Source organism: Rhizobium sp. LjRoot258 (assembly GCF_964254185.1).
Classification (GTDB): domain Bacteria; phylum Pseudomonadota; class Alphaproteobacteria; order Rhizobiales; family Rhizobiaceae; genus Rhizobium.
In genome coordinates, this window is record NZ_CAXUST020000001.1 from 4131153 (window position 1) to 4241540 (window position 110388).

Annotated in this window: 117 protein-coding genes and 2 pseudogenes (2 of these 119 running past the window's edge); 47 read left to right on the forward strand and 72 right to left on the reverse strand. The window is 61.1% G+C overall.

Annotated features, from left to right (window positions below):
• The 3 genes from dnaJ to ACSQ9D_RS20250 form a co-directional block, all read left to right on the forward strand.
• Nucleotides 1–103, forward strand: the 3' portion of a protein-coding gene (gene dnaJ, locus ACSQ9D_RS20240; RefSeq protein ID WP_436283642.1) for a molecular chaperone DnaJ. Its footprint begins 1025 nt before the window's first position; 103 of the gene's 1128 nt are visible here — the last part of the coding sequence; the start codon falls outside the window, past its left edge; its stop codon occupies nt 101–103.
• A gap of 273 nt (nt 104–376) precedes the next feature.
• Nucleotides 377–2212 (forward strand): TPR end-of-group domain-containing protein, encoded by a 1836-nt coding sequence (locus ACSQ9D_RS20245; protein WP_436283883.1) that lies wholly within the window; start codon nt 377–379, stop codon nt 2210–2212.
• Nucleotides 2213–2361: 149 nt separating this feature from the next.
• Nucleotides 2362–2571 (forward strand): hypothetical protein, encoded by a 210-nt coding sequence (locus ACSQ9D_RS20250; protein ID WP_024313483.1) that lies wholly within the window; start codon nt 2362–2364, stop codon nt 2569–2571.
• 13 nt (nt 2572–2584) lie between these two features.
• Here ACSQ9D_RS20250 and ACSQ9D_RS20255 read toward each other — a convergent pair whose 3' ends face one another.
• A complete protein-coding gene (locus ACSQ9D_RS20255) occupies nt 2585–2956 on the reverse strand; it encodes a helix-turn-helix domain-containing protein (RefSeq protein ID WP_436283643.1) in 372 nt (123 codons plus the stop codon).
• Between the two features lie 317 nt (nt 2957–3273).
• Between ACSQ9D_RS20255 and mbfA the strand changes: the two genes are divergently transcribed.
• Nucleotides 3274–4257: an iron exporter MbfA gene (gene mbfA, locus ACSQ9D_RS20260; protein ID WP_436283644.1), complete on the forward strand. Its 984-nt coding sequence runs from the start codon at nt 3274–3276 to the stop codon at nt 4255–4257.
• 154 nt (nt 4258–4411) lie between these two features.
• Here mbfA and ACSQ9D_RS20265 read toward each other — a convergent pair whose 3' ends face one another.
• A complete protein-coding gene (locus ACSQ9D_RS20265; RefSeq protein ID WP_037114976.1) occupies nt 4412–5011 on the reverse strand; it encodes a transglutaminase-like cysteine peptidase in 600 nt (199 codons plus the stop codon).
• Between the two features lie 151 nt (nt 5012–5162).
• Nucleotides 5163–5963, reverse strand: a complete 801-nt coding sequence (locus tag ACSQ9D_RS20270) for an alpha/beta hydrolase (protein ID WP_436283645.1) — start codon at nt 5961–5963, stop codon at nt 5163–5165.
• A gap of 178 nt (nt 5964–6141) precedes the next feature.
• Between ACSQ9D_RS20270 and infC the strand changes: the two genes are divergently transcribed.
• From infC to pheT, 5 genes are all read left to right on the forward strand, one after another.
• Nucleotides 6142–6678, forward strand: coding sequence for a translation initiation factor IF-3 (gene infC / locus ACSQ9D_RS20275; protein ID WP_024313488.1), 537 nt, complete (start codon nt 6142–6144; stop codon nt 6676–6678).
• A gap of 428 nt (nt 6679–7106) precedes the next feature.
• Nucleotides 7107–7310 (forward strand): 50S ribosomal protein L35, encoded by a 204-nt coding sequence (gene rpmI, locus ACSQ9D_RS20280; RefSeq protein WP_004108077.1) that lies wholly within the window; start codon nt 7107–7109, stop codon nt 7308–7310.
• 39 nt (nt 7311–7349) lie between these two features.
• Complete coding sequence (gene rplT, locus ACSQ9D_RS20285; protein WP_007798644.1) at nt 7350–7754, forward strand: 50S ribosomal protein L20; 405 nt, start codon at nt 7350–7352, stop codon at nt 7752–7754.
• A 319-nt stretch (nt 7755–8073) separates the two neighbouring features.
• Nucleotides 8074–9156 (forward strand): phenylalanine--tRNA ligase subunit alpha, encoded by a 1083-nt coding sequence (gene pheS, locus ACSQ9D_RS20290; protein WP_436283646.1) that lies wholly within the window; start codon nt 8074–8076, stop codon nt 9154–9156.
• 15 nt (nt 9157–9171) lie between these two features.
• Nucleotides 9172–11595, forward strand: coding sequence for a phenylalanine--tRNA ligase subunit beta (gene pheT / locus ACSQ9D_RS20295; RefSeq protein WP_436283647.1), 2424 nt, complete (start codon nt 9172–9174; stop codon nt 11593–11595).
• Between the two features lie 51 nt (nt 11596–11646).
• Here the strand turns inward: pheT and ACSQ9D_RS20300 are convergent, their stop codons facing one another.
• Nucleotides 11647–12006, reverse strand: a complete 360-nt coding sequence (locus ACSQ9D_RS20300; RefSeq protein WP_037114966.1) for a nuclear transport factor 2 family protein — start codon at nt 12004–12006, stop codon at nt 11647–11649.
• A gap of 99 nt (nt 12007–12105) precedes the next feature.
• Nucleotides 12106–13101: an aldo/keto reductase gene (locus ACSQ9D_RS20305; protein ID WP_436283648.1), complete on the reverse strand. Its 996-nt coding sequence runs from the start codon at nt 13099–13101 to the stop codon at nt 12106–12108.
• A gap of 128 nt (nt 13102–13229) precedes the next feature.
• On the opposite strand from ACSQ9D_RS20305, the gene ACSQ9D_RS20310 reads away from it, so the two are divergent.
• The gene (locus tag ACSQ9D_RS20310) at nt 13230–14120 is read left to right on the forward strand and encodes a LysR family transcriptional regulator (RefSeq protein ID WP_436283649.1); all 891 of its coding nucleotides are present in this window, start codon (nt 13230–13232) and stop codon (nt 14118–14120) included.
• Nucleotides 14121–14164: 44 nt separating this feature from the next.
• Here the strand turns inward: ACSQ9D_RS20310 and ACSQ9D_RS20315 are convergent, their stop codons facing one another.
• Nucleotides 14165–14659 carry a ferritin-like domain-containing protein gene (locus ACSQ9D_RS20315; RefSeq protein WP_436283650.1) on the reverse strand — a complete coding sequence of 165 codons (495 nt, stop codon included), beginning with the start codon at nt 14657–14659 and terminating at the stop codon, nt 14165–14167.
• A gap of 144 nt (nt 14660–14803) precedes the next feature.
• On the opposite strand from ACSQ9D_RS20315, the gene ACSQ9D_RS20320 reads away from it, so the two are divergent.
• Complete coding sequence (locus ACSQ9D_RS20320; protein ID WP_436283651.1) at nt 14804–15421, forward strand: hypothetical protein; 618 nt, start codon at nt 14804–14806, stop codon at nt 15419–15421.
• On the opposite strand, the gene ACSQ9D_RS20325 is transcribed toward ACSQ9D_RS20320, so the two are convergent.
• On the reverse strand, nt 15411–15854 hold the full coding sequence (locus ACSQ9D_RS20325) for an N-acetyltransferase family protein (RefSeq protein WP_436283652.1): 444 nt from the start codon (nt 15852–15854) through the stop codon (nt 15411–15413). The genes ACSQ9D_RS20320 and ACSQ9D_RS20325 overlap by 11 nt on opposite strands.
• Nucleotides 15855–15866: 12 nt before the next feature.
• Nucleotides 15867–16814 carry an aldo/keto reductase gene (locus tag ACSQ9D_RS20330; protein WP_436283653.1) on the reverse strand — a complete coding sequence of 316 codons (948 nt, stop codon included), beginning with the start codon at nt 16812–16814 and terminating at the stop codon, nt 15867–15869.
• A 181-nt stretch (nt 16815–16995) separates the two neighbouring features.
• Here ACSQ9D_RS20330 and ACSQ9D_RS20335 point away from each other — a divergent pair, with 181 nt between their 5' ends.
• The gene (locus tag ACSQ9D_RS20335; RefSeq protein ID WP_436283654.1) at nt 16996–17982 is read left to right on the forward strand and encodes a Gfo/Idh/MocA family protein; all 987 of its coding nucleotides are present in this window, start codon (nt 16996–16998) and stop codon (nt 17980–17982) included.
• Between the two features lie 3 nt (nt 17983–17985).
• Here the strand turns inward: ACSQ9D_RS20335 and ACSQ9D_RS20340 are convergent, their stop codons facing one another.
• The 4 genes from ACSQ9D_RS20340 to ACSQ9D_RS20355 are packed head-to-tail and all read right to left on the reverse strand — an operon-like array spanning nt 17986 to nt 20470.
• Nucleotides 17986–18372, reverse strand: coding sequence for a GtrA family protein (locus tag ACSQ9D_RS20340; RefSeq protein ID WP_436283655.1), 387 nt, complete (start codon nt 18370–18372; stop codon nt 17986–17988).
• A complete protein-coding gene (locus tag ACSQ9D_RS20345; RefSeq protein WP_436283656.1) occupies nt 18365–18727 on the reverse strand; it encodes a transporter in 363 nt (120 codons plus the stop codon). The genes ACSQ9D_RS20340 and ACSQ9D_RS20345 overlap by 8 nt, the downstream gene beginning before the upstream one ends.
• 11 nt (nt 18728–18738) lie before the next feature.
• Nucleotides 18739–19443 (reverse strand): class I SAM-dependent methyltransferase, encoded by a 705-nt coding sequence (locus ACSQ9D_RS20350; RefSeq protein WP_436283657.1) that lies wholly within the window; start codon nt 19441–19443, stop codon nt 18739–18741.
• A 28-nt stretch (nt 19444–19471) separates the two neighbouring features.
• Entirely contained in the window at nt 19472–20470 is a 999-nt protein-coding gene (locus tag ACSQ9D_RS20355; protein WP_436283884.1) for a glycosyltransferase, read from the reverse strand.
• Nucleotides 20471–20626: 156 nt separating this feature from the next.
• Between ACSQ9D_RS20355 and ACSQ9D_RS20360 the strand changes: the two genes are divergently transcribed.
• Entirely contained in the window at nt 20627–22468 is a 1842-nt protein-coding gene (locus tag ACSQ9D_RS20360) for a hypothetical protein (RefSeq protein ID WP_436283658.1), read from the forward strand.
• A 3-nt stretch (nt 22469–22471) separates the two neighbouring features.
• On the opposite strand, the gene ACSQ9D_RS20365 is transcribed toward ACSQ9D_RS20360, so the two are convergent.
• Together ACSQ9D_RS20365 and ACSQ9D_RS20370 are read right to left on the reverse strand one after the other, a co-directional pair.
• Complete coding sequence (locus ACSQ9D_RS20365; RefSeq protein WP_436283659.1) at nt 22472–22708, reverse strand: hypothetical protein; 237 nt, start codon at nt 22706–22708, stop codon at nt 22472–22474.
• A 116-nt stretch (nt 22709–22824) separates the two neighbouring features.
• Nucleotides 22825–23087: pseudogene (locus tag ACSQ9D_RS20370) on the reverse strand (spike base protein, RCAP_Rcc01079 family).
• A 215-nt stretch (nt 23088–23302) separates the two neighbouring features.
• Between ACSQ9D_RS20370 and xseA the strand changes: the two are divergent.
• Nucleotides 23303–24892 carry an exodeoxyribonuclease VII large subunit gene (gene xseA, locus ACSQ9D_RS20375; protein WP_436283660.1) on the forward strand — a complete coding sequence of 530 codons (1590 nt, stop codon included), beginning with the start codon at nt 23303–23305 and terminating at the stop codon, nt 24890–24892.
• A 394-nt stretch (nt 24893–25286) separates the two neighbouring features.
• On the opposite strand, the gene ACSQ9D_RS20380 is transcribed toward xseA, so the two are convergent.
• A complete protein-coding gene (locus ACSQ9D_RS20380; protein ID WP_436283661.1) occupies nt 25287–25769 on the reverse strand; it encodes a MarR family winged helix-turn-helix transcriptional regulator in 483 nt (160 codons plus the stop codon).
• 99 nt (nt 25770–25868) lie between these two features.
• Between ACSQ9D_RS20380 and ACSQ9D_RS20385 the strand changes: the two genes are divergently transcribed.
• The gene (locus ACSQ9D_RS20385) at nt 25869–26777 is read left to right on the forward strand and encodes an EamA family transporter (protein WP_436283662.1); all 909 of its coding nucleotides are present in this window, start codon (nt 25869–25871) and stop codon (nt 26775–26777) included.
• On the opposite strand, the gene ACSQ9D_RS20390 is transcribed toward ACSQ9D_RS20385, so the two are convergent.
• Entirely contained in the window at nt 26725–27978 is a 1254-nt protein-coding gene (locus ACSQ9D_RS20390) for an aminopeptidase (RefSeq protein ID WP_436283663.1), read from the reverse strand. The genes ACSQ9D_RS20385 and ACSQ9D_RS20390 overlap by 53 nt on opposite strands.
• Before the next feature lie 118 nt (nt 27979–28096).
• Complete coding sequence (locus tag ACSQ9D_RS20395; protein WP_436283664.1) at nt 28097–28813, reverse strand: glutathione S-transferase family protein; 717 nt, start codon at nt 28811–28813, stop codon at nt 28097–28099.
• 76 nt (nt 28814–28889) lie between these two features.
• Here ACSQ9D_RS20395 and ACSQ9D_RS20400 point away from each other — a divergent pair, with 76 nt between their 5' ends.
• Nucleotides 28890–29339, forward strand: a complete 450-nt coding sequence (locus ACSQ9D_RS20400; RefSeq protein WP_436283665.1) for a MarR family winged helix-turn-helix transcriptional regulator — start codon at nt 28890–28892, stop codon at nt 29337–29339.
• A 2-nt stretch (nt 29340–29341) separates the two neighbouring features.
• Here ACSQ9D_RS20400 and ybaK read toward each other — a convergent pair whose 3' ends face one another.
• The 4 genes from ybaK to ACSQ9D_RS20420 form a co-directional block, all read right to left on the reverse strand.
• A complete protein-coding gene (ybaK, locus tag ACSQ9D_RS20405) occupies nt 29342–29815 on the reverse strand; it encodes a Cys-tRNA(Pro) deacylase (protein ID WP_436283666.1) in 474 nt (157 codons plus the stop codon).
• A gap of 3 nt (nt 29816–29818) precedes the next feature.
• Nucleotides 29819–30169: an ArsC family reductase gene (locus ACSQ9D_RS20410; protein ID WP_436283667.1), complete on the reverse strand. Its 351-nt coding sequence runs from the start codon at nt 30167–30169 to the stop codon at nt 29819–29821.
• Complete coding sequence (locus ACSQ9D_RS20415) at nt 30170–31225, reverse strand: M14 family zinc carboxypeptidase (protein ID WP_436283668.1); 1056 nt, start codon at nt 31223–31225, stop codon at nt 30170–30172. It lies immediately after the preceding gene.
• Nucleotides 31226–31292: 67 nt separating this feature from the next.
• A complete protein-coding gene (locus ACSQ9D_RS20420; RefSeq protein ID WP_436283669.1) occupies nt 31293–31637 on the reverse strand; it encodes a 2'-5' RNA ligase family protein in 345 nt (114 codons plus the stop codon).
• 344 nt (nt 31638–31981) lie between these two features.
• Here ACSQ9D_RS20420 and ACSQ9D_RS20425 point away from each other — a divergent pair, with 344 nt between their 5' ends.
• Nucleotides 31982–32545: a methylated-DNA--[protein]-cysteine S-methyltransferase gene (locus ACSQ9D_RS20425; protein WP_436283670.1), complete on the forward strand. Its 564-nt coding sequence runs from the start codon at nt 31982–31984 to the stop codon at nt 32543–32545.
• Nucleotides 32546–32592: 47 nt separating this feature from the next.
• Here ACSQ9D_RS20425 and ACSQ9D_RS20430 read toward each other — a convergent pair whose 3' ends face one another.
• From ACSQ9D_RS20430 to ACSQ9D_RS20440, 3 genes are all read right to left on the reverse strand, one after another.
• Nucleotides 32593–32973 (reverse strand): hypothetical protein, encoded by a 381-nt coding sequence (locus ACSQ9D_RS20430; RefSeq protein ID WP_436283671.1) that lies wholly within the window; start codon nt 32971–32973, stop codon nt 32593–32595.
• 167 nt (nt 32974–33140) lie between these two features.
• Nucleotides 33141–34373 carry a type II toxin-antitoxin system HipA family toxin gene (locus ACSQ9D_RS20435; RefSeq protein WP_436283672.1) on the reverse strand — a complete coding sequence of 411 codons (1233 nt, stop codon included), beginning with the start codon at nt 34371–34373 and terminating at the stop codon, nt 33141–33143.
• Nucleotides 34373–34750, reverse strand: coding sequence for a helix-turn-helix domain-containing protein (locus ACSQ9D_RS20440; protein ID WP_436283673.1), 378 nt, complete (start codon nt 34748–34750; stop codon nt 34373–34375). Before ACSQ9D_RS20440 ends, ACSQ9D_RS20435 begins: the two co-directional genes overlap by 1 nt.
• A 267-nt stretch (nt 34751–35017) precedes the next feature.
• Between ACSQ9D_RS20440 and ACSQ9D_RS20445 the strand changes: the two genes are divergently transcribed.
• Entirely contained in the window at nt 35018–35269 is a 252-nt protein-coding gene (locus tag ACSQ9D_RS20445; RefSeq protein ID WP_436283674.1) for a hypothetical protein, read from the forward strand.
• Nucleotides 35270–35793: 524 nt separating this feature from the next.
• Here the strand turns inward: ACSQ9D_RS20445 and ACSQ9D_RS20450 are convergent.
• Nucleotides 35794–36690 (reverse strand): LysR family transcriptional regulator, encoded by an 897-nt coding sequence (locus tag ACSQ9D_RS20450; RefSeq protein WP_436283675.1) that lies wholly within the window; start codon nt 36688–36690, stop codon nt 35794–35796.
• 275 nt (nt 36691–36965) lie between these two features.
• Here ACSQ9D_RS20450 and ACSQ9D_RS20455 point away from each other — a divergent pair, with 275 nt between their 5' ends.
• Both ACSQ9D_RS20455 and ACSQ9D_RS20460 read left to right on the forward strand, forming a co-directional pair.
• A complete protein-coding gene (locus ACSQ9D_RS20455; RefSeq protein ID WP_062941403.1) occupies nt 36966–37700 on the forward strand; it encodes an SDR family NAD(P)-dependent oxidoreductase in 735 nt (244 codons plus the stop codon).
• 216 nt (nt 37701–37916) lie between these two features.
• On the forward strand, nt 37917–38516 hold the full coding sequence (locus ACSQ9D_RS20460; protein WP_436283676.1) for an NADPH-dependent F420 reductase: 600 nt from the start codon (nt 37917–37919) through the stop codon (nt 38514–38516).
• A gap of 247 nt (nt 38517–38763) precedes the next feature.
• On the opposite strand, the gene guaA is transcribed toward ACSQ9D_RS20460, so the two are convergent.
• The 3 genes from guaA to ACSQ9D_RS20475 all read right to left on the reverse strand — a co-directional run bounded on the left by guaA (nt 38764) and on the right by ACSQ9D_RS20475 (nt 41504).
• A complete protein-coding gene (guaA, locus tag ACSQ9D_RS20465; protein WP_436283677.1) occupies nt 38764–40326 on the reverse strand; it encodes a glutamine-hydrolyzing GMP synthase in 1563 nt (520 codons plus the stop codon).
• Nucleotides 40327–40419: 93 nt separating this feature from the next.
• Nucleotides 40420–41058: a 5'-methylthioadenosine/S-adenosylhomocysteine nucleosidase gene (locus tag ACSQ9D_RS20470; RefSeq protein ID WP_037114914.1), complete on the reverse strand. Its 639-nt coding sequence runs from the start codon at nt 41056–41058 to the stop codon at nt 40420–40422.
• The gene (locus ACSQ9D_RS20475; RefSeq protein WP_037114910.1) at nt 41055–41504 is read right to left on the reverse strand and encodes a PaaI family thioesterase; all 450 of its coding nucleotides are present in this window, start codon (nt 41502–41504) and stop codon (nt 41055–41057) included. Before ACSQ9D_RS20475 ends, ACSQ9D_RS20470 begins: the two co-directional genes overlap by 4 nt.
• Nucleotides 41505–41752: 248 nt before the next feature.
• Between ACSQ9D_RS20475 and ACSQ9D_RS20480 the strand changes: the two genes are divergently transcribed.
• Together ACSQ9D_RS20480 and ACSQ9D_RS20485 are read left to right on the forward strand one after the other, a co-directional pair.
• Nucleotides 41753–42796, forward strand: a complete 1044-nt coding sequence (locus tag ACSQ9D_RS20480; protein WP_436283678.1) for a GH25 family lysozyme — start codon at nt 41753–41755, stop codon at nt 42794–42796.
• Nucleotides 42797–42840: 44 nt separating this feature from the next.
• Entirely contained in the window at nt 42841–43416 is a 576-nt protein-coding gene (locus ACSQ9D_RS20485) for a dienelactone hydrolase family protein (RefSeq protein ID WP_436283679.1), read from the forward strand.
• Nucleotides 43417–43449: 33 nt separating this feature from the next.
• Here ACSQ9D_RS20485 and ACSQ9D_RS20490 read toward each other — a convergent pair whose 3' ends face one another.
• The 7 genes from ACSQ9D_RS20490 to ACSQ9D_RS20520 form a co-directional block, all read right to left on the reverse strand.
• Nucleotides 43450–43902: a TspO/MBR family protein gene (locus ACSQ9D_RS20490; protein ID WP_436283680.1), complete on the reverse strand. Its 453-nt coding sequence runs from the start codon at nt 43900–43902 to the stop codon at nt 43450–43452.
• 61 nt (nt 43903–43963) lie between these two features.
• Complete coding sequence (locus ACSQ9D_RS20495; RefSeq protein ID WP_436283681.1) at nt 43964–45052, reverse strand: DUF1513 domain-containing protein; 1089 nt, start codon at nt 45050–45052, stop codon at nt 43964–43966.
• A gap of 4 nt (nt 45053–45056) precedes the next feature.
• The gene (locus tag ACSQ9D_RS20500) at nt 45057–46151 is read right to left on the reverse strand and encodes an imelysin family protein (protein ID WP_436283682.1); all 1095 of its coding nucleotides are present in this window, start codon (nt 46149–46151) and stop codon (nt 45057–45059) included.
• Entirely contained in the window at nt 46151–47686 is a 1536-nt protein-coding gene (locus ACSQ9D_RS20505; RefSeq protein ID WP_436283683.1) for a di-heme oxidoredictase family protein, read from the reverse strand. Before ACSQ9D_RS20505 ends, ACSQ9D_RS20500 begins: the two co-directional genes overlap by 1 nt.
• A gap of 48 nt (nt 47687–47734) precedes the next feature.
• A complete protein-coding gene (locus tag ACSQ9D_RS20510; protein ID WP_436283684.1) occupies nt 47735–49015 on the reverse strand; it encodes an imelysin family protein in 1281 nt (426 codons plus the stop codon).
• Between the two features lie 136 nt (nt 49016–49151).
• Nucleotides 49152–50441 carry an RsmB/NOP family class I SAM-dependent RNA methyltransferase gene (locus tag ACSQ9D_RS20515; protein WP_436283685.1) on the reverse strand — a complete coding sequence of 430 codons (1290 nt, stop codon included), beginning with the start codon at nt 50439–50441 and terminating at the stop codon, nt 49152–49154.
• Nucleotides 50442–50596: 155 nt separating this feature from the next.
• Nucleotides 50597–50959 (reverse strand): septal ring lytic transglycosylase RlpA family protein, encoded by a 363-nt coding sequence (locus ACSQ9D_RS20520; RefSeq protein ID WP_436283686.1) that lies wholly within the window; start codon nt 50957–50959, stop codon nt 50597–50599.
• A 604-nt stretch (nt 50960–51563) separates the two neighbouring features.
• Here ACSQ9D_RS20520 and ACSQ9D_RS20525 point away from each other — a divergent pair.
• Nucleotides 51564–52778: an MFS transporter gene (locus ACSQ9D_RS20525; protein WP_436283687.1), complete on the forward strand. Its 1215-nt coding sequence runs from the start codon at nt 51564–51566 to the stop codon at nt 52776–52778.
• 8 nt (nt 52779–52786) lie between these two features.
• On the opposite strand, the gene ACSQ9D_RS20530 is transcribed toward ACSQ9D_RS20525, so the two are convergent.
• Genes ACSQ9D_RS20530 through ACSQ9D_RS20540 form a run of 3 tightly spaced genes read right to left on the reverse strand, consistent with a single transcriptional unit; the run spans nt 52787 to nt 55512 of the window.
• Nucleotides 52787–53659, reverse strand: a complete 873-nt coding sequence (locus tag ACSQ9D_RS20530; RefSeq protein ID WP_436283688.1) for an SDR family oxidoreductase — start codon at nt 53657–53659, stop codon at nt 52787–52789.
• Nucleotides 53659–54807, reverse strand: a complete 1149-nt coding sequence (queG, locus tag ACSQ9D_RS20535) for a tRNA epoxyqueuosine(34) reductase QueG (protein WP_436283689.1) — start codon at nt 54805–54807, stop codon at nt 53659–53661. Before queG ends, ACSQ9D_RS20530 begins: the two co-directional genes overlap by 1 nt.
• Nucleotides 54808–54819: 12 nt before the next feature.
• A complete protein-coding gene (locus ACSQ9D_RS20540) occupies nt 54820–55512 on the reverse strand; it encodes a glutathione S-transferase family protein (RefSeq protein WP_024317747.1) in 693 nt (230 codons plus the stop codon).
• Nucleotides 55513–55758: 246 nt separating this feature from the next.
• Between ACSQ9D_RS20540 and ACSQ9D_RS20545 the strand changes: the two genes are divergently transcribed.
• Nucleotides 55759–56556 (forward strand): undecaprenyl-diphosphate phosphatase, encoded by a 798-nt coding sequence (locus tag ACSQ9D_RS20545; protein WP_436283690.1) that lies wholly within the window; start codon nt 55759–55761, stop codon nt 56554–56556.
• A 174-nt stretch (nt 56557–56730) separates the two neighbouring features.
• On the opposite strand, the gene ACSQ9D_RS20550 is transcribed toward ACSQ9D_RS20545, so the two are convergent.
• From ACSQ9D_RS20550 to dnaN, 7 genes are all read right to left on the reverse strand, one after another.
• Nucleotides 56731–56883 carry a hypothetical protein gene (locus ACSQ9D_RS20550; RefSeq protein ID WP_007799501.1) on the reverse strand — a complete coding sequence of 51 codons (153 nt, stop codon included), beginning with the start codon at nt 56881–56883 and terminating at the stop codon, nt 56731–56733.
• Between the two features lie 283 nt (nt 56884–57166).
• The gene (locus tag ACSQ9D_RS20555) at nt 57167–58147 is read right to left on the reverse strand and encodes a complex I NDUFA9 subunit family protein (protein WP_436283691.1); all 981 of its coding nucleotides are present in this window, start codon (nt 58145–58147) and stop codon (nt 57167–57169) included.
• 112 nt (nt 58148–58259) lie between these two features.
• Entirely contained in the window at nt 58260–58547 is a 288-nt protein-coding gene (locus tag ACSQ9D_RS20560; RefSeq protein ID WP_024317750.1) for a DUF1330 domain-containing protein, read from the reverse strand.
• A gap of 24 nt (nt 58548–58571) precedes the next feature.
• Nucleotides 58572–59267 (reverse strand): orotidine-5'-phosphate decarboxylase, encoded by a 696-nt coding sequence (pyrF, locus tag ACSQ9D_RS20565; protein ID WP_436283692.1) that lies wholly within the window; start codon nt 59265–59267, stop codon nt 58572–58574.
• A gap of 1 nt (nt 59268) precedes the next feature.
• Entirely contained in the window at nt 59269–59856 is a 588-nt protein-coding gene (locus ACSQ9D_RS20570) for a histidine phosphatase family protein (RefSeq protein ID WP_436283693.1), read from the reverse strand.
• Between the two features lie 5 nt (nt 59857–59861).
• Nucleotides 59862–60455 carry a phospholipid N-methyltransferase PmtA gene (gene pmtA / locus ACSQ9D_RS20575; RefSeq protein ID WP_037114873.1) on the reverse strand — a complete coding sequence of 198 codons (594 nt, stop codon included), beginning with the start codon at nt 60453–60455 and terminating at the stop codon, nt 59862–59864.
• A gap of 115 nt (nt 60456–60570) precedes the next feature.
• Complete coding sequence (gene dnaN / locus ACSQ9D_RS20580; protein ID WP_436283694.1) at nt 60571–61689, reverse strand: DNA polymerase III subunit beta; 1119 nt, start codon at nt 61687–61689, stop codon at nt 60571–60573.
• 98 nt (nt 61690–61787) lie between these two features.
• Here dnaN and ACSQ9D_RS20585 point away from each other — a divergent pair, with 98 nt between their 5' ends.
• The 10 genes and pseudogenes from ACSQ9D_RS20585 to ACSQ9D_RS20630 all read left to right on the forward strand — a co-directional run.
• Nucleotides 61788–61946: a hypothetical protein gene (locus ACSQ9D_RS20585; protein ID WP_436283695.1), complete on the forward strand. Its 159-nt coding sequence runs from the start codon at nt 61788–61790 to the stop codon at nt 61944–61946.
• Nucleotides 61947–61960: 14 nt separating this feature from the next.
• Nucleotides 61961–62863, forward strand: coding sequence for a 16S rRNA (cytidine(1402)-2'-O)-methyltransferase (gene rsmI, locus ACSQ9D_RS20590; protein ID WP_436283885.1), 903 nt, complete (start codon nt 61961–61963; stop codon nt 62861–62863).
• Complete coding sequence (locus tag ACSQ9D_RS20595; protein ID WP_436283696.1) at nt 62853–63260, forward strand: YraN family protein; 408 nt, start codon at nt 62853–62855, stop codon at nt 63258–63260. The genes rsmI and ACSQ9D_RS20595 overlap by 11 nt, the downstream gene beginning before the upstream one ends.
• Before the next feature lie 87 nt (nt 63261–63347).
• A complete protein-coding gene (locus ACSQ9D_RS20600; RefSeq protein WP_436283697.1) occupies nt 63348–64646 on the forward strand; it encodes an extracellular solute-binding protein in 1299 nt (432 codons plus the stop codon).
• Between the two features lie 73 nt (nt 64647–64719).
• Nucleotides 64720–65601, forward strand: a complete 882-nt coding sequence (locus ACSQ9D_RS20605; protein ID WP_436283698.1) for an ABC transporter permease subunit — start codon at nt 64720–64722, stop codon at nt 65599–65601.
• Nucleotides 65602–65612: 11 nt separating this feature from the next.
• Nucleotides 65613–66455, forward strand: a complete 843-nt coding sequence (gene ugpE, locus ACSQ9D_RS20610; protein WP_368516197.1) for a sn-glycerol-3-phosphate ABC transporter permease UgpE — start codon at nt 65613–65615, stop codon at nt 66453–66455.
• An 11-nt stretch (nt 66456–66466) separates the two neighbouring features.
• Nucleotides 66467–67564, forward strand: a complete 1098-nt coding sequence (locus ACSQ9D_RS20615; protein ID WP_436283699.1) for an ABC transporter ATP-binding protein — start codon at nt 66467–66469, stop codon at nt 67562–67564.
• 102 nt (nt 67565–67666) lie between these two features.
• Nucleotides 67667–68176: a cupin domain-containing protein gene (locus ACSQ9D_RS20620; RefSeq protein ID WP_436283700.1), complete on the forward strand. Its 510-nt coding sequence runs from the start codon at nt 67667–67669 to the stop codon at nt 68174–68176.
• Nucleotides 68177–68260: 84 nt separating this feature from the next.
• A complete protein-coding gene (gene gshB / locus ACSQ9D_RS20625) occupies nt 68261–69205 on the forward strand; it encodes a glutathione synthase (protein ID WP_436283701.1) in 945 nt (314 codons plus the stop codon).
• 45 nt (nt 69206–69250) lie between these two features.
• A pseudogene (locus ACSQ9D_RS20630) lies at nt 69251–69472 on the forward strand (YifB family Mg chelatase-like AAA ATPase); the annotation flags it as partial.
• A gap of 76 nt (nt 69473–69548) precedes the next feature.
• On the opposite strand, the gene cysK reads toward ACSQ9D_RS20630, so the two are convergent.
• Nucleotides 69549–70511 (reverse strand): cysteine synthase A, encoded by a 963-nt coding sequence (cysK, locus tag ACSQ9D_RS20635; protein ID WP_436283702.1) that lies wholly within the window; start codon nt 70509–70511, stop codon nt 69549–69551.
• A gap of 132 nt (nt 70512–70643) precedes the next feature.
• Complete coding sequence (locus ACSQ9D_RS20640) at nt 70644–71261, reverse strand: LysE family translocator (RefSeq protein ID WP_436283703.1); 618 nt, start codon at nt 71259–71261, stop codon at nt 70644–70646.
• Between the two features lie 243 nt (nt 71262–71504).
• Between ACSQ9D_RS20640 and ACSQ9D_RS20645 the strand changes: the two genes are divergently transcribed.
• Nucleotides 71505–72023 (forward strand): Dps family protein, encoded by a 519-nt coding sequence (locus ACSQ9D_RS20645; protein WP_307144487.1) that lies wholly within the window; start codon nt 71505–71507, stop codon nt 72021–72023.
• 21 nt (nt 72024–72044) lie between these two features.
• Here the strand turns inward: ACSQ9D_RS20645 and ACSQ9D_RS20650 are convergent, their stop codons facing one another.
• Nucleotides 72045–72941: a DMT family transporter gene (locus ACSQ9D_RS20650; RefSeq protein WP_436283704.1), complete on the reverse strand. Its 897-nt coding sequence runs from the start codon at nt 72939–72941 to the stop codon at nt 72045–72047.
• Between the two features lie 103 nt (nt 72942–73044).
• On the opposite strand from ACSQ9D_RS20650, the gene ACSQ9D_RS20655 reads away from it, so the two are divergent.
• On the forward strand, nt 73045–73515 hold the full coding sequence (locus ACSQ9D_RS20655; protein ID WP_436283705.1) for an Lrp/AsnC family transcriptional regulator: 471 nt from the start codon (nt 73045–73047) through the stop codon (nt 73513–73515).
• Nucleotide 73516: 1 nt separating this feature from the next.
• On the opposite strand, the gene ACSQ9D_RS20660 is transcribed toward ACSQ9D_RS20655, so the two are convergent.
• Both ACSQ9D_RS20660 and dut read right to left on the reverse strand, forming a co-directional pair.
• Entirely contained in the window at nt 73517–74416 is a 900-nt protein-coding gene (locus ACSQ9D_RS20660; RefSeq protein WP_436283886.1) for a GNAT family N-acetyltransferase, read from the reverse strand.
• Entirely contained in the window at nt 74416–74886 is a 471-nt protein-coding gene (gene dut / locus ACSQ9D_RS20665; protein ID WP_436283706.1) for a dUTP diphosphatase, read from the reverse strand. The genes ACSQ9D_RS20660 and dut overlap by 1 nt, the downstream gene beginning before the upstream one ends.
• A 90-nt stretch (nt 74887–74976) precedes the next feature.
• Between dut and ACSQ9D_RS20670 the strand changes: the two genes are divergently transcribed.
• Both ACSQ9D_RS20670 and tsaA read left to right on the forward strand, forming a co-directional pair.
• Entirely contained in the window at nt 74977–76560 is a 1584-nt protein-coding gene (locus ACSQ9D_RS20670; RefSeq protein ID WP_436283707.1) for a peptide chain release factor 3, read from the forward strand.
• 54 nt (nt 76561–76614) lie between these two features.
• Nucleotides 76615–77136: a tRNA (N6-threonylcarbamoyladenosine(37)-N6)-methyltransferase TrmO gene (gene tsaA, locus ACSQ9D_RS20675; protein ID WP_436283708.1), complete on the forward strand. Its 522-nt coding sequence runs from the start codon at nt 76615–76617 to the stop codon at nt 77134–77136.
• 45 nt (nt 77137–77181) lie between these two features.
• Here tsaA and ACSQ9D_RS20680 read toward each other — a convergent pair whose 3' ends face one another.
• Both ACSQ9D_RS20680 and betC read right to left on the reverse strand, forming a co-directional pair.
• Entirely contained in the window at nt 77182–77385 is a 204-nt protein-coding gene (locus ACSQ9D_RS20680) for a TOBE domain-containing protein (protein WP_436283887.1), read from the reverse strand.
• 15 nt (nt 77386–77400) lie between these two features.
• Complete coding sequence (betC, locus tag ACSQ9D_RS20685; protein WP_436283709.1) at nt 77401–78915, reverse strand: choline-sulfatase; 1515 nt, start codon at nt 78913–78915, stop codon at nt 77401–77403.
• A 196-nt stretch (nt 78916–79111) separates the two neighbouring features.
• On the opposite strand from betC, the gene ACSQ9D_RS20690 reads away from it, so the two are divergent.
• Entirely contained in the window at nt 79112–80029 is a 918-nt protein-coding gene (locus ACSQ9D_RS20690) for a choline sulfate utilization transcriptional regulator (protein WP_436283710.1), read from the forward strand.
• Here ACSQ9D_RS20690 and otsA read toward each other — a convergent pair.
• From otsA to ACSQ9D_RS20720, 6 genes are all read right to left on the reverse strand, one after another.
• Nucleotides 80010–81386: an alpha,alpha-trehalose-phosphate synthase (UDP-forming) gene (gene otsA / locus ACSQ9D_RS20695; RefSeq protein WP_436283711.1), complete on the reverse strand. Its 1377-nt coding sequence runs from the start codon at nt 81384–81386 to the stop codon at nt 80010–80012. The genes ACSQ9D_RS20690 and otsA overlap by 20 nt on opposite strands.
• A gap of 41 nt (nt 81387–81427) precedes the next feature.
• Nucleotides 81428–82222, reverse strand: a complete 795-nt coding sequence (otsB, locus tag ACSQ9D_RS20700; RefSeq protein ID WP_436283712.1) for a trehalose-phosphatase — start codon at nt 82220–82222, stop codon at nt 81428–81430.
• A gap of 103 nt (nt 82223–82325) precedes the next feature.
• Entirely contained in the window at nt 82326–83849 is a 1524-nt protein-coding gene (locus tag ACSQ9D_RS20705) for a S10 family peptidase (RefSeq protein ID WP_436283713.1), read from the reverse strand.
• Between the two features lie 87 nt (nt 83850–83936).
• Complete coding sequence (locus ACSQ9D_RS20710) at nt 83937–85229, reverse strand: CynX/NimT family MFS transporter (protein WP_436283714.1); 1293 nt, start codon at nt 85227–85229, stop codon at nt 83937–83939.
• Nucleotides 85226–85903 (reverse strand): FadR/GntR family transcriptional regulator, encoded by a 678-nt coding sequence (locus tag ACSQ9D_RS20715; protein WP_037114828.1) that lies wholly within the window; start codon nt 85901–85903, stop codon nt 85226–85228. Before ACSQ9D_RS20715 ends, ACSQ9D_RS20710 begins: the two co-directional genes overlap by 4 nt.
• A 449-nt stretch (nt 85904–86352) precedes the next feature.
• The gene (locus ACSQ9D_RS20720; RefSeq protein WP_436283715.1) at nt 86353–87264 is read right to left on the reverse strand and encodes a pirin family protein; all 912 of its coding nucleotides are present in this window, start codon (nt 87262–87264) and stop codon (nt 86353–86355) included.
• A gap of 263 nt (nt 87265–87527) precedes the next feature.
• Between ACSQ9D_RS20720 and ACSQ9D_RS20725 the strand changes: the two genes are divergently transcribed.
• Nucleotides 87528–88337, forward strand: a complete 810-nt coding sequence (locus tag ACSQ9D_RS20725; protein ID WP_436283716.1) for a class II glutamine amidotransferase — start codon at nt 87528–87530, stop codon at nt 88335–88337.
• Here ACSQ9D_RS20725 and coaBC read toward each other — a convergent pair.
• Nucleotides 88327–89535: a bifunctional phosphopantothenoylcysteine decarboxylase/phosphopantothenate--cysteine ligase CoaBC gene (gene coaBC, locus ACSQ9D_RS20730; RefSeq protein WP_436283717.1), complete on the reverse strand. Its 1209-nt coding sequence runs from the start codon at nt 89533–89535 to the stop codon at nt 88327–88329. The genes ACSQ9D_RS20725 and coaBC overlap by 11 nt on opposite strands.
• A 124-nt stretch (nt 89536–89659) precedes the next feature.
• On the opposite strand from coaBC, the gene ACSQ9D_RS20735 reads away from it, so the two are divergent.
• The gene (locus ACSQ9D_RS20735) at nt 89660–90067 is read left to right on the forward strand and encodes a hypothetical protein (protein ID WP_436283718.1); all 408 of its coding nucleotides are present in this window, start codon (nt 89660–89662) and stop codon (nt 90065–90067) included.
• 63 nt (nt 90068–90130) lie between these two features.
• Entirely contained in the window at nt 90131–91504 is a 1374-nt protein-coding gene (locus tag ACSQ9D_RS20740) for a PepSY-associated TM helix domain-containing protein (protein WP_436283719.1), read from the forward strand.
• Between the two features lie 33 nt (nt 91505–91537).
• Here ACSQ9D_RS20740 and ACSQ9D_RS20745 read toward each other — a convergent pair whose 3' ends face one another.
• The gene (locus ACSQ9D_RS20745; protein WP_436283720.1) at nt 91538–92434 is read right to left on the reverse strand and encodes a LysR substrate-binding domain-containing protein; all 897 of its coding nucleotides are present in this window, start codon (nt 92432–92434) and stop codon (nt 91538–91540) included.
• Nucleotides 92435–92563: 129 nt separating this feature from the next.
• On the opposite strand from ACSQ9D_RS20745, the gene ACSQ9D_RS20750 reads away from it, so the two are divergent.
• Complete coding sequence (locus ACSQ9D_RS20750; protein WP_436283721.1) at nt 92564–93421, forward strand: NmrA family NAD(P)-binding protein; 858 nt, start codon at nt 92564–92566, stop codon at nt 93419–93421.
• Nucleotides 93422–93488: 67 nt separating this feature from the next.
• Here the strand turns inward: ACSQ9D_RS20750 and ACSQ9D_RS20755 are convergent, their stop codons facing one another.
• Both ACSQ9D_RS20755 and ACSQ9D_RS20760 read right to left on the reverse strand, forming a co-directional pair.
• Nucleotides 93489–94238, reverse strand: a complete 750-nt coding sequence (locus ACSQ9D_RS20755) for an SDR family oxidoreductase (RefSeq protein WP_436283722.1) — start codon at nt 94236–94238, stop codon at nt 93489–93491.
• 129 nt (nt 94239–94367) lie between these two features.
• Complete coding sequence (locus ACSQ9D_RS20760) at nt 94368–95132, reverse strand: SDR family oxidoreductase (RefSeq protein ID WP_436283723.1); 765 nt, start codon at nt 95130–95132, stop codon at nt 94368–94370.
• Nucleotides 95133–95257: 125 nt separating this feature from the next.
• On the opposite strand from ACSQ9D_RS20760, the gene ACSQ9D_RS20765 reads away from it, so the two are divergent.
• Nucleotides 95258–96163, forward strand: a complete 906-nt coding sequence (locus tag ACSQ9D_RS20765) for a LysR family transcriptional regulator (protein ID WP_436283724.1) — start codon at nt 95258–95260, stop codon at nt 96161–96163.
• On the opposite strand, the gene ACSQ9D_RS20770 is transcribed toward ACSQ9D_RS20765, so the two are convergent.
• A complete protein-coding gene (locus ACSQ9D_RS20770; protein WP_037114810.1) occupies nt 96164–97036 on the reverse strand; it encodes a LysR family transcriptional regulator in 873 nt (290 codons plus the stop codon).
• Between the two features lie 95 nt (nt 97037–97131).
• Here ACSQ9D_RS20770 and ACSQ9D_RS20775 point away from each other — a divergent pair, with 95 nt between their 5' ends.
• Entirely contained in the window at nt 97132–98409 is a 1278-nt protein-coding gene (locus ACSQ9D_RS20775) for an MFS transporter (RefSeq protein ID WP_436283725.1), read from the forward strand.
• Nucleotides 98410–98417: 8 nt separating this feature from the next.
• Entirely contained in the window at nt 98418–98810 is a 393-nt protein-coding gene (locus tag ACSQ9D_RS20780; protein WP_436283726.1) for a VOC family protein, read from the forward strand.
• A 14-nt stretch (nt 98811–98824) separates the two neighbouring features.
• Here ACSQ9D_RS20780 and ACSQ9D_RS20785 read toward each other — a convergent pair whose 3' ends face one another.
• From ACSQ9D_RS20785 to ubiE, 9 genes are all read right to left on the reverse strand, one after another.
• Complete coding sequence (locus tag ACSQ9D_RS20785; RefSeq protein WP_436283727.1) at nt 98825–99700, reverse strand: DMT family transporter; 876 nt, start codon at nt 99698–99700, stop codon at nt 98825–98827.
• A gap of 135 nt (nt 99701–99835) precedes the next feature.
• Nucleotides 99836–101497, reverse strand: coding sequence for a urocanate hydratase (locus ACSQ9D_RS20790; RefSeq protein ID WP_436283728.1), 1662 nt, complete (start codon nt 101495–101497; stop codon nt 99836–99838).
• A gap of 56 nt (nt 101498–101553) precedes the next feature.
• Complete coding sequence (locus tag ACSQ9D_RS20795; RefSeq protein ID WP_436283729.1) at nt 101554–101883, reverse strand: TfoX/Sxy family protein; 330 nt, start codon at nt 101881–101883, stop codon at nt 101554–101556.
• 4 nt (nt 101884–101887) lie between these two features.
• Nucleotides 101888–102985 (reverse strand): DUF917 domain-containing protein, encoded by a 1098-nt coding sequence (locus ACSQ9D_RS20800; RefSeq protein WP_436283730.1) that lies wholly within the window; start codon nt 102983–102985, stop codon nt 101888–101890.
• A complete protein-coding gene (locus ACSQ9D_RS20805) occupies nt 102985–104247 on the reverse strand; it encodes a Zn-dependent hydrolase (RefSeq protein ID WP_436283731.1) in 1263 nt (420 codons plus the stop codon). Before ACSQ9D_RS20805 ends, ACSQ9D_RS20800 begins: the two co-directional genes overlap by 1 nt.
• On the reverse strand, nt 104244–105626 hold the full coding sequence (locus ACSQ9D_RS20810; protein WP_436283732.1) for a dihydroorotase: 1383 nt from the start codon (nt 105624–105626) through the stop codon (nt 104244–104246). Before ACSQ9D_RS20810 ends, ACSQ9D_RS20805 begins: the two co-directional genes overlap by 4 nt.
• A gap of 29 nt (nt 105627–105655) precedes the next feature.
• Nucleotides 105656–107239: an aromatic amino acid lyase gene (locus ACSQ9D_RS20815; protein ID WP_436283733.1), complete on the reverse strand. Its 1584-nt coding sequence runs from the start codon at nt 107237–107239 to the stop codon at nt 105656–105658.
• Between the two features lie 93 nt (nt 107240–107332).
• Complete coding sequence (gene ubiB, locus ACSQ9D_RS20820; protein WP_436283734.1) at nt 107333–108907, reverse strand: 2-polyprenylphenol 6-hydroxylase; 1575 nt, start codon at nt 108905–108907, stop codon at nt 107333–107335.
• 56 nt (nt 108908–108963) lie between these two features.
• Complete coding sequence (gene ubiE, locus ACSQ9D_RS20825; protein WP_436283735.1) at nt 108964–109740, reverse strand: bifunctional demethylmenaquinone methyltransferase/2-methoxy-6-polyprenyl-1,4-benzoquinol methylase UbiE; 777 nt, start codon at nt 109738–109740, stop codon at nt 108964–108966.
• 152 nt (nt 109741–109892) lie between these two features.
• Between ubiE and mutM the strand changes: the two genes are divergently transcribed.
• Nucleotides 109893–110388: the 5' portion of a bifunctional DNA-formamidopyrimidine glycosylase/DNA-(apurinic or apyrimidinic site) lyase gene (gene mutM / locus ACSQ9D_RS20830; protein ID WP_436283736.1), read on the forward strand. 395 nt of this gene lie beyond the right edge of the window; the window shows 496 of its 891 coding nt (coding positions 1–496); its start codon is at nt 109893–109895; its stop codon lies off the right edge, out of view.

The following is a 110388-nucleotide window of genomic DNA, read 5'->3' on the forward strand; positions in this document are numbered from 1 at the left end:
CCAACGTGAACTTCTTCAGGAGTTCGAGCAGCTCTCCTCGAAGGAGAACAATCCGGAATCGACCGGGTTCTTCGCGCGAATGAAGGAATTCTTCGAGAACTGATCAATCATCGATAAAATGTCGCAAAGGCCCGGTTGTTGTTGCAACCGGGCCTTATACATTGCTGTTCCGGCTCGCCTATACACGGTTGTTGCGCCGGCTCGACCTTCACATTCAAAATCGCTTTATTATCCTGGATCAACCAAATGATTGGTGGGACATTGAGATAATAAAAGGTTAAATTGGCGAGCCTAGCAACATCGCAGCGCCGGGGGACACTTGGAACGCCGTCTCGCAGCCATCCTCGCAGCAGACATCGTCGGCTACAGCCGATTGATGGGCTCAGACGAATCCGGGACCCTGAGCGCGGTGAAAAACTGCCGCACGGAGCTTCTCAATCCGAAGATTGCGCAGCATCGCGGCCGCGTCGTCAAGTTGACCGGCGATGGCATGCTGGTCGAATTCTCCAGTATCGTGAATGCCGTCGCCTGCGCCGATGAGGTGCAGCGGGAAGCTGCTCAGCGAAACCTGTCGGTGCTGGAGGAAAAGCGCATCGAATTTCGGATCGGCATCCATCTGGGCGATGTGATCGTTGAGGACGGCGATATCTTCGGGGATGGCGTCAATGTTGCCGCCCGACTGGAAACACTGGCTGAACCCGGTGGCATTGCCGTTTCCGCCTCGGTCAGAGACCACGTCGGCTCACGGCTCGACCTGTCCTTCGAGGATCGCGGTGAACACAGGCTCAAGAACATCAAGGAGCCGGTCCGGGTCTATGCGATTTCCCCGAGACGGGCATTGCCATTGAAGGTGAACAAGGCCGCTTTGACCGCTGCCCGGGAAAAGCAAAAGCAGCTCGTTGCCGTGCTGCCTTTCACCAACATGAGCGGCGACGCCGAGCAGGAGTATTTTTCGGACGGCATCACCGAAGACATCATCACCGATCTCTCCAAGGTTTCGAACCTTTATGTCGTCGCGCGCAATACCGCCTTCACCTACAAGGGCAAATCCGTGCAGGTAAAGCAGGTCGCAGCCGAACTTGGCGTCGATTTCGTTCTCGAGGGGAGCGTGCGCAAGGTCGGGCAGCGTGTCCGCATCACCGGGCAGCTGATCGATGCGAGGAATGGCGGTCACCTGTGGGCCGATCGGTTTGACCGCGATCTGACCGATATCTTTGCCATCCAGGACGAGATCACCCACGCGATCGTCGATCAACTCAAGATCAAGCTGCTGCCCGAGGAGCGGCGAGCGATCGAAGCCGAACCGACATCCAATGTCGAAGCTTATACCTATTATCTGCGCGGCCGGCAGCTCTCCCACACCTGGACAAGGCCTTACCTGGTTCTGGCGCGGCGCATGTTTGCAACGGCGGTCGCGCTGGATCCGGAATATGCGCGTGCCTATGCCGGCATGGCCGATTGCGAGTCGGCACTGCGCGACTGGCACGCCGGTGAGTATACGCTGCAGGGGATTCTCAGCCTGAGCGCCAAGGCGCTCGCACTCGATCCGAACCTTGCGGAGGCGCATGCCTCGCGAGGCTTGGCCTTGCACCAGGACGGGCGAGACGGGGAGGCGCTTGTCGAGTTCGAGAAGGCTCTCGCTTTGGAACCCGATCTCTACGAGGCCAACTTCCATTACGGACGCTTCCTCTTCATGCAGGGCAAGTTCGAGGGTGCGATCACCTTTTTCACCAGGGCAGCCGAGATACGCCCCGACGACTATCTATCGCCGATCCATCTGATGAGCGCCTGTCGGTCGCTTGGGCTGATGGAGGAACGGGAGCATTGGGCGCGCGTATGCATCGAGCGCGCAGAGCAGGCGTTGGAGCGCCATCCGGAAAATTCGGGACCGGCTCATCGTGGAGCGCTTGCGTTGGCTCACCTGGGCGACGCGGAAGGAGCAAAGGAATGGGTTAAGCGTGCCCAGATGATCGATCCGGACGACATTGTTGCGCAATACAACATCGCATGCGTCTATGCGCTGCTGAACGAATGCGACGCCGCGCTCGACCTCTTGGAATCGCTACTGCCGCAGTCGTCTTGCTATCACATCCTGTGGTTCAAGCATGATTCGGACCTCGATTCGGTGCGCGATCATCCGCGATTCGAGAAGATGCTGGATGCGATAGCGGCATGTTCGGCCTCGATGGACTTCAAGGAGGCTTCGGAATAGCGTCTTGGCCCGCCGATTGCTCCATAATGGAACAAGCGCGCCCGCGCTTCTGCCTTGCGTTAACGCAGGCGATGAATGGCGCTTTGCAAAGACACACAAAGCCACCAGTATCCTCTCGGGGATCAACCAAAAAACCGAGGGCAACTTCCATGACGGCAGCAGCCACTTCTTTGTCTTTCCAGTCTGACGATGTCGATGTGCTTGCCGGCGCGCTCTATGCTTGGTGTGCCGAGCGCAACATCAAGCTGCGCAGCCAGCAGGGACTTTCCATCGCCAGCATTGCGATCGATCTCTATCATGCCGGCCATCAGACACAGGACGATCTGCTTGTCGCGCTTCACGAGTGCGAACTGCACTGACCGATTGCAGACCTCAGCCCAAAGCCTCGGCGTAGCTTTCACCGGTCATGATCGACAGGATGGTTTTTACGGCCTCCTTGCCGGCCGTGGAGCGAAGCTTGTCGTAGTGGAGGGCGAGCTCATAGGCTTCGGGACTCAGCCCCGGTCGCGCTACTAATCCGTCAGTCGGGTTGGCCCCCTCGAACAACTCCGAAATATCCACGCCCAGAAAGACTGCGATCTGGTGAAGTTTGCTTGCAGATACGCGATTGGTGCCTTTCTCGTATTTCTGAATCTGTTGAAAAGTCAGCCCCAGCGCCTCTCCCAGTTCCAGCTGCGATATGCGTTGTTTGGCCCTGAGTGTCCGTACATTTTTGCCGACAATAATATCTACCGGATCTGGCACTGCTGTGTTCCCTTATAATACAATCAAATGCGCTAGTACTATGCCCGCCTTTTGTAATATCTCAACCTGATAGTTGCAAATTTCAACCCGCTTTTGCTATGGTTTTTGAGCCTGCAGCCATACACTTTCGGCGTAGGCATAGACTGTAACGTGCACGCTATTTCCGATGCCAGTTAAGGGCGGCAAACGCCTGCGAATGGCAGGTCATTTTACTTGTCGTGACCGTCCACTGATTCTCTCTCGCTTCCATGCCCTGGCAAACTTGACCGAAGCGTCGGCGACTCCTATTTTAGAACGGTTCTAAAATCGAGGTTGTCATGCTGCGCAGGCTTTTGAGGTTATCCAAGCGTTCGTTCGATTCGTTGTCCGAACAGGAAATACTCGCACTCGCGATTGGGTCCGAGGAGGAGGATGCGCGCATCTATCTCGCCTACGCCGACATGTTGCGCAGCAACTATCCCGCGTCTGCGAAAGTCTTCGACGAGATGGCCGAGGTCGAAGACACGCATCGCAAGTCCCTGATCGCAATCTATCGCCAGCGGTTCGGCGAGCGCATCACGCTCATTCGTCGAGAGCATGTGCAAGGGTTTTATGAACGCAAGCCCGACTGGCTGCGGCGCAACCTGCCGCTGGAAAAAATCCGGAGCGAAGCCGAAGCGATGGAGCGGCAAGCCTATCGCTTCTATGTCGAAGCGGCCCGGCGCGTCACGGATGCGCAGACCCGACAGTTGCTCGGTGACCTCGCATTGGCGGAACAGGGCCACGAGGACATTACCCGCATGCTGGGCGATAAGCACACGCCTGCGGAGGTCAAGGCGGAGGAAGATCACGCCGCTCGCCGCCAACTGGTGCTCACCTATGTGCAGCCCGGCCTTGCCGGCCTGATGGACGGCTCGGTGTCGACGTTGGCCCCCATCTTCGCAGCCGCCTTTGCCACTCAGGACACCTGGCAGACCTTTCTTGTCGGCATGTCGGCATCCGTCGGCGCCGGCATCTCGATGGGCTTCACGGAAGCGGCGCACGACGACGGCAAGATTTCAGGCCGCGGTTCCCCGATCAAACGCGGTATCGCCTGCGGTGTCATGACCGCGCTTGGCGGTCTCGGTCATACACTGCCCTACCTGATACCGAATTTCTGGACCGCAACGACGATGGCTGTGGTCATTGCGATCTTCGAGCTCTGGGCGATTGCCTTCGTCCAGAACAGGTACATGGAAACGCCATTCCTGCGCGCTGCACTTCAGGTGGTCGTTGGCGGCAGCCTTGTGCTCGGTGCCGGCATTCTGATCGGTAATGGGTGAGGCGAGGGCCGACGCAGCCGGAGCAATTCGATCCAGTGGTTCGATTGCTACGCCGAACGCCTGGGCCTAAGCGAAGCCCGGGATACGGTGCTGCGAAGTCCCCAACAAATGAAGGCCGGCCTTTTGCCGGCCTTTTTGCTCAATCCGATATCGTCTACTTCAAAGCACCGACGAGGACGTCGCGGCCATTTTCGATAGTAACCCAGCGGCCGGCATTGTTGCTCGACTGGCGCTTGATGAAGGAGTAGGGGGTGTCGAACCACGGCTTGACGTTGGATGCCAGGTTGTCGAGCACGAAGTCGCCGTTGCTCGTGCGCAGCGTCAGCACGGCATGGCCCTCGCCGTCAGGCTTGCGGACCACGGTTAGAAGAAGATTAGCCGGCGAAACTCCGCGCTGGATCAGGATGCGACGCTTCAACAAGGCGAAATCCTCGCAATCACCGGCGGTCGTCGGATAGGCCCAGACCTCATCCCTGCCGTAGATTTCCTTGTCGGTCATCGGCGTGATGCTGCGGTTGACCATGGAGTTGACCGACCGCACCATTCCCCATTTCGCATCCGACATCTCGGCCGGCGAGACATTGCGGTTCGGGCCGCATTCATTGCGATGGGTCTGGCAGAAGTCGTAATGGCCGATCGGTTGGGAAGTGGCTGCGCCAGTGACCATCGAGAGGTTGTTGGTGGAAGCCGGCGTCGCGGCTGTAGACATAGCAAACACGGCCATCATGGCCACGACGAAACCCTTGATCCGCACGCCCGCTCTTCCCTTGCATCGCCCATGTATTGTTAACAAAAAGTTAACGGACGGAGGCTTGGAGAGTCAATCGTTACTTCTGGGGAGGGGGCCGCTACCCACCAACATGGTTAAAATCCGTTAGGATTTGGCACAGGTGGTATCGTTTGGCTTAGCGGATCAGCCCTTTGACGGCAGCAAACATGCGCGCGATGTCCTGGGGTCGCGACAGCCGGTGATCACCGTCACGCACGAAGGTCAGCACCACGTCGTCGGCGGGAAGATGTTCCACGAGCTTCATGGCGTGCTGATAGGGAACGTCGGGATCCTTCATGCCTTGCAGGATATGCACCGGGCAGCGGGTCTCGATAATGCCCTTGAGCACGCTGTTGTCGCGCCCGTCCTCCATGAGCGCCCGCGTATAGATGTTCGGCTCCGGGCTGTAGGCCGACCGCTCTTCAAAGTACCCGCGCTCGACCAGCGAGGCTTTCTCTTTCTTGGTGAGGTTCGGTTCGATCAGATCGGAGGTGAAGTCGGGAGCCGGCGCAATCAGTACCATACCCTCCACCTTTGGCCCGTCCTGGCGCTTGGCGAGCTCCTGGGCGAGCCGCAAGGCAATCCATCCGCCCATCGACGAGCCGACGATGAGAATGCGTTCGGGTGCTTTATGGAGGATCACGGCAAGCGCTTCCTCCAGCCAGCGCGAGATCGTCCCGTCGGTAAATTTGCCGCCGGATAGACCATGACCGGAATAGTCGAGGCGCAGGCATGCGAGGCCGTTTTCCGCCGCGAACTTGTCCAATTCCACCGCCTTGCTGCCGCTCATGTCGGAGCGGTATCCGGATAGCCAGACGAGGGTTGGGCCACCGGCTTGGCCAGATTGGCTTCGCGCGATATATGCGATCTCGCGCGCGGCTTCACCCTGTCCGACGGTCAGATATTGTTGGTCATGAGTGAGATTTGCGTCAGACATCGCGGAACTCCAGTTGTTTTGGCCTATAAAACAGATTCTTGACAGGCTGACAGCAGATGTTTTTTCCGCTAAAGGATGTTACTGACTCCGTTGCAGCGATGGCGAAACTACGTTTGTACTTCCGTTATTGGAGGTGCCAGGCTGCAGCGATCCGAAACAACGCGAGGAGAATACGACCATTCGCAGACCTTTTAAAAACGACGCGCCCGTTAAGGAAGGGCCGCGCTCGAACAGGGAAATTCGCATTCCCAAAGTTCAGCTGATCGATGCTGAAGGACAGAATTTAGGCGTCGTGGCCACAGACCAGGCCCTGAGAATGGCTGAAGAAGCCGGACTCGACCTGGTGGAAATTTCCCCCAATGCTGAACCGCCTGTGTGCAAGATCCTCGATCTGGGCAAGCTGAAATACGCAAACCAGAAGAAGGCGGCTGAGGCGCGCAAGAAGCAGAAGATCGTCGAAGTCAAAGAAATCAAGATGCGCCCCAACATCGACACCCATGATTATGAGGTGAAGATGAAGGCGATGGGCCGTTTCTTTGAGGAAGGCGACAAAGTCAAAGTGACGCTGAAGTTCCGCGGCCGTGAAATGGCCCACCAGGAACTCGGCATGAAGCTGCTGCAGCAAGTGAAGGCCGATACGACCGAGTTCGCAAAGGTCGAAGCCGAGCCCAAGCTCGAAGGTCGCCAGATGATGATGGTGCTTGCGCCGAAGTGAAGCGCACGCCACTCTCGTATCAAAGCCGTCCGTGAGGGCGGCTTTTGTATTTTGGGTTGGTGCTTTCCCAATCTGACAGGATGCGCTCAACGGTAGGCTTATGGCGGCTGGCTCGATTTCGCTACCTCGCGGCTGGGTGGCTTGAGGTGAAACTGACGCTCACGGCCATGCCCGCCCGCCCGCCGGCAATGGCCTAGAAGATTCATCGGCTGCCCCGTTGCACTTTTGTGACGCTGCGGTTATAAGCGCGCGTCCGAACTGACCGGCAGGGCATGCCGTGGCAGTTTCGAATGCTTGCGGAACGGTTCGTCACCGGAACCGCAGATCAACAACAACGCTCCCGCACCTTGTTGCGACGGCCGGAAACCGGGCATCGCGAGAAGGCTTCTTTGGTGAAGCAGCCGGGGGTACAGAAACGGAGTAGCAAAATGCCCAAGATGAAGACGAAGTCCTCCGCCAAGAAGCGGTTCAAGATCACCGCGACCGGCAAGGTCAAGGCTGCAGCTGCTGGCAAGCGCCATGGCATGATCAAGCGTACCAACAAGTTCATCCGCGATGCACGTGGCACCATGGTTCTCGCAGAACCGGATGGCCGCAAGGTCGTGAAGAACTACCTGCCGAACGGTCTCTGAGACTATTCCGCGAACGCTTTAGATTAAGGAGATCATGAAATGGCACGTGTAAAAAGAGGCGTTACCGCCCACGCCAAGCACAAGAAGGTTCTGAAGGCCGCCAAGGGCTTTTATGGCCGTCGCAAGAACACCATCCGCGCCGCGAAGGCTGCTGTCGATCGTTCCAAGCAGTACGCTTACCGCGACCGCAAGATCAACAAGCGCAACTTCCGCGCCCTCTGGATCCAGCGCATCAACGCTGCTGTCCGCGAATTCGGCCTGACCTACGGCCGTTTCATCGACGGCCTGAACAAGGCTGGCATCGAAGTCGACCGCAAGGTTCTCTCCGACATGGCCATCCATGAGCCGGAAGCATTCGGTGCACTCGTTGCTGCCTCCAAGAAGGCTCTCGAGTACCTGAAGGACGCTGGTACGAAGAACGAGTTTGAAGCAGCCGTCAACTAAGCCGGCGCCATTCGAACTTTTGTTTCGATGATTTTGAACCCGCGCTGGCAAGGCTTGCGCGGGTTCTTTTGTTTCTACCGTAAGGCTTCGGGAAAGTTCGGCAGAGGCCCAGCAGGGTCCGGTTGGTGTCGTGCCGTTCGAGGCCACGGTCGAACTGGGTAAACACACAGGCTTTCTCGGCCGCTTTTTATGGTGTGCCCGGTTGATTGGCCGCGTGCACATGGGTAGTGATCTGCGACGCTTCATCGTGGCAATGCAGCTATCCGATGCATGTTTTCGTGAACTATCGACAAGACTGACGCCCGTGAGGCAGGAAAAGATGACCGAACTCGAAACCCTGGAAAAGCAACTTCTGTCTGATGTGGCAGCCGCTGCCGACGAGCCGGCGATCGAAGCCGTGCGTGTCGGCGCGCTCGGCAAGAAGGGTTCGGTCTCCGAGCTCCTGAAGACGCTCGGTTCGATGACGCCGGAAGAGCGTCAGACGCGCGGCGCCGCCATCAACGCGCTGAAGAACGCCGTGACGGAGGCGATCACCGCCCGCAAGGCGGAGCTCAAGAAAGCAGCCATCGATGCACGCCTGAAGGCAGAAACGGTGGACGTCAGTCTGCCCGTTCGCTCGTCGCCGGCCGAGCGTGGCCGCATCCACCCGATCAGCCAGATCATCGACGAGATCACCGCGATCTTCGGCGACATGGGCTTCTCGATCGCCGAAGGCCCCGATGTCGAGACCGATTACTACAACTTCACGGCACTGAACTTCCCGGAAGGCCATCCGGCCCGCGAGATGCACGACACCTTCTTCTTCAATCCTGATGAAAACGGTGAGCGCAAGGTGTTGCGCACCCACACCTCGCCGGTGCAGGTGCGCACGATGGAAGCGCAGAAGCCGCCGATCCGCATCATCATCCCGGGCAAGACCTACCGCCAGGACAGCGATGCCACCCACTCGCCGATGTTCCATCAGGTTGAAGGCCTGGTCGTCGACAAGAAGGCCAACGTTGCCAATATCCGTTGGGTATTGGAAGAATTCTGCAAGACCTTCTTCGAGGTCGACAGCGTGACGATGCGCTTCCGCCCGTCCTTCTTCCCCTTCACTGAACCGTCCTTCGAGGTCGACATCCAGTGCGACCGCTCCGGCCCGATCGTCAAGTTCGGCGAAGGCACCGACTGGATGGAAATCCTCGGCTGCGGCATGGTGCACCCGAACGTGCTGCGCGCCGGCGGCCTCGATCCGGACGAGTACCAGGGCTTTGCCTGGGGCATGGGTCTCGACCGCATCGCCATGCTGAAGTACGGCATGCCCGACCTGCGCGACTTCTTCAACGCCGACGTCCGCTGGATGACCCATTACGGCTTCCGCCCGCTCGACATGCCGACGCTGTTCGGTGGTCTGAGCGCGTAAGGGAGGATAGAGATTATGAAGTTCACACTTTCCTGGCTGAAGGATCATCTGGAAACGGATGCCACCCTCGATGAAATCTGCACCCGCCTGACCCAGATCGGGCTCGAGGTCGAGGACGTCGACGACAAGTCGGCGTTCAAGCCCTTCGTTATCGCCAAGGTCCTGTCGGCGGAAAAGCATCCGCAGGCCGATCGCTTGAAGGTCCTGTCGGTCGACACAGGCAACGGCGCTCCAGTCCAGGTGGTCTGCGGTGCGCCGAATGCGCGCGCCGGCCTGATCGGCGCCTTCGCGGCAGCCGGCACCTATGTTCCAGGCATCGAGGCAATGCTTGCCGTCGGCAACATCCGCGGTGTCGAGAGCCACGGCATGATGTGCTCCGAGAAGGAACTGATGATCTCCGATAATCACGAAGGGATCATCGACCTGCCGGAAGATGCGCCGGTTGGGCAGAGCTATGCGGCTTATGCTCATCTCGATGATCCGGTGATCGAGATCAATCTGACGCCGAACCGTCCCGATTGTACCTCGATCTACGGCATCGCCCGCGATCTGGCCGCCTCCGGCCTCGGCACGCTGAAGACGCGTTCCGTGCCATCCTTCGCCGTCGACGGCGAAACACCGGTCAAGCTGACGCTCGATCTCGACGACGCCAAGCTCTGCCCGGGCTTTGCGCTGCGTCTGGTGCGCGGCGTCAAGAACGGCCCGAGCCCGAAATGGGTGCAGCAGCGGCTGCTCGCCATCGGCCTTCGCCCGATCAATGCGCTTGTCGACATCACCAACTACATGACCTTCGATCAGGGCCGGCCGATGCACGTCTTCGACGCCGCCAAGGTCACGGGTAACCTGACCGTCCGCCGCGCCAAAGAAGGCGAGACGGTCCTCGCTCTCGATCAGCGCGAATACACGCTCAATGCCAACAACGTCGTCATATCAGACGAAGAGGGTATCGAGTCGATCGGCGGCATCATGGGCGGCGAGCATTCCGGCTGCGATGAAAACACCACCGATGTGCTGATCGAATCCGCGCTCTGGGATCCGATGAACATCGCCAAGTCTGGCCGCGGCCTCGGCATCATCACAGATGCCCGCTATCGCTTCGAGCGCGGCGTCGATCCGGAATACATGGTTCCGGGCCTCGAGCGCACCACCGAACTGGTCCTCGAATTCTGCGGCGGCACTGCCGCCAGGGCAGAGGTCGTCGGCTACAGGGGCTACGAGCCGAAGATCGTCGATTTCCCCTTCTCCGAGGTCAAGCGACTGACGGGCCTCGACGTTTCCACTGAGGAAAGCACCGAGATCCTGACGCGTCTCGGCTTCAAGGTTACGGGCTCCGGCGAGTGCGTGTCGGTCGCCGTTCCCTCCTGGCGTCCCGATGTCGATGGCAAGGCCGATCTCGTCGAAGAGGTCATGCGCATTCACGGCGTCGACAACATCAAGCCGGCGCCGCTGGAAAGCCATGCGGCCGTCAACGGCAAGATCCTGACGGCGCTGCAGATCCGCACCCGCATCGCCAAGCGTGCGCTTGCCTCGCGTGGCATGCTGGAAGCGGTCAACTGGTCGTTCATTTCGGAAGATCAGGCGAAACTCTTCGGCGGCGGCTCGCCGGCGCTCAAGCTTGCCAACCCGATTGCGTCAGACATGTCCGACATGCGCCCCTCGCTGCTGCCGGGCCTGCTCAGCGCCGCCCAGCGCAATGCCGACAAGGGTTATGGCGACGTCGCTATCTTCGAAGTATCCGGTACCTATGAGAACGACCGGCCGGAAGGCCAGCGCCGCGTCGCCGGCGGCATCCGCCGCGGGACCGCATCGCTGGCCGGCGCTGGCCGCATGTGGTCGAACAATGCCAAGGGCGGCGGCAAGCCGGTCGATGTCTTCGATGCCAAGGCCGATGCGCTCGCCGTGATCGAAGCCTGCGGCCTGCCGATGGGCAACATCCAGATCGAGCAGGGTGGGCCTGAATGGTACCACCCCGGCCGCTCCGGCACGATCAAGATGGGTCCGAAGGTCGTGCTCGGCTATTTCGGCGAATTCCATCCCTCGACGCTTGAGGGGCTCGATGTTTCCGGCGCGCTGTGCGGCTTCGAAGTCTATGTCGACGCCATGCCCGAGCCGAAGAAGAAGGCGACCCGCACCAAGCCGGCGCTGGAGCTTTCGCCGTTCCAGGCCGTCAAGCGCGACTTCGCCTTCGTCGTCGACAAGGCGGTGGAAGCCGGCGCGATCATCAAGGCGGCGACCGGTGCTGACCGCAAGCTGGTCACATCAGTCAATGTCTTCGACGTCTTCGAAGGTGCCTCACTCGGCGACGGCAAGAAGTCGGTGGCGATTGAGGTGCAGATCCAGCCGGTCGAGCGCACGCTGACCGACGAGGATTTCGAGGCGCTGACGGAGAAGATCGTCGCCAGCGTGACAAAGTTCACCGGCGGCGTCCTCAGAGGTTGAGCGCATCGCATTTCGTAAGATCAACCGCCGGCGATCGTCTCGCCGGCTTTTCTATGTGTGCAGATAGTAGAGCTTGTTGACGATCATCCAGCGGCCTTCGATCTTCAGCATCGACAGATAGTCGGTGAAGAGCATTCCGGCGAAATTGTCGCTGACCTTCACGCTCGCCGCATCGCCGACGACGTCAAGCATCTGGATGTCCATGTGCGGCTGCGTTCCGGGTGGTGCCGAGCCTTCGGCGACGATTGCGGCAATGAATTCTTCCCGGTTCAGCCACTCGACGGCGTTTTCGTAGTGCCCGATGATGGCGCATTGCGGATGAAAGGCCTTCCGCAATGCAGCTTCGTTGGCGAAGGTCATGCCTTCGACGTAGAGATGAACGACTGCTTCGATTGCTTGCTGGTCCGACATGCATCACCTCGCCAGAACATGTCCATAGCATAGTGCAGGGACTGCTTGCGGCAAGGTCGCCGAAGGATGCGGCATGCGTTTGAGGCTTCAACCTTTCGGTTAGAGGTTGGTCATCGCGAGTGACGCGTCCGAGTAGCGCTTACCGGCGATCCGATCGAGCGGAATGGTGTCGCGCAGCTCGGCCAGTTCGGATCCGCTGAGTGCGATGTCCGCTGCCGCAGCATTCTGCTCGAGATGATGGAACTTGCGGGCGCCGGGGATCGGCACGACGTCGTCTCCCTGATGCAGCACCCAGGCGAGGGCGAGCTGCGCGGCCGTCACGCCCTTTTCCTCCGCGAGCGTTTCGAGCTTGGCCACGAGCGCGGCGTTCGCGTCGAAATTGCCGGACTGGAAGCGGGGCAACTGACGCCGGAAGTCGTCGACGCCGAGATCCTCCGGCTTCTTTATCGAGCCTGTCAGGAAGCCGCGGCCGAGTGGGCTATAGGGCACGAAGCCGATGCCCAGTTCGCGGCAGGTGTCGAGAACGCCGTCTTCGGGATCGCGGGACCAAAGCGAATATTCGCTCTGCAGGGCCGCTATCGGGTGGACCGCATGCGCACGACGGATCGTGGCGCTGCCGGCCTCCGAGAGACCGAGCGCGCGCACCTTGCCCTCCCGCACAAGTTCGGCCATGGCGCCGACCGTGTCTTCGATCGGCACATCAGGATCCACCCGATGCTGGTAGAAGAGGTCGATCGTCTCGACGCCGAGGCGCTTCAGCGAGGCTTCGGCGACCCGCTTCACGTTTTCCGGGCGGCTGTCGACACCAGTCATTGCGGCCGGCCCCGACTTCGCCGGATCGAGCTTGAAGCCGAACTTGGTGGCGATGACCACGCGGTCGCGCACCGGCTTCAACGCCCGACCGAGAAGCTGTTCATTGGTATAGGGACCGTACACTTCGGCCGTATCGAAGAAGGTGACGCCGAGTTCGACGGCGCGGTGCAGCGTCTTGATCGCCTCGTTCTCGTCGCTTGCGCCATAGGCGAAGCTCATGCCCATGCAGCCGAGGCCGACGGCAGAGACGGTCAGATCGTTTCCGAGTTTGCGGGTTTTCATGCGAAGGCTCCCTTGTCGAGCGAAGTTCAAACCGCGGTCGATACCGGCGGTACCGACGTAACGTAGCGCCCGATCAATCATCAAAAAATAGGTGCAATATATAACAGGCTGTTCTAACTGTTGGATCAATGAACCGGACACAGCTTGCCCAACTCGCCGTTCTTGCCGCCGTTTCCGAACGGCAGAGTTTTCGTGCGGCTGCCAAGGAGTTGCAGATTGCGCCATCTGCCGTCAGCCATGCGATCTCCAGCCTGGAGGAGAGTCTCGGCGTCCGGCTGCTGGCGCGAACGACACGCAGCGTGGCGCCGACCGAGGAGGGACGCCTTCTGCTGCAGCGCCTGATGCCGGCGCTGGACGAGATCGGGATCGCGCTGGAAGCTGTTGCCGAGGCCGGCGGAAGACCGGCCGGCAATCTACGCATCACCGCCCCGCGCTTTGCCTCGGATATCCTTCTTGCGCCGCGGCTCGGCGAGTTCCTGAACCGCTATCCCGACATCACCCTCGAGATCGCCAATGAGGATGGCTTCACCGATATTGTCAGGGAAGGTTTCGATGCCGGGATCCGGCTGGAGGAGAGCCTTGAGGCGGATATGATCGCAGTGCGGGCCTCGCCTAACCTGACGACGGTGATTGCGGGTTCTCCCGAATATTTCGGGCGACACCCTAAGCCTCTGCATCCTTCCGATCTTGTCCATCATCGCTGCATCAAGCGGCGCTTCACCAATGGCACGATCTATCGCTGGGAGTTCGAGAAGGATGGGCAGGAACTCGTCGTTGCGGTCGACGGGCCGTTGATCGTCGCCGAGGACAGGCTCGCGTTGATCGCAGCGCTGAACGGCGCCGGGCTCGCTTATCTCTTCGATCTGCGCGTCGAGAACGAACTGGAAAGCGGCAAGCTTGTCCGCGTGCTCGAAGACTGGTGTTCACCGTATCCCGGGCCGTTCATCTACTATCCCAGCCGACGCCAGATGCGCCCCGCCCTGCGCGCCTTCATCGACTTCTTCCGGTATATTGGGTGACGGGGGAGTGACGCCACGGGCATTCACTCCCGCCGAATCGACAATCAGGCGAAAGCCTTCTGGTTTGCGGCTGTTGTTGCAAGCTGCGACAACGTCTTGTCCGTTGCCGTTTCTTCCTGCAACGTCCTGTCGAGCAGGGCGACGACATCCTTCTTGCCGAGCGCCTGCGCCCAGGTCTTCAGCGTGCCGTAGCGGGCGATCTCGTAGTGCTCCACCGCCTGCGCCGAGGAAATGAGACCGGCATCGATAGCCGCCGACCCCTTGAATTCTTCGATGATCTCTTCGCCTTCGGCAATGATGCCTTGGATAGCCTCGCAGGTCTTGCCCTGAACACGCCTGCCGACCAGTTCGAAAACCTCCTGTAGGCGCTCGACATGTCCCTCGGTCTGCTCCCGATGCTTTTCGAAGCCGGCCTTCAGCTCCTTCGATTGGGCTGCACGGGCCATTTTCGGCAACGCGCGCAGAATCTGCCGTTCGGCAAAGTAGATATCTTTCAGGGTATCGTAGAATAGATCGTCGAGCGTTTTTGCTTTAGCCATTGTCTCAATCCTTGCTGTGTGGAGAGCCGCGGGGCTCGGACGTGAGAGGAAAGATAAGAGAAAGCCAATTGTTCCGGTCTTTTCGGGTGGTGCCGATCACCAATGAAGGCAGACTGAGGCGCGTTCAACCAACGGGAGCTGTTCGTGAAGAAACCAGGATCGATGAAGGGCTTGGAAGAGCTGGGACGCGTGCGTCTTTCGAAGAATTTCTTCCTGCGCGACTTCCTGCATTCGGAAATTGCTGATTTCTATCGCATTCCAAACATCCCGGATAATCCCGAGCTGGCGATCGAAGCCGGAAGGCAGCTTTGCGAAGAACTGCTGGAACCGCTGCAGGCGACGTTCGGCCGGTTGCATATCCGCTCCGGCTATCGCTCCGCCGAGGTCAACCAGTTCGGCAATCGCAACAATCTCAACTGCTCGTCAAACGCGGCGACGACCGCTGACCATATCTGGGATGTTCGCGACTTCGATGGCTGCATGGGCGCCACCGCCTGCGTCGTCGTACCGTGGATGGTCGACAACTACAGGAATGAAGAGGACTGGCAGCGGCTCGCCTGGTGGATTCACGACCATCTGCCCTATGCCTCGCTCTGCTTCTTTCCGAAGCTCTGGGCTTTCAATATCCAGTGGCACGAGCGGCCGCGGCGCGTGATCCAGAGCTATGTCAGGCCGCGCGGCATCCTGACCAAGCCCGGCATGGAGAATTGGGAGGGCAGCCACACGCACTACTACGAGGGCTTTGCACCGCTCAGAAATTGATGCGGTAGCGAATGTGCCCGTCGCTTTCGACGTAGCTGTCGTAGAGCGCCCGCGCCGCCCTGTTCTGCTCGCTCGTGTGCCAGTAGAGCCGCGACCAGCCGTTTTTCCTGCAGAGCAAAACGAGGTCGTCCATCAATGCCCGGCCCACGCCCATGCCGCGGGCGTTAGGATCGACGAACAGGTCCTCGAGGTAGCAATCCTTGCCGCGGATCCACGTGCCTTCGTGCGTCAGGCAGAGCGTGAAGCCCATGACCCGGCCATCCACGTCAGCCACGCGCATGAAGATCGCGGACGCCGGATCGAAGACCCGGCGCCACGTCGCATCGGTGATGTCGGCGTCGACCGTGACTTCATAGAAGGCGAGGTAGCCGGCCCAAAGCTCGCGCCAGCGCGTCTCATCTTCGGGTCTCGCGTCGCGGATCGTCACGGTCATCGTTTCCTCCCGTCAGGCGCCGGCCTTGTCGAGCAGCGCCATCGCGTCGCCAGACAGCGCAAGCGTCGCCGACCGGGTCAGGCTCTCAAGCTGGGACAGGCTGGTAGCACTGGCGATCGGCGCCGTCACGCCCTTCTTTCTGAGCAGCCAGGCAAGCGCGATCTCGGCAGGCTTGGCGCCGGTCTCCACCGCCACCTTGTCGAGCGCTGCGAGGATCCGCAAGCCCTTGTCGTCGAGGTATTGAGCGACGCGGCCTTCGCGGGCACGTCCTTGCGTGTCGGCCTTCGTGCGGTACTTTCCCGAGAGGAAGCCAGCGGCCAGGCTGAAATAGGTGATGACGCCGATGTCATCCTTGACGCAGAGATCGGCCAGCGGCCCCTCGAAGCTTGCGCGTTCATAGAGATTGTATTCCGGCTGGATGACGTCATAGCGCGGCACGCCGGCCTTCTCGGCCGCATCGAAGGAGGCCCGGAGCTGCGCAGCGTCCAGGTTCGAGCAGCCGATCGCGCGGATCTTGCCCTGCTGCTTCAGCTTGGCGAACGCGCCGAGCGTTTCCTCGTAGGGCGTGTTCTCATCGGGCCAGTGCGAGAGGTATAGGTCGATATAGTCGGTCTGCAGCCGGCGCAATGAATCCTCGACTGCGTTCAGAATGTAGGTCTCCTTCAGCGTCTTTCCCTGTCCCATGTCGGAGCCAACCTTGGTGATGATGATGGCCTTGTCGCGGGAAACCTTGCCGCGCTTCAGCCACTTGCCGATGATCTCCTCGGAATCGCCGCCTTTGTTGCCGGGCACCCAGGCCGAATAGACATCAGCCGTGTCGATTGTGTTGAAGCCCGCATCGAAGAAGGCGTCGAGAATGTTGAAGGAGGTCTTCTCATCGGCGGTCCAGCCGAAGACGTTGCCGCCGAAGACGATCGGGGCGATCGAAAGGCCAGTTTTTCCAAGACGGCGCATATCCATGGCGCTCTCCTAAAGTGCTGAATTGATTGAAATCGCTGACGCGGCAGAACACCGCCGGGGATTAACCTAGCGCGGCTACGGCCAGATGGAAACCAACTCCGCGAATTGTGATCGCGCCATTGCGCGGCAGTCGTCGCCTCACTAAGGTGCCCGAAAATCGAACCAGGAGAGGACCCAGGCTATGCTGCGTTTTGGTATTCTTTCGACCGCGAAGATCGGCCGCGAACTCGTCGTCCCGGCTATCCAGGATGCGGAAAACTGCGTCGTGACGGCTGTTGCCAGCCGCGATCTGGCGAGAGCGCGCGAGATGGCGGATCGCTTTTCCGTTCTCCACGCCTTCGGCTCCTACGAGGAAATGCTGGCCTCCGACAAGATCGACGCAGTCTATATTCCGCTGCCGACGTCGCAGCACGTCGAGTGGACGATCAAGGCCGCCGATGCCGGCAAGCATGTGCTCTGCGAAAAGCCCATCGCGCTCAAGGCTGATGAGATCGACAGCCTGATCGCCGCCCGCGATCGCAACAAGGTCATGATCACCGAAGCCTACATGGTCACCTATGCTCCGGTCTGGCGGAAGGTGCGCTCGCTGATCGCCGACGGTGCGATCGGCACGCTTCAGCATGTCCAGGGTGCCTTCACCTATTTCAATCGCGACCCCGGCAACATGCGCAACATTCCGGAGCTCGGCGGCGGCGCGCTTCCCGATATTGGCGTCTACCCGACGATCAGCACGCGCTTCTCGACAGGCAAGGAGCCGCTGCGCGTACAGGCGGTCACCCGACGCGACCCGGAGTTCGGTACAGACATCTATTCCAGCGTCAAGGCCGACTTCGGTGACTTCGAGCTGAGCTTCTATATCGCCACCCAGCTTGCCAACCGCCAGGTCATGGTGTTCCACGGCACGGATGGCTTTATCGAGGTCAAGTCGCCGTTCAACGCCGACCGCTGGGGCGCCGAGGAGATCGAGCTCACCAACCGCAGCCACAACGAATCGACGATTTTCCGCTTCCCGGATAGCCGGCAATACAAACGCGAAGCCGAAGCGTTTGCGCGTGCAGCCAAGGGCGAGAAGGAAGAGGTCGTGACGCTGGAGAGCTCGAAGCTCAGCCAGAAATTCATCGACGCGATCTACCGCGCCAGCGAGAAGGACGGCTGGGAGACTGTCTGAGGTTTATTCGCGGCGGAGCACAAATCGCAGGTAGCCGAAGCAGCTAAAGCCTAGCGAGGTAACCGAGGTAAATGCCATCGCCGCGAGTGGCTGCAGCGATGGCGAAATCGCGATCAGCGAGGCGAACAGACCGTAGTTCAAGAGGACGGCGATCGTCAGGATGGACGCGACACCAGCGTCGCTGACGGCCAATCTGCCGCCAGTGGTTACGTTGCTCCAAGGCAACAGAGTGCGCATTACGATGAGCGAAGCGAGCAGGCTAAGAGCACGCGCGATGAAAGGGCTCAGTGCGGTATGCAGCAAGAGGAAGAGTAGAACGTCCGCTGCCGCGCCGACGATCGACAGTGCAAGGAAGCGCCGAAACAACGCACTGCGCCCGCGCTCAGCCATTGATCGCCAGCATACCCGCAATGATAAAGACTGCACCTATTGCGTAGCGCAGCGTCAGGGCTTCGCCGAGAAAGGCCTGCGCCAGCAAGGGCACGAAGCAGAACGTCAATCCCATGAAGGAATAGGCCATGGTCAACGGCACGGCCTTGAGGACATAGATCCAGATGATAGTGCCCAGACCGTAGAGGAGAAGCGCCGCGATCAGCACGGGGTTGAGAAACAGCGCGAGCAGATTGCGTACACTAAGTTCGCCGGCGGTCGCACTTGTCATTTTGAACAGGACCTGGCCGGAGGCGATGAGCAGCGGTGTACCGATAAGGCCGACCCAGTTGCTGATTGAAAGGTTGGAGAGCATGGGGCCGCCTTTCAATTCGTAGCTTGCCTGTCTTCCATATAGAAGATGTCACGCCCGATATCTTCGCAGACGAATGTCGGGGGGACCGGGTGAACGGCTCTCAGAAACGAGTGCGTATACGGGAAGAAGTTGAAATGCGGGTTGAACGTGTAGCGATATTCGCGCTCCCGCGGCACGACGATGATGAGCTGTCGCTTGGCAATACGGCGCAGTTCGGCGATGGCTTGCCGGTAGTCGAGAATATGCTCGATGACGTGCGTGCAGATCACGGTATCGAATTCGCCATCGGTGAAAGGCAATCTCTCCACCTTGGCGGCCACGTATTCGATGCCGGCAAGCGACGATGCATCATCGATCACGAAATCCACCCCGACGAGCCGGGCAAGGTTTGGATGTGCCGACTGGATGCGGCTCAGCAAGGCTCCGGTGCCGCAGCCGACGTCACATACGCTTTCGCCTTCGATCGATCCCACAATCCGGTCAATGCATGCTGCTGAATTGTCGGTCCCTTCGTGAACACGCGGATGATTGCGGTAAAGTTCGGCATATTCCTCCGCGGAAAGGAATGGCGCCCGTTCGCGAAATCGCGCAAGGTGACTGATATGATCACCCCAGACACGCTTCGCCGCCCAGCGAAAGACGCCGGAGTCCCGTAAAAATGGCGGCAGAACGTCTTCGAGAACGAAGCGAATTCGGTTCGTGGTTTCTCTGTTCATGAAAATTGTACCGTGTCACGCTGAGCAATCATGCGATGCGAGCCGTCTTTTTATGTGGGGCAGTCGCACGCTCGGTCGTCGTCGATCCGTTGCTTCTGGCCGCGACGTTCAAATAGAAAATGCGCAGCTGTTCAGAACGCGAGCGCGCGACGGAATCGAGAATGAGACCTGCGGTGAAGACCATGAATGAGATCATCATCAGTGCCATGGACAAGACCCAGGTCGGCATCCGATTGACTAGGCCGGTTTGAAAATACTCCATCAGCACGGGTGCCATGAAAGCCATGCTTGCCAGCATGAAAGAACCGCTGATGATGCCAAAAAAGGCGAAGGGACGTGTCTCCTTCATTAGCATCGCGAACATCCAGAGGATCTTGGCGCCGTCCTTGAACGTGGAAAGCTTCGAATGAGAGCCTTCCGGCCGGCGACCGTAATCCAGTTCCAGCTCGCTGACCGGCAACTTCAGACGCGACGCATGGACGGACATTTCCGTCTCGATCTCAAAGCCTGCGGAGACGGCCGGGAAACTTTTGACGAAGCGTCGCGAAAAGACGCGATAGCCCGAGAAGATGTCGGTAAAATCCGTGCCGAAGATTGTTCGGTACAGCATGTTGAAAATCTTGTTGCCGAAGGCATGACCCTGTCTGCCAGCATCCGCATGGACGCCGCGCCGCGTGCCCACCACCATATCGGCGCGCTCGGTCAGCAACGTCCGGATGAGTTCTTCGGCGTCCTCAGGCGAGTACGTCCCGTCGCCATCCGCCATGATGTAAACGTCGGCGTCGATGTCGGCGAACATGCGCCGGACAACGTGACCTTTGCCCTGCCGCCGTTCGCGCACGACGTGGGCGCCCGCGAGCATCGCGTGGAGCGCGGTACCATCCGTCGAGTTGTTGTCGTAGACATGAACGGGGGCGCCCGCTAGCGCGGACTTGAAGCCCCGGACAACGGCGCCGATGGTCGCGGCCTCGTTATAGCAGGGCAAGAGCACCGCAATATTCAGATTGTCGATACGCGATCCAGTCATGATCACACCCGTGGCGAAGAAATCCCCACGAGAATAGACGGCGGCCGTTAACAAGTAGCTATGAAGCCCGCGAAAGCCGCCGGTCAGCAGGACTTTTACGGTTTCTTGATAGGAGCGCAGTAGGATCTTGCTACTCAAAACGGTGAGATCCGCTTCATGACGAATGTTGCCCAGATGGTCGATGTTTCCACATCTCCATCGTCGATCGCAAAGCTGCGCGCCTTGATGTCCGAGCTATGGCCGTCGGTGCTTCTTTACAGCGCCCTCCTTGTTGCCGCGATCCTTGCCCTGAAGCTGCCCGGCGCGACCGATTATGTCGGCGCGGACAATGACGACGGCATGCGGCTCGTCGAAGTGCGCGATTTCCTGAACGGGCAGGGCTGGTTCGACCTGATGCAATACCGTATGGGGCTGGGCGAGGGCAGCCTGATGCACTGGTCCCGCCTGATTGACCTTCCAATCGCGACCCTGATCAGATTTTTCGACTTCTTTCTGCCGCAAGAGCGGGCAGAGGCGCTTGCGCTGGCCGTCTGGCCGCTTTCACTGACCGTCCCCAGCCTGTGGGCCATGGGGCTTGCCGGCCGCCGCGTCGGCGGCGCGTTCGGGATGCACGTCGCGCTGGGACTGACGGCATTTCTGCTGATCCCCAGCAACCGCTTCCTGCCCGGCGCCATCGACCACCACAATGTCCAGTTCGCACTTGTCGCGATTATGACCGCGATGCTCCTCGACGAAGACCATCGACCGCTCAGCTATGCGGTCGCCGGATTGGCGGCGGCAACTGCAATTGCGATCGGGGTTGAGACAACGCCTTTCGTGGCGGCAGTGTGCATCGTCGTCGCTGTCTCATGGGTTTGGGAAGGTGAGCCGTTTGCGCGCGCAGCCAAGGCTTTCGGGCTTGCATTGGCTCTATCCATCAGCCTGTTTTTCTTTGGCACAGTCCCGCCGCGCCTCTATTCGACGGTCACCTGCGATAACCTGTCGCTTGGCTATTACAGCCTCGCGGCGCTCGGTGGCGGGCTCTTGCTCTTTGCCGCAACGTTCGCAAGCAGAGGAAGCCGGTTGCTGCGATTTGTCGCTTTGGGCGGGATCGGCGCGCTCGTCCTTGCCGCCGCCGTGACGATCGCTCCGCAATGCCTCCATAATCCACTCGCTGACCTCGATCCCCTTCTTGCCAAGCTCTGGCTGGACGGCGTTCAGGAGGCACAGTCGATCCTTGCCCTCAACCGGCAGGACCCGTTTACGCTGGGCTTCTACTATGCGACCGGCGTCTTCGCACTTGCCACCTGCGTGTTCCGCCTCGTTTACGGCGACCGGGTGCGGGTCCATCTGGTCCTGCTTTTCCTCCTCACCGTGAGTTGGGCAATCGCCGCTTTTCAGGTGCGCGGCACCATGTTTTCCAATCTTCTCGCAATTCTGCCACTGACGTTGCTGATTATCGACATGCGCCGGATATCGGCCAGCGACAGCGACGATGTCGCGGCCGCCTTCTGCTACCTTTCCACCGTAATCATGAGCGTGGCGACGGTTTGGGGGCTCGCAGGAGGGCTGATGGGTATGCAGGTGGAGAACGGCGAAAGCATCCTGCAAGCGGCGCCCGCAAAACCGTCCTGCTCATCGAAGTCGTCCCTGGCGCCATTGAGCGATGGGCCGGCGGGGCTGGTGGTCGCGCCGTCCGACGTGGGTGTCTCGATTCTCCGCTTTACGGAAAACCGCATCCTGGCAGCGCCGTACCATCGAAACCAGGGTGGCATGCTCACAGAAATGCATATCGGCCTGGCAGAGCCACAGGAAGCCGAGGCTTTCCTGAAGGGTAATGGCGTCACGGTTCTCGCCTTCTGCGCCGACAATCCGCAGACCAGGGAACTTGCGAAAATGAAGCCGGATGGTCTCTACGCGCAATTGGCGAAAGGCGTCGTTCCGGCTTACCTGAAGCCCATGCCGACGCCCGAGGGCGCGCCTGTTCGGTTCTTTCGCTACGTGCCCACCGGTTCGTAAGATTTACACGAAGCGTCGACGTTCGCGGATACGATCGAATGCGTAGAGGCCGAGAAGGCAGATCAGAAGGCCAGCGTCATAGCAGACGATGGCGGCGGTTAGGTCGAGAACGGATGTCGACGAGACCCAAGCCGCACCGGCATAGGCGACGCAGACGAGGCAGCCGACCAGCACCATCGAAAAGATCGAGCGCATCGGCGCAGTAACGAAACCCAATGTTGTGGCCGTCAGAGCGATCATCGGCATCTCCTAATTCGCTTCAGTATAGCGTGTCTATCTTGTCGAACAATTAATCGAGCCGTTTCTTACCGTTTTCCCCATGCTCGCAATCGGTACAGTTGGGTCCAACGGGTAATCTAAGTCAGCCCGAGACTGCTCTCCACGGTAGTGCCGGTGGCATGGACCCGGGAAATCCGCAGCCGCAGCAGCGATCCGTCGGGAACAGAGGCAAAGGAAAGAGCCTTCCCGACGCCATGGTCACGACCAGGTCTCCGCCAATGCCGATATAGCCTGGCCTTGTGGTCTCAGCGAGGTCGAGATTGTCATTGGGGGTGATGGAAAAGTCAGCGCTTGCAGGAACGGTAAGTGATGGGGCATGAGAGGCGGAACGGTCGGACATGGAAACTCCTTTTGTCGTCTGCCCGATGATCGCTCTGTAAGGATCGCCGGGAAAATGGAGAGGTGATCGATTGTCGGCTTTGCCGCTCTTTCAAATTAAGCCTTTGATGTTGAATGAAAAATGGCTAGACCGCCGATTTTCGCTACGGGAAAGCACAAAAAATCGTGCCCCCTTTGGAGGCTGCTCTTTGCGGCCTCATCGGGTAGAACAGGACTATGAGCAACGTCTTTGAGAATGATTCGCCGAGCAATCTTACCGAGTACTCGGTTTCGGAACTTTCCGGCTCGATCAAGCGCACCGTCGAGACTGCCTTCGACCAGGTGCGTGTGCGCGGCGAGATTTCCGGATACAGAGGTCCGCACTCTTCCGGGCACGCCTATTTTGCCTTGAAGGATGATCGTGCCCGCATTGACGCCGTCGTCTGGAAGGGCACCTTTTCCAGGCTGAAATTCCGCCCCGAAGAGGGGATGGAGGTGATCGCCACCGGCAAGGTGACGACTTTTCCCGGCTCGTCGAAGTATCAGATTGTTATCGAGACGCTGGAGCCGGCCGGCGCCGGCGCGCTGATGGCGCTGATCGAAGAGCGCAAGCGCAGGCTTGGCGCCGAAGGCCTCTTCGATCAGTCCCGCAAGCGGCGACTGCCGTTCATGCCCAGGGTGATCGGCGTCGTGACCTCGCCGACGGGTGCCGTCATTCGCGACATTCTCCACCGTATATCCGATCGCTTCCCGGTTCATGTCATCGTCTGGCCGGTGAAGGTGCAGGGTGAGGGCTCCGGCGAGGAAATCGCCAACGCCATCAGAGGCTTCAACAGCTTCGAGCCACGCGGGGAAATGCTGCGTCCGGACGTCCTGATCGTCGCGCGCGGCGGTGGTAGCCTCGAGGATCTCTGGAGCTTCAACGACGAAATCGTGGTGCGCGCCGCCGCCGAGAGCCAAATTCCGGTGATCTCGGCCGTCGGTCACGAAACCGACTGGACGTTGATCGACTATGCCGCCGACGTGCGCGCGCCGACGCCGACCGGTGCGGCCGAGATGGCGGTTCCCGTGAAAGCCGAATTGGAGGCCCAGACGGCGGGGCTCGCGGCGCGCCTGCAGGGTTGCATGAGCCGCCGCATGGATCATCATCGCCAGTCCCTACGGGCTTTGATCCGCGCTCTGCCTTCGCTGGATCAGCTGTTGGCCCTGCCGCGTCGCCGGTTTGATGAGGTCGCCGCCGGTCTCGGCCGCGGCCTTGAACTCAACACGATCAACAAGCGCCGCAGCTTGGAGCGGACGGCCGCACATCTGCGGCCTGATGTTTTATCGAACCGCATTGCAGAGCGTCGCCAGTACCTGAACGAACGGATGACGCGTGCCGAGCGGACGATCGAGCGCCTCATCGATCGCTCGAAATCGCGGGTTGGTCGTGCCGATGCAATCTTCACCACGCTGCCGACGCGCCTCAAGACGCAGACCGCTCGCTTGCGCGATCACCTCACCAATCTGTCGCGTCACGCCGACACAGCGGTGAGGCACCAGCTAACGCGGGCACGCGGCGAGCTCACGGCCCAGGACCGCATGCTGCAGTCGTTGTCTTACAAGAACGTCCTGAAGCGTGGTTACGCTGTTATTCGGGACGACGAGAACAGGCCCGTGTCGCAGGCTGCGACGCTCTCATCCGGCATGAGTATTTCGATCGAGTTTGCGGATGGTCACGTCGGCGCGGTGACCACCGAAGGAGGCTCGTCCTCTTCCACGCTGAGGAAGAAAACGGCGAAGCCGCAAGACGAGCGCGCGCCGCCGAAACAGGGCAGTCTCTTCTAGGTAGCCACTGGCGCTTCGATTCGGGCGAAGACATCATTGAAATACATATGCGTGTCATTCTGCGCGTCTCTGGCGCCGCTGAAGGGAGCACGCTTGGGATGCTTTTGCTCATCCGGATTTCGACGACGGTGGCTTTCGGTCTCGGCAATGCTGGAAACAAGATAGACGACCTGTTCTGTCGCCGAGCTTTTCAAGAAAATCGAGCGTGGCAGTGTCTTCCGCAAGGGAGCCTGGCCCGGGAGCCGTCCGAAGCGCTGGGGCACTTATCCGCAGCTGACTGAGCCAAAACACGCGGCATCGGGCCATGCTGCAATCTGGGTCGACCTGAGACATCGAATGAGGCATCGCGCAGCCCGAACCATCGGCCGGCGTGCGCGTGGGACATATGCTTCAGCTATTCGAAGGTCGCTAGAAACTTGCGCAGCAGCGCGTCGAGCTCGGCCTTTTCCTCGGCGCTGAAGGCCTGCATCAAACGTTGCTGATTGGCCACGTGGGCGCCGGCGGCGCCCTCCACCGCAACAAGCCCGGCCTCGGTCAGGGCGATGAGCACACTTCGCCGATCGTCAGGATTGAGAATGCGTTCGACCAGGCCCGCCTTCTCCAACTGGTCGATCCGGTTCGTCATCGTACCGGAACTGACCATCGTCATCGACAGCAGATCGCCGGGCGAGAGCCGATAGGGCGCGCCCGAGCGTCTGAGGGTCGCAAGCACGTCGAAGGCGGAGGAGGAAAGCCCGTGCCCCTGCAACACCTGCTCGACCTCGCGGGCGAGGTGCGTCGTCAGCCGCTTTAACCGGCCCATGATGCCCATCGCCTCTGTGTCGAGGTCGGGACGCTCCCTGCGCCATTGCGCAAGTATCTTGTCAACGCGATCCATCCGGCAGCCCGTTCTCCTGAGGAACTGTTATCATCATGTATCTTGACGTCAAGATAAATAATGATACATTCTATTTATCTTGATATAGAGATTCTTGAGATGAAGAAAAATACGACGCCTCTGTCCGATGTGCTGATCACCGGGTTGGCTCCGACTATCTGGGGCAGCACCTATTTCGTGACCACATCCTTCCTTCCGCACGGATATCCGCTGACGGTGGCTTTCCTGCGCGCTTTGCCGGCCGGACTGCTGCTACTTGCGATCGTACGGAAACTGCCGCAGGGCGTCTGGTGGTTTCGTGCCTTCGTGCTTGGCGGCCTCAATTTCTCGTTCTTCTGGGCGATGCTGTTTGTGTCGGCCTATCGGTTGCCGGGCGGCGTCGCCGCGACCGTTGGCGCCATTCAGCCGCTTGTCGTCATCCTGCTGTCGCGCGTCTTCCTCGGCAGGCCGATCCAGGCTCTTGCCGTTAGTGCTGGGCTCGTTGGGATGATGGGTGTCGCGCTATTGGTCCTCACGCCGAATGCCGCGCTGGATCCGATTGGCGTGGCTGCCGGTCTCGCCGGCGCGGTCTCGATGGCCTTGGGCACGGTGCTGACGAGGCGTTGGGTTCCGCCCGTTTCGAACCTTGCTTTTACTGCGTGGCAGCTGACGGCCGGCGGTATCCTGCTCGCGCCGGTCGTTTTTCTCTTCGAACCAGCATTCCCGGCGCCAACTGCGGCGAATATCCTCGGCATGGCCTATCTCGGCCTGATCGGCGCGGCGTTTACCTATCTGTTGTGGTTCCGGGGGCTCGCGCGCATCGAGCCCTCCGCTGCGGCCTCACTGGGTTTCCTGAGCCCGATCACCGCCACTGTTCTCGGGTGGCTGGGTCTCGGACAAAGCCTGACGCCCGCGCAGCTTTTCGGCTTTGCAACGGTGCTCGCAAGCGTCTGGCTCAGTCAGCGTACGATGTCCGTCAGGCCCATTCGCCCTGACGCATCACCGGAGCGCGCGAGCCGTCCGGCTTGATGCCGTCGATATCGACTTGGCCCGAGCCGATCATCCAGTCTATGTGGATCAGGCTCGAGTTGCCTCCTTGAGCCTTGATCTGATCCTGGGTCAGGTTGGCGCCATCGATGAAGCACTTCGAGTAGCACTGGCCGAGCGCGATGTGGCACGAGGCGTTTTCGTCGAACAGCGTGTTGTAGAAGAGAATGCCGCTGGCCGAGATCGGCGACGAATGCGGCACCAGTGCCACCTCGCCGAGCCGGCGCGCACCCTCGTCGGTGTCCAGCACCTTGTTCAGCACTTCCTCGCCGCGTGAGGCCTTCGCCTCGACGATCCGGCCGCCTTCAAAGCGAACCTGGATATTGTCGATTAGCGTCCCCTGATGCGACAACGGCTTGGTGCTTAAGACGTGGCCCTCGACGCGCAGCGCATGCGGCGTCGTGAAGACTTCCTCGGTCGGAATATTCGGGTTGCAGGTAATGCCGTTCTTGGCAACAGACGAGCCGCCATGCCACTCGTGACCGTCAGCGAGGCCGACCGTCAAATCGGTGCCGGGTCCTCTGAAATGCAGCGAGGCGAAGCGTTCACCATTCAGCCAGCTTGAGCGTTTGGCAAGGTTGGCGTTGTGCTCGGCCCAGGCGGCGATCGGGTCTTGGACATCGACGCGCGATGCGGCGAAGATCGCCTTGGCGAGCTTGGCGACCGCAATCGCCTCCGGATCGTCGGGAAAGACAAGCGCTGCCCAGGACGGGTTGGGATAGGATACGATGTTCCAGTTGATGTCGAAATTCGAGATCTTTTCCAGCGCCGGCTTGTAGGCAGCAGAGTTCGCCCGGTTGGCACGGCCCACCTTGGCGGGATCCTGCTCGGACAGCAGCATCGGGTTGTCGCCGGAAACGGCAAGGCGGGCGGCACCCTTGGCATAGGCCTTCGCCATACCATCGTAAAGCCAGTCAGAGGCACGGTCGAAGCTCTGGTCGTTGCCGTACCGATAGCGTGCGAGTGTCGCTTCCTCGTCGGAATAGAATACAGTCACCAGGCCCGCGCCCCCCATGTAGGCATGCTTCGTAATCAGACGGACAAGGGGGAGGGCGACCACAGGAGCGGTGATTACCAGATCCTGACCCGTCTGCAGCTGCAGGCCGACCTTGACGGCCACTTCCGCAAGCTTCTCAAGCTTTGCCGGATCCACGGAGGTCTGGCTTTGGGACATAAAATTCATGATCGGTCACTCCTCGAACGAAACGGACTGACCGGTAGACTTAGACCCCTTTGCGGCGAAATTGAAGCTCGCTTGTCAGCCGATGGTTGCTCTTTGCCACCATCGGCTTGCATCGGGATCAGGCCGCCGAGGTGGATGGTTGCTGCAACAGGGCCGCGTCGTGACGTTTCAGAAAGGCCATCAGCCGGTCAGCGTAATCAGGCGCAACCGCGACCTTGACGCTCGGCCGGTCGGAGAGTGCTGCTCGCCAGGCCTGTACGCGTGGCAGGCCGGTGAAAATACCGCTGTCGCCGATTGTGTCGAACACGTCGAAGTAGCGGATAATCGGCGCAAATACGGCATCGACCAAACTGAAGCTGGCGCCCGCGAAATAAGGGCCGCTCTTCAGTTCCGCTTCGATGGTCGCGAATTTCGACGCGACTACTTTCCGCTTGGCCTCGAGCTGCGCCCGATCCTGTGTCGTCTCATAGACCCAGAGATCGGAGAGGATCGAAGAGCCGAACTCCATCCAGCCGCGGTGGCGGGCGCGAGTGATGGCATCCGCCGGGTGAAGGCGAGGCCCGTCTTGAGTCTCTTCCAGATATTCGCAAATCACGCTGCTCTCGAAGAGTATCTCTTGGCTGCCGTCGCTGTTGCGAACGCAAAGCAGAGGCACCTTGCCGAGCGGCGAAATCTCGAGGAACCAGTCGGGCTTGTCTGCGAGATCGATGTTGATCCGCTCGAAGGGCACTCCCTTCTCCGCAAGCGCGATCGCGGCGCGCTGCACGTAAGGGCAGAGATGATGGCTGACAAGCAGCAGAGCGGAACCGGACTGTTCGGTGTGCACGGGATCCATGGCGCAGTCTCCATTGTAGATGCAAATGCATGTAATGTTTCTTGCGTCGCAGTTCAAGATAAATGTAAATGCATCTATGCATAAGGAACGAGATCACGTCAGTCCGTCGGAGGCCGCGATCAATGCCTGGATCAGGCTTATGCGTGCGCAGCAACGGCTGCTCGGCCGGATCGAAGCGGATCTCAAGTCAGCCGGATTGCCCTCGCTTGGTTGGTACGATGTGCTCTGGGAATTGGTGCGGTCGCCGCAAGGCAGATTGCGACCGTTCGAGATCGAAGAGCGCACGCTGCTTGCCCAGTACAATCTCTCGCGCCTGATCGATCGCCTTGAGAAAGAAGGCCTGGTCCAGCGCGAAACCTTCGATCAGGATGGGCGCGGGCGGTGGGTAGTTGTCACCGAAAGCGGCCGCGTGCTGCAGAAGCGCATGTGGCAGGTCTATGCCAAGGCCATCGAAGACAATTTCGGTTCGAAGTTGAGCGCGGCCGATGCCGCGGCACTTACGTCTCTGTTGGCACGCTTCAGCTGAGTTCAGGCGATGAGAGGCGCGGCCGAGGCCTTCAGCGTCTTCAATGCGTCCTTCGGATCGAGCCGAACCTGCAGCCCGCGCTGTCCGCCATTGATGTAGACCTGCGTTTCGACAAGCGCAGCCTCTTCGATCGCGGTCGGGACGAGCTTCTTCTGCCCGAATGGGCTGATGCCGCCGACGTGGTAGCCTGTCAGGCGCTCGGCATCGGCGGGCTTCATCATGTTGGCGGACTTGCCGCCGAAGACGTTTGCCAGCTTCTTCATGCTGACCTCGCGATCGGAGGGAACGACAACGCAGACTGCTTTGCCGTCGACCTCCGCCATCAGCGTCTTCAACACGCGATGCGGCTCCTCGCCAAGCGCCTCGGCAGCCTGCAGGCCGACACGCTCTGCATTCGGGTCGTAGTCGTAGGTGTGAACCGTAAAGGCCACCCCTGCCTTGCTGAGAACCTGTGTGGCGCGCGTCGTTTTCGACATCGATCAGGCCTCGAAGAAGCTGGTGTAGATCTCGGGCTTGAAACCGATCAGCAGCCTGTCGTCCGCCTCGATAACGGGACGCTTGATCATTGACGGCTGCGCCAGCATCAACGTGATCGCCTTGCCCTCATCGAGATTGTTGCGGTCAGCCTCCGGCAGCTTGCGGAAGGTCGTGCCGGCGCGGTTGAGCACGGTCTCCCAGCCTGCTTCCTTCGTCCATGTCTGCAGATGTGCGCGATCGATTCCGACCGCCTTGTAGTCGTGAAACTGGTAGGCGATGTCGCGCTCCTCCAGCCAGCTGCGGGCCTTCTTCATCGTGTCGCAGTTCCTGATGCCGTAGATCGTGACGGTCACTTAGTCCTCCAGCGTTCCGGGTTTGCGCGTCGCCTTGCTGGCGGTCTTGCAAGCAATCTTCATCAGGTCGGCGCGGCGGCGAACGAGCCGTTCGGAACTGCGCGTAACGATCAGCCCGGCCTGTGGCGCCCGAATCTCGATGCTGCCATCGGCCATACCGGGCCGGGTGATCAACGTCGCAAGAATGTCGCCTTCGACAACCTGCTCGCCGATGTTGCGGTGGAACAGAACCGTGCCGGCCTCCAGCGCGCGGACAATTTCGATATTGTCGAGCGGCACCGCGGGGCCGTCGAAGGCGGCTAGCGAGACAGTGGCGTCGATGGCGCCCCGGCCTACCAGAAACTTCCAAAGCCCCTCGGCATCCTTCATCGCCATCTCGGGATAGACGTCGCGGCGGCCGCGAAGCTCGACGGTCACAGACAACTTGCCGGGCAGGCGCGATTGCTTCTCCAGCGTCTCGTACTTCCAGGCAAAACCGACCGCTTCTTCAAAGGCGGAACTCTCCCCATCGGATAGAAGGACCGCTTCCATCTCCATCGCCGAGGCGAGATCGGCCGCCTCCGGCCAGAAGGCCTCGTCTATGTAGGCATATTGCAATGATTCATCATCGCAATGCAGATCGATCACCAGATCGCATCCAAGCGCCATGTGCAGCAATTGGCGTTTCAGTTTGTCGACTGCCGCAAGGGGCTCGAGGTTCTCAAGAAGCCCGTCGCGATCCTTCGCCGAAATCAGCGGAAATTCGCGGTTGAAGTTGGTGCGCGATCCAAGATCGAAGCGACCCTGAAGTTCGCCGAAATGAGACTGGGCCGCACCGATCGGGTTGGCATGCGGGACGACGATAATGTCGCTCTTGATCTGACCGGCACTTTCGGACTGGCGCAATCTTTCGCACAGAAAATGCACCAAAGCGGTGCCAGGCAGTTCGTCGGCGTGCAGGGCTGCCTGAATATAGACCTTCGGCGCGGCGGGATCGCTGCCCTTGAAGCGAAGAACGGGCAGCCGCCACTCGATACCCGCTGTGTCGCCCGCAATGATGATCTCGGACGTATTCATATCGCTCTCCGCAGTCTTGCCGTCGTCGCAGGAGCTTTAAGCGACTTTGATAGCCCTCGGCAAGCCGTTATCCTCGCGCCCGCCGCGGCCAACGATCGACATGCTCGTAGCCACGTTCGCCCGGACGATTGCGCAACAGCACAAATTCGCGCGCGGCGACGACCACGGGTTTCTGCAGAGCGACACGCGGCATCACCTGACTATCGTAGAGTAGCGTCCCATGTGGCTTAAAGTTCTGATTTATTCTGGTGTCTTCGCCGAGTTTGTGGATCTCGATACCGATCTGCACATGCAGCTGTCGCAGCAGCTCCCGGCCGCCGTTGCCGCCGAGGACGATGGCGTTTCGCGTTGACGTCCTGAAGGTCGCGACATGATCGAATGACAGTTCGAACTGGCAGGCGTCGATGGGCACTGGCGGCCCGACGGGCTGCGAAGATCAGCGCGTTTGAAATCCGCGTGCTCTGGTCGAGGTTATAGAGCGAGACATGCAGAAGCTAGAGTAGACGCGGTGATGCGAAGGGAAGGTGATCCAGCTGCAGCCGCCTTTGGATCTCCAGGCATTCGCTGAGCGATTGTCCGTCGTCCGTTCTCCAGGGAATACAGGGATCGCAACGCCTGATCCTGAAATGACAAGAACAAAAAAGAGAACATTAATCGTGAGTCGGGGCAATAGCGTTTGGTGCTGGGCAAGAAACGGGTTGAATTCAGCGCTCGGCTGCACGATTTTCAGGGTGATCCAGCATGGAGTTACTCACCATGAAACAGGCAACACACCACTATCTGATCTTCGAAACCGCCGCCGGCTTTTGCGGTATTGCCTGGAACGATGTCGGCGTCACGCGCTTCCAATTGCCGACGTCGAGCGCCGAGGCGACGGAGCGCCTGCTCCTGCGTCGCATCCCAGGCGCCGAGCCCGCAACACCACTCCCTGCCGTCACCGAGGTGGTGGCGGCGGTAAAGCGCTATTTCCACGGAGAGCCGACGGACTTCTCGGCCATCAAGCTTGACCTCACTGGCCAGGACGCCTTCTTCAAACAGATCTACGATGCCGCGCGACAGGTCGGCTGGGGCCACACCACCACCTATGGCGCGCTTGCAAAGCAACTCGGCGCCGGGCCGGAGGCGGCGCGCGATGTCGGCCAGGCGATGGCGAAAAACCCGGTGGCGTTGATCATCCCGTGCCATCGCGTTCTTGCGGCCGGAAACAAGATCGGCGGCTTTTCCGCGCCGGGCGGCTCGTCGTCGAAACAGAAGATGCTCGAACTCGAGGGCGTCAGCCTGGTGCCGCCGAAACCGGCGCAGCAGACCCTCGACTTATGATAGGTTTTGAGGTCACATCAGGCGGCGCGACCGGCAATCATTCCCATTCAATTGTTTTTTGATCCAGCTTTGGCGCTGGACTTCTCCGACACCAGCTTCGCGGACTTCTTCGCCTCCGAGCTCAAGGTCAACATCGACGATCCGAAATATGCGGCGAATGGTGGCTCGAAGGGCGCCTGCGCTGCATCCTGCAGAGCTGCGACGACGCTACCGCGATCCGCACCCCAACAGCGCTCTGGGAGCATCGCTCGGATTATCTCGCCCGTACCGGCGGCGAGGATCCCGTCGTCAATGCCGAGAGCCGCAATCAAGGGCTGTTCGACGCCTTCGGCCTGGCCGCCAAGGACCCCTTCCGGCTGAAAGGCGAACAGATCGACGGCAGCGTCCAGCTTGGCACCGACATCTATCTCCTCGAAGCCAAGTGGCACGGCCGAACTGCACAGTTTTCATGGCAAGATCGAGCAGAAGGCGGCGTGGACGCGCGGCCTCTTCGTCAGCAACAGCCAAGACCAACTCAGATCATGTTCCCGACGCTTTGTAAGCTTAATATGTCATATATGACTACTTACTGCTCTCTTTTGCGCATATCTGAAGCTTAAACGGCGAGTGCTATTTCACTCTGGTCGTTTATGAAGGCGGGCTCATATTGGCGCGCCAAGGATCCGGAGACACCCACCTGTCGAAGCGCCTCACGCCATTCACGGGAGATGCGCTGCGCCGTCTCGCGGATCATTCGGCGAGCGTCCGCTTCGGCGATCTCGAAGAACTCGCACGCTTCGAGGGCCAGAAGGATCGACCGGTCATGCGCGCCGCCCTCGATGATCGCCGTTTCGAGATGCCGATTGCGGTCAGGCGCGGGGTTCACATCGAAAACCGGAGACAATCGCCAGCGGCCGGCTCCCACATAGAGGAAGCCGTGATTCTTCAGGTGGTCGTCCTTGTTCGACACAAGGATGGTGAAGATCAGGCGCAGAAAGAGTTCGCGGAAATCGGCCTGCGGATCAGCGGCATTTGCCCTCATGAAATCGACGATCTCCGTATAGGAGCCCAGCTCGGTTCCGGTCTTCACAAGGGCAGTGCGGGCCGAGATATAAGGAATACGTGAGGTCCCGCGCCGGTCGAACCGCTGGATCAGAGCGACCGGGAATGGCGTATCGGCCAGTTCCAGCCTGACCTCCGGCGTGCGGATGCCGCAGGCCCAGGCGAGGCGGAGCGTAGCAACCTCGACACATTCGATCGGTTGCTGATCGTGGACCGACGTGAACTTGGCAAGCCAGAGCGTCTCGCCGTCCTTGACATTGGCCTTGGGACGCGCGCCGCCGGAACCGCCCGCGCCGACGAGTACCTGTATCTCCTCGGCGGAAATCTCTCTGCCATGCTCATAGGCCCGCGCGATGGCGGTGATCGCCTGTAGATCGACGAGGCGTGGCACGGCATCGGCCGCCCCACCCCTGATGATCTGCCCGGAATCGTCGAGAAATCGCAGCGCGCCTTGCCGGCAAGTGTCATCGGACAGGGTCAAGTACTCGAATTCGGAAAGGCCGTTGCCATAGGCGCGTTCGAGAAGCCTGCGGCCCCAGCTGTCTGGCGCGGCATCGGCGAAGACGCCCGCCAGTGCGTCGCGCATGTTTCCGGCTTGGCCGGACGTGTGAAATGGCCCAGCTTCAAGGGGAAAGGTCGGCTGCACGGCAAAAGCGCGGGGATTCTCGATCCAGGCGGGGTCATAGGCGAAGGTCGAGAACTGGCGCGGCCCGGCCTGTGTGAAACGCAGCTGACCAACAGGTGTCAGGCTCTCGCCGAGAACGACATGGGCGTTGAAGTCGGGCATCAGAATGACGCGCCGTCCGGATCGACGACGTCTGGATCATTCTGTGCCGTTTTACCCTTGGCCTTCTGCCTGCGCAGTGCGGTCGCAAAAGACCGTCCGCGACGCGGCTGGCGTTCGGCGGTCAACGCCAGACCCAGTTCGTCCTTGCGGATGTCGATCAGGTCGGCCAGTCGGTCGACAAGACCAAGCACGACCAGGATATCGGCGAGCGTGCCGATTCCGACACCGGGGTCCCCCTTTTCCAAGCGCGCGACGGTGCTCGGCGACGTGCCCGCGCGCACTGCCAGATCGGCCACGGCGATGCCGCGCCGCAAACGAGCACCGCGGACGTCGTGTCCAAGTCTTTCAAGGGCGGACCTTGATTTCGGCGATCCCATAGCAAGTATCCAGATACGGTGACTAAAACTATTTATCACGTCATATATGACTAATTGGTACATTCGGCAAGGTCGTCGTGCGACAGAGGTCCTGCCGACTGCCCACTCATCGTGAAGCCACTGGCTGCCTAGGGGCTACAGAGGCGCATCGCGACGACTGGCGCCCGCGGAGGATCGCGGAATAGCGAGCCGTCGATTCGACGCTATAGCCCGATACTGAATGCCCCCGCCTTGTGCGTAACTAAATCGAGAGCCAAGGCCACGACCATGGAACTGGTGGAGGCCACCGGCTTCGACGTGCTGGGCTCTGGAAGTCTCAGCGACTCCTGGCGTCAGCGGCCCGACACCCCCGTCTATTGCACGGAACTGACGACGAAAGAGTTGCAATCGGCGCTGGGGTCGCCCGACCGATCTCGCGCTCCCGGCAATCGCGACGCCCTCCTTAAGGAATTCATGGCGGCCGACGGTCAGCTGACCCACGACGAAATCGTCGTCCGCAACCGGGCGACAACAGCGTGATTCTCAAAAAATCGCTGTGCATGTGCACAGTTTCAAGCCTGACTTGGCCCGTAGGTGCTCGCTGGAAATGAGTCGGCGGACAGCTTGGTTACAGCGCGCTCTAGCGTATTTCGGATACTCCCCGTCAGGCCAAAAATCATTCCCACTCGATTGTTCTGAAGCATCATAACGCATTGATCCATCGAGGAAAATCTTTCCGCTGACGACGAAGAACCATATCCCGGATCCGTCAGAAATTCTCGCTCTTGAATTCAAAGGAGAATTTCGGCGATCCGCGATTTGCTCGGTTTCAAAGACTATCGATATCGGTTGGTCTATTTTCCTCGGAGTTCTCCGCAAAAGCGGCGTCTCCAGCCTGCCAAAAAGACCGTCAGCGATGGTAAAGTTCGTCGCCGTCAGTAGTGTGGCCCTCGCGCCGGTTGCGATACGGGGCAACATTCGCGGATTGAACGACGTCGCTTCAAGCGATCGCAGGTCGGCTTCCGACCGGATTACGGCAGGCGTCACCGGCGACCTGCCGGGCGTCAGTCGCGCGATATGGACAGTCCCGCGAGAAGCGGAGCGTACGCGGCGAGCCGGCGGGATACGAACTCAGTGAAGAGCCGGACGCGCTTCGTCTTCCGTGTCTCCCCCTGCGTCAGAAGCCAGAGCGTTCCATGCATGTGCAGGTCGGTGCCCGGCACCCTCACCAGGAGGGGGTCGGCATCTCCGACGAAGCACGGCAGTGTCGTCATCCCGAGCCCTTGCCGTACTGCAACGATCTGCGCCTCGCCGTCCGTGGTCCTGAACGGGACCCCTGTGGTACGAACCTCGCCCTCGCGGGCCCAGTCCGGGATGCCATGGATGCTTATGACGATCCACCGGATGGGATCCGGCGCACCCGCATGCCACGCGGCCAGTCGATCGCGAGACATGTAGACGCCGCCGAACAGCTCCGGTCCCTTCAGGCCGTGAAGATTGAGCGGCAGGGTTTTGCGGTCGTAGACAACGCGGATCGCCACGTCGGCCTCTCGGTTGGTCAGATTTGCTAGCTCGCCGGACGACAAGATTTCCATCTCGATGTCCGGATGCAGACGCGCGAAATCGGCGAAGTCCGGCATGAGCAGGTGTGTCGCGAGGGGCGGTGCCAGCGTCACCCGCAGAAGCCCGCGCACGCTCTGGTCGCGCCCGAAGACGCGCGTCTCCAACTGGTGCGACGACGCTTCCATCTGGTTCGCGAGCTCGAGGACCTCCTCGCCCGCAGCCGTCAGGCGATAGCCCGAAGGCAGCTTTTCGAACATCTGCGCCCCGAGGCGTTCCTCGAGCTGTGCGATGCGTCGCAGCACGGTCGAGTGGTTCACACCAAGGCGCCCGGCGGCAGCCCGCACCGAGCCTCCGCGCGCGACGGCAAGAAAGTAGCGAACGTCATCCCAGTTGATCATGGTGCAATCCGGCACCGCGCGGTGCGCCTTCCAAAATTCGTATCTAACACATCGTAAAGCAGTACGGGCGGCCATCATAGCTTATGCCGACGAGCGCGGCCCATTTCCGAACGACGGATACCGATCGTGGCGGCTGGCGTCAGTTGTCCAACCGGATCGATTTCGCACCACCGATGTGCGCGCTTCCGCACTCAATGCCTGACTCCGGCGAACCTATGTTGAGGTTCTCGGGGGCGTTCCCGAACGACCAAAGACAGAGTCTGATAGGAGAAGTCATGGGAAAGCTTGAAGGTAAGGTTGCAGTCATCACAGGTGGATCGAGCGGCATGGCGCTGGCGAGCGCCAAGCGGTTCGTTGAAGAAGGCGCCTATGTTTTCATCACGGGCCGGAGACAGGAAGCGCTGGACGAGGCCGTCAAGCTGATCGGCCGGAACGTCACCGGCGTGCGCGGCGATGCGTCCAATCTCGACGACCTCGACCGCCTGTTCGATACAGTCAAGCGGGAAAAGGGCAAGATCGACGTCCTGTACGCGAGCGCGGGCATGGGCGAAGCCGTCCCACTGGGCGAGATAACCGAGCAGCATTTCGACGCGACCTTCAACCTGAATACGCGGGGCACGCTGTTCACGGTTCAGAAGGCGTTGCCGCTGTTCAACGATGGCGGATCGATCTTTATGACCGGGTCAGTTGCTTCTATCAAAGGTTTTCCTGGTTACAGCGTGTATGCGGCGAGCAAGGCGGCGCTGCACGCGTTCGCACGCGGGTGGCTCAACGAACTCAAGGGCAGGAATATCCGGGTGAACGTGCTGCACCCGGGGCCGATCGCTACGCCGATGCAGGACCAAGTTCTCACCGAGGAGGCGAAGCGGATGTTCGAATCCCTGATCCCGCGGGGAAAGATGGGTCGTCCTGAGGAAATTGCGGCGGCCGCGCTGTTTCTTGCTTCAGACGATTCGAGCTTCGTGAATGGGGTGGAGTTGTCTGTCGACGGCGGCTTCTCGGCCATCTGAAATCGCGCCGGATCGCGGAAGTGGTGACCGTCCGGCCGCGCGGAAGTCGTTCACGACAGGACGTCTACGCGTCAATTCAGGAATTCGAACCGATGACGCGCATCGCTTGCCGTGAAGGTCCGAAGATCTCGCGAAGGTCGCCATGCAGCGAAACGGATAACCCCGCGCCGTTGAAGGTCGGGGAACCAATATCAACACACGGATTGGAGAAGTATTATGAGCTATGCGATTGTAGGATTCGGTGCGGTAGGCCAGGCCCTCGCCCACGCCTTCGCACGTAAAAACATCGACGTGACCGTCGCGAGCCGCCGGCCGCCCGAGGCGTTGGCGGCGCAGGCTCGGGCGATCGGCCCCACGGTCGTCGCCAAGTCGCTGCGGGAAGCACTCGAGGCCGACACAATCATCTTGGCGGTCCCGTTTGGGGAGCATCGCGAGGTTGCGAAGGCACTGCCGAGCTGGAAAGGCAAAACGGTCATCGATGCGATGAACGCGTTTCCAGTCCCTGAAGAGCTGGACGGCCTCCCGTCCTCCGCCTTCGTCGCGAAGTCGTTCACCGGCGCCAAGTTCGTGAAAGGTTTCAATCACCTGATTGCCGCCACCCTGGCTGCCGATCCGATCGTCGAGGGCGGGCACCGGGTCGTCTTTCTGTCGAGCGACGACGAGGACGCGATCGCTCCCGTGGCGGCCTTGGCCAAACAACTCGGGTTCGCACCCGTCAAGCTGGGCAAGCTCAACGAGGGTGGCGCGCTGGTACACGCACGCGGCCGCACTTGGGGCCAGCTCATCTTCCAGGACTTGTTCAAGAAGGAGCAGTAATCGATCTACGACCGTGTGATCGACGCCGAGAACCGGTCGCGCGCGCTAACTTCTTCGAGCAGCGCGCGACCGAATATTTGAAGGCCACAAAGTCGCGAAGGTTGGGGTGGGCCTGACGGCGTATACGCGCCGTTCGAAGAGCGGGGAGACGCCCGACACAGCGGCAGATCTGCGGGTCGCCTAGAATCTATCGACTGCTATCGATGGCCTAGGATTCGCTCGAGTGTCTACTCCACGGTACTCCCCTTCATTCCCACTCGATCGTGCCGGGCGGCTTCGAGGTGACGTCGTAGACGACGCGGTTGATGCCGCGCACCTCGTTGATGATGCGGGTCGCGGCGCGGCCGAGGAATTCCATGTCGTAGTGGTAGAAATCCGCGGTCATGCCGTCGACCGAGGTGACGGCGCGCAGCGCACAGACGAATTCGTAGGTGCGGCCGTCGCCCATGACGCCGACGGTCTGCACTGGCAGCAACACGGCAAATGCCTGCCAGATCGCATCGTAAAGACCGGCCTTGCGGATTTCGTCGAGATAGATCGCGTCGGCTTCGCGCAGGATTTCCAGCTTTTCGCGGGTAATGCCGCCGGGGCAGCGGATCGCAAGACCCGGACCCGGGAAGGGGTGGCGGCCGATGAACGAGTCGGGCAGGCCGAGTTCCTTGCCGAGCACGCGCACTTCGTCCTTGAAGAGTTCGCGCAGCGGCTCGACGAGCTGCATATTCATGCGCTCGGGCAGGCCACCGACATTGTGGTGCGACTTGATCGTTACCGACGGGCCACCGGTGAACGAAACGCTTTCGATCACATCAGGATAGAGCGTGCCCTGGCCGAGGAATTCGGCGCCGCCGAGCTTCTTGGCCTCTTCCTCGAAGGTCTCGATGAACAGGCGGCCGATGATCTTGCGCTTGGTCTCGGGATCGCTGACGCCTTCGAGCTCGCCGATGAACTTGTCGGCGGCATCGACGTGGATCAGGTGCAGATTGTAGTGTTCGCGGAACATCTCGACGACGTTTGCCGCCTCGTCCTTGCGCATCAGACCGTGATCGACGAGCACGCAGGTCAGCTGCTCGCCGACGGCCTCGTGGATCAGAAGTGCCGCAACCGAGCTGTCGACGCCGCCCGAAAGGGCGCAGATGACGCGCTTGTCGCCCACCTGTTGGCGAATCTGCTCGACCGCCTTCTGGCGATAGGCCGACATCGACCAGTCGCCCTTGATGCCGGCGATGTTGTGAATGAAGTTTCCGATCAGCTTGGCGCCGTCGGGCGTGTGCACGACCTCCGGGTGGAACTGCACGCCGTAATACTTGCGCTTCTCGTCGGCAATGAAGGCGTAAGGCGCGTTCGGTGAGGTCGCCACGACCTCGAAACCTTCGGGCAGCGCCGTGACGCGGTCGCCGTGGCTCATCCAGACCTGATGGCGCGAGCCCTTCGACCACAGACCTTCGAACAGCTTGCTGTCTTCATCGACTTCGAGAAAGGCGCGGCCGAATTCGCGGTGATGGCCGCTCTCAACCTTGCCGCCGAGCTGCATGCACATCGTCTGCTGTCCATAGCAGATGCCGAAAACAGGCAGGCCGCTGTCAAAGATGATCTGCGGTGCGCGGGGCGAGCCTTCGTCGACCGTCGAGGCCGGGCTGCCGGATAGGATCACGGCCTTCGGCTGCAGGCGCTTGAAGCCTTCTTCGGCGGACTGGAAGGGAACGATCTCGCAGTAGACACCTGTTTCGCGCACGCGACGTGCGATCAGCTGGGTTACCTGGCTGCCGAAATCGACGATGAGAACGCTGTCTGGATGTGCTGTCTGGGTCATGGCGAGCCTTTAATGAAAAGCACCCGGTCTTGCAATGCGCGAAATCCTTCGCTGGAGGATTTTATTGTCCTGATTGTCCCTGTTCCGCAGGGGCTAGAACCAGAATACGCCGTCCTCCAGCGCCGTAAACAGGCTGTCGACGGCATAAGACAGCTTGCGGTCGACGACATGAAGGTATTCCGTCCAGCCGGAAATGTGCTGCAGCTCCTCCACGCCGTCGGAAATCCCGCGCAGGCCGATCAGCGGCAGCTGGTAGGCCTGGCAGGCACGCAATATCGCGAAGGTCTCCATATCGACCATGTCAGCGGCAATTCCGTTGTAGGCCCGCCCGGACACAACGTTGCCGCCGGTCGACAGGCTCGCCTCCGCAATACCAGGGATCCTGAGCGGCAGATCGACGATGGCGGGCAAGTCGAGGAACGGCGTGCGCCCCTTCTCGAAGCCGAGCGGCGATGCGTCCATGTCGCGATAGGACACGGAGGTGGCCTGATAGACCTCAGTCTGTTCGAGCTTTGCCGACCCGGCCGAGCCGAGCGAGACCACCAGCTGCGGCAACTCGTCGGCCTGCTCCAATTGCGCCAGCGCCCGGGTGAGCACGATGGCTGCCTCGACCGGACCGACGCCCGTCATCAGTGGCTCGAAGCGAGAGCGCAGGAACGGGCCGTATTCGGCCTCCGCCGCCATCACGAAGAGAATGGACTTGCCGGCGACCGATTTCAGCTCAAACTTCATCCCGAAATGCCCTCTCTGCCACGGATGATCATCATGGTGCTTGTCATGGAAGCGATCAGCTTTGCCGGTCCGTCGCCGATCGCGTAGCCGCGCCCGTCCGCAACGATGATGTTCGATCCCGGCTTGGTGATCTCGCCCCGAAACAGGAAACGATCGCCACGCCCCGGCGACAGCAGATTGACCTTGAATTCGATCGTCAGAACGGATGCTTCGGCATCGATGACGCTGTAGGCGGCAAAACCGCAGGCGGAATCGAGGGCAGCGGAGATCACGCCGGCATGCAGGATCCCGTGCTGCTGGGTGAGTTTGACGTCGAATGGCAGTTCGATTTCTACCATTGCCCGCTCGATACGGGTCAATTCGGCCCCGAGGGTATGCAGCGCCGCCTGGCGGGCAAAATTCTGGTGGATTCTCTCGTGGAAATCGCCGCTATCGTTGTCAGTCATCGTTTCGCCTTTCTTGCGAGCGCGAAAGTGGCATGGTGCGCCGCATCAGACAAGCGGTTCCCGGAAATCAGTTGGCGGAATGCTCCCGCTCGATTTGCTGCCGCCCATCGTTTGACAGTGCGTGCCGGCGCCGGGCGTAAAGATTGGATTCAGTCTTTTTTGGTAAATCTCCGTTAGCCATTGCTTTTCAATGGGTCTCCGGTGGCAGCGAATCTGCCGTCGACGGTTGTTTTGCGTGCGGGTTCTTAATGCGTCTATCGGCTGCGTCAGCTTTTTTCCTTGCTTGCCTTGCTTTGTCAGGCTGCACGTCCAGTTTGGGACCGGACAGCCTCGTTGCAGGAGTGCCGTCGCGCGAGACGACAAGCTCGGTCACGCGCCCAAGCGCCCCCGTGCCGGCAACGGCTGTGCCGTCGGCCGATGTGGGTGGGGCCCTGCCGGTCGCGCCGCGACAGGAGGAATTGGCCTGGGCAGGTCCGGTTCCTCCGCCGCAAGCCTTCATGCCGCAGGCAAGCGTGGCTGCAGCCCCGACACCATCGGAAAGGCCGGTTGCAGCACCAGCGCCGATGGTCGCGGAAATCGATCCGGCGCCGCGCACACGCTCCCAGATCTACGGTCATCGTTTCCGTGACGTCAAACCCATCAACTTCGGATCCTCTTCGCCGCGAAAGCTCGCCGTTCATGGCGTCGACGTGTCGCGATGGCAGGGTGACATCGACTGGCAGAAGCTGAGGACGCAGGGCGCGAACTTCGTCTACATCAAGGCGACCGACGGTGGCGACCATCTCGATCCGATGTTCCGAAAGAACTGGCGGGACGCCAAGCAGGCCGGAATGAAGCGCGGCGCCTATCACTTCTTCTATTGGTGCCGCACGGCCGGCGAACAGGCGGACTGGTTCATCCGCAATGTTCCCAGGGAAGCCGGCGCTTTGCCGCCGGTCATCGACGTCGAGTGGAACGGTGAGTCCAGCTGCAAGCGACGGCTCTCTCCCGAGAGGGTTCGCGAGAAGATGCAGGTCTTCATGGACAAGCTGGAGAAGCACTACGGGCAGCGGCCGATTATTTACACCGCACCGGACTTCTACCGTGATAACCTCAAGGGCGCGTTCGTGAATTATCCCTTCTGGCTGCGTTCGGTTGCAGCACACCCCTCGAAAGTTTATCCCGGACGCCGGTGGGTATTCTGGCAGTATTCGGGCTCCGGCATCTCGCAGGGCGTCGATGGTCGGATCGACCTGAATGTCTTCCACGGCAGCGAGGATGACTGGCACGACTGGGTCAGCAGCGCCGGCTGAGACGCTGCCGGTTCTGCTTGCTTGAAACAATCGGGAGGCTAGCTATGGCGGAAGTCGTGCTCTTTCATCATGCACAGGGTTTGACGCAAGGTGTCGTTGCCCTTGCCGCAGACCTGCGGGCCGGCGGACACGTCGTTCATACACCCGACCTTTTTGCCGGCCGGACGTTCGACACCTTGGAGCAGGGTGTGCAGCATGCTCAGGAGATCGGCTTCGGCGAAATTGTCGAACGCGGAGCACGCGCAGTGGATGGGCTTATGACCGAGCTCGTCTATGTCGGTCTTTCCCTGGGCGTGCTGCCGGCGCAGTATCTGGCCCAAACGCGTTCCGGCGCGCGGGGCGCGATTTTTCTTCACGCCTGCTTGCCGCGCTCGGAATTCGGTTCGGCCTGGCCGGAAGGGCTGCCGGCGCAGATTCATGCGATGGGAGCCGACCCATTCTTCGTCGGAGACGGTGATATCGAGTCAGCCCAGGCGCTCGTTGACGAATCGGCCGACATCAGGCTTTTCCTCTATCCGGGGGACTCGCACCTCTTTTCCGACCGGTCGCTCGCGGCCTACGATCCAGCCGCCGCCGCCGTTCTCGAACGACGGTTGCTCGACTTTCTCGCCGATCGATAGCTGTTCAGCCGCGTCGCGGTGGCAGGCTATGCCTCAGTTCAGATAGACGATCGAGCCGTTGAGCAGCGTCGCGAAACCGACCCAGACGGCATAGGGAATGAAGAGCAGCGCGGAAATCCGGTCCGAGTTCCAGCGGTTTGCGGCAAAGGCAAGGATCAGCCCCAGCAACAGGACGATGACGACCAGCGACGCCGACAGCATCCGCAAGCCGAAGAAGAACGGCGACCACAGAAAATTGAGCACCATCTGCCAGGCCCAGATGAGCATGCCGATGGAAAGATGCCCGCGCAGCCACGTCCTCGCCCCGGCAATACCGATCAGCACGTAGAGAGCGAACCAGACGGGCCCGAAGATCCAGTCAGGTGGATTGAATGCCGGTTTGGCAAGAGATTGATACCATTCCCCAGGCAGATTATTGACGCCGATAGCCAGACCCCCGCCGAGCGCGATGGCGACGAAGACGATGTAGGTCAGGGCTTTGCTCATGCGGCGGAGATAGTGCAGCCATACACTCCAACCAGATCGCTAGCGATCTTTTGCGCACAATTCAGACGGCCGCAATGCGCACGATATGCTGGTCCCAGGCAACATCGCTCTGCGTTGACAAAAATCCGCCTTCATAGGACGACACGGCGAAGCCGTCTTTGGCCGCTGCAATCCCTGCTGCATCGGGCACGACGTCCTCACGAAGCACCCGGCCGCTCTTCGCATCGATCGTCACGGAGGCTCCGCGCGTGGGCGAGGTGACGCCGACCAGCCCTTCTGCTCGATTGATTGCGATCGCACCGACATAGTTGGCAAGCCGGCGTGTCGTCTCTTCCGGCAGTTCGACGAAGCGCAGGTCTTCTCCTTTCGCAAAGGAGCCGACGAGCGGCGGCAGGTCGTTGCGGTGTCCTTCATATTGGCAGGCAAACCAGATGCGGCCGTTCGTATCGACATCGACGTGTCGGGTAGAGAGTTGCGCCCATTGCGATGGCAGAGAGTGTTTCTCGATCAGTGTCCCCGTTGCCGCATCGATCAGCGTTAGCGACGGCTGCATGCTGGAGAGGTTGAGCTTCGTGCGGCCGAAATCCGGATGCGTTTCGATCCCGCCATTGGCAACGATCAGCATGCGCCCGTCGTCGGAGACCGTCATGTCATGCGGACCGACGCCGTAGGTCTCGAACTCGCCGATGCGCAAAAAACGGCTGGTCGCATCGTAAAGGCCGATCACGCCGCGGTTGCTGTCGAAGGCGTTCTCGCTGGCATAGAGGAGCCGGCCATCAGGGGAGAAGGCGCCATGGCCATAGAAGTGACGACCTTCGGCGGCCGTGATGATGATCGGTTCCTTTTTGCCGCGAGGGTTGAAGATCATCGCATAGGTGCCGGGACGACGGGCAAACGCGACAGTCTTTCCCGTCACTTGGCTGCAGGCCATGCCGTGGGCGCGCGCCGGAAGCGTGACTTGGTCAACAATTTCACCGCGCTCCGAAACCGTGGCAACGGCGTAGGATCCGTTTGCCGTCCGCATGCCCGACGCATAGACCGCGTCCGCACGGTCCAGTGCCATGAGCGCTCGCGGCTGGAGCGCGGCCAGGAATGTCAGTCCGGCGGCCTTGACGAAACTGCGCCGGTCAATCGCCGAACTGTTCCACATGGCTTCAATCGCCGTCCGAGAAGGAGAAGCCGGCCGACAGGCCGATCGCGGCGCCGTAGTCATCGCTGATCTTGGTGATCAGTTCGCGCGTGCTGATGAGAAGGGCATCGAGCTTTGCCCTTTCCGCGGCGCTTGTCGCAACCTCGATATCGGGGTTGAGTTTCGGCACGGTGTCGAGCAGCGACTTGAAGCTGGCATCGATCGCGTCGGCGCTCGGCTTTTTGTCCGCAGGTAGCAACTCGGCCATGCCGGCTTTTTGCCAGAGCGTCCGCAGTCCCTCTAGGTTGGCCGTCATCGACTTCCAAGTGTTGTTGGAGCGCCAGTAGATCGCCATGCGTGGACGCGGCGTGGTGTCCTTGCCCTTATAGAATTGCTCGAGGCGCTGATCGCGGACGGTTTCCGCGCCGTGAACAAGAATGCCAAGCAGGGCGGTCACCGCCTCCTTGTTATCCATGAAGTCTTCGCTTTGCGGGCCGGGATGCTTCCAGCTTGCCTGCACGCCGTCGGGCTTTTCCCAGGCCGCGACGACTTCGCCGGCCTCGCGCTGGATGTTGCCGGCAACCGCCGCGCCATAGAGGCATCGGAAGCTGTTCTTCTGCTTTGTCAGGTCTTCAGAGCCGGTGCCGTGAAGCACGTATTCAAGCGCAGTCAGCCCCTGTAGCGCCACGCTTTTGCCGGCGATCGCGTCGACTGTTGCGTCCTTCGGATCGGCCTTGGCGATTAGAGCCTGAACCTGCTTCAGGCCGACGCCCTTGCGATCAGGATAGAACAGGATGTGCTCGAAGAGATTGTCCTGGATCACCGGTCCTGTCTGAACGATTTCTATGACCGACCAATAGCGGATCATGTCATCGAAGGCTGACTTCGCCTTGTCGAGCTTCTGCTGCGTTGCGTCTTCGCAGAGGTCCTTCATCGCCGTTGTCAGGCGCGCGGCCGATTGCTGGGCATTGCGGTAGCCGGGGCGGATCACCTCATCGACTGCCCGCTGCATGACTGCGGATACCGCTTCCTCGTTCAGGCCGGCTTGCGGTGCGGGGGTCTGGGCGGCAGCGGAGGAAACAAGGGCAAGGGAGAGGAGAAGAGGTTGCCAAAGGCGCATCAAAGGGACTCCAGGAATGTAATCAGTGCCTGCCGGTCATCCTTGGGCAGGGATATAAAAGCGTCACGCGCCTTTTGCGCCTCGCCGCCATGCCAGAGAATCGCTTCGGTGAGATTTCTGGCGCGGCCGTCATGGAGGAAAAAGCTGTGCCGGCTGACAGTCTGAGTGAGACCTATACCCCATAGCGGTGGCGTGCGCCATTCACGTCCGCTCGCGCTCCCGACTTGTTGTCCGTCCGCAAGACCCTCGCCCATGTCGTGCAGCAGGAAGTCGGAATAGGGCCAGATCAGTTGGAATGACTGGGCCTTGTCGAGGCTGTCGCGGCGCGTGACGAACTTCGGCACGTGGCAGGAAATGCAGCCACTTTCGTAAAAGATCCTCTTGCCCTGCAGGGTTACCGGAAAGCTCGCCTTACGCCGTGCGGGGACCGCAAGATTTTCCGAATAGAAGGTGACGAGATCGAGGATCGGACCGGGAGCCTCCTCCCTGCCCAGGCGCTTCTGGACGCCCGTCGGCATCTCCTGGCACTTGGCTTCGGCTTTTGTGCAATCGCCGTGCGGGTCGGGCCGGTCGGGGGTCGAAATGCCAATATCGTTGGAAAAAGCATCGGCGCTCTGATCGCGCACGCTTGCATTCTGGGCCTTCCAGCCAAAGCGCCCGAGCGCAACCTTGCCCGTACGGTGGTCGCGCACGATCGCCGCCTTGCCATGGATGCCGTCGCCGTTCGCATCGTCTGGATCAGCATGCGCGAGGATATCCGCCTCGGGAATAGCCTCGATTAGGCCTAGCCCGATCATTGCCGGCGCAACGCGCGGCGAGAGGGTCGTGGTCCGGTCAAGCGGCCCGTAGCCAAGGTCGGTCACCTGGTAGGTCGGCCGACGCAGCAAGACCGTCTCGCCGTCGCCAAGCGCTATAGACCCCTCGGTATAGCGGATCGCCATCTTCCCTTCGGAGGGAAGGCCGGGCACCGCGAGATCCTGCAGCTGGTGGCCATAGATGGGATCGGGGAAGTTGACGATCTCGGCCTCGGTAATCGCGCGCTGCTCCTCGGGCGTTGCCGGGCGCGATAGGCGCAGGACCATCGAGGTGGCGCTGACGCCGCCCTCCGGCGGCTTTCCGCGACCGTCGTTCAGGTGACAGCTCATGCAGGAGCGGGCATTGAAGAGCGGCCCTAGGCCATCCGAGGCCTGCGTCGAGGAGGGCGCGGAGACCCAGAGCTTCTTGAAGAGCGCGTTCCCGAGCCGGAACGGCTGCTCTTCCTCGAAGGGGATCGTCGCAGAGATATGCGAGAAGGAATCCTCGGTGATCGGATCGATCGATGTGGCACCGCCCGCCTGCATCGCTTCGTATTGTTCGGCCTTGGAAAAATCGGTGGTCGGTCGCGTCACATCAACGACGCGTTTCATATCTGCGTCGGAAAGGTCGGTTCGCGTTGTCGGGAGATCGAAACCAGACGCCAGAGCGACGGAAAATCCGGCGATTGCGGCGCAGAATGCTGCGCTACCGAGAAGACGACGAGCCGGTATGGGAGGCATTTTCGGGGTTCGGGCCGCTCCGCCAGACGAAGCGGCCCGCCTTTTCACTTATTGGAAGACCGCGCTAGGATTATCCAAGCTGTCGGAACCTTCAAGCTTCACCGTGCCGAGATCGAGTGCGGCAATAACGCGCTGCACCGATTTGGTCTGGTCGACGAGGCCATCGATAGCCGCTTGAACGACAGCGTTGCCCTTCTTGTTACCTTCGCCAATCATCTGGTCGTACTTCTCGACGTTCTGACCACGCTTGGCCATGACCTGCATCGCGTCGAGCGTCTTCTTCAGCTTGGCCTGCATTTCCTTGTCGAGCTTCTTGTCCTCGGCTGCGACAAGATCATGCAGCGACGGGCCCGCCATCTTCGTGCCGTCAACGCGGGTGTAATCGCCCGTGTAAGCGGCGGCGATGCCGATCGCGTCGTTGAGGTGCGAGTTGTAGGTGTTGTCGGAGAAGCAATCGTGCTCTTCTTCCGGATCATGCAGCAGCAGGCCGAGCTTCATGCGTTCGCCGGCCAGCTCGCCGTAGGAGAGCGAACCCATGCCGGTCAGGATCGCAACGAGGCCAGCCTTCGGATCGGCTTCGACATGCTTGGTGGCTTCGCCGTCCGGAGCCCAATTGTTGGTCATTTCCTGAAGGTCGGACACGAGCAGCGTCGAGGCGGACTTCAGATATTCGCCGCGGCGATCGCAATTGCCGTGCGTGCAATTCTTGAGGTCGTAATCGGTGGCAGGGCGGTTGCCGGCACCGGGGCCGGTTCCGTTCAGATCCTGGCCCCAGAGAAGGAATTCGATGGCGTGGTAGCCCGTTGCGACGTTGGCTTCGACGCCGCCGGCTTCTGCCAGCGTGCCGGACAGGAACTCAGGCGTCAGCTTGGACGCGTCGACATCCTTGCCGTCGATTTTGATGGTCTTGTTGGCAATGACGTTGGCGACGTAGAGTGAGTTTTCGTCGCTCTCGGTGCCGTAGGAGGCGTCGACATAATCGATCAGGCCTTCATCGAGTGGCCAGGCGTTGACCTTGCCTTCCCAGTCGTCAACGATCGGGTTGCCGAAACGATAGACTTCCGTCTGCTGATAGGGCACGCGGGCCTTGATCCAGGCGGCGCGAGCAGCCTTCAGCGTTTCGTCTGTCGGGCTCTTGAGCATGGCGTTGATTGCAGCGTCGAGGGCCTTGGCCGTCGTCAGCGAGTCTTCGTACTTCGCATGCGCAACTTCGGCGTAATGCTTGACGACTGCAGCAGCATCCGGTGCCGCATAGGCGGGAATGGCGAGCAGGGCGGTTGGGGCCACCGCCAGCGCCACGGCAGCGCAGAAATTCTTGTTGAGTTTCATGATCCTCTCCTGTGCGGACATTCCGTCTGAGGTCCGACGAAAAATCTCTTCGCCCAAAAGCAAACTGGTGTCAAACACTCTAGTTTGGAATGATTTTAAGTGTATCGCCACCATCGCCAAACGGCGGAAGTGAGGGTCAGCCCTTGCGCTGCATGCGGCAGAAAAAGAAACCGTCCGTATCCGTGGAGGCGGGTGTGAGGGTGATGGTCTTGCCGTCGGACGAGCGGGGACGTGGTCTGTCCTTTCCGAACAAGCCGTCCCACGCCGGCAGGGCGCTGACGATGTCGTAGTCGCCATTTTCGGCAGCGAATCGCCGAACCTGGTCCTCGTTCTCCTGCGGCAGCACTGAGCAGGTCACATAGATCAGCTCGCCGCCCGGGCGGACAAAGGCGCTGGCCTGTTTGAGAGCGTCTTGCTGTTGGGCAGTGCGCTCGTCGAGATTCCTGGCGGTCAGACGCCATTTGGTATCGGGTCGCCGCCGCCATGTGCCGGTTCCGGTGCAAGGCGCGTCGACAAGCACCTTGTCGCAGCGGTCGCCGAGGCCCTTCAGCGCCTTGGCGTCGTCATGCACTTGGACATTCCGCGTTCCCGCGCGCCTCAACCGTTCGATGATCGGGGCAAGCCGCTTGCGATCCGCATCGTAGGCGTGGACCTGGCCCTTGTTGTGCATGGCCGCCGACATGGCGAGCGTCTTGCCGCCGCCGCCCGCGCAATAGTCGAGAACCTGTTCGCCATCTTTGGGAAGCACGAGATCGGCAACGATTTGCGATCCCTCGTCCTGCACTTCGAACCAGCCTTTTTGGAACGAAAGCTCGGCGGTCACGTTTGGAAGCCGGGAGGCGCCTTCGCCGGCGGGAATCCGGATGCCGTACCGCGCGATCCTCGCCTCCTGTGCGCCGGCTCTTTCGAGCGCCTTAACCGCCTTGTCGCGGGTGGCTTTCAGGATGTTGGCGCGCAAATCGAGCGTGGGACGCCCGGCAAGGGCCTGCGCCTCGGCGAGCCAGTGATCCCCGAAGGCGCTTTCAAAGGAGGACTGGACCCATTCGGGAATATCGCCCTGAACATGAGCGGGCGCATCGGCCAGCAGGCGGTTGTTGAAGGCGGATAGCGCCGCTTCCGAAAGCGGGCTGGGTGCGAACTTGTCGTCCGTAAGTTCCGCAGCAAGGGTTTCCGGCGTGAAGCCCCACTGTCGGAACATGACGGCATATGCGATCGCGGATGCCCTGTCATCGTCCATCAGCCAAGCGTGGGAGAGGCGCATACGAAGCGCATCATAGACGATATTGCCGATCGCCGCGCGATCCCCGGATCCGGCAAACCGATGGGCGAGGCCCCAGTCCTTCAATGCATCGGCGACAGGCCGTCTGCGGGCATCGATATCTGCAAGAACCGAAATCGCCCCTTCGAGCCGTCCGCCCAAACGCATTCACACAGCTCCTAGTCGCCTCGGGTCAAAATTCCAGGCTTGTGAACAATCTGCAGGAAGCGCGACAGACGCAGCAGATTGTACACAAGTCTTCAATCGCGTCGTACTCGCGATTGGCGGCAAGAGCAAGCGACCGCGTCGGGCCGACAGATGTTCTAGCCTATGACCTCGTAGCAGACCTTCGCAGTGCCGCTGCTGACCATACCAATGTTCTGGGCGGCGGCGCGGGAGAGATCGAGGACGCGGCCACGAATGAATGGGCCACGATCGTTGACGCGGACGACGACACTGCGTCCGTTTTTGCGGTTGGTAACTTTCAGCTTCGTGCCAAATGCCAGTGAACGATGTGCTGCAGTATTGATGGTCGGGTTCATACGTTCCCCGGAAGCGGTTTTGGAGCGAAGTGCGTACCATGAAGCGCCACCGCAACCATTTGCAGCAAATCCTTCAACGGGAAGGATGGTAGAACAGGCTGCAATAGTTGCTGCTGCGATAACAGAACGGCAAATATTCTTCAAAACGGATTGTCCCCTCAACTGTTGAACTCACGCCTTGTGGGCGGTGGGAGGGTTGAATCCGGCCAAGTGTGGCGAAAAAGTGCCTCCAATTATCACGGAATATTACAAAGTGTAATATTTGTGATGGCTAGATGCGCGACATGGAGCCGCAGAAAATCAAGAACATGGGAAAAAAGATAATGAAATCAAGTAAAATCAGAATGATTTTTGCAAGACCAAATCCACGCAACCCATGATCACAAAATTAACGAAAATAATTTTGCGCGATCGCCATAATTAATGCCTCATTTGAGCAAATTCAGGGGCTGTTAACCATAAGCCGGTGCAAGATTATGTGTGCCGGGCAAGCGAGGGAGAAAATTTCTACCCTTTCATTGAACCGTTTGCGGTCCAGGTTAACAACCATAGGAAGTAAATTCTGCCGCCTTCACTCCCTGGAAGGCAGGGTCGTGATGCGTAAACCGACGCTGACCACTGCTGCATCATCTAAAATGCGATGGGCGTCGTCGAAAACACGGATAATCAAACGTCTTTACCTTGCGAGCGCGCAAAGCGGTAGCTGCGGTGCGCCGCGTTCAATTTGGGCAGGGGAGGCTGCGAAGTCATGAGCATATCCTATCGTTGGATTATTGTTGCTGCGGGGGCATTGATGACCTGCGTTGCGATTGGCGCGATGTTCTCACTGGCGATCTTCCAGGAGCCCATCGCAATCGAGACCGGCTGGTCACACGCGGGCATCGCGACTGCGATGACGCTCAATTTCATTGTTATGGGGATTGGCGGCTTTCTCTGGGGCACCGCAAGCGATCGCTTTGGTCCGCGCGTTGTCGTTCTGATCGGCGCCGGCGGCCTCGGGCTGGCGCTTGTGTTGGCGAGCCGCGCGGAGTCCCTTCTGCAATTTCAGCTGAGCTACGGCTTTCTGGTGGGGTTTGCCGCCAGCACGTTCTTTGCGCCGATGATCGCGACCACGACAGGTTGGTTCGAGGAGAACCGCAGCCTTGCCGTCTCATTGGTTTCTGCCGGCATGGGTGTCGCGCCGATGACGATCTCGCCCTTCGCGCGCTGGCTTATTTCCGCCTACGATTGGCGAACCGCGATGCTGCTGATCGGTGTTGCTGCCTGGGTCCTGCTGATACCGGCAGCCCTGCTCGTTCGGCGTCCGCCGGCCGAAGCCGGCGACGGCGCAGCCACCGCTATCGCGAGCGGCGAGCAACCTTCACTCTCGCGGGTGTTCCGGTCGCCGCAATTCATCGTGCTCGGCCTGACGTTCTTCGCCTGCTGCGCGGCGCATTCCGGCCCGATCTTCCACATGGTCAGCTATGCCACGATCTGCGGGATAGCACCGATGGCCGCCGTCAGTATCTACAGTGTCGAAGGGCTTGCAGGGCTCGGCGGCCGACTTCTCTATGGTGGGCTTGCCGACAGGATCGGAGTGAAGCCCGTCCTCGTCGTCGGCCTGCTCGTCCAGGCGATCGCGCTGGCGACCTACCTCTTCGTCAGCCGGCTCGGCGAATTCTACGTTCTCGCGATTATCTTCGGCAGTGCCTATGGCGGCGTGATGCCGCTTTATGCCGTGCTTGCTCGGGAATATTTCGGGCCACGCATCATCGGTACTGTGTTTGGTGCAGCGACGATGCTTTCCAGCCTCGGCATGGCCTTTGGCCCTCTGATCGGTGGCTGGATCTTCGACACCTTCGCCAACTACTCTTGGCTGTTCATCGGATCCGCGCTGGTCGGGCTGGGGGCAGCGGCGATAGCACTGGCGTTCCCGCCGCTCGCCCAGGCAAAGGCCGAGCCGGCCCTTGGCATATCCGCATGAAGCGTCAGCTAGCCGCGCCAGCGGTTGCTCTGCATGAGCTGCGCGAGCGAGGCAGGATAGATCGGGAAGGAGAACGTAAAGCCCGCTGCCTTCAGCTTGGCGTTCGAGACCCGTTTGTTCTCGCCGTAGAAGGACCGCGCCATCGCCGTGAGTTCAGCCGTCTCGAAAGGCTGCTCCGGCGGCGGCGCGACGCCCATCAGGCGTGCGGCCTCGACAATGACGTCCTGTGGCGGGCCGGGCAGGTCGTCCGTCACATTATATATGCCGCCGAGCCCGCGCTCGGCGAGGAACCGCGTGGCCGCCCCGATATCCTCCACCCGGATCCGGTTGAAGACCTGATCCTTCTTGATCAGCCGTCGGGCAGTGCCGCGTTTCAGATTGCAAAAGGCATTGCGGCCCGGGCCATAGATGCCGGATAGGCGGAGAACTGCCGCCGGGACGTGGGCCTCAGCGCCGATCTCCATCCAGCTGTCTTCCGCTTCCAGTCGCTCCTTCGACCGTCCGGAAACTGGCGTGCACGACGTTTCTTCGGTTACCCAACCGCCCTTGTGATCGCCGTAGACGCCCACCGTCGAGAGGTAGCCGATCCACTGAAGCTTGGGCATCATCTCCCGCAAGCGATCGCCCGCCAGCCTGATCAGCGGATCGCCATTCTCCCGCGGCGCAATGGATTGGACGAGGTGGGTCGCCTCCTGCATTGCCTCGCTCAATTCCTTGTCCAGCACCTCACCGTCGAAAACGAAAGCGTCGATCCCCTGGCCACGCAGGGCAGCTGCCTTGTCTTTCGAGCGTGTCGTACCGGAGACGCGCATGCCTTCTGCCATGAAAGCCTTGGCGATTGCCGTGCCCGAATAGCCGCAGCCGAAAATCATCACATGCATCAAACTGCTCCCGCCAAGCGCCACTCATTCAGGACATCGCTGTCCGACTCATCCGGCCTTTGTGCCGCAAAGGCAGAAAATTCTCCAGCCTCGAGAAGGCGCGAAAGCGCCCAAACCGCCATGCCACGCACGACGGGCGAGGCGTCCCGCGACAATGCCCGACATCGGTCGACAAATCGGCGATCGCCCGAATTGCCGGTGGCGATGAGCACATTCCGGATGAACCGATCGCGGCCAATGCGCTTGACCGGCGAGCCGCTGAAGAAGGCGCGGAAGCCGGCGTCGTCGAGGCGGAGCAGGTCCTCGATTGATGGTTCCTTCAAGTCCTCTCGGGCCTGCAGCTTCATTTCGGAAGCCTCATGGGCAAATTTGTTCCATGGGCAGGCGGCAAGGCAGTCATCGCAACCATAGATCCGATTGCCAATCAGTGGCCGCAACGCCGGATCGATCGGTCCCTTGTGTTCTATGGTGAGGTAGGAGATGCAGCGTCGCGCGTCGATCTGGTAGGGACCGGGAAAGGCATTGGTCGGACAGATATCGAGACAGGCGCGGCAGGAGCCGCAGTGATCTATCTCTGGCGCGTCCGTGTTCAGGTCCGCGGTCGTGAACATGGAACCGAGGAAAAGCCAGGAGCCGTGCTCGCGGCTGACAAGGTTCGTGTGCTTGCCCTGCCAGCCGAGGCCGGCCGCGGCCGCTAAGGGTTTCTCCATCACCGGGGCTGTGTCGACAAAGACCTTCACGTCTGCGCCGGCGCGCGCTGCAAAGCGCGTCGCAATCTCTTTCAATCGCCCCTTGATGACATCGTGATAGTCGCGATTGCGCGCGTAGACCGAGATCGCAGCCTTGTCGGGCTTTGCCAGAATCTCGCGGGGATCGTCCTCTGGCCCATAATTGAGGCCGAAGACGACGATCGAGCGGACATCGCTCCAGAGAGTGCGCGGATCGCCTCGCCTGTCGCGGGTTTCCGCCATCCACTCCATCGTTCCATGCCGCCCGGCGTCGATGAATTCGCCAAGCCGCCCCTTGGCCTGCGGGATAGCGTCCGGTCGCGTGACGCGACAGAGGTCGAAACCCAACGCCTTTGCCTCCGCCCGAACGAAGGCGGTGAGGGTATCGCGGCGTCTCTGTTCCTTGTTTTCTGTGGCCATCGAAGGCCCTCGTCAGAAATCCAGATCGGCGTAGTGCGAAACCGGTGTCAGACCCCGCACGCGCTCGGTAAGCAGCGGTCGGAAGGATGGACGCGACTTCAGGCGCTGATACCAATCCTTGACAACAGGAGCTTCCGACCAGTCGATTTCACCGAGATAATCGAGAATGGAAACTGCCGAGGCAGCAGCCAGATCGGCATAGCTCATTCGGTCACCGGCCAGCCACTGGCGTGAGCCTGCGAGCCATGTCAGGTATTTCATGTGCTGGCGGATATTCGCCCGTGCCGTGCGAAGGATCTTAGAATCCGGCGCACCACCACCCTGATCCGCCGTCATCTGCAGTTTATAAACGCGCTCGCGGGCAAGCGGCTTGGTCACGTCGGTTTCCATCTTCTGCATGAACCATTCTGTCAGCCGGCGAATTTCGGCGCGCTGGAATGGATCTTCGGCCAGCAGCCGGCGATCGCGCTTCAGGACGCCGTGCGTCTCGTCGAGATACTCGGAGATCACAGCGGCGCCACACAGCGCCCGCATGCTGTCATCGACGTAGACCGGCAATGTTCCGGCTGGGTTCAGCGCGAGGAAATCCCGGCGCTTCTCCCATGTCTGCTCCTCGATCAGGTCCGTCTGATAGCCGTACTCCGTCAGGATCAACCGAACGAAGCGTGATGCGGATGACATGGGGTGATGGTAGAGCGTGGGCATCGAGCCTCGGATTTTTCTTGATGGGTGTGGTGCATTGCGGAGGCGCGATAATCATAGCGCCCTAGTCATGACTCATTCGTTGAAGCTATAGGAGCTTGGCCCTTCCAATACAAGCGAGTCGGGTTACGGACCGCCTGACAAAGGACGTGGACGTGCCCGAGAAACTGATTTTTGCTTCTCGCCCTGTCTTCGTCACTTCCAGACGCCATAACCCCAAAGCCCGACCAAACTCCACGGAGAGAATTCATGGAATATGTAAACTCTATAATTCTAGGCATAATAGAGGGAATTACCGAGTTTCTGCCGATTTCGAGCACCGGCCACCTCATCATTGCGGAGCAATGGCTCGGCCACCGGTCGGATATGTTCAATATCGTTATTCAGGCCGGCGCCATCCTCGCCGTCACGATCATTTACTGGCGTCGGCTGTTGGACCTGATGCTCGGATGGCGGGATCCGCGGAATCGCACCTACGCCGCCAAGCTGATCGTCGCGTTTCTCATCACGGCGATCCTCGGACTTGTCGTCAAGAAGCTCGGCTTTCAGCTGCCTGAGACTGCGACGCCGATCGCCTGGGCGCTGATCATTGGCGGTGTCTGGATGATGTGTGCCGAATGGGCAGCTGCCCGCCGGCCGCCCCACAAGGAGATAACCTGGCTCGTTGCCATCTTGGTCGGCATTGCCCAGGTGGTTGCCGGCGTCTTCCCGGGAACGTCACGCTCCGGCGCCACGATTTTCGTCGCCATGCTGGCAGGCACGGGCAATCGGGCCGCGGCGACAGAATTCGCTTTTCTCGTCGGTATCCCGACCATGTATGCCGCGAGCGCCTTTGAATTGCTGAAGACGTTCAAGGATGGTGGAGCAGCAAACGAGGATTGGACCGGCCTTGGGATTGCCTTCGTCGTTTCCACGGTGGTCGCGTTCATCGCCGTGAAATGGCTGCTATCCTATATCCGGAGCAACCGGTTTACAGTATTTGCGATCTACCGCATCATTCTCGGAGTTATTCTGCTCGGCATGGCTGCGTCCGGCATGATTGCCTGATACGCTTGCCGCATTCGCGCAATTCATGGCGCGAATGCGGATTAATCCGCCATCGTTTCCCGCAAGCTGGAAACAGCGAACTCACAGCTTAAAGCGCTATGCTTCAGGCGTTCTGTTCGGGCCATTTGCCACAGACAATAGGAATAATGCCGGCGCTGAGGCGCCGGTCTTTCGTCATCGGCTGATGGAGCCGGTCTCGCAGGGATCAACGCCGTAGGCTGGCGAGCACTCGCCCTTCACCGCTGCAACCGAACCGGGTGCAATGAAGGAGCCTGCCAGAATAACCAGCGCCGCACACGCAAACAGGAGCGCGATTGACCTACCCATCGAAGAAAGCCTTTCAAAAGTCGTTAGCGCGCCGTCAAAGGCGCTGAGTCCATTGGGAGACGCGCGCGGTGTGTAGTCAGTGGAGTGATAAATAGCAATAAATGTTCCTGCTAAATTTGGTGTTAATTCCGCTAATTTTTACGTGCGGCTTTTATGCAACTTATGCCCATTCGGCGCCGGGCAAAAAGCGTGCACAACTTGCGCGATTCTGAAAAACCCTTCCACGAAAAACGCCGCCCACGAGGATCGCGAGCGGCGTGTGGTGTTGGGAAGTAGGATGGCCTCAGGCGGCCTTGCCTGATCCGGTATACTGACCGTGCGGACGATACTGCACGAGGTACGAACCAATGACTGAACTCACCAGGGTTGGCGTGATGCCGATGCCCTTCAAGGTACGGTCTTCGGCTTCCGCTTCCTTCGAAACAATATTGTCCTTCCTCAGCAGGCGCACCTGGTCGGCCGTGATCGGCGGTGTGATGAACGGAACGAGCGAGGCGATGCTGCCGATGAGCGACGCGATGCCGAAGGGGATCGAAACCAGACGATTCTTGCGCCAGGTTGCCTTGAGCATGATCTCGAGACATTCACGGAACGTCAGCACTTCAGGTCCGCCAAGCTCATAGATTTCGCCCCCGGCCACCTTGCCCTCCACAGCCTTGGCGACGGCTTCGGCAACGTCCACGACGTAGACCGGCTGGAATTTCGTTTTGCCGCCGCCGATCAGTGGCAGAACGGGTGCGATGCGCGCCATGTCGGCAAACTTGTTGAAGAAGCTGTCCTCGGGACCGAAGACGACTGATGGACGGTAGATGATGGCATCCGGCTTGATCGCGTGGATCGCTGCTTCGGCGCGACCCTTGGTGCGGGCGTATCCGGAGTCGGAATGCGCGTGCGCGCCGATCGCCGAGATGTGGATCAGCTTGGCGCCGACGGCACGGGCCGCTTCAGCGACGGCACGGGCGCCGAACTCCTGAACCGCCTCGAACGAGTTGCGGCCCGCCTCGTGCAGGATGCCGACACAGTTGACCACGTAGTCGGCGCCTTCTACGGCACGATCGACGGAGTTGCGGTAGCGCAGGTTCGCCTGGAAGAAGGATATCTGCCCGACATTGCCGAGCGGCTGCAGGAAGCCGGCGAGATCCGGGCGACGAACGGCAACGCGGATGCGGTAGCCGCGCTTTGCGAGCGTGCGCACGATATGCCTGCCGATGAAGCCGGACCCTCCGAACACGGTGACGAGTGGCGGCAAGTTGGCAAGGGTCATGACAGGCTCCTCGAAAGGCTCAGTTGTGTGATCGATCTGGTTTCGTCTTAGACCAATCGCGGCGTGACGAAAAGGGCCATCGCGCCGCAGTTCTCAGGGCTGAAAATTCGCCTCAGATGCCTTCGACGACGACCATCTCGGCATCGGCGATTTCCTGGCGGATTTTGGCGGCGATCTGGTATTCCGGCGAATTGTAGCAATCGACGGCGTGCTGCATCGAGGGGAACTCGATCACGACGTTGCGCGCCCGCGCCTTGCCCTCGAGCTCGGTGATCGCGCCGCCGCGGGCGAGAAAGTTGGCGCCATACTTCTCGAAGGCCGGCTTGGCTGCCGCAACATAGTCCTTGTAGCGCTCGGTCTCGCGAACATCGACGCGTGCAATCCAGTATCCTTTTGCCATCTCAACGCTCCCTGGCTTGGTTGATTATTGAAGGGCCGCCGACATTTCGGCGAGGATTGCCCGAGCCGCTTCCTTGGGATTAGCAGCCTTGACGATCGGGCGGGCGACGACGAGATGGCTGGAGCCGGCCTTCAGCGCCGCGGCCGGCGTCATCACGCGTTTCTGGTCGCCCTTGTCGCTGCCGGCCGGGCGAATGCCCGGTGTGACGAGCGCCATATCGGGGCCGATGATCTTGCGGACGGCGGACGCTTCCTCGGCGGAGCAGACGATGCCGCCCATGCCGGCAAGGTGCGCTTGTTCGGCGCGGCGCAGTACGAGGGTATGTGGATCATACTCGTAACCGGCCGCGAACAGGTCCTGCTCATCCATCGAGGTCAGCACAGTCACGCCGAGCAAGCAGAGGTCGGATCCCTTGGCGGCCTCGACCGCAGCTTTCATTGCCTTCGGATAGGCGTGCAGCGTCAGCATCGACATACCCATCTTGACGATGTTCTCGACGCCTGAGGCGACTGTGTTGTCGATGTCGAGCAGCTTCATGTCGAGGAAGATCTTCTTGCCGCTCTTCGCAAGGTCGCGCGCAAATTCCAGGCCGCCGGCAAAGGCAAGCTGATAGCCGATCTTGTAGAAAACGACGTCGTCGCCAAGCGCATCGACGATCTTCTCAGCCTCGCCAAGCGTTGGAACATCCAGCCCGACGATCAGCCGCTCGCGTGCATCCATGTCACATCCATCCCTGCCACTCTTCGATAGGCGTCCAGTCGCACGATGGGCGCCGATCCGCAAGGCTGAAACAGTAGAGATTGCCGCCGCCTCCCGGCTGGTCGCCGTCGCGCCGGATCGGGCGGCCCTGCAAATGGCACTTCAGCAAGGTTCCCACACCTCCGTGGCCCACGAATGCAATGGGCAAGGCGGGATCATGCGAAGCGAGGACATCGGTGACGGCCGAAACGATCCGCCGTTGCGCATCGATCGCCCGTTCCCAACCTCTGAAGCTCTCTTCGGGATGCGCAAAGAACCAGTCGGCCGCCTTCTCGAATTCCGGCGGTGGCAGGAAACCGGTGGCCGAGCGGTCGTTCTCGTGCATGCGGTGGACAATCTCGACGGGCACCCCTGCAGCGGCGGCAAGGATCTCCGCGGTCTCGATCGCTTTCGTCTCGTCGCTGGAAACGATGCGCCGCAGCTGCCGTACCCAACTGCTTTCGGCCGCCTTGCGGGTACGCGCGGCACCCATCTCCGACAATCCCCATTTGGGCACGGCAACGGCCGGATCGATCTTCACTTGCGGATGGGTGATGTAAAGGCCAAACACCGGGTTCAGCCGCGCCGGTAGATCCAGAGCTGCGCCGGCGGGATGTTGCGAACGATAAAGTCGAAGTGCTGGATGTGATAGCGATCGGGCCGGGCAATGATCGGCGACACCGGGCCGTAGGAAATCTGCACGACGGGCCGGCCGGCCGGCAGGCGGTCGAGCAGGCTTTCCAGAAGCGCGATGCGCGCCTGCATCGGGAAGTTCAGGAGCGGAACGGCGGAAACGACGGAATCGAAGGTCTGACCCTTCAGGTCACCGAGCGTCTTGTCGAGGTTGAACGCATCGCCATTGATGAAGTTCACGCCCGGATAGAGCCGGACCAGGTGCTCGTAGAAATCCGTCGAATATTCGACGGCGACCAGATTTTCCGGCTTTACCCCGCGCCCGAGGATTGCCTTGGTGATCGCCCCGGTGCCCGGTCCAAGCTCGAGAACCGGCAAGCCCGAGTGCAGGTTGACGACGCTCGCCATCTTGCGCGCGGTGATGGAGGAGGTGGGAACGATCGAACCGACGGTCTTCGGCCCCTGCATCATTCCCTTGAAGAAGCGGATCTCCTCATCGAACTTCTTGCCCAGCCGTTCCTTCAGGCGCAACGCCATGCCGTCCTCCTAGATATGCAACCAGCAGCCCGGTCCCTAATTGCGGCCAGTCGGCACGAAAAACAAGACCCGACGTCGCAATTGACAAAATTTGCGTAGTAAATGCGACGCGCTCCTAGACGCGCATCGGCATCAGCACATAGAGAGCGTCGTCACCGGCCGTGTCGCGAATGAGCGTTGGCGAGCCGGCATCGGCGAGCAGGAAGATCGCTTCGTCGCCCGAAAGCTGCGCCGTGATGTCGAGCAGGTACTTCGCGTTGAAGCCGATTTCCATGGCGTCTGTGTCGTAGCCGACGGCGACTTCTTCGGTCGCGCTGCCGGAATCCGGGTTGTTGACGGTGAGTAGTAGCTGGCCGTCGGAGAGGGCGAGCTTGACCGCGCGGCCACGCTCGGAGGAGATGGTCGAGACGCGGTCGACGGCCTGCGCGAAGCTTGTGCAGTCGACCCGCATTTCCTTGTCATTGTTGGTCGGGATGACGCGTTGGTAATCCGGGAACGTGCCGTCGATCAGCTTCGACGTCATGACGATCGAGCCGATGCTGAGACGGATCTTGGCGTCGGAAACTTCGACGGTCACAATCGCGTCGGGTACATCGACAAGCTTCTGCAGCTCGCCCACGGTCTTGCGCGGGATGATGATGCCGGGCATGCCTTCCGAGCCCGATGGCGCATCCACGTCGGCCCGGGCGAGGCGGTGGCCGTCGGTTGCAACGGCGCGGAGCTTCAGGTCGCCCTTGCTTTCGATGGTATGGAAGAAAATGCCGTTCAGATAGTAGCGGGTTTCCTCGGTCGAGATCGCGAACTGCGTCCGATCGATCAGCATCTTGAGGTCGGTCGCCTTCAGCTTGAAGGTATGGCTGAAGGTGCCGGCGGTGAGATCAGGGAAGTCGGATTCCGGCAGGCACTGCAGCGAGAACTTGGAGCGGCCGGACTGAACCGTCATCGAGCCGCCGTCGGTGCTGGTCGCAAGCAGCACTTCAGAACCGTCCGGCAGCTTGCGCACGATGTCGTAAAGAAGATGCGCGGGAACGGTCGTTGCGCCCGCCTGTTCGACGTTGGCAGGCGTCGCCTCGGTCACCTCGAGGTCTAGGTCGGTTGCCTTCATGTCCAGGTTCTGGCCGTCGGCACGCAGCAGGATGTTGGACAGGATCGGGATTGTGTTCCGGCGTTCGACCACGCGATGCACGTGGTTCAGCGACTTCAAAAGGTTGGACCGCTCAATTGTAATACGCATGGGATGCTACCGCTTTCGACCGTTACTGCTTGGGCGCGCATGTCGCGCGCCGCAAGGAATGCTTTTTCCCAAAAGGGACCGGAGAGTGGACAGGCAAAATGGCAGAATTTTGCGACGGATTGCAAGAGGCGCAAACGGAAGCGTCGATGCAATTGCCCTTTTTCCCGCGCAATGCTCACAGAAATTGCAGCGGCCTTGCCGAACTGCAAGGCCTCGCCCATAAAGGCGCGAAGCCAAAGAAAGTAGACGTACCTTGAGCAACGACGATGTGATGGCCGAAGGCGGCAGGCAACGCAGCTTCCGCCTGCACAATATGTCCATTCCGGCGCGGCCATTGGAGCCGGCGCTGTATCTCGTCGCAACGCCGATCGGCAATCTCGGCGACATCACCCTGCGCGCACTGGAAACGCTCGCCGGTGCCGATGTGCTGGCCTGCGAGGACACGCGCGTCACCCGCGTGCTGCTGGACCGCTACGGCATTCAGAACCGCCCCTACGCCTATCACGAGCACAATGCCGACGAGGCTGGCCCGCGACTGATGCAGGCGCTGGAGGCCGGCAAATCCGTCGCTCTTGTATCTGATGCAGGGACGCCCCTGGTCTCAGACCCCGGCTATCGTCTCGCACAGAGCGCCATCGAGGCAGGTTATCGCGTCGTGCCCATTCCCGGTGCGTCCGCCCCCCTTGCGGCTCTGGTTGGTTCCGGCCTGCCCAACGATGCCTTTCTATTCGCCGGTTTTCTGCCGACCAAGGACAAGGCGCGTCGCGATCGTCTGGCTGGGTTCGTAACCGTTTCCGCAACACTGATGTTCTTTGAATCGCCGCATCGCATAGCGGCAACGCTGGCCGCTGCCGCCGATGTGCTCGGCGGTGATCGCGTGGCCTCCGTCTGTCGCGAATTGACCAAGACGTACGAGGAGTTTCGCCGCGGAACGCTGGCGGAGCTTGCTGCACATTATGCCGATGTCGACAGCGTCAAAGGCGAGATCGTGCTTGTCATTGGTCCGCCGCCGGAGCGCCCGGTCGAAGCCGCCGACGTCGATGCGATCCTGACCGACCTAGCCAGGACCCTACCGACCTCCAAGGCCGCCGCGGAAGCGTCGCGGCTGACGGGTCTTTCCAAGAAGGACCTCTACCAACGGCTTCTCGACATGAAGGGTGGCGATGGGCGATAGGGCTGCCGCGGCCGCCCGCCCCAAGGCGCTTCGCCCTGGCCATGTCTCCGAGTATTTGGCTGCTCTTTATCTCATGCTGAAGGGTTATGGCATCGTCGCCCTGCGCTATCGCACCAAGCTTGGCGTGATCGACATTGTTGCACCCAAGCGCAATCTGGCGATTTTCGTGGACGTGAAGGCGCGTCCGCGAGGAGATGAGCGCCATCGACGCTGTGCCGCCAATGGCACAAAATCGGATCAGAGCGGCGAGCGATCTGTGGTTGGCGCGCCAACGCGATTATGCTGTGCTTTCGAAGCGTTACGATACGGTGGTCATCTCGCCGGCCGCTTGCCTCGCCATTTTCCGAATGCCTTTCTGATGTCGATTGCAATCGTGTGCAAAAAGGTATCGATGTAACACTCCTGTCATCAAACCATTAAGGAGGCGTCATGGAAGGCCTCTATTGCACTCCTCACCCCAATAACTGGTGGAGAGGGATTAGCCATGTTCAAGAAAATTTCGATGGCGGCCATGGCCGTAAGCTTTTCGGCATCGTCGTCCTTTGCTGCGACCAACATCACGTGGTGGCACGGCATGGGCGGCCGCAACGGCGAAGTCATCAATGAGGTTGCACAGAAGTTCAACGCTTCGCAGTCTGCCTGCGCAATGACCCCAGTCAGCAAGGGTACCTACGAAGAAGCGCTTGCAGCTGGCATCGCCGCATTCCGCTCCGGCGAGCAGCCGAACATTCTGCAGGTCTTCGACGCAGGTGCTGCCACCATCATCAACGCCAAGGGCGCGGTCGTTCCGGCCGAAGATCTGATCAAGAACGCCGGCTACAAGTTCGACCGCAATGCCTTCATTCCGGGTGTTCGCTATTTCTACGCTGCTGCTGACGGCAAATTCGTCGGCATGCCCTTCAACTCTTCCGCTCCGATCATGTACACCAATCCGGAAGCGCTGAAAAAGGCAGGCGTCGAAGCCCCGAAGACCTGGGAAGAGTTCGAGGCGATCGCGCCGAAGCTCAAGGCCGCCGGCTACATCCCGCTCGTCCAGTCGCAGCTGACCTGGGAATTCACCGAGAACTTCTTCTCGCGCAACAACATCCAGTTCGCCACCAACAAGAACGGCTACGACAGCGTCGTCGACACCAAGCTCAAGGTCACCGACCCGAACCTCATCATGATGTTCGACAAGCTGAAGGCCTGGTCTGACGAAGGTTACTTCAAGTACTACGGCGCCGGCTGGAGCGACAACCAGAAGCCCTTCGAAGAAGGCAAGGTCGCTCTCTGGATCGGTTCCTCGGGTTCCTTCGGCGGCCTGAAGAAGACGGCAACGATGCCCTTCTCGGCAACCTTCCTGCCGTACTGGGGTTCGATCAAGGGCGCTGGCACCCATAGCTTCATCGGCGGCGCTGCACTCTTTGCCATGTCGGGCAAGTCGGCTGAAGAGAACAAGTGCGTTGCGGATTTCTTCCAGTTCCTGACCTCGCCCGAGATCCAGAAGTTCTACCACCAGGCAACCGGCTACGTCGCAATCACCGAGGCAGCTTACGAGCTCGCCAAGAAGGAAGGCTACTATGACAAGGAGCCGGTGGCTGAAGTCGGCATCAAGCAGCTGAAGCTGGAAGACGGCGAATGGTCGAAGGGCTATCGCCTCGGCTTCTACCCGCAGATCCGCGAAATCATGGAACGCGAATATGGCCGTATCTTCTCGGGCGAAACCTCCGTCAAGGACGCTTTCGACACGATCGAGAAGGAAGGCAACCAGCTGCTCGAGCGTTTCGCCAAGACCGCCGGCTGAACTCGTTTATCGATGACAACAACGGTTCCGGAGGCGCTCGCCGTCTCCGGAACCGCTTTGCAAAGGTCCCGCCATGAAGCGCGTGCAGTTTTCGTCGCCAACGCTGCCTTATCTCTTCCTGCTGCCGCAGATGGCGGTCATTTTCATTTTCTTCTACTGGCCGTCCGTTCAGGCGGTGAAGTCGTCGTTCTTCCTCGAAGACCCGTTTGGCTTCGGCTCCAGTTTCGTCGGCCTGGATAACTATAGAGGTATTCTCGAAAGCACCGAATACCGCTCGATCGCCGGCTTCACGGCGGTCTTCACGGCGCTCGTCACTTTCTTCTCGCTGTCGTTCGGCCTGCTCTTGGCGGTCAAGGCGGATGCCGTCATTCGCGGCAATTCGACCTACAAGACATTGCTGATCTCGGTTTATGCGATCGCCCCGCCGGTTGCCGGCCTGATCGGCATGATGTTCTTCGACCAGCATATCGGTCCCTTCGTCCGCTTTGCCGCCCTGTTCGGCTGGGACATGAAGATCGGTCTCAATTATTTCGATACGGCTTTTGCGATGGTGGTCGTCTCCGTCTGGAAGCAGATCCCCTATAATTTCATCTTCTTTCTGTCGGGCCTCCAGGGGATTTCGGTCTCCGTTCGCGAAGCCGCGGCGCTCGACTGCCGCTCGGGCTTTCGCCGGTTCTGGACGGTCATCCTGCCGCTTCTGGCGCCGACGGCCTTCTTCCTCTTCGTGATCAACGTCACCTATTCGCTCTTCGACACCTTCGGCATTGTCGATGTGATGGTGAAGGACAAGGCGGCTAACAACCCGATCACGCTGGTCTACAAGGTCTATATGGATGGCTTCCGCGGCAACGACCTCGGCGGCTCATCGGCCCAGTCGGTGATCCTGATGATCGTCGTTTTCGTGCTGACCGTCTTCCAGTTCCGCTTCATTGAGCGGCGCGTTCACTACAATTGAGGAGCGCGGGAATGTACCGTCTCAAGATAGTCGATCACATCATCCTGCTCCTCGGCGTCTTCGTCATGATGGCGCCGGTCGTCGTTGCCTTCTTCACCTCGACCCACGACGCCGCCGAAATCCACCGGCAAGGTCTGACGCTGACCTGGGGCAATCATTTCGCTGAAACCTACAACACAGTCCTGAACCGCGAGGGCGGCTTTACAGGCCAGGTCACCGGCACGCGCATGCTGATGAACTCGCTGATCCTCGGGATCGGCTTTGCCGTTGGCAAGATCGTTTTGTCGATGATGGCTGCCTATGCCATCGTCTACTTCCGCTTCCGTCTGGGAACGCTGTTTTTCTGGATGATCTTCACGACGCTGCTGCTGCCGCTCGAAGTCCGCATCCTTCCCTCCTATGAGGTGATGCACCAGTTGCACCTCATCAACACCTATACCGGCATGATCGTGCCGCTGTTGGCGTCGGCGACGGGCACCTTCTATTTTCGGCAGTTCTTTAAATCGATCCCGGACGAGTTGCTGGAAGCCGCGCGCATTGATGGCGCCGGCCCGATCAAGTTCTTCTTCGACGTGATCGTGCCGCTCTCGAAGACGATGGTCGCTGCGATCTTCATCATCATGTTCGTCTACGGCTGGAACCAATATCTCTGGCCGATGCTGATGACCAATGACGAGAGCTTCTACACGCTGGTGCGCGGCATCAAGCAGATCCTGCTGGTCTGGGTCGGCGCGCAGATCCCTGACTACAACGAAGCCTTCGCCATCGCGATCCTCGCGATGCTGCCGCCTGTCATCATCGTCGTGGTGTTCCAGCGCTGGTTCATCAAGGGCCTCACCGAAAGCGACAAGTAAAGGAAACGCCGATGGCCGCCATCGAAATCAATCAGGTCTCCAAGATCTATACCGGGGACGTGCATGCGGTGAAGTCCGTGAACATCGACATCAAGGACGGCGAGTTTATCGTTCTTGTCGGCCCGTCCGGCTGCGGGAAGTCGACACTTCTGCGCATGGTCGCCGGCCTAGAGGAAATCTCCAAGGGCGAGGTGAAAATCGGCAACCGTGTCGTCAACCGGGTTGATCCCGCCGAGCGCGACATCGCCATGGTCTTCCAGAACTACGCGCTTTACCCGCATATGACGGTCTATGAAAATCTTGCCTACGGCCTGCGCAACCGCAAGACGCCAAAGGCCGAGATCGATGCCCGCGTTGCGCAGGCGGCTCGTATGCTGCAGCTGGATGCCTATCTCGAGCGTAAGCCGCGCGCCCTTTCGGGCGGCCAGCGTCAGCGCGTCGCCATGGGCCGCGCCATCGTCCGAAAGCCGGCCGCCTTCCTGTTCGATGAGCCCCTGTCGAATCTCGATGCCAAGCTGCGCGTGTCGATGCGCGGCGAAATCAAGCGTCTGCAGCGCCGGCTTGGCACGACGTCGATCTACGTCACCCACGACCAGCTCGAAGCCATGACCTTGGCGGACCGGCTGGTCGTTCTGAATGGCGGCGAAATCGAGCAGATCGGCGCCCCGCTCGACGTCTATCACACGCCAGCATCGACCTTCGTTGCGAGCTTCATCGGCTCCCCGGCGATGAATCTGCTGCAGGGCGAGCTGCATGGCGACAAGCTTGCACTGGGCCCGAACCTAATCGACCTTGGCGGTCATGCACCCACATCCGGGCCCGTCACGATCGGCATTCGCGCTGAGGACCTGCGCCTCGCCAGGCCCGGCGAACATGCCATGACTGTTGTGGTGGACTATGTGGAAGAGCTCGGCTCGCAGCGTCTCGTGCATGGAAGTCTTGGCGATCAGCCGCTGACGGCAGTCCTGTCTCCGGAGACGGAACTAACGTCCGAACTGCGGCTGGTCGTGGGTGCCGAAAGACTGCATTTCTTCAGTCACGACACCGGAAAGCGTATCGGCGGAACAGCTTTTTCACAGGCCGTGGCGACGAAAACGGAAATTGCCTAGCACCTTGGACGTCGTGATCGTTCAAATTGTAGGCACTGCTTGTACGGTACCTTTACAACTCTCTGCTATCCCGACGAGGATTTGATAACAACGGGGTTGTTGATGGGTATGCAGATGATGCTGGCGAGCATGGTCGCAATGGCCGCGCGGGTCGTCCCTTTTCCGAGTCTGCCGCAAGCGACGCCTAAGAGGTTCGTGGCGAAATCAGGTGATAATTTCGTCATGCGCTCGACCCCGATCAATCCCGACTGGATCATCAGCGGCAACCCGCAGGCGCGAACAGGGGAGCATTCGCGCAGCCATGACGATGCAGCCCTGACCGCAATCTGGGACTGCACGGCGGGCGAATTCCGTTGGTTCTTCTACTGGGACGAGACGGTGATGATCCTCGAAGGCGAAGTTCATATCCTCGCCGAGGACGGCACGGAGCGCACGCTCGGTGCCGGCGATGTCGCCTTCTTTGCCGCCGGCACCTGGGCGAGCTGGCGCGTGGACAATTTCGTGCGCAAAGTTGCGTTCCTCAGGAAGCCGTTCCCGAAGCCGGTTGCGCTTGCCTATCGGCTCCGCAGCCTGCTGCGCGGCGACGCTCCCAAGAGCGGCATCGCGGCCTGAAGATTTCGTCTCGCGACGCGAGCACGGCGTTGCTTTCGGGGCATCTGCAGCCTACATCTGTCCGGCATCAGGTAAGGGACGGAAATGGCCAAGATCAAGAATGTAGCGGTCCAGATGGACCATGTTGCCGGCATCAATATTGCGGGCGATTCCACCTTCGCGATGAGCCTCGAAGCGCAGGCTCGCGGCTATAAGCTCTTCCATTACACGCCCGATCGCCTGAGCTTTCGGGACGGAAAGCTCTTCGCTACCGTGGAGCCGATGGTGTTGCGCGACGTCAAGGGCGACCATTTCGAACTCGGAACGTCGGAACGTGTCGATCTGTCGACGATGGACGTGATCCTGCTGCGCCAGGACCCGCCGTTCGACATGGCCTATATCACCTCAACACACTTGCTCGAGAGGATCCACCCGAAGACGCTCGTCGTCAATGATCCGGCCTGGGTTCGCAACTCCCCTGAGAAGATCTTCGTCACTGAATTTGCCGATCTGATGCCGAAGACGCTGATCACCAAGGACGCGGGCGAAATCCGCCGTTTCCGCGACGAGATGGGCGACATCATCTTGAAGCCGCTCTACGGCAATGGCGGCGCCGGCGTTTTCCACTCGACCAAGGACGACCGCAACCTGTCGTCGCTGCTCGAAATGTTCGGCCAGCTGTTCCGCGAACCCTTCATCGCACAGCAATACCTGCCTGACGTGCGCAAGGGCGACAAGCGGATCCTGCTTGTCGATGGCGAGCCGGCCGGCGCCATCAATCGCGTCCCTGCTGAGCACGACAGTCGTTCCAATATGCATGTCGGCGGACGCGCCGAGGCAACCGAACTGACGGCACGCGAAATCGAAATCTGCAGGCGGATCGGCCCTGCGCTCAAGGAACGCGGTTTCCTCTTCGTCGGTATCGACGTCATCGGCGACTATATGACGGAGATCAACGTGACGTCGCCGACAGGCATTCGTGAGGTGCGCAAGTTCGGCGGCGCCGATATTGCTGCCCTGCTTTGGGACGCGATCGCGCGGAAGCGTTGAACGTCTTGACCGCGCGCCACGCGGCGCGCGGTCGCAGCCGGGCTCGGCGACATCGGCGCCAACGCTCGTTTTTCGACCGCCATGATCGAGAAATACGCCGCGCCGGATCCTGCCGGACTGCAATTGCTCCGCGACGCGGCCGAGAAAATGAAGTTCTCGGCGCGTGGCTACCATCGTGCAATGAAAGTGGTGCGCACCACCTTGGCGGATCTTGATGGCAACGAGACCGTAGGCCGCATTCACCTTGCCGAGGCAATTTCCTATTGAATCGCCGGCGACCGCCGCCGCCTGAAACGAAAAGGGGCGCCGAGGCGCCCCAGGTTCCTTTAGCCGATGAGGCCTTTCAGTTGCCGAGGCCGTCGAACAGTGCGGTCGAGAGATAGCGTTCGGCAAAGGACGGAATGATCACGACGAGATTCTTTCCCGCGTTCTCCTCGCGGCTGCCGACCTCGATCGCCGCGGCCAGTGCTGCGCCGGAGGAAATGCCCACCGGCACGCCTTCGAGCTTGGCAACCTCGCGGGCAAGTTCCAGCGCCTCCGGGCTGCTCACCGTGATGATTTCGTCGTAGATGTGCGTATCGAGGATTGCCGGCGCAAAGCCGGCGCCGATGCCCTGAATCTTGTGCGGTCCCGGCTGGCCACCGGAAAGAACCGGGGATTCCGCCGGCTCGACGGCGACCACTTTGATGCCGGGCTTCTTCGACTTTAGCACCTGGCCCGCACCGGTGATGGTGCCGCCGGTGCCGATGCCGGCAACCAGGATGTCGACCGTACCGTCGGTATCGTTCCAGATCTCTTCGGCCGTGGTGCGGCGATGGATTTCCGGGTTGGCCGGGTTCTCGAACTGCTGCGGGATGATGGCATCCGGGAGCGTCGCAGCCAGTTCCTCGGCCTTCGCGATCGCGCCCTTCATGCCCTTCGGGCCTTCGGTCAGGACAAGTTCGGCGCCGAGCAGCGCCAGCATCTTGCGGCGCTCGACGGACATCGTTTCCGGCATGGTCAGGATCAGCTTGTATCCCTTCGCCGCAGCGGCGAAGGCGAGCGCAATACCGGTATTGCCCGATGTCGGCTCGATCAGGGTCGTTTTGCCAGGCGCGATCTTACCCTGCGACTCCAGTGACTCGATCATCGCAACGCCGATACGGTCCTTCACGGAAGCAATCGGATTGAAGAATTCGAGCTTGGCCAGGAGGTTTGCCTTGACGCCCTTCGCCTTGGCGAGCTTGTCGAGCCGCACGATCGGCGTGTCGCCGATGGTTTCGGTGATCGAGGAATAGATGCGGCCACGGCCCGGTTTCTTCGACATTACGCTCTCCCTGGATGAAATGTGCGGAGAGAATAGGGTCAAAGGCGGACGGAGACCAGTGCGGCTTCACCCACCCGACGGGACTAGGATAGAATAAATCCTTTAAGAACTGAGCTTTGCCGAATGAATTTTTCAGGCCGCACGGGTGGCGATGAAGGCTGCTGTGCCCGCCAGAATGCCGGCCGCCGTCTTGTTCAGCGCCTGCAGCGCACGCGGTTGCTTGAGCATCATTCGCGCATGTGCGGCAAGCAGCATGTAGGGCACAAGAACAACGAGCAGGACAACGAAGGTGGTTGCGAGCAGAATGCCGTATTCGCGAAGCCCGATGCTGTTGAGGTCGATCAGCGTCGGCACCAGCGCGACGTAGAAAAGCATCGTTTTGGGGTTGCCAAGCGTCACCAGCAGGCCGGACAGGAAGCTCATGCCGGCATTGCTCGCCTTCTTCGCGGCGACATCCTGCGGCAGCAGCCCGGCCGTCCAGAGTTTATAGGCGATGTAGCCGAGATAAAGCGCCCCGGCGATCTTGATGACGATGAACACTTCCGTGAAGGTTTGCGCCACGAAGGCCAGCCCGAGGATGACCGCCGTCAGATAGGTCATGTCGCCCAGCACGAGGCCGAGGCCCATGAAAAACGTCTCGCGAAAGTTCGAGCCGAGCGCGCGGGCAACAATAGCCGTGATGCCCGGTCCGGGGATTGCCGCCGCGATGAAGAGTGCCGCCGCGTAAGCGGCAAGGGCGGTGAATGACATGACGTGAGCTCCTGCTGCAATCGCCTTCTACGCCTGCAGCCCGTTACTTTCAAGGATCTGACGTCTTGTCATCATGCTGCGGTCGGTTGCCGCTATTGACGCTGGCGATCGTGGTTCTAGTTCCAAGGCGGTGATTGATGGCTGGTCGAAGCCGGCGTCGCCCCAACCGTCAAATTCGGGGAACGACAAGCCACTCCCGCACCTGCCATTGCCTGACCCGCCGCTCGCCAGAGGAGACACCCGATGAGCCCCACCGCAGCCGAAAAGCGCAAACTCGCCCCGCTCGCTACCCCCACGGACCTGAAAAGCAATGCCATTCAGGATATCTCGGCCGCCCTGGCTGCGCTGCTGGCGGATGTCTTTGCGCTCTACATCAAGACCAAGAACTTCCATTGGCATATGTCCGGACCGCATTTTCGCGACTATCACCTGATGCTCGACGAGCAGGCCGAGCAGATCTTCGCCACGACCGATGCGATTGCCGAGCGCGCCCGCAAGATCGGCGGCACGACGCTGCGCTCCATCGGCCATATCGGCCGCCTGCAACGCATCAACGACAACGATGCCGAGTACGTCACGCCGGAAGACATGCTGGCGGAACTGCGTGACGACAACAGGCAGTTGGTCTCGTTGTTGCGCGAGACCCATGATGTCTGCTCCGAGCACAATGACGTCGCTACGACGAGCCTGCTGGAAGTGTGGATCGACGAGGCCGAGCGCCGCACTTGGTTCCTGTTCGAAACGACCCGGCAGCAGAAGTAGTCTCGTTCGCTTCCCGGATTATCAGCCCGCCCGCGCGCGCAAAAACCGCGCGGGCGTCCAGCCAAGGTTCATGCCGGCCGCGGCGACAAGGATGACGGCCGCGCCGATGAGTTGTAACGGCTGCAATGCGTGTCCGAAGGCCAGTCGATCCACGAGGATCGCGGCGATCGGATAGATGAATGACAGCGCCCCGGTCAGATGGATCGGCAGCTTCTGGATCGCGCCGTAGAGCAGCACATACATCAGCCCCGTATGTACGACGCCCATGGTAAGCAGGATTGACCACGACTGGCCATCCGTGGGTAGGTCCGAGAAATTCACGGTCGGCATCAGCATCAGCACGCCGGTCGCAACCTGGATCAGCGCAATAAGATGCGGCGGCGTTCCCTTCAGCCACTTCGCTGCGAGCGCCGCGAGGGCGTAGAAGAACGCGGCTGCGAGTGCCAGCAGGATGCCGAGGCCGTACCCGTCGTGTCCGCCAGGCGTGGTCGGCTTGGCCTCGACGATGGCCGCCATGCCGGCAAAGGCAAGCGTCAGCCAGAATAGCTTTGCGGCGGTGATCTTTTCGCCGAGAAACAGCGCGCCGAGCGCAAGCAGCATGAAAGGTTGCGTATTGTAGACGGTCGTCGCGATCGAAATCGATGCATGGCTGTACGACGCAAAAAGCAGCAGCCAGTTGAGAACAATGGCCACGCCGCCGAAGATGGCGATACCGATGGACTTCAAGCTGATGATGCCGGGTCGCAGCAATCCCAAGCCGGCGCAGACGGCAAGCAGGGTGATCGCGCCAAAAAGGCAGCGCCAGAACACCACGCCGCTCACCGGCTGGCCTGACATGACCACGAACCAGCCAATTGTTCCCGATATCAGCATTGCTGCGGTCATTTGGGCGGTGCCGGTGCGGATTTCGCTATGCATCTCGTCTCTCCATCTCGATGGATGAAGATTATTGCGGTCCCGCCCTTCGTTATATAGTTTGCATTAGGTTGAGTGCGCCATTCTCCTATCATTGTGAGGAATAATGTCTGTTTCTGCTAATGATAATGTGATCGATGACGTCGATCAGAAAATATTGGAGGCGCTGGCGGAGAATGCCCGCATCTCGTTGAAGGAGCTGGCACAGGCTGCCGGGCTTTCTTCGCCCAGCGCCGCCGAACGCCTTCGTCGCCTGGAAGAGCGCGGGATCATCGCCGCTTTCACCATCGATATCGACCCTGCGGCACTCGGATATCCGCTGCAGGCGATCGTGCGCGTTCGGCCGCTGCCCGGGCAGTTGCATGTCGTTCAGCGGATCATCCAGGACACACCTCAGTTCGTGGAATGCGACAAGGTGACGGGAGACGACTGTTTCATTGCCCGGCTTGTCGTTCGCTCGATGGCGGAGCTCGACGCGATCCTGGACAAGGTGGCGGAGAAGGCCGAAACGAGTACCTCCATGGTCAAGGCATCGCCGGTAAAGCGTCGCCTGCCACCGCTCTCGCGGCAGCGATAGATCAGAAGTCGGCCATCGGGGACAGCATGGCCGGTCGATCAAATGCGATCGTGCCAGGCGCACGGACCATGAATTGCGTGTAGCTGTCGAGGGACTTTGCCTGTCCGCTCCACCCGAGCTTGTCGGGGCAAAACAGCACGTCGACAGCTTCAACGTCGGTGTCGAGTGCTCCAATGATCGAGGCGAGCGAAGGGGTATCGGCGCAGACGACATCGAGCAGCTTGAAATGGCCTGGCGCTTCCATCTTCCACGCGACTGCGGTCCGTTCCCGTTCCAGCCAGCTGATCCTGATGCCAGGATCGAGTTGGGTGTTGATGAGAAACATCGCGGCGCTCTCACGAACTGCGAGAACGTCCGAGACCGGCGCACGTGCCTTCAATGCGGTGCTTAAGAGCTTGAGGTCACCGGGTTCCAAAGGATTCAGGCGCCGCGCCGGCGTTAGCACCTTTAACGCGGCGGGCGCATCGCCGGAATAGGCATGCAGCGGCAGGGCGCGAAAACCGTAAGGCTCATAGAGCGCCGGCTTGTCCGTGTAGAGAGCGATCGCTTCGAAGCCCTTCTCCTCGCACCAGGCGAGCGCCTTTTGGGTCAGGTCGCGATACAAGCCACGCCCACGCCATGCCGGCCGAACAGCACCGGATTGGAATGCTGCAGCGTTCACTGTGCGACCGTTGATTATGAGCGGCATTGCGAAAGCCGAAAGATTGGCGGCAAGCTGGCCATCACAGGCAAACCAGCCAAACGGCATGCTGCTCGGGTCAGGCCCGCCCATTTTCTGCAATGGGCCGATGTCGATATCGAATGTGTTCTTCAGGAGGTCGACCAGCGCCTGCCAGGCCTTGCTGTCGCCGAAATAGTCTCGGCGGAAGGTGAGGCCGGAATGATCGATGCTCTTGGACATCATACTCCGGTCGATCCGAAACCGCCGGCGCCACGAGCGGTCGCGCTCGCCTCGGAAATCTCGCAGATATGTGCCTGGATCGCCGGCGCAATCACCATCTGCGCGATGCGCATGCCTCTGGTGATCTCAAACGGCTCTTCGCCGAGGTTGATCAGCAGGACCCTAACCTCGCCGCGATAGTCGCTGTCGATCGTTCCGGGCGTGTTCAGGCAGGTAAGGCCGTGCTTGAAGGCGAGGCCGGAGCGTGGGCGCACCTGGCCTTCGAAACCGTCCGGAATCTCGAAGATGAAGCCGGTCGGCACCAGGGCGCGCTTTCCGGGCTCGAGCGTCATCGGTGTGGCGCCATCGACGGCGGCGCGCAGGTCCATGCCTGCCGCCCCCTTGCTTTCGTAGGTGGGCAGATCGAGATCCTGGCCGTTGGCGAGGCGGATGATATTGAGCGTCGGGCGCGTGTCTGTATGGATTGTCATGGGTCATTAGTTTGCGCCCGATGCGCCAAGGTCAATTGCAATGCCGGGCTTTAATCGCTAGATACGCCGCAATTCCACAGGATTCACATCATGGCCGAAAGTCTCGCCGAGGCGGTCTCCCGCCGCCGCACATTCGCTATTATCGCGCACCCGGACGCTGGTAAGACCACGCTCACCGAAAAACTGCTGTTGTTCGGCGGCGCCATCCAGCTCGCCGGTGAAGTCAAGGCAAAGAAGGACCGCATGCAGACGCGCTCCGACTGGATGAAGATCGAGCGCGAGCGCGGCATCTCCGTCGTCACCTCGGTGATGACGTTTGAATATAAAGACAACGTTTTCAACATCCTCGATACGCCCGGCCACGAAGACTTTGCGGATGACACCTATCGCACGCTGACAGCCGTCGATGCTGCGGTGATGGTTATCGACGCCGCCAAGGGTATCGAGCCGCGAACGCTGAAGCTGTTCGAAGTCTGCCGCATGCGTGACATTCCGATCATTACCTTCATCAACAAGATGGACCGTGAGAGCCGCGACCCGTTCGAAATCCTTGATGAAGTTGAGGAGAAGCTGGCGCTGGATTGTGCGCCGGTGACGTGGCCGATCGGCCGCTCGAAGACCTTCTGCGGCACCTACCACCTGGCGAACAACGAGGTTCGCGCCTCCGATACCCAGGAAATGATGACCAAGGTCACCGATCCTGAAATGGTCGCCCATCGCTTGCCTGAGAACGAGCGTGACGCTTTTGTCGAGGAGACGACGCTGGCGATAGAGGCTTGCAAACCCTTCGACAAGAAAGCTTTTCTAGAGGGGCATCTGACGCCGGTCTTCTTTGGCTCGGCGCTTCGCAATTTCGGGGTGCGCGATCTTATCGATGCGCTCGGCGAGTTTGCGCCGCCGCCGCGCGATCAGGTCGCCGATATCCGTACCGTGCATGCGACCGACAACAAGATGACGGCCTTCGTGTTCAAGATCCAGGCGAACATGGACCCGAACCATCGCGACCGCATTGCGTTTGCCCGTATCTGCTCCGGCAAGCTCGAGCGCGGCATGAAGGCGCGACTGTCGCGTACCGGGAAGCAGCTTGGCCTCACTGCGCCGCAGTTCTTCTTCGCCTCGCAGCGGCAGCTTGCCGATACGGCCTATGCCGGTGACGTTGTCGGTATCCCCAACCACGGAACGCTTCGCATCGGCGACACGCTGACGGAGGGCGAGTCCCTCGTGTTCCAAGGCGTGCCGAACTTCTCGCCGGAGATCCTGCGCCGGGTGCGCCTGGAAGACGCCATGAAGGCGAAGAAGCTCAAGGAAGCGCTGCAGCAGATGGCGGAAGAGGGCGTCGTCCAGCTGTTTTCTCCGGAAGATGGTTCGCCGGCTATCGTCGGTGTCGTCGGTGCGCTGCAGCTCGACGTTCTCAAGGAGCGCCTGATGGCCGAATACGGCCTGCCGGTCTCCTTTGAAATGTCGCGCTTCTCCGTCTGCCGTTGGATCTCCGCCGATCAGCCCGGTGAGCTCGAGAAATTCGTCACCGCCCGTCGCGGCGATATCGCGCGAGACCTGGACCATGATCCGGTGTTCCTGGCGCAGGACAGCTTCTCGCTGCGTTATGAATCAGAGCGCTATCCAGCGATCAAGATGGCTGCCCTCAAGGAATATCACGCCGTCAAGGCGGCGTGATATTGGATCGGATATAACGATCTGCCATGATGCCCCGGCGAAGAGGAGCGTGCCATGGTTCGAGAGAATGAAATCAGAGAAAACGAGGTCGCCGTCGAATTGCCGCCGGCGACGGACGCCGGGCTGGTGTTCATCGGGCGCATCTTCACGCCCTGGAGCACGCGCATGGAGACACCGCGCCAGGGACGGCACGACGGTCCGCTCTGCAGGATCGAGATATACGAGCCGTGGCGACAGGCCCTTGAGGGTGTGGAGGCTTTCGAGCGGCTGGAAGTGCTCTATTGGTTGGATCGGTCACGACGCGATCTCGTTCTCCAGAGTCCGGCCAATAGCGGAAAGCTGCATGGCACGTTTTCTCTTCGCTCGCCCGTACGCCCGAACCCGATCGCGACGTCCATCGTCAAGCTGGAGGGGGTTGAAGGTGCCACCTTGATGGTTCGGGGAATGGATTGCCTTGACGGCACACCGCTTCTCGATCTGAAGCCCGAGCGCGCGCTGTTCAAGCCGATCGCGCCGCCGCAGCCTGGAGATTTCCAGACCGGCGACGACGTGGCGCGTTCTTGCAAGAAGGCCTGACGATCAGTCGATGGCGATCATGACGTCCGAGGCTTTGACGACCGCCTAGGCGTCGCCACCAACGGCGAGCCCCAGTTCATCGACCGCCTCGTTGGTGATGGAGGCCGTGACGATTGACCCGCCGCCGATCTCGGATCGGACATGCGCCGTGGTCGCCCCCTTCTTCAACTCGACGATCCTTCTCTTCAGTCGGTTCCGTGCGCTGGCCTCATAAGTTGCCTCCTGGTTCCTGACTGTATCGGCGGAGATCTGCCGCCCGCAATCTTACTCGCCGCGCGGATACCGCTGGCTTTCTTCCAGCACGTTCAGGTCCATGTGATTGCGCATGTAGCGTTCGGAAGCTTTCTGCAGCGGCTGATAGTCCCAGGGATAGTAGGCTCCGTTGCGAAGCGCCTCGTAGACGACCCACCGACGCGCCTGGCTTTCGCGCACGGCGGCATCGAAGCTCTGCAGGTTCCAGCGTTTGTCGGCCTCAGCCTTGAGTCTCGCCAGGACCTTCCCATGTCCTGCATCGCCCGCAAGGTTGGTCAGTTCCCTGGGATCCGCCTCGAGATCAAACAGCATCGGCGGGTCCTTGTCGCAAAGGGTCAGCTTGAAGCGACCGTCACGCAAGCAGACGAGGGGGGCTTCGGAGCCTTCGGCGGCGTACTCCATCGGCACTGGACCACGCCCCCCGGTCCCTGTCGCGAGTGGCGCAAGGTCTTCGCCATCCGTCCATGGTGCGAGCTTGGTCATGTCGATGCCCGCCAGCGCTGCCAGCGTCGGGGTCACATCAAGCGTCGAGACAGGCTGCTGGATGCGGGCGGCATTCCAGCCCGGAGCCGCGATCGTCAACGGCACACGGGAGGAGCCGTCAAAGAAGCACATCTTGAACCAGAGGCCGCGTTCGCCGAGCATGTCGCCGTGATCGGAAACGAATAGAACGATCGTGTTGTCTGCCATCCGCCCGCGCTCGAGGACGTCGAGGATCTCGCCGATCTTGTCGTCGATATAGGAGATGCTGGCGAAGTAGCCCTGGCGTGCTCGCCTGATTTGCTCTCGCGTGATCTCGAACGCATCGTAATCGCAGGCCTTCAAGAGGCGCTGTGAATGCGGATCCTGCTGGTCGAACGGAAGCGCATCAACATCAGGATCAAGGGCAGGGCAATTCTCGTACAGATCCCAATACTTGCGCCGTGCGACATAGGGATCGTGCGGATGGGTGAAGCTCACGGTCAGGCACCACGGGCGGTCGTCGTGGCGGCGCGAGAGATCGTAGAGCTTGCGGGTCGCGTTATAGGCGACCTCGTCGTCGTATTCCATCTGGTTGGTGATCTCGGCAACGCCTGCACCCGTGACCGAGCCCAGGTTGTGGTACCACCAGTCGATGCGCTCGCCCGGCTTGGTGTAGTCAGGCGTCCAGCCGAAATCGGCAGGATAGATATCGGTCGTCAGGCGTTCCTCGAAACCGTGCAATTGGTCGGGGCCGACGAAATGCATCTTTCCGGAGAGGGCGGTATGGTAGCCTGCCGCACGCAGATGGTGCGCGAACGTCGGGATATCAGACGCGAACTCGGCGGCATTGTCGTAGACGCGGGTTCTGCTCGGCAGCTGCCCCGACATGAAGGAAGCCCGCGCTGGCGCACAAAGGGGACTTGCAGTGTATGTGTTGGCGAAGCGCACCGAACGCTCTGCCAGGGCCTTCAGGTGAGGCGCGTGCAGAAATTCGGCCGGCCCGTCGGGAAACAGCGTCCCATTGAACTGATCGACCATCAGGATGAGGATATTCGGGCGCGCCATGCGTAGTGTGTCCTTCGGTTCTCGGGGAGCGGAAACTTAGCTGCGTCTGCAGAGGTCTTCCAGTCCGCATCGACTGCAATGCACCGCAGAGACTTCCGGCATCATCTCTCGTTTGCCATTTGATGGCTTTATAGATTATCAATATCGCATGGGCTGTGAAGCGGGGATTTTTTGATATCATCTCTAAGGATTTTTTATGGAAAGCCGCCGTGTCGATCTTGGGTGGATGCGCATCTTTGCTGAAATCGGCAAGGCGGGAAGTCTGTCGGCGGCGGCGAGCGCTCTTGGCCTGACGCAGCCGGCCGTCAGCTATCAAATTCGCCGTCTGGAGGAGCAGCTCGGCGTCAGCCTGTTGAAGCGGCAGCATCGAGGCGTGGAGTTGACGCCGGAAGGCCAGCGTCTCTTCGACGTCGTGGCAAAGAGCGTCAGCGAGATCGACCAGCTGGCGCGGCGCTTGCGCAATGAAGCCGATCGGCCAACCATAAGGTTGCGCACGGACTATGCTTTCTCTGCCCTCTGGCTGATCCCGCGCATGCATCTGTTCCGCATGCTTTACCCGAACGTCGATATTCAGATTGTTGCGACGCAGCGAACGCATGGGAACCGTTCGGACGACGGCGATGTTGCCGTTGTCTTTGGTACGCAAACGGAGTTCGAGCGCCAAGCAGTTCTGCTCTTGCCGGAGAGGGTTGCACCCGTCTGCACCCAAGGCTTTCTCGATCGCTACGGTGCCATCTCCGCGCCAACGGACCTTGCACGCGCACGCCTGATCCACCTCGATGCCGCAGAGCCTTCGCCCTGGTTCGACTGGCGGCGCTACCTCGCGGAACTGGGTGTCAGCCGCAATAGTCACGCGGGGCAGGGCGATGTGAGCTTCAATACATACTCGCTGGTCGTGCAGGCCGCGATCGGCGAGCAGGGCGTTGCCATCGGATGGATGGGCCTCGTCGAACCGCTGCTCGCGTCGGGGATGCTGAAAACCGCGGGCCCGACGCTGGAGGCGCCGGACCGGGGTTATTGGCTGTTGCCGCCGCGAACACGCGACGCCCAAAGCGATCTGCTGGCGGCCTGGCTCACGGCGGAAGCCGGGATCGTCAATCGACCAGATCCTTGAGAAAATCGTCGCACCAACGCGACACATCGTACTCCAGCAGGTAGTCCATCATCCGCTGCCAACGCTCACGGCGTTCTTCCAGGGGCATATTCAAGGCACGCGCCAGCGCGTTGGCGGTGCCTTCGATGTCATAGGGATTGACCAGCAACGCCCCCCTCTTCAACTCGCGTGCTGCGCCGGCAAAGCGCGAGAGCACCAGCACACCGGGATTCTCGGGATCCTGCGCGGCGACATATTCCTTTGCCACGAGGTTCATGCCGTCGCGAAGCGGCGTGACGAGCCCGACTTTGGCAAGCCGGTAGAGACCGGCAAGGATCGGACGGCTGACGGAGCGGTTGATATAGCGGATCGGCACCCAGTCCACCGTCCCCAGCGCGCCGTTGACCCGGCCTGACTGCTCCGCGACGGTACGCTGCATTTGTTCGTATTCCGGGACTTCCGAGCGTGATTTCGGCGTGATCTGCAGATAGGTGACGTTTCGCTGGTGGGCCGGATTGTTGACGACGAAGCGCTCGAACGCGTCCAGCCGCTGGGTGATGCCCTTGGAGTAATCCAGCCGGTCGACGCCGATGATAAGGTCGCGGCCCTTAATGCTCTGCCGCGCTCTTTGCACCAGATGATGGCTGCCGGCCTTCTTGGCGAATTCGGCGAAGGCGGCGGTCTCGATGCTGATGCCGTAGGCTCCGCCCTTGAAAACCTTGCCATTCGCCGTGAAGCGGCCGTCACCGATGGCGTCGCCCATATCCTCGCGGCGAAGGCAGCCGGCAAAGTTTTCGAGATCATGGTCTGTCTGAAAGCCGACGAGATCGTAGGCCGCAAGTCCGTGCATGATCTCTTCGTGAACCGGCATGGTATAAAGCACATCAGCCGGCGGCCAGGGAATGTGCAGGAAAAAGCCGATGCGGTTCTTGAAGCCCATTTGCCGCAATTCCGCGGCGAGCGGGATCAGATGGTAGTCATGGACCCAGATGATGTCGTCCGGCCGCAGTAGCGGCGCAAGCCGATGCGCGAAGAAGCGATTGACGCGGAAATACCCCGCCATTTCCTTGCGGCCGTACTCCGCGAGGTCCAGGCGGTAGTGACAAATCGGCCAGAGCACGCGATTGGCGAAGCCGTAATAGTACTCTTCGACATCCTTGCCGGTGAGATCCGTCAAGGCAAAGGTGATCTTGCCTTCCTCCGTCAGCGAGAGTGGCCCGGGCTCGTCGTTCTCGCTCGACTTGCCGGACCAGCCCATCCAGATGCCACCGCGCTGTTCCAGCGCCGCTTTGAGCGCCACCGCCAGCCCGCCGGCGGAGGCTGCGCCCTCCTTCGCGGGAGCGGGCACGCGATTGGAGACGATGACAAGACGGGTCACGGAGGTTCCTTTCATCGGGAGGGCAGCACATCGTGCGTGGATCAAACGGCGAACTGCCCAATCATTTCCCGCACCGCCGATGCGGAAGGCAGTGCCAGAGCGGCGGCAGTGTCCGAAGACGGTCCGACACGAACGGAATGGCCGCCAAAACGATTGGCGACACGGAACATCGCCTCGTCCGTAACGTCGTCACCGATGGCAATCGGACGCCTGCCGGCAAAGGGCGGCATCGCCAGAAACGCCTCTACGGCGTGACCTTTGTCGGCGCTGGCGGGGCGGATCTCGAGCACCATCTTGCCTCGCTGCAAGGTCCAGTTCGGTCCAGCCTTGGACCGCAGCCTCTCCATGATCGGCTCCACGTCCGCTTGCCTTTGCGGCGCAAGGCGATAGTGCGCGGCAATTGCAGCTCCCTTGTCTTCCACGAGGACCCCTTGCAGATTCTCGGTTGCGGCGCGCAGCTCCGCCTTCAATGCCTCGAATGCGGCAGTGGTCTCGGCTGTCACGATGCTGCCGTCCGGTCGGCGCAGTTCGGCGCCGTGCAGACCGGCGATCGGAAATCGGAAAGGCGTGAACAGCGCGTCGGCATAGGCGAGCGCTCGTCCTGTTACCAAGGCAAGCGCCCCGCCGAGCCTTTGCGACAAGGCATCAAGCGCCGGCGGCAGCCACGGTGGCATGACGATCGCATCCGGCACCTCGGCTAGATCAAGCAATGTGCCATCGATATCGAGAAAAAGAGCGCAGTCTTGAGGGGAGGATAGAAGGGCGCTCAACAATTCCGTCTGCCCTGAGGCCGATTGCGGCGTCGTGGCAGGAAATGGCTCACTGGGGTGTGACATGGTGACTTACCTATGTCGGCATTCGCCGAAGGCAACCCGTCTTGGCTCAATAATGCGAGGAAATCTCAGATTTTGCCGTGGAATCCGTGCGTTGATCAGTCGTTCATTCAGCCGGCATTGTGCCGGAATGCTCGGTGAAGAAGGCTCTGGCATCGGCAGTAAAGGCGGCGCGCTGGTCGGTCCGCGTGTAGAACATGTGGCCGCCACGATAGACCTTCAGCGCCACCCGCTCGCCAGCGAGCGAAGGCGGCAGGTGGTCAACGACATAGCGGCTGACACCGTAGGGTGTGACGAGATCGCTGTAGCCGTGGGCGATCAGCAGGCGGAATTTCGGGTTGGAGGCCAGCAACTGGCGGATGTCGTCGGTGACGCTCGCCTGCAGCCTGGAACCGCCGCCGCGCCCGCCCCATTCCCACCTGCGGCTTACATCGGCGTCGAGCAGCGAATAGGTCATCTCGGTCTTGAAGCCGAGCTCGTTGCGCGCATAGTCGGCGAAAGCCCCGCCATAGGCGCGTGTGAAGCCGTCGAGAATGGCGTCGGCGCCACGGTCCGAGTCCGACTCCGGGTAAGGATCGGGCGTTGAAAACGCCGCATCATAGGGGCTGACCACTTGGCCGCCTTGCCCGCCTGACTGCTTGACATAGGCATTTCCGAGGAAACCGCGATTCCTCGCCACGACATCTTCGGGAATGCCGGTCATGCCGGCCACCTTCCCATAGAAGGCCTCGGCGGCCTCGCCTGTTGGCGCCGGGCCGGCGAGTGTCGTGAGATAGTCGCCAAGCGCAAATTTCTCCGCATCGCTTTGCTGCGCTTCATCGAAGGCGTTGCGTCTGTCCATGTTCGCTGCCGCAAGCGACGGAAATTCGAGTGCCGCGCCCAGTGCAAACTGATCGGCATTGAACATCAGTTGTCCTTCGAGCAACGGCGAAAGCATGATCGCGCCCGAGACGATGATGCCTTGGCTATCCTTCAGCGCGCCGGCCACCTTGGCGGCGCGGAAGCCGCCGTAGCTCTCGCCGAGAAGGTATTTGGGCGAAGCGGACCGGCTGTTGTGGGCGACATAGAGAGCGATCGCCTTAGCAATGCTCTCCGCGTCGGAGTTGACGTTGTAGTATTTGGAGGTGTCGTCGGCCTTGGCGGTTCGGCTCCAGCCGGTTCCGATCGGGTCGATGAGAACAAGGTCGGTAAAATCGAGCCAGCTCTGTGGATTGTCGGTCAATCTTGCGTCGGCCCCATCGTCGCCCTTCGGGCCGAAGTCCAGGATACGCGGCCCCACGAGGCCGAGATGCAGGAACGCCGATGCGGCGCCGGGGCCGCCGTTGAAGGCAAAGGTCAGGGGCCGGTCGAGCCTCCCGTTCTTGGCGACATAGGCCGTATAGAACACGGCGCCGGCCTTGGTGCCGTCTTGTGCAAAGAGATCCAACGTGCCGGCCGTGGCCACGTAGTCGAGGGTCCGATTGCCGATCGTCATTGAATGCTGGGTGACCGAGTCGCCCGGCAACAGCTTCAACACGCCGTCTCCCGCGGAACCCTGTGTGGCAGCTTCGCCTCGCGTTTCCTGCGAAAAGGCGGGCGTCAATGGGGCAAGCAAGGCTGTTGTGAGCAGGATGGCGGATAGGAAACGCAAGACTTCTCCTCCGACGGAAGCGGCATGGGAGGCGTCAGCCTAGCATCGCCTCGTGGTGGGAGAAATCAACAGATGGTGAGGCGGACATCAGTCCGCCTTCACGATCGTCCGCGCAGTCACATATTGCGCCCGCCCGGCGTTCCAGCCGTTGATCGCAGCGCCGGCGCCAAGCACGACGAAAAGCACTGCCGACCATGCAAAGCTGCCGGTCCAGCCGCGAATTAGCCCGACCACGAGCGGGCCGATCGCGGCCAGCAGGTAGCCCACGCATTGCGCCATGCCGGCAAGGTGCGCCGCCACATGCGGATCGCGCGACCGCAGCACGATCGTCGTCATAGCCACAGCGATCAGGCCACCCTGGCCGATGCCCTGCAGCACGGCCCAGACCCAGACGGTGGAGAGTGGTGCAAATAGCAGGCCGAATAACGCGACGACCGCGACGACGCAGAGCGACACATTGATCAGTCGCTGGTCTTTGCCCCTTACGGCGATCTGCGGAGCTATAAGGCATGCCGCAGCCTGAACCATCACCGATACTGAAACGATCGCTCCGGCGGTGACGCCGTCAAGGCCGCGCTCGCGCAGGATGGGAACAAGCCAACCGAACACGCAGTAAGCCAGGGCCGATTGTAGGCCCATGAAGAGCGTAACCTGCCATGCCAAGCGGTCCCGCCAGAGGCCTTGGACGGAAAAGCCGTGGCGCTTGACTTGGTTCGTGGTGGATAGCACTTGCGGCAACCAGATGACGGCGACAATCAGCGCAGGTAGCCCCCAGGCGGCCAGTGCGCCGGAGAGCGAGCCACCGAGGATGCGCTCGAGCGGCAGCGTGAAGCCCGCGGCGCTTGCTGCGCCGGCGCATAGCGCCATCGTGTAAAAACCGGTCATCAGCGCGGCTCGATCGGCAAAGTCACGCTTGACCAAGCCAGGCAGCAGCACGTTCCCGACCGCGATACAGGCGCCCGCAAGCGCAGTGCCGACGAAGAGCAGCGGAACGGATGAAAGGCCGCGCAGGCCCGTCCCGAGCGCCAGCAGGACGAGGACCGCTAGAAGCGTGCGCTCCGCTCCGATCCGCTGGGCAAGCCGCGGCGCCAACGGGGAAAAGGCGCCGAGGCAGACGACGGGCAGGGTCGTCAGCAGGCTGGCGCCGAGGGACGAAATGCCGAGTTCCGTCTTGATTTCGGGCAGCAGTGCCGAGGCGCTGGAGAAGACAGGACGCAAATTGAAGGCGATCAGGACGAGGCTGACCCCGAGGAGAAAGCGTACCGCGGCGCTGCTGCCCGCCGGTGGCTGCGGCTGCGGTACGCTGTCCGCTTCGGCATCGATGAGTTGTTCGTCCGCGAGGTCGTAGACGTGTGGGGAATCGCGAAGGGGCGTTGTCATGAAACGAGCATCCGGTCGAGAGCGCTGATGATGGGGGCCATGAAGCGGCGGACTGCCGCATCGGCCTGTTGCGGATCGCCGGTGGCGATCGCGTCGATGATGTCGGCATGCGCCCGCATGTCCGGCTCGGGAATCTCGTCGTCCAATGTCGCCGCGATCGTCTCTGCAATGGAGGCGGAAAAGAACTGATAGATTTCGATCATCGCGCGGTTGGCGGAAGCGGCAATGATCGCCTTGTGGAAGGCAAGATCGCGTTCGACGAATACGCTCCTGTCGCCGCCTTCGAAATTGCCCCGCTTGGCGAGAAGCGCCCGCAACTCCGCAATGATCTCAGGGGTTTGCCGTAGCGATGCCAGCCGCGCCGCTTCGACATCGAGCGCGCACCGGGCTTCGAAGAGATCGCGCAGACCGGCGCGACGCGCCATGGTGAGCGGCAGCCGTGTGTCGGTGGTCGAGAGCACGTAGGTTCCCGAGCCCTGCCTGGTTTCGAGCAGGCCTTGCGACACCAACACCCGGACGGCTTCCCGTATGGTGCCTCGGCTAACGCAGAGCATTGATGACAGCGTTGCCTCGTTGGGCAATTTCTCGCCGACGGCCCATCGCTTTCCCAGGATCTCGGTGCGGATCGCCTCAATGGCCGTGTCCGCCAGTTTCGTCTTTGCAAGTGGTTGCATCGCCCATATTCATAAAGTCATCAGATGACTTTATGAATAATCCGGGATCGTCGCCTTCGTCAATCCGGTGATGAAAAATGAAAAGGGCCGCTTGAGGCGACCCTTTCCATGAGTTTTGGCCTGTAATTGGCCGGACCGTCAAAGCGATCCTAGGAAGGTGGGCTTAGAGCGAGGGCTGCCTCGCTTTCATCACCACTTCCATGCCTTTTACGAGGTCCGAAATCTCATTAGACATTGGATCACCTTCCTTTCGTTCTGTTGAAGATGGGTAAAAGGTAGGATGATTCGCCGGAGATGCAAGAAAAAACGAGACCCCAGGTGCTGCGTATCTTCCCTGGCAGCGGTGTTCAACTTCACGGCCACCGCCAATACGCCAGTGTTTACAACGATGTCCTATGCACTGCCGCAGTGCACAAACATTGCGGCAGGGAGCTGTGGATTAAGCCGGCTCAGTGTGCGGCCTTGATGAAGGTGCCGTTCTGCAGCTCTCGCATCGCCTGCATGATCTCCTCGCGGGAGTTCATGACGATCGGCCCATGCCAGGCAACCGGCTCCTCGATCGGCTTGCCCGAAACGAGCAGGAAGCGGATGCCTTCGTCGCCGGCCTGTACGATGACTTCATTACCGCTGTCGAAGACGACGAGCGTCCGGTTACCGGACATGTCGCGAATGTTGACCTCCTCACCATTCACTTCCTTCTCGACACGGACGCCGAACGGCTTGGAGGCGTCGCGGAACGTGCCGGAGCCCGCGAAGATATAGGCAAAGGCGTTGCGATAGGTGTCGACGGGCAGGCGCTTCTTCTTCCCGGGAGGCACCGAGACATCGAGATAGATCGGTTCGGCCGCTACGCCGTCGACCGGGCCCGCTTTGCCCCAGAAATCGCCGCAGATCACGCGAACGGCCGTACCGTCGTCATCGACCACGACGGGAATGTCGTCGGATTTGACGTCCTGATAGCGTGGCGCCGTCATCTTCAGCGACGAGGGCAGGTTGGCCCAGAGCTGGAAGCCGTGCATGCGTCCGGCAAAATCGCCCTTCGGCATTTCCTGGTGCATGATGCCACTGCCGGCGGTCATCCACTGGATGTCGCCGGCGCCGAGCAGGCCGCGATTGCCGAGGCTGTCGCCGTGCTCGACCGTGCCGGCGAGGACGTAGGTGATCGTCTCGATGCCGCGGTGCGGATGCCAGGGAAAGCCGCGGATATACTCGGCCGGATTGTCGTTGCGGAAATCGTCCATCATCAGGAACGGATCGGTCATAGACGGATCCCCGAAACCGAAGACACGATGCAGCTTGACGCCGGCGCCTTCCATGGTCGGAGTTGCAGTGCTCATATGCTTTACGGGACGGATCGACATAGCATCCTCTCGAAGGGTTCGACTTGCCCGGGACTATAACCGCCGAGCCCGCATCCGCGAAATCGGCCGCCGTAGGAACGCACTGTTCACAAAAGAAGATGTCGTATTGCGCAATTTGATCGCGGTGACCGTCAGAAATTTGTCATCTTCCGCTTGCAAGCCAGAAAACCGTTCAGGTCTTATTAACCATCGGGTTCGACAATCAACGTCGCGTTTCAGCATTCTCCCGCCTCCAACAACGCGGGTTCCGGAGTGGAAAGAGCATGTGTCGCTGGGCAGCCTATCGCGGAGACCCCCTCTATCTGGAGGAGCTGGTGTCCTCGCCCGCACACTCCCTGATCGAGCAGTCGCACTGCGCCACCCGCGCCAAGACGCCGACCAACGGTGACGGCTTCGGCATCGCCTGGTATGGCGACCGTCCGGAACCGGGGCGCTATCGCGACACCTTGCCGGCTTGGTCGGACTGCAATCTCAAGAGTTTGGCGCGGCAGATCCGCTCGCCGTTGTTTCTCGCGCATGTGCGGGCGGCCACGGGCGGCGGTACCCGGCGCGACAACTGTCATCCCTTCACCTTCGGCAACTGGTCCTTCATGCACAACGGTCAGATCTCAGGCTTCGAACGCCTGCGCCGCCCGATGGAAGCGATGCTTGATGACGCACTCTTCAACGCCCGCGGAGGGACGACCGATTCCGAACTGATGTTCCTGCTTGCCCTGCAGTTCGGCCTGCAGCAGACGCCAATGGCTGCGATGGCGGAGATGATCTGCTTCGTCGAAAGCCTTGCCGAAAAGCTTCTCGGATCGGTGCTGTTGCGCTACACCGCGGCCTTCTCGGATGGGAAGGCACTCTACGCGATCCGCTATGCGACCGACCGCAAGGCGCCGACGCTCTATGCATCACCACTTGGCAAGGGCTACTGCCTGGTGTCCGAGCCGCTCAACGACGACGTCGATGCCTGGGCCGAGATCCCGGACGGGAGCGCCGTCACGCTCGGCGAAAATGGCCTCGATATCGCGCCGTTTCGTCCGGTGCAGGCAGTCGCAAAAACCGTCCCGGTCGCAATCACTGCTTGAGCCGTTCGGCGACCATCGCCGCGAGCCTCGTCGCAACCTCTTCCTTCGCTAGGTCCGGCCACTGCTCGATGCCGCTGTGGGCGACGATCCTCACCCGGTTGCGAACGCCGCCCATGATGCCCGTTGCCGGCGAAACATCGTTGGCGACGATGATATCGGCACCCTTGCGGTCAAGCTTCGCCTTGGCGTTGCTTTCCACATCCTGCGTCTCTGCCGCGAAGCCGATCACCAGCTTCGGCCGCATCGTATGATGGCCGACCGTCTTCAGAATATCGGGGTTCTCCGTCAGTGCGAGCGTCGGAATGGATTCGCCGGGATGTTTCTTGATTTTCTGGTCGGCAGCGGATGCCACGCGCCAGTCGGCGACGGCCGCAACCATCACCGCGACGTCGGCGGGAAGCGCGGCAAGAACGGCGTCCCGCATCTGGTCCGCCCGCTCGACATGAATGACCTTGACGCCAAAAGGATCCGGAATGGAGACCGGCCCGGAAACGAGTGTCACGTCCGCCCCAAGCGCGGCAAGCGCCGCGGCAATCGCGTGTCCCTGGCGGCCGGATGAGCGATTGGCGATGTAGCGCACAGGGTCGATCGGCTCATGCGTCGGCCCGGAGGTGACGATCGCCTTGCGGCCGGTAAGCGGCTTCGGTCGATCATGGAGCATTGCTTCCGCGGCCGCGACGATCTCGAGCGGTTCGGCCATCCGCCCGATGCCTGCTTCGCGGCTCTCGGCCATCTCGCCGGACATCGGTCCGATGAAACGGATGCGGTCGCCGCGCAGCGTCTCGATGTTGCGCCTCGTTGCTGGATGCGCCCACATATGCGGGTTCATGGCAGGGGCTGCGAGCACCGGCCGATCGGTCGCAAGCAGCACGGTCGAGGCAAGGTCGTCGGCAAGGCCGTTCGCCATCTTGGCAAGCAGGTCTGCGCTCGCCGGCGCGATCAGGACGAGGTCGCAATCGCGCGCCAGCCGGATATGGCCGACATCCTGCTCGTCCTGACGCGAGAAAAGATCGGTAAACACATGGTCGGCGGCGAGCGCCCCGACGGCAAGCGGCGTCACGAATTCCTGCGCACCCTTGGTCATCAGCGGGCGCACCGATGCGCCTCGCTCTCTGAGCCGTCGGATCAGATCCAGGCTTTTATAGGCCGCGATCCCGCCTGAAATGATGAGGAGGATGCGTTTGCCGCTGAGAACCATGGCGTTCGTCCATCGAATATCTGATTGCAAGAAACCCTAAGCCTTTGGGGAATAATAAGCAATCGGCAGCGCAGGCCGATCGGTCGCAGTGACAACGCCGTGCGGCCGTGGCATGGAGCGAAGCATGGGGACCATGCGTAGCATCTTGCGGGATCAGCTGTCGGCCAGCGCTGTCGCGCTGCTGGTCGCCTGTCTGCTGCTGATGCAAGGGCTGCTGACTGGCACTGCGCAGGGCGCTATGGCGGCATCCGCCGTCGATCCCTTCGAGATCATTTGCTCTTCGAGCGGGCACGGTTCCGTCGATGATGCCGGACATGGCAATTTGCCGGCCAAGAAAGCGCCGGAGTGCCCGTGCGGCACGCTCTGCCGGTTGGCATCGGCGTCCACGCCGGCAATTCTCGGTGGGCAGGCGGGACCGCTGTACGTCGCAGTCGAGACTGCGATCGACACAACGATCCGAACCGATGCTGTCTTTTCGCCTGCCTTACGTGGGCGGATCGCCGAACCCCGTGCACCTCCCGTCACTGCCTGACGTCCTCGTTCCGCCTTCGTGCGTATTGCGCAGAGGCCCGATTTCTTACGTTGGGAGACATTCATGTCCGACCTTACCATCGGTCGCGAGAGCGTCGGCGCTTCGGTGCCCTCCGCCTCCGACCTCTACCGCGCCGTCTGGCGCTGGCATTTCTACGCAGGCCTTCTCGTCCTGCCTTTCTTGATCACGCTGGCAATCACTGGTGGCCTCTACCTCTTCAAGGATGAGATCGATGCGGTTATCCATTCCGATCTCAAGCGCGTCGAGGTGCAGCAAGGCGCAAGCCGGGCTGCGCCTTCTGCAATCGTGGCCGCCGCCCTCGCTGCCCACCCGGGAACGCCGATCAAGTTCACCGACCCGGCCACGCCGGATGCCACTGCTGAAATCACGGTCGGCACGCAGAAGGAAGGCAAATTTGCGGTCTACGTCAATCCTTACACTGCGGAGGTGCTCGGCGCGCTGTCGGATCGGGGCACAGTCATGTGGACCATCCGATACCTTCACAGCCTCAAATACTTCGGCAACTACGCGCGCATGCTGATCGAGGTCGCCGCCGGCTGGTCCATCCTGCTCGTCGCCACCGGCATCTATCTCTGGTGGCCGCGCCGGCAGACCGGCGGCGTTCTCTCAGTTCGCGGTACGCCAAGGCGGCGGGTGTTCTGGCGGGACCTGCATGCTGTAACCGGGATCTTCGTCGGCTTCTTCATCATCTTCCTGGCCATCACCGGAATGCCCTGGTCCGGTGTCTGGGGTGGCAAGGTCAACGAATGGGCGAACGGCAACAACTTCGGCTATCCCGCAGGCGTGCGGGTTGCCGTGCCGATGTCCGGCGAACATCTCGATCATGTCGCCAAGACCCCCTGGTCGCTGGAACGGGCGCAGGTGCCACAATCTGCTGCTGGGAACGCGCATCATTCACAGACGATTGGTCTCGATGATGCCGTCGCCATCTTCGACCGTCTTGGCCTGCATCGAGGCTACGCCGTCAACATGCCAACCACTGCGGACGGTGTGTTCTCCGGCTCGGTCTATCCCGACGATCTCTCGCAGCAGCGGGTCGTGCATCTCGACCAATATTCCGGGAAGCCGCTGATCGATATGAGTTATGCCGACTACGGTCCGCTGGGGAAATCGCTTGAGTGGGGCATCAACACCCATCTCGGCCAGCAATTCGGGCTCGCGAACCAGCTCGTGCTGCTCGCCGCCTGCTTGGCGGTCATCCTGCTTGCGGTTTTTGGCGCCGTCATGTGGTGGAAGCGACGCCCGGCGGGATCACTCGGCGTTCCGCCGATGCCGGTAGACAGGCGCGTGTTGCGCGGCGTGATCGCGATCCTTGCCGTCGGTGGGATCGTTTTCCCGCTGGTCGGCCTGTCGTTGATCGTCATGCTGGCGGCGGATTGGGTCTATCTCAGAACCAGAAAGCAGCGTTCGGTCTGAGCCAGCAGAGGCGCTCGGCCGGGCGCCTCTGCTCTATCCGATGATCTCGACGCAGAAGTCGATGAAGGCTCTGACCTTGGCAGGCACATGCTGGCGCGAAGGATGGAAGGCATAGAGCGGGAATGTCTCGTCCGACCAGTCGGGAAAGAGGTTCACGAGCTGTCCATTGTTCAGGTAATCCGTCATCCCGAGCGAAAACACCTGGGCGATGCCTATCCCGGAAAGGCAGGTCGCCAAGGTCGTGCCGGCATCGTTGACCAGAATGCGGCTGCGGGTCTCGATCGAGACGACTTCGTCACCACGCCGAAGCTCCCATTCGAAAGGCCTACCGGTTGACGGGTCCTGGAACTGGATACAGGTATGCTCGCTCAAATCCTGAGGGCGTTCCGGCCGACCGTAACGCTCGATATAGGCAGAAGCGGCGATCGTGATCACGCGCGTCTGCATCAACAGGCGCGAGATCAGCGACCTCTGTGCAGGCTCACCGAAGCGCACCGCGACGTCAATGCCGTCAGCGACAAGATCTCCGATTTCATTGCGGGTGATGATCTCGATCTGGATGTCCGGGTAACGATCGAGGAAGGCGCCTAGCCGCGGACCAAGTACGAGACGTGAGAAATATGGGTCGACATTGACGCGCAGTCGGCCGCGCACCGCCTGTCGGGCACCAGCAGCCGTCTGCGCGGCCTCTTCGATACCGCTTAAAAGCGGAGCCACTTGCTGGTAGAAGCGCGCGCCGTCCTCCGTCAGCCGCATCGTGCGTGTCGTTCGGTCGAGCAGCCGCAAGCCGATCCGTCCCTCAAGCCGGGCAACGGCGCGGCTGACGCCCGATGGGGATAGCCCCACGGCCTCGGCCGCCCGTGCGAAGCTGCCACTCTCGATTACGGCGGCGAGTACGCTCACGCCATTCAACAATCGTCCGTCAAACATCGCCCGTCCGTGATTTTGAGTCACCAATCATGTGACAGAAACGCGCTTCAGTCAAAGGCCACCAAACGCCATGATCAGCGCGAACAGACCGCCTCTCACTGGCGGTGAAGACACCAAAGGAGTTTAGCCATGCTTGTGATCACCGGAGTAACAGGGCAGGTCGGAGGCGTCGTAGCCGCGCATTTCCTGGAGGCCGGGTTGCCGGTACGCGCCGTCGCGCGCAATGTGGAGAAAGCCGCGAAATGGAAGGATAAAGGCGCGGAACTGGCACTGGCCGAGATGACCGACGCCGATGCGCTCGCCAAGGCTTTTGCCGGCGCCGACGGCGTCTTCCTGCTCATCCCGCCGACCTTCGATCCGACGCCCGGCTTTGCGGAGGTGCGCGCTGTCATTGCGGCCCTGAAGGCCGCGCTTCTCAGGTCTCGTCCTGCCAAGGTCGTCTGCCTGTCCACCATCGGCGCGCAAGCCACCGAGCCCAACCTCTTGAGCCAGCTCGGTCTCGTCGAACAAGAACTATCCGCTCTACCAATGCCGATCGCCTTTCTGCGTGCCGGGTGGTTCATGGAGAATGCGGCCTGGGATATCGCGACGGCGCGGGAGACCGGCGTCGTCCCGAGTTTCCTTCAGCCGCTTGATCATCCATATCCGATGGTTTCGGTCTTCGATGTCGGCGCCAAGGCGGCGGACCTGCTGCAGCAGAAGTGGGCCGGCAAGCAGGTCATCGAGCTGATGGGGCCAAAGCGCGTCACACCGAACGATATCGCCGCCGTCTTCTCGTCCGTCCTCGGCAAACCCGTCCGCATGGAGCCGGTCGCCCGCGACACCTGGCAGCAGCTCTTCATCGGACAGGGCATGAAGAACCCCGTCCCGCGCATGCGCATGATCGATGGCTTCAACGAAGGCTGGATCCGGTTCGAGGGCGGGCCGGCGAGGGGCACGACGACGCTGGAGATGGCCATCCGCCGCCTCGTTGACGCTGGCCGATAACAGCAGAAAGGCCGCGGAGGAGAGGATCCGCGGCCTTTCTCATGCATCCTCTGCTGGGTCTCGCTCCTCAGAGGTTGCTCATTCCGCCATCGATGACGAGCTCGCTGCCGACGATGTAGGCAGCCTCATCGGAGGCGAGGAAGATGATGGTCTTGGCAACTTCGCCGGCATCGCCGAAACGGCCGACCGGGATCTGCGACTGGATCTGTGCGGCCATCGCCTTGGAATCGGCTTTTGACATGCCAAGCTTGTCGTAAAGCGGGGTTGCGATCGGGCCGGGGCTAACGGCGTTGACGCGAATGCCGCGGCCGATGAGTTCTCCCGAAAGCGTCTTTGCCAGCGTCAGCAGCGCGCCCTTGGTAAGGGCGTAGACACTCGAATTCGGCATGCCAATATGGGCGTTGATCGAAGTGTTGAGCACGATCGAAGCCGGTTTCGAAAAGACCGGGAGCAGCGCCTGAATGAGGAAGAACGGACCCTTGACGTTGATCGCGATCGACTTGTCGAAGGCTTCCTCGCTCCATTGCTCGAGCGGGCCGAACTCGGCCACACCGGCATTGACGAAAAGAATGTCGAGATGGCCGAAGGCCTCCTTGATTGCGTTCGCGACAGCCTTCTGGCCAGCGGCATTGCCGGCATCCGCCTGGATGACCAGCACCTTGTCGTCGAACTCGGCGCGGGCTGCCTCGACGCTCTTGGCGCTGCTGCCGGTGATGGCCACACGAGCGCCTTCGGCGATGAATTGCCGGGCGGTTTCGAGGCCGATGCCGCTGGTGCCGCCGGTGATCAGGGCTGTCTTGTTCTGTAAGCGTGCCATTGTCGTGGTGTCCTTGTGATCGGTTGGGCCAACGCCCCTTGATGTCTGGGAGAATGCGATGAAAAGTCGGCTGCGATAAACGGCTCTTTTCCGGAACGCTACTCCAGTCAGAGCGGATAGTCTTCGACGTCAGGTCCGGGTGATCGAAGCGCCGCCATCGACGAGCGAGGCCGTGCCGGTGACGAAGCTTGAGTCGTCGGATGCGAGGTAGAGCACCGAGCGGGCAAGCTCATCGGGGGCTGCTACACGCTTCAGCGCATGCAGGTTGGTGATGAAGCTCTGCTTGTCCGAGGTATCGTTCATCTCGCGATACATGTCAGTATCGACGGCGCCCGGCAGGACCGCGTTGACGCGGACGTTGTGCTGGCCGAATTCGGCGGCGAGCGCCTGGGTCAGGCCGATGAGGCCGGACTTGCTGGCGGCATAGGCGGCAACACCCGGGAAGGCGAAGCTGTAGCCGACGAAGGTTGAGGTGAAGATCACCGAGCCGCCGCCATTCTTTTCCATCTGGCCGATCTGGTGCTTGGCGGCAAGGAAGGAGGCCGTCAGGTTGATCGTCAGTGCTTCGGCAAAACCGGCTTCGGAAACACCGGTGCTTGGGCCAGCCTCGCCAAGCGTGCCGGCATTGTTGAAGGCAATGTCGAGCTTGCCGTAGCGATCGACGGCGGTTGCGACCAGCGCCTTGTGGTAGTCTTCCGAGCGGACATCGCCGGCAACGGCAGCGGCCTGCCCGCCAGCTGCCTTGATCTCTTCGACCAGGCTTTCGAGTTCGGCCTGGCGGCGGGCGCCGACCACGACCTTTGCGCCTTCGGCAGCGAAGAGCTTGGCCGTTGCACGGCCGATGCCGGAGCTTGCGCCGGTGACGATGGCGACTTTTCCATTCAAGCGGTTCATTGTTCCATCTCCCGTGTTGGCTTGGGGTGGCGTTTGCCGCCCCGTTCGATGAGTGGAAGATGGCATTTTCCGTTCGTTCGGATTAGTCTCCAGATAACGGAACTCGAATTCGGAATTGCCGAACGATGATCAGGGTTGAGGGAATAACGGCCTTCGTGGCCGTCGTGGAATCGGGCTCCGTCAGCGAGGCCGCCCGGCGCTTGCGGCTCTCAAAGTCCGTTGTCAGCGAACGGCTGGCGGAACTCGAAAGGTCGCTCGGGGGCGTGCTCCTGCATCGCACCACACGGAAGCTCACGCTGACGGAAGACGGCGCGGCCTTCCGGCTGCGGGCGACGCGGATCGTTCAGGAGATCGAGGAAGCCACCGCCGAGATGGCCGTGCGCCGCGGCACGCTGTCCGGCCCACTGCGCATCGCCGCCCCGGTCACCTTCGGGCGGATGCATCTTGGTCCGGCCCTATACCCCTTTCTGGCCGAGCATCCGGAGATCCAGCTGGTGCTCGACATTGACGACCGCCGCGTCGATGTCTCCTCGGAAGGCTATGACGCGGTGGTCCGTCATGGCCCGATTGTCGATTCTCGCCTGGTGGTGTGGAAGCTCAGCCGCAGCCGCCGGATTCTGGTCGCTTCTCCAGCCTATCTCGACTGCCATGGCGCGCCGAAGACTCTCGCCGATCTCGACGGGCACAGGGGTATCTTCTACACTCATCGCGGCGTCGCCGACTGGCGCTTCCAAACGCCGGATGGTGCGATCGTCGTGCGCGCCAGCCAGGCTGTCGGCATGAACAATGGCGACATGATCCGCGACGCGGCGATTGCGGGCCTTGGCATCGCGCTGCTGCCGGCCTTCATCGCCGGCCCGGCAATCGGCGAGGGAAAGCTTGTAGCGATCGATGTCGGCTACAGGCCGGAGGCGGAGTTCATCTACATGGCCCATCCCGAGGGCCGCAATCCTTCGGCCAAGCTGCGCGCCGTGGCGGAGCATCTGCGCAAGACCTTCGGCGATCCTCCCTATTGGGACCCGGCAGGCTGATCAGATGAGGCTCATCAGGTTGGCCGCGACGAGTGAGCGCTGTGCCTTGAGCATCGCAAGCCCCAGGCGTGCTACCAGCGGTGGCCCCTCAATCGGCCGATAGGCGACCCCGTCGAGCGCCAGATGGGCAATCGAGGCAGGCACGATCGACACGCCGAGATCGGCGGCAACAAGATTGACGACCGACGGAATCTGCGGCGCCTCCTGCGTCACCACGAGCTCGAAGCCGGCATCCCGGCAACCACGCACGATATCGTCGTACAGGCTGAGGCCGACCGTGCGCGGAAAAAGGATGAAGGGCTCGCCTGCAAGCGCGCAGAGCGGCACCTTTTCGTATGTCGCAAGCGGATGGTGCGCGGGAAGCGCGATCAGCATCGGCTCGTCCGCCAGCCGTTTCAGCCTGACGTCCTTGGGATCCTCCAGCCCTGGCCTGATGAAGGCGACGTCGATTTCCTGCCGCATCAGCTTCTCCATCAGCCAGTTGCTGTTCATCTCCGTCAGCGACAGGCTGACATCGGGCCATTGCCTGCGAAAGCGGCGGATCGTGCCGCTGACCGCTGTGTTGAAGGCCGACGACGCGGTGAAACCGAGCGCGAGCCGGCCGGTCTCGCCCCGGGTTGCGCGCTGGGCGGCGAGCTTCGCTTTCTCGGCAGCCGCAACGGCAGCCCGTCCTTCCGGCAAAAAGGCGGTGCCTGCCTCGGTCAGCTCCGCGCCATGCGGCACGCGATGAAACAGCGCCGCCCCGATCTCGTTTTCGAGATCGCGTATCTGCTGGCTGAGCGGCGGCTGGCCGATGCCGAGCTTGGCGGCAGCGCGGGTAAAATTCCCCTCTTCGGCAACGGCCAGGAAATAGCGGATATGGCGCAGCTCCATTGGTATCTCCAAAACATATCAAGAACGTCAGTTTCATATATTGGACAAATGATGATGCGCTGGCTAGATCAAAAGGCGTGAAAGGTTGGTGCCCCATGCCACGCGCCGCAGACAAGCCGCTTGACGCCCCCGAGATCCGCTCTCATCCAAATCTCCATGTCGTGCGAACGACGGCGAAAGAGGACACGCAGTTCCTGCTGCGTGGCACGTCGTCCTATCGGCGCGCTAGCCTCGCACTCTTCCTCTCGGGCTTTGCAACGTTCTCGCTGCTTTATTGCGTGCAGCCGCTGATGCCGATCTTTGCAGGGGATTTCGGCATCAGCCCGGCCGCAAGCTCGCTGTCACTCTCCCTGTCGACCGGCTTCCTTGCCTTCGCGATCTTCTGTGCCGCGGCCGTCTCCGAAAGCTTTGGCCGCCGCAGCCTGATGTTCTCCTCGCTGCTCGGGGCTGCCATTTGCACCATCGCATGCGCGCTCGTGCCGAGCTGGCACACCTTGCTTGTCATCCGTGCTCTCGAAGGGCTGCTGCTTGGCGGCGTGCCCGCCGTCGCCATGGCCTACCTCTCGGAAGAAATCGATCCGCGCGGCCTTGGTGCCTCGATGGGTCTTTACATCGCCGGCAATGCGTTCGGCGGCATGGCCGGACGCGTCGTCACCGGCACGCTTGCCGAGTTCTTCTCCTGGCGCGTCGCACTGGGCGCGCTTGGCATACTGGGTCTCGCCGCCGCAATCGGCTTCTTCCTACTGTTGCCCGCATCGCGCAATTTCACGCCGCGCAAGGGTTTCGACGCCCGCTTTCACTTGAAGGCCTGGGTCGGCCACATCAGCAATCCGGCCTTGCCATTGCTCTTCGCCATAGGCTTTCTCGCCATGGGCACATTCGTGACGGTTTACAACTACATCGGCTTCCGCCTCGTTCAGGCGCCCTACAATCTCAACCAGACCGAACTCGGCCTGATCTTCACCGTCTATCTGTTCGGGATTGCCGCATCCTGGATCGCCGGCTTGCTGGGAGATCGGATTGGCCATTTCGTCGTCCTGCCGGCCGGCATTGCGGTCGCAGCCGCTGGCGTCGCCGTCACACTGTCATCGTCTTTGCCCTTGATCGTCCTCGGCATCGTGCTGCTGACATCAGGTTTCTTCGTTGCGCACTCCGTGGCGAGCGCCCTTGTCGGTCGTCTTGCCCGTGGCACCAAGGGTCACGCCTCCTCGCTCTATCTGCTGTCCTACTACTTCGGCTCCAGCGTTGCAGGTTCCGTAGGCGGCTACTTCTGGGGCGCGGATGGCTGGAATGCTGTCGTGCTCTTCGCACTGGCGCTGCTCGCCTTGGGTATGACCGCAGCCCTCCTCGCCGCACGGCTGGCAAAACGGTAGGATTAACCATGATCCGTATTGATCACCTCGATCACCTGGTTCTGACGGTCGCCGATATCGACGCCACCTGCGGCTTTTACGCGCAGGCGCTCGGCATGATCGTCGAAACCTTCGGCGACGCGCGCAAGGCGTTGAGGTTCGGCAGCCAGAAGATCAATCTTCACCAGCATGGCCACGAATTCGAGCCCAAGGCGAAGCAGCCGACCCGGGGCTCGGCTGACCTTTGCTTCATCGCCAGCACACCACTGGCCGATGTCATCGCGCATCTTCAATCGCAGGGAGTGACAATCGTCGAAGGACCTGTCGATCGCACCGGCGCAGCCGGGCCGATTTGCTCCGTCTATATCAGGGATCCGGACGGCAATCTGATTGAAGTGTCGAATCCGAAATCTGAAGCCTGAAAATAATAAGCCGGCTATACGTTTTTCAGCGTGCGCCGCGGCTGAACCCCTCTCATACCAGTCCAGAGATACCAGAACACGGAGATCAGGATGATCATGCCCCCGATGATCGTCGAGATATCAGGTGTCTCGGAGAAGGCGAGCCAGACCCAGAGCGGGCCGAGAACGACGTCCAGCAGCCCGATCAACCCGGCCTCGCTGGATGGAATATAGCGGCCGCCGGTCATGAAGAGCAGATAGGCGATCCCCGATGTCGTCGACCCGAAAACGGCAAGCACAAGGATTTCCTGCAGGCTCGGCATCGCATGAGACATCAAGGGCAGGCAGAGCAGCACGCAGAAGCCGGATCCGAGCGCATTGACCGGCGCCAGCCGCAGCGCTGGGTAGCGTCTTGCCGCAACAAGCAGGATGCTGAAGGTCACGGTCATCAGAAACGCCAGGGCGTTGCCGGCGATGTCGTGAGGTCTTGCGCCGAAACCCGCGACGATCAGGACGCCGACGAAGGCAATGAGGCTGGCGATGAGTACACGCCTGCTGATCGTCTCCTTCAGCCAGACATAGGCGATGCCGGCCGCGACGAACGGAACGGTTGCGTAAATCGCCAGCACGTTGGCAACGGTCGTCAGCTTCAGCGCGCTGACGTAGCCGTACATCGAAGTGGCGGCCATGAGGCCGAAGAGCGGATAGAAATAGAACGGCACCTTGCCCCGCTCAGCGCTGATCCGCTTCTTTGCAAAAATGATGACCGTCAAAGCCAGCCCGCCAAACAGCGAGCGCCAGCCGAGCACGGTCCAGATATCGAGATCGAGCGCCCGGACGAAGAGCCCCGCGGTGCTCCACATGATCGTAGCGATGCCCACGAGGAGCATACCATAGGTGCGGGGCTGCATGGCGAGGTCCGTTCGTTGGTGGGCAGGTCGATCCGACATCCGATGTCTATCAGACACGCACGACCCGCGATCGATCCGTTGCGCCACGCCATAGCGTAATCCGGCAGGAATACGTCAAAAGCCGGCTCCGCAGGCTTATCCCAGCCGAATGTATGGAACGTCCTTCTTCGCCACTTCGTCCAGCGCCTCCTCGTAGCCCGCATCCGCATATCGCATGACGCCGAGCGCCGTGTCGTTGGTGAGCGCATGATCCAGCCGTTCGTCGGCGGCATCAGTGCCGTCGGCAACGACGGTGACGCCGCAGCTCGTCATGTAGCCGGCATAGCCGCCGCCGCCGGAATGAACCGCCACGAGATCCGCCATCGAGGAGCAGAGCATCATCGCATCGATCAGCGGCCAGTCGGCAATCGCGTCGGAGCCATCCTTCATCCGCTCGGTCATGATGTTTGGATGCGCCATCGCCCCGGCATCGAGATGGTCGCGCGAGAAGGCGACCGGTCCCTTCAGCTCACCGCTTGCGACCAGTTCGTTGACGCGGCGGGCAAGCGTCGTGCGTTCGCCGTGCCCGAGCCAGGCAATGCGCGCCGGCAGTCCCTCGAAGGGCACATGCTCGCGCGCCAGCCGGATCCAGTTGGTGATGATCTTGTTTTCGGGGAACATTTCGAGCAGCAGATCGTCGATGCGGGCGATGTCGCTCATTTCGCCCGACAGCGCCATCCAGCGGAAGGGGCCGATGGCGCGCGCAAAGAGCGGCCGCAGATAGGCCTCGGTGAAGATCGGAATCTCGAAGGCGTTGGCGACACCACCCTCCTTCGCCTGCGTGCGGATCAGGTTGCCGTTGTCGAAGACCTCGGAACCTTGTCTCTGGAAATCCAGCATCGCCGTCACGTGCTGCACGATCGAGGCGCGGCTTGCCGCCATCAACTGCCCTTGGCCCTCGTCGCGCAGTTCGCGAACCTGCGTAAGGCTCATGCCTTTCGGCACGTAGCCATAGACGAGGTCGTGCGCGGAGGTCTGGTCGGTGACGATATCGGGCACGATGCCGCGCCGCGCGATTTCGGGATAGATCTCGGCGGCATTGCCGACGAGGCCGACCGACAGCGCCCGTTTCTCTTTCACGGCGGCATCGATCATCGCAAGGGCAGTGTCGAGATCCGGCGCGATTTCCTGCAGGTAGCCGATCTCCTGTCGCTTCTTCGCACGCTCAGGGTCGATGTCGACGCAGAGGATCGCCGCGCCCGCCATGCGGCCGGCAAGCGGCTGTGCGCCGCCCATACCGCCGAGCCCCGCCGTCAGTACGAAGCGCCCCTTAAGATCGCCGCCGAACCGGCGCTCGGCAATGCGCATGAAAATCTCATAGGTTCCCTGGATGACACCCTGACTGCCGATGTACTGCCAGGCGCCGGCCGTCAACCCGCCCCAGCAGATCAGTCCCTTGCGCTGTAGCTCGTAAAAGACCTCGGCCTTCGCCCATTGCCCGACGATGTTGCAGTTCGCCATGATGACCAGCGGCGCCTTTGCATGCGTCTTCACGAGACCGATCGGCTTGCCGGACTGGATGAGCAGGGTCTGGTCCTCGTCCATTTCGGTCAGTGCCTTGACGATGCCCTTGTGCGCCGCCCAGTTGCGGGCCGCCTTGCCGAGTGCGGCATAGACGACGAGATTGTCGGGATCCTCACCGACAGACAGAACATTCTCCAGAAGCCGCAGCAGCGCCTCCTGCCGCCAGCCCTTGGCGCGCAGCTCCGGGCCGCCCGGGATCGGAAATTTCGGATGGCGTGGATTGGACTTCGGCATCTCGTCGTTCCTCTATCTCAGTCTTCTTCGGGCCTCGCGGGCCACGTGTGTCCCGTTCACTTGGCGGGGAGTGAGCGCACAAAGGTCATAGCGGCCTCCAGGAGACGGTGCCGCATATCGTCATCGCCATAGACGTCCGCTCCGACCCTGACCCAACCCTGCATGGTGCGGCCGCCGGAGAGCATCTGCGCTACGCCGGGCAAGCTGAGCGCCCAGCCGTCATTGCCTTTACCGAGACGGACCAGCATGCCGTCCTCGCGGGCGCCGCAGAGCAGGTTGCCGTCGAGCAGGAAGGCTCGGCCACCGAACATCGACGTCTCGCTGAGGCCGGAAATAGTGCCCAGTTCCTCCCTCAGCAATTCCTCCAGACCGACGTCCCGCGCCATGGCGTTAAGCCTTTGCCGCAAGCGCGTAGCGAGCAAGCTCGATGCCCATCGCTTTTTCCACCGGTGGATAGACGGTCGGATCGAGAACGCTGGCCGACAGCGGAATGATGCTCATCGGCACATGCAGGATGAACACATGCATGCCGTCCTTCAACTGGCCGACGCTCAACGGCTCGCCCTTAGGCGAGAGGGTTGTGATGACCGAGGGGAACGTAGCAATACGCTTGCCTTCGACGTCGTCGACGGCCATGTACTCGTTCATCACATGCATGGTCACCGCCTTGTCGCCGGAGCCGACGACGATCGTGCCGATGTCAAAGGCCTCCTTGGTGTAGACGACGTCCTTCCTGGTGATGATGCCTTCGGCGAGGATCTCGCCGCCGGTCGTCTCGCAGATGGCGTCGATCACAGCCGAGCCACCGATCTTTTCGGCTGCGATGATCGCTTCACCCAGCGCCAGCGCCATCGAGATACCGCCGAGCGCTGCATGGGTGCGGACGTAGGAGGCACGCAGCGGATTGCGGCAGCTGGCGATGAAGCCGCCCGACTGGTCGGAAGCCGCCCGCAGGATCGGCGAAATCTTTGCCGTTGCGCCCTTCGCGACAAGCTCGATGTAACGGTTCTCGGCGCGATTCCCGCCGACCGCCGTCTGGATCGTCTGTTCCGGCGAGCCTGCCATGCCGATCGAGCCCATATCGCCGGTCGGATGTGCGCGGATATCGCCCACGGCATCCACGACCTTGGTTCCTAGAATGGCGGAGGGCAGCCAGCCGTTCAGCGTCGACGACCTGCCGTTTTGGCCGATGATCAGCCCGGACAGTTTCTCGCCTAGTTCTTCCTGGAGCAACTGCACGGCCTTCACATAATCGATACCCTGCATTTCCCAGGGGGTCGTGGAGGCCGGTGCGCCGATCGCGGCCGCCGTGGCGATCCAGTCGTCGTCCCGCAGTTCGTCGATCGACACGAGTTCCGGCTTGCCGACATTGACGGCGGCATAGCCTAGCATTCGGCCATGGTCGGCCCAGCCGCCGCCGCCAGCGGCATAGACGGAACCGCCCTTGACGGCGGCTTCGACGTCCTTCTCAACGAGTATGCGTCCCATCAGGCATTCTCCTGCTTCAAGCTCTTATCCATGTCTGTGACGGCTTCGAAAAGCACGGCCGCGCCAAGCGCGATGTCGTCGTTCTCCGCCCATTCGTCAGCCGCGTGGCTGCGCCCTTCCTTGCACGGCACGAAGATCATGGCGGCAGGCGCCACCTTTGCAATCCAGGCCGTGTCGTGACCCGCGCCGGATGCCATGCGTCGGTGCTTTGCACCAACGCTCTCGCAGGCCCTTTCGAGCGTCTTTAACAGTCCGGCGTCGCTCGGCGTCGGATAATTATCCGAGACCCGCATTGGGCTCATGATCGAAACTCCGTAAGTGATGGCTAACTTTTTGACATGCGCATCGAGCCATCCGCAGAAGGCTTCCATGTCGTTGCGCACCTCCGCGCGTCCATCGATCAGCAGCACGACCTTCGACGGGACGACATTGGCCGCATTCGGCTCGATCCGGAATTCGCCGACAGTCGCCGCAAAATGACCTGGCGTTTTCGCCCGCGCGGCCGCCGCGTTGCGGATATCGAGAACCAATTGCGCGGCAGCGACCAACGCATCCGAACGGCTGTCCATCGGCGTCGTGCCAGCATGGTCCGCGCGTCCCTCCACGACAATTTCGATCCGGGTGATACCGGCGATCGCGGTAACGATGCCGATATCCTTCTTCTCGTTCTCGAGCACCGGCCCTTGCTCGATATGCAGTTCGAGGAAGCCTTTGAGATCGGGTCGCTCCTGCGACGGCAGCGTCGAGGCGTCGCCGCCAACCTCTCCGATTGCCGACGCCAGATCACGCCCTTCCGTCACGCGGGAAAGCCAAGCTTCCGGCAACTGTCCCGTCATGCCCCGGCTGCCGATGCAGGAGACGCCGAAGATGCTGACCTCCTCGGCAAGAAAATCGACGATCTCCAGGTCGTGATCGAGCTCGATGCCCTGATCGCTCAGCGCACGGGCGACTTCCAGCGCTGCCACCACCCCGGCAATGCCGTCGAAGCGGCCACCATCCGGTACGGTATCGGAATGCGAACCCACCATGATCGTGCCGAGTCCGCTGCGGGCACCCTGTCGTTTGCCGATCAGGTTGCCTGCGGCATCGATCCGGGTCTCAAGGCCAGCGGCCCGCATGCGCGCTTCGATGTAGGATCGCCCCTCGAGAAAAAGCGGCGAGAAGGCGCGGCGTGTCCAAGGCCGTCCAGGCTTGGTAATCTCGGCCAGAGCGTCGATATCCACCGCGATACGACCGGCATTGACGGGCAGGTTTCGGCTCATTCTGCGGCTCCGGCGATCACCTGCCTTGAGAGCGGACGTACAAATTGGCCGGTGCCCGGCTCGGCCAGCACGGTCGCGCCATCGGTGATCTTCCTGCCGCGCAGATAGGTCGCGGAGACCGTCCAGGGAAGGCGGATGCCGTTGTAAGGGCTCCAGCCGACGACGTTGTTGCCGCTCGCGGCTGCGTCATAAATTGCTTCACGCGGCTCTAGCACCACGATATCGGCATCCTTGCCGGGCGTCAGTGCGCCCTTGACGTGATCGAGGCGGAAATGCTTGGCCGGGTTTTCCGCCATCAACCTTGCCGCCCAGGTCAGCGGGATACCGCGCTCGCTCGCGCCCTTGATGAAGAGCGGCACCATCACTTCTAGCCCCGGCACGCCGGAGGCGTTTGCCAGCATATCGGGATTGGTCTTGCGGTTTTCGGACCAGCTGACGTGATCCGTCGAGACGAGCCAGACATTGCCCTCCGCGACCTTGCGCCATAGCGCCTCGACTTCAGCGCGCGGGCGGATTGGCGGGTTGATCTTCGCCTTGCCGCCGAGGCGTTTGACGTCGTTTTCCTCGTCGAGCGTGAGATAGTGGATGCAGCACTCCACGGTCGCTTCGTAGCCATCGCGGCGATAGGCCCGTGCAATATCGTAGCCGCGCCCGAGCGAGCAATGCACCACGTGCGAGGGGCATCCCGTATTGGCGCCCGTCTCGAAAATCGTGTGCATGGCAAGCAGTTCGGTGATCGGCGGCCGGGAAAGCCCGTGCGCCCGCCAATCCGTGATCCCGCTTTCCTTCACGCGATCGATATAGGTGCGGACAGCCTCGTCATCCTCGTTGTGCACGCCGGCCGTCAGCCCTGTCGGCGTGATCGCGGCAAAGCATTCGTCCAGCAGGGCGGGGGGAATGCGCGGGAAGCGCTTCGGATCCGTGCCGAACGTCGAAAACTTGAAGGCGGCAACGCCAGCCTCCACCATCTCGGCGATGCGCTTGGCGCCTTCTTCAGGATCGACCGTGCCGTAAAGTGCAAAGTCGACGCGCGCCTGCGGGCCAGCATGCGCGATCTTCTTCTTCACGGCTTGCGCCGAGCAGACGAGATTGCCTTCGTCGTAGGGCATGTCGACGATCGTCGTCACGCCGCCGGCGGCGGCCGACCGCGTCGACCAGATGAAGTCTTCCTGACCCTTCTGCGACAGTGAGTGCACCTGCGCGTCGATTGCTCCGGGCAGGATCAATGCCTTGCCGAGGAGATGGCGCTCGCGCGCAGCTGGCGCTACACCGAGGCCGACTTCGGCAATCTTGCCATCGTGGACGGCAACGTAGCCGGCTTCCAGAATGCGTTCCGGCAAAACGACCGTGCCTTGCAGAACGAGATCGAAATCAGCCATGCCGCTTTCTCCGTGGAATATTGAAGGGATCAGATGGCGACCGGTTCCTGGGTCAGACGCTGCTCGATGCGCTCCAGCGAGCCGAGTGCAAAGAAATCGTCGAATGATGCGATCGGCACCTCTTCGATGAGCTTGGACATGAAGGCACCGGAGCCAAGCTCTTCCTCGATCGCTTCCACCTCAGCAGAAAGTGGCCGGTCGACCGTGTAGAAATCCGCATGTTTGCGAACGACGTCGTAGAGCATCCCACCGACGCCCTTCGGCTTGTCGCCGAGTATATCCACGGCCTGCGCCGAAAGCAGGGCCTCGAGGGCGGCAAGTCGCATCAGAGCTCGCATCTGGCGCTCAAAACGCTCGATCACCAGCGGCAGGAACGCAGCCTCGTCCTCAAGGCCGGCCGCGACCACCAGCGACTGCGCAGACACCGGGTTCGACATCGAAAGCACGCGCGAGAAGATCTCGCCGGCCAGTTTGATGATCGGGCCGAAACCCGTTGCGATGCGGCCGGGCGGCACCAGATTGACGGGTAGATCGCGCCGCTGGCCGTTGCCGAGCAGAACACAGCGGTTGAAGGCATTGCGGGCCGCGTGCGCCATGCAGAGAGCGGCCGATTCCAGCAGGATCGTCACATCGAGCGGCAGCGACCCACCCGAGGTCATGACGCGGCCCTCGACGACGACAGGGTTGTCGTCGGAGCGTCCGGTGGCGGCAAGGATCTTGTGTCCGGTAGTCAGCAGGTTCTCGATGACCGCACCGAATACCTGCGCGACCATGCGCAGGCTCAAAGGGTCCTGCACGTGGGTCTTGATCGGCCACTGCCAGGCGTCCGAGGCATTGCAGAGCCAGGAGCCGATCAAAGCTTCACGGGAGGTGCCGACATGGCGAACGGAAAGCCAGGGATCTCGGGAGGCCCCAAGGGCGCCTGACGCCATCATCCCGGAGGCCAGCAGCACGCGAATGGAGGCGGCGGCATTGCGTGTCGCATCCGCCGCTGCCGCGAAGCTCACGGCGTTGACGCTCAGCGAGGCAAGGCTGTCGCGCGGGGCCATGGTGAAGGGCTGCATATCAGCTGCCGCGAATGCGTCGGCAGCCTGCATGCGCTTGCCGCGGTAGACGGCTTCCCCGACGCCGGTCAGCACGGCGCCGATCTGTCCCATGAGGCCAATATCGGCGCAACCAATGGACCCGGTGCGGCGGACGACCGGAATGATGTCCACCTCGAGCATGCGCATGTATGCATTGACGAGTTCAGGTGTACAGCCGACCTGCCCCGTCAGAGCGGTGTTGATGCGGATGGCCATTGCGTTGCGCACGACGGAGCATGAAAACGGCGTCCCGGTGCCGAAGTGATGCGCGCGTACGAGCCCGAGACTGAAGGTGTCCAGGTCCTCTGGGGACCACTCGACGTCTTTCATGGCACCGACGCCGGTGGTCGCCCCGTAGACGGGCATCCCAGCCTTGATCGCGTCCTCGACAATTCCACGGGCGATCTCGACGCGGGCCATACCCGTTGCCGAAGCGGAAAGCGCCACCTTGCCCGATCCGATCCTCACCATCTCAGCAAAGCTCAGCGGCTGTCCGGAAAGTTCGATGCGGGGGCGTTCATGCTTCATCTGCCATATCTCCTTGAAAAGTGAGACTATGCGACGGTGCTATTCGATGGGATATCCCAAATATTGAACACAACATGCATTTGCATGCGATGATCAGGTGACCACCCAGGCTATATAGAGAAGGGCGAGCGCGATAATCCAGAGGGCGAACCGACCGGAGCGATTGTGACGCGCTTCGGATTTTCCGATCGCTTCGGCCGTTTCCGCATCGAACCGCAGTCCATGCTCGCTCATATGCAGCAGTTGGTGGTGAAACTTCTCGGTCTTGGCCGCAATCTCCGGCGCGGCTTCTGCAAGCTTGACCGCTGCCTTCAACCCGTCCTTGAGGTCGGTGACGATGCGCTTCGGGCCGAGATTGTTGCGGATCCAGTCGCCGACGACTGGTTCGGACGCCTTCCACATGTTGAAGCGTGGATTGAGCATACGCGACACGCCTTCGACGACGACCATGGTCTTCTGCAGCATGACCAGTTCCGGCCGCGTGGCCATGTCGAACAGTTCGGTCACCTCGAACAGCAGCGTCAGCAGCTTGCCCATCGAAATGGTTTCGGCCGGCTGTCCGTGGATCGGCTCGCCGATTGCGCGGATCGCCTGCGCGAAGCTCTCCACGTTGTGATGGCCGGGGACATAGCCGGCCTCGAAATGCACTTCCGCGACCCTGACGTAATCGCGGGTGATGAACCCGAAGAGAATTTCGGCAAGGAAGCGGCGCTCTTTTTTGCCCAATCGTCCCACGATTCCCATGTCGACGGCGACGATGTCTCCATGCGCATCGACAAAGAGATTCCCGGGATGCATGTCGGCATGGAAGAAGCCGTCGCGCAGCGTATGGCGCAGGAAGGACTGGATCAGCGTATCCGCAAGGCGATTGAGATCGTGGCCGGCGGCGCGCAAGCCGTCGACGTCGGACATCTTCACGCCATCGATCCACTCCATGGTGATCACGTCGCGGCCAGTGCGCTCCCAATCCACCTTCGGCACGCGGAATCCGGGGTCCTTTTCGGTGTTTTCGGCGATTTCGGAAAGGGCCGCAGCCTCGAGCCGCAGGTCCATTTCGACCTTGGTGGTCTGCTCCAGGGTCTTCGTCACTTCCACCGGCCTTAGGCGGCGGCTGGAAGGCATGAAGCGCTCCTGCATGTGGGCGACGAGATACATCGCCTCGATGTCGTGCGAGAAGCGCTGACGCACGCCGGGGCGGACCACCTTTACGGCAACCTTCTTGCGACCGGACAGTGTATCGACCTCCGCCAAATGCACCTGTGCAATCGAGGCCGCGGCAATCGGCTCGCCGAAGCTTGCGTAAAGGTCTTCGATCGGTCGGCCGAGCGAACTGGCGATGCTCGCCTTGGCCGCCGCCGGCGGGAAGAATGCCATGCGGTCCTGGAGTTGCGATAGGTCGTCCGCAAATTCGACGCCAACGACATCCGGGCGCGTCGCCAGGAACTGGCCGATCTTCACGTAGGAGGGGCCCAGCCGTTCGACGGCCTGCGCCAGCCTGTCGCTACGCTTCTTCGATTTCGAGCGGTTGCGTGCGAATAGGCCAACAAAGGACTTGGCAAAGCCGATCGAGGGCGGAAGATCTTCTGACGGCAAGGCCGAAATGACGCCTTCGCGCACGAGAATCCAGCCGACACGCCAGAGCCGGAAATATGCTCCGAGAGCACTCATGCCGGGTTGCCTGCCTGCGAAAGCGCGCGGGTGAACGGTGTACCTCGAACCATCCGTCAGAGCTTCCAGCCGGAGTGGAGGGCTGCAATGCCGCCGGTATAGTTTGTGAAGCTGACGCGCGAGAAACCGGCGCTGCGGATCATCTCGGCGAAGTTCTCCTGGTTGGGGAATTTGCGGATGGATTCGACGAGATATTGGTAGGGCTCGGCCTCGCCGGTGATCGCCTTACCGAACTTCGGAATGGCGTTGAAGGACCAGCTGTCATAGACGCGGTCGAGCAACGGCATATCCACTTCCGAGAATTCGAGTACCAGCAACCGGCCGCCACGCTTCAGCACACGATGGGCTTCGCTCAGCGCCACATCGATGCGCGGCACGTTGCGGATGCCGAAGGCAATCGTGTAGGCGTCGAAGCTGTTCGGCTCGAACGGCAGATCCTCCGCGTTGGCCTCGACGAAAGTCAGATTGTCGGAGAGCTTCTTTTTGGCGGCGCGCTCGGCGCCGACCGCCAGCATGGAGCCGTTGATGTCGAGTACGGTCGCATGTGCCTGCCGGTTCGAGGCTTCGACGATGCGCAAGGCGATGTCGCCGGTGCCGCCGGCAACGTCCAGAACCCGGTAGCCTGGCTCCTTGCGTGGATTGAGCGCCGCAATCATCGCGTCCTTCCAGACGCGGTGCATGCCGACCGACATAACGTCGTTCATGATGTCGTAGCGCTTGGCGACTTTGTGGAAGACGTCGTTGACGAGACCCTGCTTCTCACCACCGGCCACTTCGCGGAAGCCGTAGGATGTTTCCATGCCGCCTTCGGCGGAGGTACGGCTTTCTGACATCGAAAATACTCCATCTATCTGAAATCGGCGCGGCGACCATAGCGAACTGACGCGCGCGACGCTATCTGTGGACCACGGTCAAAGCCGCGGCACCTTGGCGCTATAGCGCACAACGACCGTGGTTGAAACATGTTAGATATAGATGGGTTAAGATGCCGGAATTGCCAGAAGTCGAAACCGTCAGACGCGGGCTTGCCCCCACCATGGAGGGCGCGCGTATCGCCCGCCTGGAGCTGCGACGCAAAGACCTGCGTTTCCCTTTTCCAGATGGTCTCGAGGCACGGACGAAGGGCCGCAGCATCGTCGCGCTCGGGCGCCGCGCCAAGTATCTGCTGATCGATCTCGATGACGGCACGACGATCATTTCGCATCTCGGCATGTCGGGCTCCTTCCGCATCGAGGTGGAACAGCTTTCTGATATGCAGGGCGAATTCCATCACCCCCGCTCGAAGGATGAAAAGCACGATCACGCCATTTTCCACCTGGAGGGACCGAAAGGCGCCAGCCGCGTCATCTATAATGACCCGCGCCGTTTCGGCTTCATGGATGTGGCACAGCGTTCCGAACTTGATCTCAATCCCTTCCTCTTCGGCTTGGGACCGGAACCGACGGGCAACGAACTCAGTGCCGCCTATCTGGCGGAACGCT

Bases quoted from the DNA above. Each gene is read 5' to 3' on its own strand.
- ACSQ9D_RS20245 (WP_436283883.1), top strand. From the start codon at position 377: ATGGGCTCAGACGAATCCGGGACCCTGAGCGCGGTGAAAAACTGCCGC.
- ACSQ9D_RS20250 (WP_024313483.1), top strand. From the start codon at position 2,362: ATGACGGCAGCAGCCACTTCTTTGTCTTTCCAGTCTGACGATGTCGAT.
- mbfA (WP_436283644.1), top strand. From the start codon at position 3,274: ATGCTGCGCAGGCTTTTGAGGTTATCCAAGCGTTCGTTCGATTCGTTG.
- ACSQ9D_RS20270 (WP_436283645.1), bottom strand. From the start codon at position 5,963: ATGTCTGACGCAAATCTCACTCATGACCAACAATATCTGACCGTCGGA.
- rpmI (WP_004108077.1), top strand. From the start codon at position 7,107: ATGCCCAAGATGAAGACGAAGTCCTCCGCCAAGAAGCGGTTCAAGATC.
- rplT (WP_007798644.1), top strand. From the start codon at position 7,350: ATGGCACGTGTAAAAAGAGGCGTTACCGCCCACGCCAAGCACAAGAAG.
- pheS (WP_436283646.1), top strand. From the start codon at position 8,074: ATGACCGAACTCGAAACCCTGGAAAAGCAACTTCTGTCTGATGTGGCA.
- pheT (WP_436283647.1), top strand. From the start codon at position 9,172: ATGAAGTTCACACTTTCCTGGCTGAAGGATCATCTGGAAACGGATGCC.
- ACSQ9D_RS20300 (WP_037114966.1), bottom strand. From the start codon at position 12,006: ATGTCGGACCAGCAAGCAATCGAAGCAGTCGTTCATCTCTACGTCGAA.
- ACSQ9D_RS20305 (WP_436283648.1), bottom strand. From the start codon at position 13,101: ATGAAAACCCGCAAACTCGGAAACGATCTGACCGTCTCTGCCGTCGGC.
- ACSQ9D_RS20310 (WP_436283649.1), top strand. From the start codon at position 13,230: ATGAACCGGACACAGCTTGCCCAACTCGCCGTTCTTGCCGCCGTTTCC.
- ACSQ9D_RS20315 (WP_436283650.1), bottom strand. From the start codon at position 14,659: ATGGCTAAAGCAAAAACGCTCGACGATCTATTCTACGATACCCTGAAA.
- ACSQ9D_RS20325 (WP_436283652.1), bottom strand. From the start codon at position 15,854: ATGACCGTGACGATCCGCGACGCGAGACCCGAAGATGAGACGCGCTGG.
- ACSQ9D_RS20330 (WP_436283653.1), bottom strand. From the start codon at position 16,814: ATGGATATGCGCCGTCTTGGAAAAACTGGCCTTTCGATCGCCCCGATC.
- ACSQ9D_RS20335 (WP_436283654.1), top strand. From the start codon at position 16,996: ATGCTGCGTTTTGGTATTCTTTCGACCGCGAAGATCGGCCGCGAACTC.
- ACSQ9D_RS20340 (WP_436283655.1), bottom strand. From the start codon at position 18,372: ATGGCTGAGCGCGGGCGCAGTGCGTTGTTTCGGCGCTTCCTTGCACTG.
- ACSQ9D_RS20345 (WP_436283656.1), bottom strand. From the start codon at position 18,727: ATGCTCTCCAACCTTTCAATCAGCAACTGGGTCGGCCTTATCGGTACA.
- ACSQ9D_RS20350 (WP_436283657.1), bottom strand. From the start codon at position 19,443: ATGAACAGAGAAACCACGAACCGAATTCGCTTCGTTCTCGAAGACGTT.
- ACSQ9D_RS20355 (WP_436283884.1), bottom strand. From the start codon at position 20,470: ATGACTGGATCGCGTATCGACAATCTGAATATTGCGGTGCTCTTGCCC.
- ACSQ9D_RS20360 (WP_436283658.1), top strand. From the start codon at position 20,627: ATGACGAATGTTGCCCAGATGGTCGATGTTTCCACATCTCCATCGTCG.
- ACSQ9D_RS20365 (WP_436283659.1), bottom strand. From the start codon at position 22,708: ATGATCGCTCTGACGGCCACAACATTGGGTTTCGTTACTGCGCCGATG.
- xseA (WP_436283660.1), top strand. From the start codon at position 23,303: ATGAGCAACGTCTTTGAGAATGATTCGCCGAGCAATCTTACCGAGTAC.
- ACSQ9D_RS20380 (WP_436283661.1), bottom strand. From the start codon at position 25,769: ATGGATCGCGTTGACAAGATACTTGCGCAATGGCGCAGGGAGCGTCCC.
- ACSQ9D_RS20385 (WP_436283662.1), top strand. From the start codon at position 25,869: ATGAAGAAAAATACGACGCCTCTGTCCGATGTGCTGATCACCGGGTTG.
- ACSQ9D_RS20390 (WP_436283663.1), bottom strand. From the start codon at position 27,978: ATGAATTTTATGTCCCAAAGCCAGACCTCCGTGGATCCGGCAAAGCTT.
- ACSQ9D_RS20395 (WP_436283664.1), bottom strand. From the start codon at position 28,813: ATGGATCCCGTGCACACCGAACAGTCCGGTTCCGCTCTGCTGCTTGTC.
- ACSQ9D_RS20400 (WP_436283665.1), top strand. From the start codon at position 28,890: ATGCATAAGGAACGAGATCACGTCAGTCCGTCGGAGGCCGCGATCAAT.
- ybaK (WP_436283666.1), bottom strand. From the start codon at position 29,815: ATGTCGAAAACGACGCGCGCCACACAGGTTCTCAGCAAGGCAGGGGTG.
- ACSQ9D_RS20415 (WP_436283668.1), bottom strand. From the start codon at position 31,225: ATGAATACGTCCGAGATCATCATTGCGGGCGACACAGCGGGTATCGAG.
- ACSQ9D_RS20425 (WP_436283670.1), top strand. From the start codon at position 31,982: ATGAAACAGGCAACACACCACTATCTGATCTTCGAAACCGCCGCCGGC.
- ACSQ9D_RS20435 (WP_436283672.1), bottom strand. From the start codon at position 34,373: ATGCCCGACTTCAACGCCCATGTCGTTCTCGGCGAGAGCCTGACACCT.
- ACSQ9D_RS20440 (WP_436283673.1), bottom strand. From the start codon at position 34,750: ATGGGATCGCCGAAATCAAGGTCCGCCCTTGAAAGACTTGGACACGAC.
- ACSQ9D_RS20445 (WP_436283674.1), top strand. From the start codon at position 35,018: ATGGAACTGGTGGAGGCCACCGGCTTCGACGTGCTGGGCTCTGGAAGT.
- ACSQ9D_RS20450 (WP_436283675.1), bottom strand. From the start codon at position 36,690: ATGATCAACTGGGATGACGTTCGCTACTTTCTTGCCGTCGCGCGCGGA.
- ACSQ9D_RS20455 (WP_062941403.1), top strand. From the start codon at position 36,966: ATGGGAAAGCTTGAAGGTAAGGTTGCAGTCATCACAGGTGGATCGAGC.
- ACSQ9D_RS20460 (WP_436283676.1), top strand. From the start codon at position 37,917: ATGAGCTATGCGATTGTAGGATTCGGTGCGGTAGGCCAGGCCCTCGCC.
- guaA (WP_436283677.1), bottom strand. From the start codon at position 40,326: ATGACCCAGACAGCACATCCAGACAGCGTTCTCATCGTCGATTTCGGC.
- ACSQ9D_RS20470 (WP_037114914.1), bottom strand. From the start codon at position 41,058: ATGAAGTTTGAGCTGAAATCGGTCGCCGGCAAGTCCATTCTCTTCGTG.
- ACSQ9D_RS20475 (WP_037114910.1), bottom strand. From the start codon at position 41,504: ATGACTGACAACGATAGCGGCGATTTCCACGAGAGAATCCACCAGAAT.
- ACSQ9D_RS20480 (WP_436283678.1), top strand. From the start codon at position 41,753: ATGCGTCTATCGGCTGCGTCAGCTTTTTTCCTTGCTTGCCTTGCTTTG.
- ACSQ9D_RS20485 (WP_436283679.1), top strand. From the start codon at position 42,841: ATGGCGGAAGTCGTGCTCTTTCATCATGCACAGGGTTTGACGCAAGGT.
- ACSQ9D_RS20490 (WP_436283680.1), bottom strand. From the start codon at position 43,902: ATGAGCAAAGCCCTGACCTACATCGTCTTCGTCGCCATCGCGCTCGGC.
- ACSQ9D_RS20495 (WP_436283681.1), bottom strand. From the start codon at position 45,052: ATGTGGAACAGTTCGGCGATTGACCGGCGCAGTTTCGTCAAGGCCGCC.
- ACSQ9D_RS20500 (WP_436283682.1), bottom strand. From the start codon at position 46,151: ATGCGCCTTTGGCAACCTCTTCTCCTCTCCCTTGCCCTTGTTTCCTCC.
- ACSQ9D_RS20505 (WP_436283683.1), bottom strand. From the start codon at position 47,686: ATGCCTCCCATACCGGCTCGTCGTCTTCTCGGTAGCGCAGCATTCTGC.
- ACSQ9D_RS20510 (WP_436283684.1), bottom strand. From the start codon at position 49,015: ATGAAACTCAACAAGAATTTCTGCGCTGCCGTGGCGCTGGCGGTGGCC.
- ACSQ9D_RS20515 (WP_436283685.1), bottom strand. From the start codon at position 50,441: ATGCGTTTGGGCGGACGGCTCGAAGGGGCGATTTCGGTTCTTGCAGAT.
- ACSQ9D_RS20525 (WP_436283687.1), top strand. From the start codon at position 51,564: ATGAGCATATCCTATCGTTGGATTATTGTTGCTGCGGGGGCATTGATG.
- ACSQ9D_RS20530 (WP_436283688.1), bottom strand. From the start codon at position 53,659: ATGCATGTGATGATTTTCGGCTGCGGCTATTCGGGCACGGCAATCGCC.
- queG (WP_436283689.1), bottom strand. From the start codon at position 54,807: ATGGCCACAGAAAACAAGGAACAGAGACGCCGCGATACCCTCACCGCC.
- ACSQ9D_RS20540 (WP_024317747.1), bottom strand. From the start codon at position 55,512: ATGCCCACGCTCTACCATCACCCCATGTCATCCGCATCACGCTTCGTT.
- ACSQ9D_RS20545 (WP_436283690.1), top strand. From the start codon at position 55,759: ATGGAATATGTAAACTCTATAATTCTAGGCATAATAGAGGGAATTACC.
- ACSQ9D_RS20550 (WP_007799501.1), bottom strand. From the start codon at position 56,883: ATGGGTAGGTCAATCGCGCTCCTGTTTGCGTGTGCGGCGCTGGTTATT.
- ACSQ9D_RS20555 (WP_436283691.1), bottom strand. From the start codon at position 58,147: ATGACCCTTGCCAACTTGCCGCCACTCGTCACCGTGTTCGGAGGGTCC.
- ACSQ9D_RS20560 (WP_024317750.1), bottom strand. From the start codon at position 58,547: ATGGCAAAAGGATACTGGATTGCACGCGTCGATGTTCGCGAGACCGAG.
- pyrF (WP_436283692.1), bottom strand. From the start codon at position 59,267: ATGGATGCACGCGAGCGGCTGATCGTCGGGCTGGATGTTCCAACGCTT.
- pmtA (WP_037114873.1), bottom strand. From the start codon at position 60,455: ATGGCGTTGCGCCTGAAGGAACGGCTGGGCAAGAAGTTCGATGAGGAG.
- dnaN (WP_436283694.1), bottom strand. From the start codon at position 61,689: ATGCGTATTACAATTGAGCGGTCCAACCTTTTGAAGTCGCTGAACCAC.
- ACSQ9D_RS20585 (WP_436283695.1), top strand. From the start codon at position 61,788: ATGGCAGAATTTTGCGACGGATTGCAAGAGGCGCAAACGGAAGCGTCG.
- rsmI (WP_436283885.1), top strand. From the start codon at position 61,961: ATGGCCGAAGGCGGCAGGCAACGCAGCTTCCGCCTGCACAATATGTCC.
- ACSQ9D_RS20595 (WP_436283696.1), top strand. From the start codon at position 62,853: ATGGGCGATAGGGCTGCCGCGGCCGCCCGCCCCAAGGCGCTTCGCCCT.
- ACSQ9D_RS20600 (WP_436283697.1), top strand. From the start codon at position 63,348: ATGTTCAAGAAAATTTCGATGGCGGCCATGGCCGTAAGCTTTTCGGCA.
- ACSQ9D_RS20605 (WP_436283698.1), top strand. From the start codon at position 64,720: ATGAAGCGCGTGCAGTTTTCGTCGCCAACGCTGCCTTATCTCTTCCTG.
- ugpE (WP_368516197.1), top strand. From the start codon at position 65,613: ATGTACCGTCTCAAGATAGTCGATCACATCATCCTGCTCCTCGGCGTC.
- ACSQ9D_RS20615 (WP_436283699.1), top strand. From the start codon at position 66,467: ATGGCCGCCATCGAAATCAATCAGGTCTCCAAGATCTATACCGGGGAC.
- ACSQ9D_RS20620 (WP_436283700.1), top strand. From the start codon at position 67,667: ATGGGTATGCAGATGATGCTGGCGAGCATGGTCGCAATGGCCGCGCGG.
- gshB (WP_436283701.1), top strand. From the start codon at position 68,261: ATGGCCAAGATCAAGAATGTAGCGGTCCAGATGGACCATGTTGCCGGC.
- cysK (WP_436283702.1), bottom strand. From the start codon at position 70,511: ATGTCGAAGAAACCGGGCCGTGGCCGCATCTATTCCTCGATCACCGAA.
- ACSQ9D_RS20640 (WP_436283703.1), bottom strand. From the start codon at position 71,261: ATGTCATTCACCGCCCTTGCCGCTTACGCGGCGGCACTCTTCATCGCG.
- ACSQ9D_RS20645 (WP_307144487.1), top strand. From the start codon at position 71,505: ATGAGCCCCACCGCAGCCGAAAAGCGCAAACTCGCCCCGCTCGCTACC.
- ACSQ9D_RS20650 (WP_436283704.1), bottom strand. From the start codon at position 72,941: ATGCATAGCGAAATCCGCACCGGCACCGCCCAAATGACCGCAGCAATG.
- ACSQ9D_RS20655 (WP_436283705.1), top strand. From the start codon at position 73,045: ATGTCTGTTTCTGCTAATGATAATGTGATCGATGACGTCGATCAGAAA.
- ACSQ9D_RS20660 (WP_436283886.1), bottom strand. From the start codon at position 74,416: ATGTCCAAGAGCATCGATCATTCCGGCCTCACCTTCCGCCGAGACTAT.
- dut (WP_436283706.1), bottom strand. From the start codon at position 74,886: ATGACAATCCATACAGACACGCGCCCGACGCTCAATATCATCCGCCTC.
- ACSQ9D_RS20670 (WP_436283707.1), top strand. From the start codon at position 74,977: ATGGCCGAAAGTCTCGCCGAGGCGGTCTCCCGCCGCCGCACATTCGCT.
- tsaA (WP_436283708.1), top strand. From the start codon at position 76,615: ATGGTTCGAGAGAATGAAATCAGAGAAAACGAGGTCGCCGTCGAATTG.
- betC (WP_436283709.1), bottom strand. From the start codon at position 78,915: ATGGCGCGCCCGAATATCCTCATCCTGATGGTCGATCAGTTCAATGGG.
- ACSQ9D_RS20690 (WP_436283710.1), top strand. From the start codon at position 79,112: ATGGAAAGCCGCCGTGTCGATCTTGGGTGGATGCGCATCTTTGCTGAA.
- otsB (WP_436283712.1), bottom strand. From the start codon at position 82,222: ATGTCACACCCCAGTGAGCCATTTCCTGCCACGACGCCGCAATCGGCC.
- ACSQ9D_RS20710 (WP_436283714.1), bottom strand. From the start codon at position 85,229: ATGACAACGCCCCTTCGCGATTCCCCACACGTCTACGACCTCGCGGAC.
- ACSQ9D_RS20715 (WP_037114828.1), bottom strand. From the start codon at position 85,903: ATGCAACCACTTGCAAAGACGAAACTGGCGGACACGGCCATTGAGGCG.
- ACSQ9D_RS20720 (WP_436283715.1), bottom strand. From the start codon at position 87,264: ATGTCGATCCGTCCCGTAAAGCATATGAGCACTGCAACTCCGACCATG.
- ACSQ9D_RS20725 (WP_436283716.1), top strand. From the start codon at position 87,528: ATGTGTCGCTGGGCAGCCTATCGCGGAGACCCCCTCTATCTGGAGGAG.
- coaBC (WP_436283717.1), bottom strand. From the start codon at position 89,535: ATGGTTCTCAGCGGCAAACGCATCCTCCTCATCATTTCAGGCGGGATC.
- ACSQ9D_RS20735 (WP_436283718.1), top strand. From the start codon at position 89,660: ATGGGGACCATGCGTAGCATCTTGCGGGATCAGCTGTCGGCCAGCGCT.
- ACSQ9D_RS20740 (WP_436283719.1), top strand. From the start codon at position 90,131: ATGTCCGACCTTACCATCGGTCGCGAGAGCGTCGGCGCTTCGGTGCCC.
- ACSQ9D_RS20745 (WP_436283720.1), bottom strand. From the start codon at position 92,434: ATGTTTGACGGACGATTGTTGAATGGCGTGAGCGTACTCGCCGCCGTA.
- ACSQ9D_RS20750 (WP_436283721.1), top strand. From the start codon at position 92,564: ATGCTTGTGATCACCGGAGTAACAGGGCAGGTCGGAGGCGTCGTAGCC.
- ACSQ9D_RS20755 (WP_436283722.1), bottom strand. From the start codon at position 94,238: ATGGCACGCTTACAGAACAAGACAGCCCTGATCACCGGCGGCACCAGC.
- ACSQ9D_RS20760 (WP_436283723.1), bottom strand. From the start codon at position 95,132: ATGAACCGCTTGAATGGAAAAGTCGCCATCGTCACCGGCGCAAGCTCC.
- ACSQ9D_RS20765 (WP_436283724.1), top strand. From the start codon at position 95,258: ATGATCAGGGTTGAGGGAATAACGGCCTTCGTGGCCGTCGTGGAATCG.
- ACSQ9D_RS20770 (WP_037114810.1), bottom strand. From the start codon at position 97,036: ATGGAGCTGCGCCATATCCGCTATTTCCTGGCCGTTGCCGAAGAGGGG.
- ACSQ9D_RS20775 (WP_436283725.1), top strand. From the start codon at position 97,132: ATGCCACGCGCCGCAGACAAGCCGCTTGACGCCCCCGAGATCCGCTCT.
- ACSQ9D_RS20780 (WP_436283726.1), top strand. From the start codon at position 98,418: ATGATCCGTATTGATCACCTCGATCACCTGGTTCTGACGGTCGCCGAT.
- ACSQ9D_RS20785 (WP_436283727.1), bottom strand. From the start codon at position 99,700: ATGCAGCCCCGCACCTATGGTATGCTCCTCGTGGGCATCGCTACGATC.
- ACSQ9D_RS20790 (WP_436283728.1), bottom strand. From the start codon at position 101,497: ATGCCGAAGTCCAATCCACGCCATCCGAAATTTCCGATCCCGGGCGGC.
- ACSQ9D_RS20795 (WP_436283729.1), bottom strand. From the start codon at position 101,883: ATGGCGCGGGACGTCGGTCTGGAGGAATTGCTGAGGGAGGAACTGGGC.
- ACSQ9D_RS20800 (WP_436283730.1), bottom strand. From the start codon at position 102,985: ATGGGACGCATACTCGTTGAGAAGGACGTCGAAGCCGCCGTCAAGGGC.
- ACSQ9D_RS20805 (WP_436283731.1), bottom strand. From the start codon at position 104,247: ATGAGCCGAAACCTGCCCGTCAATGCCGGTCGTATCGCGGTGGATATC.
- ACSQ9D_RS20810 (WP_436283732.1), bottom strand. From the start codon at position 105,626: ATGGCTGATTTCGATCTCGTTCTGCAAGGCACGGTCGTTTTGCCGGAA.
- ACSQ9D_RS20815 (WP_436283733.1), bottom strand. From the start codon at position 107,239: ATGAAGCATGAACGCCCCCGCATCGAACTTTCCGGACAGCCGCTGAGC.
- ubiB (WP_436283734.1), bottom strand. From the start codon at position 108,907: ATGAGTGCTCTCGGAGCATATTTCCGGCTCTGGCGTGTCGGCTGGATT.
- ubiE (WP_436283735.1), bottom strand. From the start codon at position 109,740: ATGTCAGAAAGCCGTACCTCCGCCGAAGGCGGCATGGAAACATCCTAC.